Source organism: Enterobacter sp. HSTU-ASh6 (assembly GCF_026319105.1).
GTDB classification, from domain to species: Bacteria; Pseudomonadota; Gammaproteobacteria; order Enterobacterales; family Enterobacteriaceae; genus Enterobacter; species Enterobacter sichuanensis.
The window spans coordinates 57672-171080 of the sequence record NZ_WSPD01000008.1 but is presented as its reverse complement, the minus strand read 5'-3'; the positions used below and the strand labels follow the sequence as shown (position 1 = coordinate 171080).

The window sequence follows — 113409 nt, the reverse complement described above, 5'->3', positions numbered from 1 at the left end:
GCCCGACTGCTTATATCCCCCAAACGCCGCGTGCGCGGGATAGGCGTGGTAGCAGTTAGTCCATACGCGCCCGGCCTGTATGCCCCGGCCCATTTTATAGGCCAGATTACCGTTGCGGCTCCAGACGCCTGCCCCCAGGCCATATGGCGTGTCGTTGGCAATCTCCAGCGCCTCCTCCATCGTTTTGAAGGTGGTCACGGCCAGCACCGGTCCGAAAATTTCCTCCTGGAAAACGCGCATGTTGTTCTGACCGAACAGGATCGTCGGCTCAAGGTAGTACCCCTCCTGCAGATCCCCACCCAGCACTTTACGGCGACCGCCGGTCAGAATATCCGCCCCTTCTTTCTTGCCGATATCAATGTAGTTGAGGATAGTCTCCAGCTGTCCGTGCGAGACCTGCGCGCCCATCTGGGTGACGTTATCGAGCGGGTTACCGCTGCGGATAGACTCGACGCGGCGAATGGCCCGCTCCATAAAGCGCTCATAGATGGACTCCTGCACCAGCGCGCGGCTTGGGCAGGTACAGACTTCGCCCTGGTTAAAGGCAAACAGCGCAAATCCCTCCAGGGCTTTATCGAAGAAGGCATCCTCTTCTTCCATCACGTCCGCGAAGAAGATGTTCGGGGATTTGCCCCCCAGCTCCAGCGTCACCGGAATGATGTTCTGCGTGGCGTACTGCATGATCTGCTGGCCCACTTCCGTCGAGCCGGTAAACGCCACTTTAGCGATACGTTTTGAAGTAGCCAGATATTCGCCTATCTCACCGCCCGCGCCGTTCACCACGTTAATCACGCCCGGCGGCAGAAGATCGCCAACGATTTCCATCAGCAGCAGAACCGAGAGCGGCGTCAGACGGGCCGGTTTAAGCACAATACAGTTTCCCGCCGCCAGCGCTGGTGCCATTTTCCAGCTCGCCATCAGCAGCGGGAAGTTCCACGGAATAATTTGCCCGACGACACCCAGCGGTTCGTGGAAGTGATACGCCACGGTGTCACTGTCTACCTCGCTGATCCCGCCCTCCTGGGCACGAATACAGGAGGCGAAATAGCGGAAGTGGTCAATCGCCAGCGGCACGTCTGCCGCCATGGTTTCCCGGATCGGCTTGCCGTTATCCCAGGTTTCAGCCGTCGCCAGCAGCTCAAGGTTTTGCTCCATCCGGTCGGCAATTTTGAACAACAGGGCCGCCCTGTCCTGCACGGAGGTATGGGCCCATTTATCTTTCGCTTTGTGCGCCGCATCCAGCGCCAGATCGATATCACGCTTGCCGGAGCTGGCAATCTCACACAGCGGCTGGCCGGTAACAGGGGTCAGGTTGGAATAGTATTCGCCGTCGACGGGAGCGACCCAGTCGCCGCCAATAAAGTTGTCATAACGGGGCTTCAGCTTAAGGGGAAAACCATACTCGCCAGGCTGGATACGCGATGAGGGAGGATTGTTTGTCATGACCGTCTCCTTGCTGTGGGTGTACAACAAGGGTAGTACCGGCTGGTGATTTTATCGCCAGCCGGTAACGGTGTTTACGACAGGGGTCACGGTGTTTCTGGAAAGAGCAGTGAATCCCGCAGGACATGATCGTTACCGCGACGGCGAGTGAAGCCGATACGGTTGAAATACTCCAGGATCTGAATCGCCAGCTTGCGGCCCACGTTCAGCTGGTCGCGGAAATCGGCTGCGCAGGTGGAGCCCCGCGCCTGATCCCGCTCGCGGATCAGGTTCGCAAACGCAACAATACGATCGTTACGGTAATAACGATCTTTTACGATCGCGACTATCAGCCCCTGCTGCGCGGCATGCCGCAACACCTGGCGCATCACCTGCTCGTCGGCGTTTGTTTCACGAGCCAGATCGCGAACCCACCATGGTTCGTCGCCAAACAGCGGGGCCACTTTCTGCCATATTGCTTCTTGCTCTGCGCTAAACCCGGCCTTGTGATCCGGCAGGTGCAGCCAGCCGTGGTGGCTTTTGATCGCCCCGCTTTCGCGCATGTTTTCAATTAGCAGCAGCACCAGCGCATCGTCTTCCATTGGCAGCGCCATGCGCCGCAGACGTTCCCGACCCGGGCCAGGCTCATCCTGATGCTGTTCATGGTAAGTGGCGAGCGTAGTCAGTATCTTGCGCTGCCAGCGTGCGGCAACCGGGGCATTGAGCAGGCGGTTACCCGCCTGTATAAAGCCCGGCTCTTGTGTCAGCTGTCGCAAGCCTTCCCCGCTCAGCTGGCGCGCCCATGCGAAATCCTTAAGACTCACCGCCCCACGCTCAAGATGCACCCGCAGCGCGGCGTCATCTTCTCTGGCCTGCGCCAGCGCGGCCAGCCATTGCAAATATTCAGGTTTCCGCTTGCCGCGTCGCGGCGGGTTAAGCATCACCACCCGCGCCCCGGCCAGCGTTTCGCGCGCGGAAATATCACGCAGCACCAGACGATCGTTGTCTGCCAGCCACAGCGGCGAATCGAACACCAGTTCAGCAAGGTCGTTTTCCAGCAGCGACACGCGCCCGGTAATATGGCTGGCCGCGTGGTGAATATGCAGCGGCTGCCATTGGGTCAGCGGCGCATGCGTCTGCAGGGAGACAATGACGCGTTCAGACGGTTCAGGCGGGGCATCGGCCAGCAGCCAGTCGCCGCGGTTAAGCTGCTCTTTTTCCACATCCCCGGCAATGTTCAGCGCGATCCGCTGCCCGGCGTGAGCCTGCTCTGTGGGCTGGTTTTGAGCATGCAGGCCGCGCACGCGCATCGGTTTATTCACGCCCGTCAACCATAAGCTATCGCCTACTTTCACTTCGCCGCTGAGCGCCGTCCCGGTGACCACCAGACCCGCCCCCTTCACGCTAAACGCCCGGTCAATCGCCAGACGGAAACGGTGATGGCCGGCGTGATCACGTGATGAAAGATGCTGCAAGTGGTGGCGAAGTTCGTCGATACCTCGCCCTTCGGTCGCCACGGTGACAAAAAGCGCTGCATCGGCAAAGCCATATTCCCGTAAGGTCGCCTGCACCGCTTCGCGCACCTCGCTGACGCGAGCGTCATCCACGCGATCGGCTTTGGTCAGCGCCACAGTCAGCTGCGGGTTGCCGGTCAGCTGCAGGATCGCCAGATGCTCGCGGGTTTGCGCCATAACGCCATCATCACAGGCCACCACCAGCAGGGCATGATCGATGCCGCCTACCCCCGCCAGCATGTTAGACAGAAACTTTTCATGCCCCGGCACATCAATAAAACCCAGCACGCGGCCATCAGGCTGGGGCCAGTAGGCATACCCCAGATCGATGGTCATGCCGCGCTTTTTCTCTTCCGGCAGGCGGTCGGCGTTTACGCCGGTGATCGCCTGCAGTAACGTGGTTTTTCCGTGGTCAACGTGACCGGCGGTGGCAATAATCATTTCAACAACATCTCCAGAAATCGCTCTTCATCTTCAAGGCAGCGCAGATCCAGCCACATCCGGCCATCGTAAATCCGCCCGATCACCGGCGTCGACAAATTACGCCAGCGCGACGACAGGGCTTCAAGGTGGCTGCCGCGCCCGTCGCGCGGGGTGAACGTCAGCGCTTCACTCGGCAGCCTGTCCACCGGCAACGAACCGCTGCCAATCTGTGACTGGCAAGGCTCAATGCGAACGTCAAAATCGGGATAGTGCGGCGCGACGCGCGGCAGCAGTAGCTCGGCCTGGGCGCGAATCGAGGCGGCATCCCGGGTTAACAGACGCAGCGTCGGCAGGCGGTCAGCCAGCTTCTCAGGATAGAGATAGAGTCGCAGCGTCGCGTCCAGCGCGGCAAGGGTCATTTTATCGGCACGCAGGGCGCGCTTGAGCGGGTGCTGCTGCAGCTTCGCAATCAGTTCGCGTTTACCCACGATAATCCCGGCCTGCGGCCCGCCCAGCAGTTTGTCGCCGGAGAAGCTGACCAGGCTTACGCCCGCCGCAATCATCTCCTGCGGCATCGGTTCTTTCGGCAGACCGTACTGGCTCAGGTCGACCAGCGAGCCGCTGCCGAGATCGGCAATCACCGGTATATTCAGCTCGTGCCCCATCGCCGCCAGCCCGGCCTCGTCAACCGCTTTGGTAAAGCCTTCAATATGGTAATTGCTGGTGTGGACCTTCATCAGCAGGGCGGTATTTTCATTCACCGCCGCGCGATAATCTTTCGCATGGGTGCGGTTGGTGGTACCCACTTCATGCAGCGTACAGCCCGCCTGGCGCATCACGTCCGGGATGCGAAACGCGCCGCCAATCTCCACCAGCTCACCGCGGGACACCACCACCTCTTTGCCGCTGGCGGTGGCCGCCAGCATCAGCAGCACCGCCGCGGCGTTGTTGTTCACAATGCAGGCATCTTCCGCGCCGGTCAGCTGGCACAGCAACTCCGCCAGCGCGCGATCGCGATGCCCGCGCCCGGCGCCGCCAAGATCGTACTCCAGCGTCACAGGCGCTCGCATGGCCTTCATCACGGCGTCCACCGCCTCTTCCGCCTGCTGCGCGCGCCCCAGATTGGTATGCAGCACGGTTCCCGTCAGGTTAATCACCGGGCGCAACGCGCTTTGCGCCTTGGCCTCCAGCCGCTGTTCAACTTCCTGCTCCCAGGCACTACACCAGGCGGGCAAGGCGTTTTCTGCCTGAATCGCACCTCGGGCTTCGTCCTGAAGCAGACGTAACATCTCAACCGTCGCGGTATGGCCGAAACGTTCAACAGCGGCATGAATACGGGGGTTGCGAAGAAGACGATCGGTCGCGGGGATCTGGCTGTACAGCGAATGATGAGTAGTCATGAAAGCGCCTGGCGAGTAAATATCTTCCCCCCTCCCGACGGGAGAGGGAGTTAACATGTGGAGAGATTGTACCCCCTCCCGCGGCGAAGTGTTATAACCCGCGTCAAGCCTTTGGTGGTTCGGTTCGGGCAAAGCTCTCGCGGCTAAAAAGCGATTCTGCGAGTTTCACCAGCAACGGACGGTCGACGCACCAGCCAGGGGAGACGCGGCGGAAGTTGAGGTAACCGATGGCGCAGGCGATGGCGATGGTCCCCAGGTTCAGGCTGTCGATGTGGATCTTGCCCTCCCGGATAAGCTGTTCGCACCGGTCCAGGCTGCGGCTGATTTTTTCCCGCTGGCGCAGCAGTTCGTTTTCTGACTGCTGGGCGGCAGGCCTCGCCTGTTCACGCACGGAGGTAAGCGCCGCATCCATAATGCCGTCGGCCAGGGCTTCAATTTGCTTCACCGCCAGCGCCGCTTTTGGGTCAGCAGGCAGCATGGCCGGCGCAACGCCCAGCAGTTCTATGTACTCGGCAATAATCGGGGAATCGAACCAGTATTCACCCTCGTCCGTCACCAGCGCGGGGACTTTCCCCAGCGGATTGTACTGCGCGACGCCGTTTTCAGCGTTGTAGGGCTGCTCATTGACGAATTCAAATTCAATCCCCTTCTCCAGCAGGAGAATCGAGATTTTTCGCACGAAGGGACTGGTGTAGCTACCGATGAGTTTCATTGCCTGATCCTTGATGCCGGAAAAAAGTCAGTATGGATCAAGCGATGAAAAAAGGGCAGGTCTGCGTGTCGCATTCCTGCCCGGGAGGGATTAGTGATCGAGGTAGAGGTAGTGCATCCAGCTGGTCATCCGCAGCAGCACTTTACGCATGACAGAAACGTGGGCGAAGTGGTCCGAATAGACTGCCACCTGGGCATAAATACCGTCCGGCAGGGCATCGACCTCGGCGTTGGGTTCCAGCTCAATCAGCGCCTGTACGCCATCCGTGCCCGGCACCACCGTCAGCGACTGCAGTGCGCCCTGCGCCTGATAGGTTCCTCCCGGCACCACCGGCAGAATACTGGTGAGCTTACCGGAGAACACCTGGCCCGGCAGAGCGTTAAACACCACTTCCGCTTCATCACCCGGCTTCAGACGCAGCAGCGAGTTCTGGCGGAACTGGGCCACGATCTGACGTTTCTGTTCAGGAATAAAGACCATCACCGGACGCAGAGGCAGCGCGGCGGCATAGGTCCCCGGACGGATCAGCACCTGGGTGATATAGCCATTGCTCGGCGCACGCACCACGGTCTGATCCAGATTGTATTTCGCTTCGGCAAGCTGGGCGCGTAAGGAGGCAATCTGCGACTGCTCGCCGTTCACCATGCTGTCTAACTGGCTTTGGATCTGCACCTGTTCAGCAACGGAGCCTTTTACCAGTGCATCCTGCGCCAGATAGTTCTGCCGCGCGTTGTCGATATCGCTTTCAGAGAATGGATTCACCTTCGCCTGGCTGCCTTTCAGGTAGCGCTGATAATCTTTGTACAGGCGATCGCGCTCAGCGGAAACGCGCGTGGTATTGGCGACAGCTTCCGCCAGCTGCGCTTTCAGATTATCGATGTTATGCGTCGCGGTCACCAGGTCAGCCTGCAGTCTGTCGACCCGCGCCTGATAACGGCCTGGATCCAGCTTAAATAACACTTCGCCTTTTTTAATTAGCTGGTTATTTTTATCGGTCACTTCGCTAACCACGCCGGTCACCTGCGGCGTAATCGGAATGGAAATAACCGCTTTTTGCGCCGTAAACGTATATGGGTGGTTATAGTTCATGAGCAGAATAAGTCCGGCAACAATAAACACCCCACCTAATGTGGCGGTGGCAAGCGTCCACTGGTTTACCGGAATACGGAATATTTTAAAGATGGCCCAGGCAAATGCCACGTAGGTCAAAATAATCAACAGATCCATGATTAGCGCTCCAGCGTGTTCTTATCAGCAGTAGGCTCTACTGCGGCCAGCTTTTGTTCGAGTTCCGCCACGCGTTTGGCTAGCGCATCCATGCCCGGGACCTCATCAGCCCTGGTGATGTGGTTTTGCATACCCCAGCCGCGATCTTCGCGGTACAGGGTGGCCCAAATCCACAGGAACGGCCAGATGGCATGAAGCGTAAACAGACTAATCCACCCTGCCGTGTGAATAGCATCGGCATGCGGATGGTTACGCTTTTTGGCCATATTATAAGGGATGTCATGAATGGCGATGATTCCGTAAAAAAGAACCAGAAATACAAAAATCAATACGCCCAGCGCAAAATAGTTGAGAAACATATTCTCCTCACTTAAACAACGTCAACTCATTAAATTAATAAAACAGTACGCAACCTAATTATTTTTTATAAAAACGGTTTTTTGCTCACTATTTCAGAGCCGGGGAGTATGGGTTTTTATAATATCTCCATGCAAGTTTATAAGCGTGTCAAAATATATCCTGAATAATAATAGACTTAACCTTACAATATGAGCGTAATCCACCTTTTAACTTTTCGCCATACCACACATCAAAAGTGGTTTTTTAGCTTTACGTGTCGTGCTGTTTCAGCATGGCACCGAATCGCAAAGCAGAGTTTGCTGGCGATCGCAGCCGGAGAAATCTGCATAAAAATATTTTGTGAAATCAATCACAATCCAGAAACAAACACGCCAAATCAAAATGTGATGTATATCACGAAAATTGGTAGTTTTTGCGTTAATTCTCACCATCGTATTTTTTTTGTCCACTTATTTTGTGATTCAGATCACCCAATTACTGACCACACCCCCTACATTTACGTGACACAAATCACATAAATTTTCACTGTCTGGACAGTTGAACGATTCAGTGCCAGATTTCACAGCATCAGAACAGGGCCCGGCTACCTCTGCCGCCGCACATTAACAATAAACCTCGGGCCACAAGCCTAAGCGTAATCAAAAGAAGGGGTGTTTTATGTCATCCGATTTCAAGATCAAAGTTCAAAGCTTTGGTCGTTTCCTCAGCAACATGGTGATGCCAAATATCGGCGCGTTTATCGCGTGGGGTATCATCACTGCATTGTTTATTCCGACAGGGTGGTTGCCTAACGAAACGCTGGCGAAACTTGTTGGCCCAATGATTACCTACCTGCTGCCACTGCTCATCGGTTTCACCGGTGGTCGTCTGGTGGGCGGTGACCGTGGTGGTGTCGTAGGTGCCATCACCACGATGGGGGTTATCGTCGGCGCGGATATGCCGATGTTCCTCGGGGCGATGATTGCCGGCCCTCTGGGCGGCTGGGCGATTAAGAAATTCGACGTCTGGGTTGATGGTAAGATCAAATCCGGCTTCGAAATGCTGGTGAACAACTTCTCTGCGGGCATCATCGGGATGATCCTCGCGATTCTGGCGTTCCTCGGCATTGGCCCGGCAGTTGAAGTCCTGTCTAAAATTCTGGCGGCTGGCGTTAACTTCATGGTGGCGCACGAGATGCTGCCGCTGGCGTCTATCTTTGTTGAACCGGCGAAAATCCTGTTCCTCAACAACGCCATTAACCACGGTATCTTCTCGCCGCTGGGTATTCAGCAGTCGCACGACCTCGGCAAGTCCATCTTCTTCCTGATTGAAGCCAACCCGGGCCCGGGTATGGGTGTGCTGCTGGCGTACATCTTCTTTGGTCGCGGCAGCGCGAAGCAGTCTGCTGGCGGTGCGGCTATCATCCACTTCCTGGGCGGTATCCACGAAATTTACTTCCCGTATGTGCTGATGAACCCACGTCTGATCCTGGCCGTTATCCTCGGCGGTATGACCGGCGTGTTCACCCTGAGCGTGCTGGGCGGTGGCCTGGTGTCTCCGGCCTCTCCGGGCTCTATCCTGGCGGTGCTGGCAATGACGCCAAAAGGGGCTTACTTCGCAAACATCGCGGCCATTTTTGCCGCCATGGCGGTCTCCTTCGTGGTCTCTTCTATTCTGCTGAAAACCAGCAAAGTGAAAGAAGATGATGACATCGAAGCAGCAACCCGTCGTATGCACGACATGAAAGCCGAATCCAAAGGCGCGACCCCACTGGCCGCAGGTGATGTCTCTAACGACCTGAGCCACGTGCGTAAAATCATCGTGGCCTGTGATGCAGGCATGGGTTCCAGCGCAATGGGTGCAGGCGTGCTGCGTAAGAAAGTGCAGGATGCAGGTCTGACCAACATCTCCGTGACCAACAGCGCCATTAACAGCCTGCCACCGGATGTTGACCTGGTGATCACGCACCGTGACCTGACCGAGCGCGCCATGCGCCAGGTACCGCAGGCTCAGCATATTTCGCTGACCAACTTCCTCGACAGCGGCCTGTACACCAGCCTGACCGAGCGTCTGGTTGCCGCGCAGCGTCACGAAGATAACGAAGTGAAAGTGCGCACCAGCCTGCAGGACAGCTTTGACGAGAGCAATACCCACCTGTTCAAACTGGGGGCGGAGAACATCTTCCTCGGTCGCACTGCGGCAACCAAAGAAGAAGCGATTCGCTTTGCCGGTGAGCAGCTGGTAAAAGGCGGCTACGTTCAGCCTGAATACGTAGACGCGATGCTGGAACGTGAAAAACTGACGCCAACCTACCTGGGCGAATCCATCGCGGTGCCGCACGGTACGGTGGAAGCGAAAGATCGCGTTCTGAAAACCGGCGTCGTATTCTGTCAGTACCCGCAGGGCGTCCGCTTCGGTGAAGAAGAAGACGACATCGCCCGTCTGGTGATTGGTATCGCCGCTCGCAACAACGAGCACATTCAGGTGATTACCAGCCTGACCAACGCGCTGGATGATGAGTCTGTCATTGAGCGTCTGGCCAATACCACCAGCGTGGAAGAAGTGCTGGCTCTGCTGAACAAATAAGTTCTCTTCCCTCTCCCCTCCGGGGAGAGGGCTAGGGTGAGGGGAAAACGTTCCTCACCCCAGCCCTCTCGGGTAAAAACATTGATTAAGGTTAACACTATGAAAGCATTACATTTTGGCGCAGGTAATATCGGTCGTGGCTTTATCGGCAAGCTGCTGGCAGACGCGGGCATTACGCTGACATTCGCCGATGTAAATCAGGTCGTTCTGGATGCCCTGAATGACCGTCATAGCTACCAGGTACATGTGGTGGGTGAAAATGAGCAGGTGGAAACGGTCACTGGCGTCAACGCGGTAAGCAGTATCGGCGACGACGTTATCGACCTTATCGCCAGCGTTGACCTGGTCACCACGGCGGTGGGCCCGGTGGTACTGGAGCGTATCGCCCCTGCGGTGGCAAAAGGCCTGGCAAAACGTAAAGCGCAGGGCATCGACACCCCGCTGAACATTATTGCCTGCGAGAACATGGTGCGCGGCACCACGCAGCTGAAAGGCCACGTGCTCAACGCCGTAGCAGAGGAAGACAAAGCCTGGGTGGAAGCGCACGTCGGGTTTGTGGATTCCGCCGTTGATCGTATCGTCCCGCCGTCAGAATCTGCGACCAACGATCCGCTGGAAGTGACCGTGGAAACCTTCAGCGAGTGGATCGTTGATAAAACCCAGTTTAAAGGCGCGCTGCCGACCATTCCGGGAATGGAATTAACCGATAACCTGATGGCATTTGTCGAACGCAAACTCTTCACGCTGAACACCGGGCATGCTATAACCGCCTACCTCGGGAAATTGGCCGGTCATCAGACCATTCGCGACGCGATCCTTGATGAGAAGATCCGTGCGGTGGTGAAAGGGGCAATGGAAGAGAGCGGCGCGGTGCTGATCAAACGCTACGGTTTTGATGCTGAGAAACATGCAGCATACATCCAGAAAATCCTCGGTCGTTTTGAAAACCCGTATCTGAAAGATGACGTTGAGCGCGTAGGCCGCCAGCCGCTGCGTAAACTGAGCGCGGGCGATCGCCTGATTAAGCCGCTGCTGGGCACGCTGGAATACGGCCTGCCGCACGCCAACCTGGTGAAAGGCATTGCCGCCGCGATGCACTATCGCAGCGAGCAGGATCCCCAGGCGATTGAGCTGGCTCAGTTGATTGACGATAAAGGCGCGCAAGCTGCGCTGGCGCAGATTTCCGGTCTGGACGCCAACAGCGACGTGGTTGTGGAGGCGGTTAACGCATACAACGCAACCAAATGATGCACAGTGAGGCGCAGGTCATCCTGCGCCCTGATTACAGATTGTCAGATATGCAGGCAATAATGGAACAAACCCAGGCCTTTGAAAATCGTGTGCTTGAGCGTCTGAATGCTGGCAAAACCGTACGAAGTTTCCTGATTGCCGCCGTCGAGCTATTAACCGAGGCGGTGAATATCCTGGTGCTTCAGGTGTTCCGCAAAGACGACTACGCGGTAAAATATGCTGTAGAACCGTTACTGGACGGCGACGGGCCGCTGGGCGATTTATCCGTGCGTCTGAAGCTGATTTATGGTCTTGGCGTGCTGAACCGACAAGAGTATGAAGATGCGGAGCTGTTGATGGCACTGCGCGAAGAGCTCAATCATGACGGTAATGAGTACACCTTTACCGATGACGAGATCCTTGGCCCCTTTGGCGAGCTGCATTGCGTCACTGCGCTCCCCCCTGCCCCCCATTTTGACAACAGCGACCCTGAGCTGTACGCGATGCAAAAGCTGCGTTATCAACAGGTTGTCCGTTCTACGATGGTCCTCTCCCTGACTGAGCTGATTTCCCGAATCAGCTTAAAAAAAGCGTTTCAGAAGTAAGCCTGCTCACATTGGTGTATCCTTCCCTGTAAATTCCCCGTTTTCAGAGTTATTTGTCATGAAAGAAGTCGAAAAGAACGAAATTAAACGCCTGAGCGACCGCCTGGATCTGATCCGCCACCAGATGGCTGGTCTCTCGCTGGTCGATTCCGCCGAGAAGTACGCCGAGCTTGAGAAAGAGACCGCAAAGCTGGAAGCGGAGATCGAACGTCTGCGTGAAGTTAAAGGCCAGAAGCTGAGCAAAGAAGCGCAGAAGCTGATGAACATGCCGCACCGCCGCGCGATCACCAAAAAAGAGCAGGCTGACATGGGCAAGCTGAAGAAAAGCGTCCGTGGTCTGGTGGTGGTTCACCCGATGACCGAGCTTGGCCGCGAAATGGGCCTGAAAGAGATGACGGGTTTTTGTAAGACGGCATTCTGATTTCATGCCGGGTGGCGCTGCGCTTACCCGGCCTACTCTTTTCCCCTTCGCGTGAATTGGTCCAACCAATAGCGCAATCAATCCTCCCCCGGTTCACAATTCCATCATTTTCGCTCACAAAACCATTGCTAGCTCATAACATCTGGTTAACCATTCATTGTCATTAACCCTACAACACAATATTGGCAGGACCACTTTTACACAGACTGTGACGCAGAGATGAGCGGAGACTCACCCGCAGCGCAGGCTGTCTGGTCCTCAGGAGACCTGCATGAGCCTCTGGCAACAAAACTACGACCCGGCCGGAAATATCTGGCTGTCGAGCCTGATCGCATCGCTGCCGATCCTGTTCTTCTTCTTTGCGCTGATTAAGCTCAAGCTGAAGGGCTACCTTGCCGCGACGTACACCGTCGCCATCGCGCTGCTGGTGGCGCTGTTCTTCTACAAAATGCCGGTCGATCGCGCCCTGGCCTCCGTCGTCTACGGTTTCTTCTACGGCCTGTGGCCGATTGCGTGGATCATCATCGCCGCGGTGTTTGTTTATAAAATCTCGGTGAAAACCGGGCAATTCGACATTATCCGCTCGTCGATCCTCTCCATCACGCCGGATCAGCGCCTGCAGATGTTGATTGTCGGTTTCTCTTTTGGGGCGTTTCTTGAAGGGGCCGCTGGCTTCGGCGCACCGGTGGCGATCACCGCCGCGCTGCTGGTCGGGCTGGGCTTTAACCCGCTGTATGCCGCGGGACTGTGCCTGATTGTGAACACCGCGCCGGTGGCGTTTGGCGCAATGGGGATCCCGATTCTGGTCGCAGGCCAGGTGACCGGGCTGGACAGCTTTGAGATTGGCCAGATGGTGGGCCGCCAGCTGCCGTTCCTGACCATCATCGTCCTGTTCTGGATCATGGCGATTATGGATGGCTGGCGCGGCGTGAAAGAGACGTGGCCTGCGGTGATGGTCGCCGGCGGTTCGTTCGCTATTGCACAGTACCTCAGCTCCAACTTCCTCGGCCCGGAGCTGCCGGACATCATCTCTTCGCTGGTCTCGCTGGTCTGTCTGACGCTGTTCCTGAAGCGCTGGCAGCCGGTACGTATTTTCCGCTTCGCCGACATGGGCGCCTCACAGGTTGATCAAACCCTGGCGCGTACAGGCTATACCGCAGGCCAGGTCATTCGCGCATGGTCGCCGTTCCTGTTCCTGACTGCCACGGTGACGCTGTGGAGCATCCCGCCGTTTAAAGCCCTGTTTGCTCCGGGCGGTGCGCTGTATGACATGGTGATTAACATCTCTGTGCCGTTCCTCGACAAGATGGTCGCCCGTATGCCGCCGGTGGTGCACGCCGCCACGCCGTATGCCGCAGTCTATAAATTCGACTGGTTCTCCGCTACCGGCACGGCCATCCTGTTTGCCGCTATTCTTTCTGTGGTGTGGCTGCGCATGAAGCCTGCCGCTGCGGTGCAGACCTTTGCGGCGACCATTAAAGAATTGATGCTGCCGATCTACTCCATCGGCATGGTGCTGGCCTTCGCGTTTATCTCGAACTACTCCGGCCTGTCATCAACGCTGGCACTGGCGCTGGCGCATACCAGCCACGCCTTTACCTTCTTCTCTCCGTTCCTCGGCTGGCTGGGGGTGTTCCTGACCGGTTCAGATACCTCGTCTAACGCCCTGTTCGCCGCCCTGCAGGCGACGGCCGCTCAGCAAATCGGCGTCTCAGACGTGCTGTTGGTGGCCGCGAATACCACCGGCGGCGTGACCGGGAAGATGATCTCTCCGCAGTCCATCGCCATTGCCTGTGCGGCGGTGGGACTGGTCGGTAAAGAGTCGGATCTGTTCCGCTTTACCGTGAAACACAGCCTGATATTCACCTGCATGGTCGGGGTGATTACCACCCTGCAGGCCTATGTCTTAACCTGGATGATCCCATGATAGTGATGCCCAGACGCCTGTCCGACGAGATTGCCTCTCGCGTGCGGGCGCTGATTGAAGAACAACAGCTGGAAGCGGGCATGAAATTGCCCGCCGAGCGCCAGCTCGCCGCCCAGCTTGGCGTATCACGCAACTCATTGCGTGAAGCGCTGGCCACGCTGGTCAGCGAAGGGGTACTGGTGAGCCGTCGCGGCGGCGGCACCTTTGTACGCTGGCAGCATGACGACTGGTCCGAACAAAACATCGTGCAGCCGCTGAAAACACTGATGGAGAACGACCCGGACTACAGCTTCGACATCCTTGAAGCGCGTCACGCCATCGAAACCAGTACCGCCTGGCACGCGGCCATGCGGGCAACCGACGCCGACAAAGAGAAGCTCAAAGCCTGCTTTGAGGCCACGCAAAGCAGCGACCCGGATATCGCCTCCCAGGCGGACGTGCGTTTTCACCTGGCGATTGCCGAGGCGTCGCACAACGTGGTGCTGCTCCAGACCATGCGCGGTTTCTTCGACCTGCTGCAATCCTCCGTGAAGCAGAGCCGCCAGCGCATGTATCTGGTCCCGCCGGTGTTTGCCCAGCTCACTGAACAACACGAGGCGGTGCTCAACGCCATTCTGGCCGGTGATGCCGGGGCCGCGCGCAAAGCAATGATGGCGCATCTGGGCTTCGTGCACACCACCATTAAACGATTCGATGAAGACCAGGCCCGACAGGCGCGTATTACCCGTCTGCCTGGCGACAGTGATATTTCCAGGGAGAACAAAGCATGATTATTTCAGCAGCCAGTGACTACCGCGCCGCGGCGCAGCGCATTTTGCCCCCGTTCCTGTTCCACTACATCGACGGCGGGGCGTATGCCGAATATACCCTGCGTCGCAATGTGGAAGATCTTTCGGAGGTGGCTCTGCGCCAGCGCGTGCTGAAAAATATGTCTGACCTGAGCCTTGAGACAAAACTGTTTAACGAGACGCTCTCCATGCCGGTGGCCCTTGCGCCCGTAGGCCTGTGCGGCATGTACGCCCGTCGCGGGGAAGTGCAGGCGGCCGCCGCGGCGGATGCCAAAGGCATTCCGTTTACCCTCTCTACCGTGTCCGTCTGCCCGATCGAAGAGGTGGCCCCGACCATCAAGCGCCCAATGTGGTTCCAGCTGTATGTCCTGCGCGATCGCGGCTTTATGCGAAACGCGCTGGAGCGCGCCAAAGCGGCGGGCTGCTCCACGCTGGTCTTTACCGTCGATATGCCGACACCCGGCGCGCGCTACCGTGATGCCCACTCCGGCATGAGCGGCCCGAATGCCGCCCTGCGCCGCTACTGGCAGGCTGTAACGCATCCGCAATGGGCCTGGGATGTTGGTCTCAACGGCCGTCCGCATGATCTGGGAAATATCTCGGCGTATCTGGGTAAACCGACCGGGCTGGAAGATTACATCGGCTGGCTGGCGAACAATTTCGATCCGTCCATCTCCTGGAAAGACCTGGAGTGGATCCGTGAATTCTGGGACGGCCCGATGGTGATCAAAGGGATCCTCGACCCGGAAGATGCCCGCGACGCGGTACGCTTTGGCGCAGACGGGATTGTGGTTTCTAACCACGGCGGACGCCAGCTTGACGGGGTGCTCTCTTCCGCGCGCGCCCTGCCGGCGATAGCCGATGCGGTGAAAGGCGATATTGCCATCCTGGCCGATAGCGGCATCCGCAACGGACTGGACGTAGTGCGTATGATTGCGCTGGGTGCCGACAGCGTGCTGCTGGGTCGGGCCTATCTGTATGCGCTGGCCACCAGCGGCCAGGCTGGCGTGGCAAATCTGCTTAACCTGATCGAAAAAGAGATGAAGGTGGCGATGACGCTGACCGGTGCGAAAACGATCGGCGAAATCAGTAAAGATTCTCTGGTGCAGGAGTTAAATAAATTACCGGCAGCGCTGGCTCCCCTTGCACAGGGTAACGCCGCCTGACGCTTCCCCCCGTTGCCTTCCCTCACGCGTCCGATCCCCCCCGGGCGCTTTTTTATGCCAAAAATAACATCCAGGTAACATATTGGATAAGAAAATTTGACATCCCCCTGCCGTGCGCAATTGTATAGACAAGCAAATACAAGAACACAAAAACAACATCACATCAGAGGGGTGCGTATGACGTATTCAGGCAAGGTGGATATTCAGCAGGTGATCGATGACAGTCGCTTTTCAGGATTTCACTGGCTTCTTATCGTGCTGGGTTTCCTGGTTCTGGCGATCGATGGTTTTGATACGGCGGCGATGGGCTACATTGCGCCTACGCTGTCGGCTGAATGGGGTATCCATAAACAGGATCTGGGGCCGGTGCTCAGTGCGGCGCTGCTGGGGCTGTCACTGGGCGCGCTGATCGCCGGTCCGGTGTCGGACAGAATGGGGCGTAAGCGCGTGCTGGTCTTTTCGTGTCTGTTCTTTGGTCTTGCAAGCCTGGGGGCCGCCTGGGCGCAAACCCTTAACACCCTGACGCTATGGCGGTTCCTGACGGGGCTGGGTCTGGGGGCGGCAATGCCTAACGCTATCACGCTTATCTCAGAATTTGCCCCTCAGCGCTGTCGCGCCATGGCGATTAACACCATGTACTGCGGTTTCCCTCTGGGCGCGGCGGGCGGCGGAGCGATCTCCTCCTGGCTGATTCCTCATCATGGCTGGCGGAGCGTACTGCTGACCGGCGCAATTGCCCCGCTGATATTAACGCTGCTGCTGGCGCTGTTTTTGCCAGAGTCGGTGAAATTTCTGGTGCAGCGCGGGAAAGACGTGATGCAGATCCGCCGCATCGCCAGCCGGTTCGCCCGCGGCACGCTGGACGGCGTGACCGGCTTTTTCCTGCAGGAGGAACGGGTCACCTCTAAAAAAGGGAGCGTGGCGCAGCTGTTTTCCATGCCCTGGCTACCCGGCACCCTGATGCTGTGGGTGACCTATTTTATGGGGCTGGTGATTTATTACGTCCTGCTGAGCTGGATGCCGACGCTGATGCAGGGGATGGGTTATGCTCTGACGGAATCCGCCTGGCTGACGTCACTGTTCACCTTTGGCGGTACCGCAGGCATTCTGCTCGCAGGCTGGATGATGGACCGCTGGGAAGCGCACAAAGTGGTCGCAGGAGGATTTGTCCTGACCATGGGGCTGATCCTGCTGCTTGGCCTTGAGCATAACCATATCGTCCTGTTTGGCGCCTTGATATTCCTGATGGGGATCGCGATGAACGGCGCGCAATCGGGCATGCAAACCCTGGCCGCCACCTTTTACCCCACCGAATGTCGCGCGACGGGCATCGCCTGGATGCAGGGGATCGGCCGTTTTGGCGGCGTGGCGGGCACCATGACCAGCGCGCAACTGCTTTCGCTGCAGTGGCAGGCAGACAGTATTTTAATGATCCTCAGCCTGCCTGCACTGGTCGCCGCGGGGGCCACCGTCTATAAAATGCTGCGCTGTCGCCTGCAGGAACCCGGCGTCGCGTAGTCCCTCTCTTTTCTGCTATTCTGCCCCCGCAATTAAGGGGGCAGTATGCTTAACATCGTTTTATTCGAACCAGAAATTCCGCCAAATACCGGCAATATTATTCGCCTGTGTGCCAACACCGGTTTTCGCCTGCATATCATTGAGCCGATGGGCTTTACGTGGGACGACAAACGTCTGCGCCGCGCAGGGCTGGATTATCATGAATTTACCGCCGTGGTGCGCCACCCTGATTACGCCGCGTTTCTGGAAAGCGAAAAGCCGCAGCGCATGTTCGCCCTGACCACTAAAGGGACGCCCGCACACAGCGCCGTGAGCTATCAGGAGGGTGACTATCTGATGTTTGGCCCGGAAACGCGCGGCCTGCCCGCCACAATCCTGGATGCCCTGCCCGCTGAGCAGAAAATCCGTATTCCGATGATGCCGGACAGCCGCAGCATGAACCTGTCGAACGCGGTGTCGGTGGTGGTCTATGAAGCATGGCGCCAGCTGGGGTATCCGGGCGCCATTCTAAGGTAGGCCCGGTAAACGCAGCGCCACCGGGCAAAATCTCAGATGCCGTCACCGTACTCGAAGGTATGGTGAATGCCGTTGAAGTGCTGGTCCATATCCATGGACGGTTTATCGCTGTCGGGTTTGCCGACGATGCGCGCCGGCACGCCAGCGGCGGTGGTGTGCGGCGGCACAGGCTGCAGCACGACAGACCCCGCGCCAATTTTCGCGCCGCGCCCCACTTCAATATTGCCGAGGATCTTGGCGCCCGCGCCAATCATCACCCCTTCACGAATTTTCGGATGGCGATCGCCGCTGGTTTTACCGGTACCGCCCAGAGTAACCGACTGCAGGATCGAGACGTCATCTTCAATGACCGCCGTTTCACCGACAACAATGCCGGTGGCATGGTCGAGCATGATCCCGCGGCCAATTTTCGCGGCCGGGTGAATATCCACCTGGAAGGTTACGGAAACCTGGTTTTGCAGGAAAATAGCCAGCGCGCGGCGGCCTTCATTCCATAACCAGTGGCCGATGCGGTAAGCCTGCAGGGCGTGGAAGCCTTTCAGGTACAGCAGCGGCGTAGAATATTTGTCGACGGCAGGGTCACGGGTACGCACGGCCTGGATATCGCAGGCGGCAGAGGCGATCATCTCCGGGTCAGCGGCGTAAGCTTCTTCCACCACTTCACGAATGGCGATGGCGGGCATGATCGAGGACGCCAGCTTGTTGGCAAGCATATAGCTCAGGGCGCTGCCGAGGTTTTCGTGCTTGAGTAACGTTGCATGGTAGAAACTGGCCAGCATCGGCTCACAGTCGGCCAACGCCCGGGCTTCGGCTTTAATATTATTCCAGACGATATCCAGTTCTTCACACGGCATTGCTAACTCCAGACGATAGTATAATGACCAGCCAGTTCTGCGCTGGCTGGGTCATTCAGGTGATAACGGTTCCGACTAGTTACTGCTGCGCTCGTCCTTGCGCGCACGACCTAATAAGGTCAATGCTGCCTCGCGCGCATTTTTTCCGCAATACAATACCTGATAAATTTCCTCGGTTATTGGCATTTCGACACCAAACCGGTGCGCCAATTCGCGAACTTCTTTGGTATTGCGGTAGCCTTCAACCACCTGACCAATCTTCTCCTGCGCGGCTTTCACATCGCTGCCCTGTCCGAGCATCATGCCAAAGCGGCGGTTACGGGACTGATTGTCGGTACAGGTCAACACCAGATCGCCTAAGCCCGCCATCCCCATAAAGGTGGCCGGATCGGCACCCAGCGCTTCGCCAAGGCGGGACATCTCGGTTAAGCCACGGGTGATCAGCGCCGTACGTGCGTTGGCACCGAAACCAATGCCGTCGGACATGCCGGCACCAATCGCAATCACGTTCTTCACCGCCCCACCCAACTGTACGCCGATAAAATCGGGGTTGCTGTAGACGCGGAAGCTCTTGCCGCAGTGCAGCAGCTGTTGCAGATCGTCGGAGAAGGTCTGATCGGTTGATGCCAGCGAAATCGCCGTTGGCAGGCCAGCGGCCAGCTCTTTGGCAAAGGTCGGGCCCGAAATCACCGCCAGCGGGATATCATCACCCAGCGCTTCACGGGCAACATCCTGCAGCAGGCGTCCGGTTTCGGCTTCCAGCCCTTTCGTCGCCCACACAATGCGTGCATCCGGGCGCATCAGCGGCTTAATCTGACGCAGCACCTCACCGAATACATGGCTCGGGACCACAATCAGAATGTTGCGACTGGCCGCCAGCGCGGTCGCAAGGTCGCTTTCCAGGTGCAGGGAGTCAGGGAACGGAACGTCCGGGAGAAACGCCACGTTGCAGCGGTCGCGCTGCAGCGTCGCGATATGTTTTGGGTCGTGGCCCCACAGGACCACCTCGTGACCATTTCTTGCCAGCGTGATGGCAAGAGCGGTGCCGTATGAGCCGGCACCGATCACAGTCATTGACGCATTAACAGTGCTCATCAGGCATCCTGATGTTGTTCAGCACCTTCGCCAGCCTGCTGCTGCAGATAGTTCATGAACAGCGCATCAAAGTTAACTGGCGCAAGGTTCAGTTGCGGGAATGTACCGCGAGAAACCAGGCTGGTGATGCATTCACGCGCATACGGGAACAGAATGTTCGGGCAGTATGCACCCAGGCAATGCGCCATCTGGTTACCTTCGATACCGCCGATGGAGAAGATCCCCCCCTGCTGTACTTCACACAGGAAAGCCGTCTCTTCGCCCAGAGAGGCGGTCACGGTCACACGCAGTACGACTTCATACACGTCATCAGCCAGCTGGGTTGATGCGGTATCCAGATCAAGTTTAACCTCTGGCTGCCAGTCTTTCTGGAAAACGTGCGGCGCATTTGGCGCTTCGAAAGAGACATCCTTGGTGTAGATACGCTGGATCTGGAAAGTCATTTCGGTGTTGTTTTGTTCTGACATGGAAAAACCCTTTTTAATTGTCCTAAAGTCTCTTAGCTCAGCAGGGGATCGAGTCCACCACGGGCGTCGAGCGCATACAAGTCATCACAGCCGCCAATGTGCTGCGCATCAATAAAAATCTGCGGAACCGTTGTGCGACCACTACGTTGAATCATCTCTTCGCGTTTAATCGCGTCACCGTCGATAGGCAGTTCCTGGAACGTGACGCCTTTGCTGTTCAGCAGCGCTTTCGCACGATGGCAGAACGGGCAGGTCGCTTTGGTGTAGATCTCAATATTGGCCATCACTGAACTCCTTATTTACCGCGCACCAAAGGAAGGTTTTCCCCGCTCCAGCCGGAAATGCCTTCTTTCAGCACAGATACGTTTTCGAAGCCTGCTTTATGCAGCAGGCTGGCGGATTCCTGCGCCTGCATGCCGGTACCGTCAACAACGATAATCGGCTGGGCTTTATGCTTCTCAAGCTCGCCCACGTTATTCGCTTTGATTTCAGCAGGCAGCAGGTTAATCGCACCTGCAATGTGCCCTTTACGGAAATCGTCACGCTGACGCAGATCGACTACGACGGCATCTTCTTTGTTAATCAGACGCGTCGCTTCACCACGGGTGATAACCTTAATCTTAGACGTCAGACCCTTAAATGTGGTGAACAGCACAGCGGCCAGCAGGCCAATCCACGCGATGCTCAGAACCGGATGGCGGCTAACGAATTGCATAATTTCTTGCATGGAGGGTAACTACTCCCGACTTAGTGATTAAAAAAACCAGGACAGGAGTATACCTGTGCGTTGTGGCAAATACAGCCAGCGACCCTAACCTAATCCATTTTCTGCGGCATGCCACCTAAAAAAATGCCTCAAAATGGTCTGAGAAGCACCTTGCCCTTGCGCTTTCTTTGATCTTCTGCGGCTATTTGATCGATTCAGCTGTAGTAAAATTACGCAAATTTTGACTCTTGAGCATGAGGTTGTCGCAATGTCGGTTTCTAAAAAACCTATGGTACTGGTGATTCTGGATGGCTATGGCTACCGTGAAGACAGCCAGGATAACGCTATTTTCACCGCCAAAACCCCCGTCATGGATGCGCTGTGGGCAAAACGTCCACACACGCTGATTGACGCGTCTGGCCTGGAAGTGGGCCTGCCGGACCGCCAGATGGGCAACTCCGAAGTGGGTCACGTTAACCTGGGCGCCGGACGTATTGTGTATCAGGACCTGACGCGTCTGGACGTTGAAATCAAAGAACGCACCTTCTTCTCCAACCCAATGCTGTGCGATGCCGTCGATAAAGCTGTTGCCGCTGGCAAGGCCGTACATATCATGGGTCTGCTCTCTGCAGGCGGCGTTCACAGTCATGAAGATCACATCATGGCGATGGTTGAACTGGCCGCTGAGCGCGGTGCGGACAAAATCTATCTGCACGCCTTCCTGGACGGTCGCGATACGCCACCACGCAGCGCAAAAGGCTCCCTGAAAGCCTTCGAAGACAAATTCGCCGCGCTGGGTAAAGGCCGCGTGGCCTCCATTATTGGTCGTTACTACGCCATGGACCGCGACAACCGCTGGGATCGCGTGGAACAGGCCTATGACCTGATGACCCTGGCAAAAGGTGAATTCCAGTTCGCGACCGCCGTTGAAGCGCTTGAAGCCGCCTACGCGCGTGATGAAAACGACGAATTCGTGAAAGCATCCGTGATTCGTGCTGAAGGCCAGGCAGATGCCGCGATGGAAGATGGCGACGCGCTGATCTTCATGAACTTCCGTGCTGACCGTGCGCGTGAAATTACCCGTGCGTTTGTCAACAACGACTTCGACGGGTTTGCCCGTAAGAAAGTGGTGAACATTAACTTCATCCAGCTGACCGAATATGCCGCTGATATCAAAGCTCCATGCGCATATCCACCCGCTTCACTGGCGAATACCTTCGGTGAGTGGATGGCGAAGAATGATAAGACGCAGCTGCGTATTTCCGAAACCGAGAAGTATGCGCACGTCACCTTCTTCTTTAACGGCGGTGTTGAAGAGCCGTTCCCTGGCGAAGAGCGCATTCTGATTAATTCCCCGAAAGTCGCCACCTACGATCTGCAGCCAGAGATGAGCTCTGCTGAGCTGACCGAAAAACTGGTGGCGGCAATCGTTAGCGGCAAGTACGACACCATCATCTGTAACTATCCGAATGGCGACATGGTGGGTCATACCGGGGTGATGGAAGCGGCAGTAAAAGCAGTTGAAGCGCTGGACCACTGCGTTGAGCAGGTCGCGAAAGCGGTTGAATCCGTTGGCGGCCAGCTGCTGATCACCGCGGATCACGGTAACGCTGAACAGATGCGCGACCCGGCGACCGGCCAGGCGCACACGGCTCACACCAACCTGCCCGTTCCGCTGATTTATGTGGGTGATAAATCACTGAAAGCAGTGGAAGGCGGCAAGCTTTCTGACATCGCGCCAACCATGTTGTCGCTGATGGGGATGCCGATCCCTGAAGAGATGACTGGTAAGCCGCTGTTCATCGTGGAATAATCGCTCCCCATGAGGGGAAAGGCGATTTTTTCAATCACATGGGTCGTGAAGCCGCTTAGGTTATCAGTCAGACCTCTGTTTTACGCCAGCGCACTCAGCGCTGGCGTATTGCTGTGCGCCGCATCCGCCCACGCGGATGACCGCGACCAGCTGAAATCCATTCAGGCCGATATCGCCGCCAAAGAGCGTGCGGTACGCCAGCAGCAGCAGCAGCGCGCCGCCCTGCTCGCCCAGCTTAAGCAGCAGGAAGAGGCCATCTCTGCCGCCACGCGTAAACTCCGTGAAACGCAAAACACCCTTGCCCAGTTGAATAAGCAGATCGACGAGATGAACGCGTCGATTGCCAGACTGGAGCGGCAGCGCGATGCGCAGGAGCGCAACCTTGCCGCACAGCTTGATGCCGCATTCCGCCAGGGTGAACACACCGGTCTGCAACTGATCCTCAGCGGTGAAGAGAGCCAGCGCGGCCAGCGCCTGCAGGCCTATTTCGGCTACCTGAACCAGGCGCGTCAGGAGACTATCGCGCAGCTGAAGCAGACGCGCGAAGAGGTCACCACGCAAAAAGCCGAGCTGGAAGAGAAGCAGACCCAGCAGCAGACGCTGCTCTACGATCAGCAGGCCCAGCAGGCAAAACTTGAGCAGGCCCGCAACGAGCGTAAGAAAACCCTTTCCGGCCTTGAATCTTCCATTCAGGAAGGTCAGAGCCAGCTGAGCGAAATGCGCGCCAACGAATCAAAACTGCGTAACAGCATCGCCCGTGCGGAAGCCGCGGCAAAAGCGCGCGCTGAAAAAGAGGCCCGCGAGGCGCAGGCCGTTCGCGACAAACAGCAGGAAGCGTCCCGTAAAGGGACGACCTACAAACCAAGCGAAAGCGAACGTTCCCTGATGTCACGTACTGGCGGCCTGGGCTCGCCTCGCGGTCAGGCTTACTGGCCCGTTCGTGGTTCAATTCTGCATCGCTATGGCGAACAGCTGCAGGGTGAGCTACGTTGGAAAGGGATAGTTATCGGTGCGTCTGAAGGTAGCGAAGTGAAAGCCATCGCTGATGGTCGCGTGATTCTGGCCGACTGGCTGCAGGGTTACGGGCTGGTGGTCGTGGTCGAACACGGTAAAGGCGATATGAGCCTTTACGGCTACAACCAGAGCGCACTGGTCAGCGTCGGCACACAGGTGCGCGCGGGCCAACCCATCGCCCTTGTGGGCAGCAGTGGCGGTCAGGGCCGCCCGTCACTCTATTTCGAAATTCGTCGTCAGGGTCAGGCGGTCAATCCACAGCCGTGGTTGGGAAGATAAGTTTTGCTTCAATTTCGTCGCATTGTTCTCTCCGTCGTCAGCGCACTGGCGCTGGCTGCACCGGTATATGCAGGTAAACTCGCCATTGTGATTGATGACTTCGGTTATCGTCCACACTATGAAAATCAGGTGCTGGCGATGCCGTCAGCCATCTCTGTCGCCGTCCTTCCGAATGCGCCCCACGCGCGTGAGATGGCGACTAAAGCCCATAACGCCGGGCATCAGGTTCTCATCCATCTGCCGATGGCACCGCTCAGCAAGCAGCCGCTGGAAAAAGACACCCTGCGCCCGGATATGAGCAGCGATGAGATCGAGCGCATCATCCGCGACGCATACAACAAAGTGCCGTATGCCGTAGGGTTGAACAACCATATGGGCAGCGCGATGACCTCGAGCCTGTACGGGATGCTTAAAGTGATGCAGGCGCTGGAGCGCTACAACCTCTATTTCCTCGACAGCATGACCATCGGCAACAGTCAGGCGATGCGTGCCGCACAGGGAACGGGCGTCAAAGTCATTAAGCGTAAAGTGTTCCTGGATGATACCCAGAACGAAGCCGATATCCGCGTGCAGTTTAATCGCGCGGTGCAGCTGGCCCGCCGCAATGGCTCGGCCATTGCCATCGGTCACCCGCACCCGTCTACCGTTCGCGTTCTGCAACAAATGCTGCCGACGTTACCTTCTGATATCACGCTGGTGCGCCCGAGCGATCTGCTGAACGAGCCGCAGGTGGATACCTCTACGCCGAATTCTGCACAGCCCGCGCCGACAGCGCCGCGTAATCCGTTCCGCGGCGTGAAGCGCTGCGTGCTGAAGCAGCCGCCTGAACCGGTCTACGCGACTCGCTTCTTCTCTGTCATTGGTGACAGCATCAGCAACAGTACGCTGGTGAAATACGTCCAGCAGCAGTGGCAGGGATGGGGAAAAAAAGCGTGATTGCCTGACGCTTATTTTGCCGTCTGAGAGTCCGTATGCTCTTTCGCAACGGGCTCTTTTTTCTCCTGATGCTGATACCAGGATTTGAAATACTTCAAAAAGCTGTAGGCGGTGGCATAGAGTCCTGTCACCACGCCGACTTTGCCCTGACGCCAGGCTCCGCTAAACAGATACCATTTGAAAAACGCCCCGATCGCACTGATTATGCCGCGTCCAATTGAGGGGCGGACAGGCTGGTATTTCACCAGACGGGTGGTGTAACTGTTCAGCTTGTTGAACACTTCATGCAGGTTATAAAACGTGTCGTGGCGCACCCGTCCCGGCATTTTTACTGCAATAATCTTGCCTTCAACTTTGTCGTCCACCGGACGGTGGTTAAAACGGGCCTGGGTACGATTAAACAACCGTACCGGGAAATCGGGAGAGGAGACGGGGTAAATGGTGCGTACCTCTTCACCCAGCACATGCCAGTATCGGGCGATGCGCCAGGCGCGATCGGCGGAAGGTTCATCCCCGGCTTTCAGTGCCAGAATAAAATCGACCGTTTCGGCATCCAGGATCTCATCACTGTCCATACACAACACCCAGTCATTGCTCGCCAGATCAACGGCATAATTCATCTGCGCGCCGTGCATGGCATAGGGGTGATGGTGGATAGAAAGTCCATATTCGCGACAAATATCCAGCGTGGTATCCGTGCTGCCGGAGTCCACAACGACAATTTCATCTGCCACCGTTAACAGTGGAGGGATAACCTCGCGCAATAAACGCGCAGAATTACAGGTCAATAAACAAACGGTGAGCTTGAACATAGGCACTGTAAAGGTAAACGGATAATCAACAAACTTTATAAGTGTGTGGGTAAAAAAGCGAAGAAAAAATCAAAATATTCTGATTGCGGATGTCAGAAACGTGAAGAGGGCATAAAAAAGCGCCCGAAGGCGCTTTCTCTGTTAATCCCAGCTCAGGATCACTTTCCCGGACTGACCGGAACGCATTGCGTCAAAGCCCTGCTGGAACTCATCAATGGAGAATCGATGAGTGATAATCGGGGACAGATCCAGACCAGACTGGATCAGCGCCGCCATCTTGTACCAGGTTTCAAACATCTCACGGCCATAGATGCCTTTGATGAACAGCCCTTTGAAGATGACTTTGTTCCAGTCGATAGACATATCCGACGGCGGAATACCCAGCATCGCGATGCGGCCACCGTGGTTCATGGTATCCAGCATCGTGCGGAACGCCGGTGGCGCACCGGACATCTCCAGACCCACATCAAAGCCTTCGGTCATGCCCAGCTCTTCCATCACGTCGGTCAGGCTCTCTTTCGAGACATCCACTGCGCGGGTCACGCCCATTTTGCGCGCCAGCGACAGACGATATTCATTCACGTCAGTAATCACGACATTACGTGCCCCAACGTGCTTCGCCACCGCCGCGGCCATAATGCCGATCGGGCCCGCGCCGGAGACCAGCACGTCCTCACCAACCAGATCGAAGGAGAGCGCGGTGTGTACCGCGTTACCGAACGGATCGAAGATGGAGGCCAGATCGTCAGAAATGTTGTCCGGAATTTTGAACGCGTTAAAAGCCGGGATCACCAGGTATTCTGCGAAACAGCCCGGACGGTTCACGCCCACGCCGATGGTATTACGGCACAGATGGGTACGTCCGCCGCGGCAGTTACGGCAGTGACCACAGGTGATATGGCCTTCACCGGAGACACGGTCACCAATTTTGAAGCCTTTTACTTCCTGGCCGATACCCACCACTTCGCCAACATATTCGTGGCCAACAACCATCGGTACCGGAATGGTTTTCTGTGACCACTGGTCCCAGTTATAGATGTGAACGTCAGTACCGCAGATAGCCGTTTTACGAATTTTGATCAGCAGATCGTTATGACCGACTTCCGGTTCCGGCACGTCGGTCATCCAAATCCCTTCTTCCGCTTTCAGTTTGGATAACGCTTTCATCTTACGTCCTCAGGCAATGACGCCCAGCTGTTTGCCGATGCGGGTGAAGGCTTCCACCGCACGTTCAATTTGTTCAGGCGTATGCGCCGCAGACATCTGGGTGCGGATACGCGCCTGACCTTTTGGCACCACCGGGAAGAAGAACCCGGTGACGTAAATCCCTTCTTTTTGCAGTTCACGGGCAAAGTTCTGCGCGATGACCGCATCGCCCAGCATGACCGGAATGATCGCGTGGTCAGCACCGGCAAGCGTAAAGCCTGCTGCGCTCATCTTTTCGCGGAACAGACGGGCGTTGGACCACAGGCGATCGCGCAGTTCGGCTCCGGATTCCACCATCTCCAGCACTTTGATGGAGGCAGACACAATAGCCGGCGCCAGGGAGTTGGAGAACAGGTACGGACGGGAGCGCTGACGCAGCCACTCAACCACCTCTTTACGCGCAGCGGTATAGCCGCCGGACGCGCCGCCGAGCGCTTTGCCCAGCGTACCGGTGATGATGTCCACGCGGCCCATCACGTCGCAGTATTCGTGGGAGCCACGGCCGTTTTCGCCGACAAAACCGACCGCGTGAGAGTCATCGACCATCACCAGCGCGTCATATTTGTCCGCCAGGTCACACACGCCCTTCAGGTTGGCGATCACACCGTCCATCGAGAACACGCCGTCGGTGGCGATCAGCACATGACGAGCGCCCGCTTCGCGCGCCTCTTTCAGGCGCGCTTCCAGCTCAACCATATCGTTATTGGCATAGCGGTAGCGCTTCGCTTTGCACAGGCGCACACCGTCAATGATGGACGCGTGGTTCAGGGCGTCGGAGATAATGGCATCTTCTGCGCCAAGCAGGGTCTCAAACAGACCGCCGTTAGCGTCGAAGCAGGAGGAGTACAGAATGGCGTCTTCCATACCTAAGAAGTTCGCCAGCTTTTTCTCAAGCTGCTTGTGGCTGTCCTGGGTACCGCAGATAAAGCGTACGGAAGCCATGCCGAAACCGTGGGTATCCATGCCGTTTTTCGCCGCGGCAATCAGCTCAGGGTGATTCGCAAGACCTAAGTAGTTGTTCGCACAAAAGTTGATCACATGGCTGCCATCGGCAACGGTGATGTCCGCCTGCTGGGCAGACGTGATAATACGCTCTTCCTTGAACAACCCTTCCGCACGTGCGGTGTCGAGGTCGCTGTTTAACTGTTTGTAAAAATCACCACGCATTGCAATTCTCCAGACTCGGCAAATTTCGGGACATATTACCCAAACCTATAGTTCATGACGAGATGACACATTATCTCTTGTCGTTTTTGCAGCATAAATCACGCGTACCCCTGCGCTGTGAAGGTGAATGGCTGAAGGGCAGCCATACTAATGATATGATAGAAACATTAGCGTCCGGGATTGTCCCCGGGCTTCACACTTCAAAGGTTACAGTTATGATCATCGTTACCGGCGGCGCGGGCTTTATCGGCAGCAATATTGTTAAGGCTCTCAATGACAAAGGCATCACCGACATCCTGGTGGTTGACAACCTGAAAGACGGCACCAAGTTCGTCAACCTGGTGGATCTGAACATCGCTGATTATATGGATAAGGAAGACTTCCTTATCCAGATTATGGCAGGGGAAGAGTTCGGCGAGATCGAGGCCATCTTCCACGAAGGTGCCTGCTCATCCACCACCGAGTGGGACGGCAAGTACATGATGGACAACAACTATCAGTACTCCAAAGAGATCCTGCACTACTGCCTCGAGCGTGAAATTCCGTTCCTGTACGCCTCTTCTGCGGCAACCTACGGCGGGCGCACCTCAGACTTCATCGAGTCCCGCGAATATGAGCAGCCGCTGAACGTCTACGGTTACTCTAAATTCCTGTTCGACGAATACGTGCGTCAGGTCCTGCCAGAAGCGAACTCCCAGATTGTCGGCTTCCGCTACTTCAACGTCTACGGGCCGCGCGAAGGTCACAAAGGCAGCATGGCAAGCGTGGCCTTCCACCTGAACACCCAGCTGAATAATGGCGAAAGTCCGAAACTGTTCGAAGGCAGCGACGGCTTTAAGCGTGACTTCGTCTACGTGGGCGACGTGGCCGCCGTAAACCTGTGGTTCTGGGAGAACGGCGTGTCCGGCATCTTCAACCTGGGTACTGGCCGTGCGGAGTCGTTCCAGGCGGTGGCTGACGCCACGCTGGCGTATCACAAAAAAGGCAGCATTGAGTACATTCCGTTCCCGGACAAGCTCAAAGGCCGCTACCAGGCGTTCACCCAGGCGGATCTCACTAACCTGCGTAAAGCGGGCTATGACAAACCGTTCAAAACCGTTGCCGAAGGCGTAACGGAGTATATGGCCTGGCTGAACCGCGACGCGTAAGTATGAGAATTCTGGTGATCGGCCCGTCATGGGTGGGCGACATGATGATGTCGCAAAGTCTCTATCGCACGCTCAAGGCGCGCTATCCCCAGGCGATAATCGACGTGATGGCACCCGCGTGGTGCCGTCCGCTGTTATCGCGCATGCCGGAAATGAATGACGCCATTCCGATGCCGCTCGGCCACGGGGCGCTGGAAATTGGCGAACGCCGTAAACTCGGCCACAGCCTGCGCGAGAAGCGCTATGACCGCGCGTATGTCCTGCCAAACTCCTTTAAATCCGCCCTGGTGCCTTTCTTTGCGGGCATCCCGCACCGCACCGGCTGGCGCGGTGAAATGCGCTACGGCCTGCTGAACGACGCGCGCGTGCTGGATAAAGAGGCCTGGCCGCTGATGGTGGAGCGCTATGTGGCGCTGGCCTATGACAAAGGCGTCATGCGCAGCGCGAAAGATCTGCCGCAGCCGCTGCTCTGGCCACAGCTTCAGGTTAACGAGGGTGAAAAATCCCACACCTGCAACGCGTTTGGTCTTTCGTCGGAACGTCCGATGATTGGCTTCTGCCCTGGCGCCGAGTTCGGCCCGGCAAAACGCTGGCCGCACTATCACTATGCGGAGCTGGCGAAACAGCTGATTGACGAAGGCTACCAGATTGTCCTGTTCGGTTCGGCCAAAGACCACGAGGCGGGCAACGAAATCCTCGCGACGCTCAGTACCGAGCAACAGGCGTGGTGCCGTAACCTGGCGGGAGAAACCCAGCTTGAGCAGGCGGTGATCCTGATTGCCGCCTGTAAAGCCGTGGTCACCAACGACTCCGGGCTGATGCACGTTGCTGCTGCGCTCAACCGCCCGCTGGTTGCGCTGTATGGCCCAAGCAGCCCGGACTTCACGCCACCGCTTTCGCATAAAGCGCGTGTTATTCGGTTGATCACGGGCTATCACAAAGTGCGCAAAGGCGATGCAGCAGAAGGCTATCACCAGAGCCTGATCGACATTACCCCGCAGCGCGTTCTTGAAGAGCTTAACGAACTGCTGTTGAGCGAAGAAGGATAACGGATGCGGGTACTGATCGTTAAAACGTCGTCGATGGGCGATGTGCTGCACACGCTGCCGTCACTGACGGACGCCATGCAGGCCATACCGGGCATTCGTTTTGACTGGGTGGTGGAAGAGGGCTTCGCGCAGATCCCCACCTGGCACGAAGCGGTCGACCGCGCGATCCCGGTGGCGATTCGTCGCTGGCGCAAAGCGTGGTTCTCCGCGCCGATTAAAGCCGAACGCAAGGCCTTCCGCGAGGCGGTACAGGCGCAGCGTTATGATGCCATCATCGACGCCCAGGGGCTGGTCAAAAGCGCCGCGCTGGTGACGCGACTGGCACACGGCATAAAGCACGGCATGGACTGGCAGACCGCCCGCGAACCGCTGGCGAGCCTGTTCTATAACCGCCGTCACCACATTGCAAAGCAACAGCATGCCGTCGAACGTACCCGCGAGCTGTTTGCAAAAAGCCTCGGTTATACCAAACCGGAAACCCAGGGTGATTACGCCATTTCGCAGCATTTCCTTCACAGTTCGCAGCAAGAAGGCGCACCGTATTTAATTTTCCTGCATGCGACGACCCGCGACGACAAACACTGGCCGGAGGCGCACTGGCGCGAACTGATCGGCCTGCTGGGGAGTGCGGGGTTACGTATCAAACTCCCGTGGGGCGCTCCCCATGAAGAAGCGCGCGCCAAACGCCTGGCGGCAGGGTTTGATTATGTGGACGTTCTGCCGCGCATGAAACTGGATGGCGTCGCCCGGACGCTGGCCGGCGCTACGGCAGTGGTCTCCGTGGATACGGGCCTCAGCCACCTGACGGCGGCGCTGGATCGACCTAATATTACGCTTTACGGCCCAACGGACCCGGGCCTTATCGGCGGCTATGGAAAAAATCAATATATCTGCCGCCCGGAACACTCATCGCAGCTGAGCGACCTCAGTGCCGCTGCGGTATTTGCGCAATTAAAGCCTTTGCTGGCAGCAGAGAGAGCTTATGTCTGATTTTTTCTCAGCGGAGCGTCCACCCAGGCGCGTACTGATCGTTAAATTACGTCACCACGGTGACGTGCTACTGACTTCGCCGGTGTTCACCGTATTGAAAAAGAACTGGCCGAACGTGGAAGTCGATGCGCTGGTCTATGACGACACGCAGGCGATGCTGACCAGCCATCCGCATATCGACCAGGTCCATACCATTGGGCGCAACTGGCGCAAGAAGGGCTGGTTTGAACAATTCCGCCTCTACCGCACGCTGCTCACGACCCTGAAAGGCCGTCAGTATGACGTGCTGATTAACCTGACCGAACACTGGCACGGCGCGCGTCTGGCGCGTCGCCTGAAACCGCGCGTCTCCGTCGGCTTCAAACCGGATAAACGCAGCGGTCTTGCACGTCGTCGCTGGGTGAAATCATTTACCACGCTCTACCCGGCGATCCAGGACAACAGCCGCCATATGGTGGAGGTCAATCTGGATGCCCTGCGCCGGATCGGCATTCATCCGCAGTCCGATGAAGACAAACACACGCTGTTTGTCCCCGGCGACGCGGCGGAAGCCTCCGTTGCTGAAAAGCTGGCCGGTTTTGGACTGGCGAGTAAATCCTACATTCTGGTTCACCCGACCTCGCGCTGGATGTTTAAGGCCTGGGATATCAACAAGCTGGCAGCGACCATTGATAACCTGGCGGCGCGCGGCCTGCCGATTATCCTCTCAGCCGCGCCGTCAAAAGAAGAGCAGGCCTACATGGACGCGCTGCGCGCTGCGCTCACCCAGCCGGTCTTTGATTTAAGCGGTCAGTTGAACCTGAAAGAGCTGGGCGCGCTCATGAAGCACGCGCGGGTGTACTTCGGTGTCGATTCTATGCCGATGCACCTTGCAAGCGCCGTCGGTACGCCAACCGTCGCCATCTTTGGCCCTACCGGCGCCATTAAGTGGGCGCCGTGGGGGGTGAACTACCGTGTGATTGTCGCCGGATTCACCTGCCAGCCGTGCGGCAAAGCGGGCTGCGGAGACAGCGGTGTCTCAGACTGCATCACCGCCATCACCCCGCAGCAGGTGCTGAGCGCCATCGATACGATGCTCCTGGAAACGGAAACCCCTGCATGAAGCTGGCGATTGTCCGACAGACTTACAACCCCAACGGTGGCGCAGAGCGTTTTGTCTCGCGTGCGCTGAACGTGCTGGCGCAGGATACGTCGCTTGATGTCACGCTGATTGCCCGCCAGTGGGAGGATGCCGCAGGCTGGAAAACGCTGACGGTCAATCCGCCGTTTCGTAATCGCATCGCGCGCGAGTCCGGTTTTGCCACCGAAGCTGCCGCGCATTTTGCGCAGTTTGATATTGTGCAAAGCCACGAACGCATACCGGGAGCGACCATCTTCCGGGCGGGCGACGGGGTTCACGCCACCTGGCTTGAGCAATATGGCCGCATTCTGTCGCCGCTGGCGCGCTGGGCGCAGTCGCTCAGCCGGTACCACCGCTACATCCTGCAGGCTGAGGCGCAGATGTTTACCCATCCGCAGCTGCGCAAGGTGATCTGTAATTCGAAGATGGTGCGTGATGATATCGCCCGTCGCTTCGGACTGCCGGAAGACAAGCTGACGGTGATCTATAACGGCGTCGACACCGTTCAGTTTAGCCCTGAGGTCCGTGCCCTTTCGCAGCGCGATGCGCTGGGTATTCCCCGTAATGCACCGGTGCTGGCGTATGTTGGGTCGGGCTTCAGCCGTAAAGGCGTCGCTACCGCGCTGCGTGCTATTGTGGCGCATCCTGACGTCTGGCTGCTGGTTGCCGGGCGCGATAAACATGCACGGAAGTTCGAAAAACTGGCGCAGACATTGGGTGTTTCCTCACGCGTGACATTCCTGGGGCCGGTGGCCAACGTGCGTGAAGTGTATGGCACGGCGGATGCGCTTATCCTGCCGACGCTCTACGATCCCTTCCCGAACGTCTGCGTGGAAGCGCTGGCCTGCGGTTTACCGCTGCTTACCAGCCACGGCTGCGGCGCGGCGGAGTGGATTACCGAGGGTAAAAACGGCTGGGTGCGTGATGCGCTGGACAGTGAAGGCTACCAGCAGGCCATCTCGCTATGGCTGAAAGGCCGGGAACAGGGTGTTGATTACTCCGCCGCTGCGCGTGCAACTGCCGAGCCCTTCACCCTGGACAAAATGGCGAAAGAGCTACAGGCGCTTTATCGTGATTTGCTGCGCTGAACCGCATCGGAGAAGACTTTCTCCATCGCGTCCAGCATACATTCCCGGGTAAAGTGCGTGCTCAGGTAGTCATATCCCTGTTGCGCGAGCGTCTCGCGAAGGGCTGAGTCGTCATAGAGTTGCAGAATGGCATCGTGCAGTGCGTTTTCGTCGCGCTGCGCGATGAGCAATCCCGTTTGCCCGTTAATCACCGCATCTCCCGTTCCACCCGCATCCGTCGCAATGGTCGCAACGCGGCTGGCTAACGATTGCAGCACGCCCTGCGGGACACCTTCCATATCGTGCGAAGGGCTGAGCGCAATATCAAATGCCGGGAACCAGCGTTCCGGATCGGATTGATGCCCCGCCATGACTACGCGCTGCTGTAACCCCAGGGCAGTGATTTCCTGCTCCAGCGCCGCTTTGTGCGGGCCCTCGCCAACAATCGCCAGCCTGATCTGCGGATTGTCGATTTTCGCCAGGGCGCGCAGCAGTACGCTATGGCCTTTGTTCGGGCGCAAATGCGATACCACGCCCAGCCAGAAATCATCCTGAGACAAACCACAATGCGCCCGGGCCTGGTGCTTATCTCCCGGATGGAAACGCTGCGTATCAACGCCGCTTGGCACCGACGTGCTCTGGGACATCGGCACGCCAATGTTTGCCACCTGATGGCGCAGCGCCTCCCCGGTGGTCACGATATGCGCGCAGGCCGTGCGGAACAGCCAGCGGGTCGTCCAGTTGTTACGCGGTACGCCGGACGCATGACGGGTTCTCACCAGCGGTACGGGACTGGAGAGCGTCAAATTCGCCAGCGCCACCAGCCAGGTATCGGCAGAGTTATGGCTGTTAATGACGTCAATTGACTGTCGGTTATCTTTCAGCCAGCGACGCAGCAACTGCAGGTTTTTAAGGTTCTTACGCTTCAACGGCATAGTGACCACCGTTAACCCGGCATTGCGCGCCAGGGCGTGCAGCGGCGCGGTTTCCGGACACAGGAGAGTCACCTTATGGCCACGCTGAATCATCCCTAGCGATTCGTTAATAATGCGCAGAGGCTGTCCGCCTTTGCCGCCGTCTGCTTCAGTGTGAACAATATGCATACATTTCCTGTCGTTAAGCTGAAAGCGCTGTTCAGACTGCCGATTATATACGTGGGTATTACGGTAATGCACAGGCGGATTAATCTTGCTTACAAACATTGTCCTTCTGTAGTTATGGCTTATGTGGTAATTTTCTCAGGCTTTTATTCCATTCGAAATCAGTGGAATTTGCGCATGGCATTGTTAACTAACCGGTATTAACGCCGAGATCCTTTACCAGTACCAAAATTATGACAAATACTCGTAACATCCTGACAGGTCTTTTAGTCCTGTCTGTACTGGCTTTATGTTTTATCTGGCCAATCCCAAACGATCAGCTCCCTTTTCATCGTAACGGTCTGATTTATCCTAATATTGTGGTGGCGCTCGGTCTTTTCTTTAGCTCTTCCGTGGCGAGAAAAGCGCTGGACTTAAACAAAATTAAGTTCGTGCTTATTGTGCTGTGGGCCTTAACCTTCTTTATCCTGATTAACGGCTTTTTTGTCGCGCCAGATATTAAAGAAATGGTATCGACCTGGGATGGTCAGTGGTTACGTCCGGTATTACTTTTCTGTGCGGGGCTGGTGTTATTACCGGTGATTCAGGAGCGCTTCCCCTCTTTATCGGCTGCCCGTTTCTTTACTCTCGTCGTCCTTTTTTTCTGGGGCGTCGTCTGTATTCACCTGCTTGATACCGCCTGGCTTTACTGGCGAGACGGCGTGATCCACTGGGGCGAAACGCGGATTGTTTATAACCGCACGCGCATGAGCTTCCAGGTCAATATGATCACCGGTTTCCTGCTTGCCGAACTGCTTGCGCGCGGTCTGCTGCATCAGCGTTTCTTACGCCTGAAGACACCGTTCCTCGCCTTTATGCTGCTGTGTAACCTTGTCTGCACTGCGTTAGTTGATACCCGCTGGGGAACGATCGGCCTGGTCGGCAGCCTGTTCTCCACCTTCATTCTGCTCAGCCTGCACAGTATGCGTCGCAGTCGCGTGGTGCTCACTGGTGGTATCCTTCTGGGCATCATTATCGTTTCCGCGCTTCTGGGCTATGCCTCCTGGAAAACCGATCCGCGCTGGCAAAGCCTGGAAGATGATGCGGTAACAGGCTGGAACGCGCCTTTCACCAGCTTTTGCTACAACAAAACTAACGGGACGGTACCGAGGAACGATCTGGGCCGACCAATGAACCACTCCAACGGGTGCCGCGCCAGCTTCTTCCATCAGGGCTGGAAACTGGTGGGTGAGCATCCTGCGGGAATGGGACCGCGCAAAGAGGCCTTCCGCTACGTATTGCGTCGCGACACGCAGGACAATCGCATTAATATCCCGCACAGCCACTATGGCCTGATTGAGTTTGGTATTCAGAACGGCGTTGCGGGCATCGCGGGCTGGCTGATTTTACTGGCAGGCTGCTGGTATATCGGCTGGCGTGAGTTCCGCCATGGTAACGCGATGGTGGGGATGTTCCTGCTGCTGTTTACGGTTGGCTTCTTCTCGCGAACCATGGTCGACCACAATCTGAAAGATCACTACCTGGAGCAATATATGCTGTTAACCGGGTTGCTGGTTGGGATGTGCGCATTACGCCCCGCTAAACAGACAGAAACAACCACCTGATCGCGTGTACCTTGCGCCGGGGGTCATAAATGCCGGCGCATAGGTATCCATCAGAACTCTTTTGCCTGCCGGCTGTCGAAAAGCCATTGTACGTTACTGTAAAGCTCGTCGGCCGCATCTCACCGCATGACATTACGGAGTAAGCATGTCTGGAACGCCTCAATTAAGCCTCGTTGTCGCCGTCTATAATGGCGAAAATTTCCTGAGCGCTTTTTTTGAAAGCATTAAGAAACAGAATCTGCCAGGTCTGGAACTTATTATTGTTAATGACGGATCAACTGACGGTTCTGCAGATATCATCGCCCGCTACGCCAGTGAATTCAGTCTTTTTAAGGTTATTGACCAGCCTAATGGCGGTGTCTCCGCGGCCCGTAATACCGGTCTCGCCATGGCAACGGGCGATTACGTCGCGTTTCCGGATATTGATGATGTCATCTACCCGGGGATGTATCCGCGTTTGCTGGAAATTGCGCTTGCCGGGCAACTGGACGTCGCGACCTGCAACGGCACCTATATTTATGATGACGGACGCCCGTCGAAGAAGATCTTCCCTTCAGATAAACTCGCGTCAACCGGCGTGTTGGACGGCCCGACCTGGCTGCAGATGGCGCTCGAATCCCGCAAGTTCCTGCACGTGACATGGCTGAATATCTATCGACACTCCTTTATTAAAGAGCAGGGTTTTCGCTTTGAACACGGCCTGCGTCATCAGGATATTCCCTGGACGACGGAAGTGCTGCTCACCGCCAGACGCGTGCAGTATATTGATGAGGTCTATTACGATTACCTGATCCACTCCGCTTCCGTTTCCCATACCCCAGGCACGGACGATACGCGTATGCGTTCCTCGCGCCACTATATGAAGATTCTGGAGATGCTGGACGCTATCAATAAGCGCTATCCGGAACAGGTGAAACGCGTGCCGGCCTGCCACTGGCAAATCGCCAAAGAGGGTCTGGGGATCCTGCACAGCATTAACAACATTGACGATATGGCCAAAAAACGCGAGATCACCCGTGAGCTTTTCGACCGCGGTATCTGGACCCTGATCTGGCAAAATGCGCGCGGCCTCCGCCAACGGTGGCGTCTGGGACGTCGCTACTTCCGTCTTAAAAAAATTCTTGGCTAACGGAAATTATGAGCAAACTTAAATTACACGCGGTCTCCCGCGCGGATTTCATCGCTAAAAACTACGCAGATTTCCAGACCCTTCTGGATAACCATGTCAATCCTGACGATATTCCGGAGCGATTTTATTGTGGCGGCCGCGGTGGCTGGACGTTCCAGACCACACTGGCGCTGAAGCACTATTATGGTGACGCAATCGAGTGTTCGTTTGGCTCTGAATGCAGGCCCGATGCCATTAACCTGATGCATAACGACGACTTTGGCTCTCGCGTGAAGCCATGGCGTGGCTTCACCGTGGTCGCACGTGCGGACCGTCCTCCCGTCATTGGCGCCGATGTTGTCGTCGACCAGAACCCGGAAGTGGATAACCATAACAACCGTATCTTCGTTCCCTACTGGCCACAGCCGGGCGTGAAACCCCGTGAGCGCACCGACGAGACCATCAAAACCGTCGCGTTCTTTGGCCGTGTGGACAGTTTCCCGGACGAATACCGCGAAGGGAATTTTAAGCAACGCCTTGCCGAACAAGGTATTGAGCTCCGCATCTCGTTCGATAACTGGACCAACTACCAGGACGTGGACGTGTGCATCAGCTTTCGCAAATCACACGACCACAAACTGGCGCGTAAGCCTGCCAGTAAGCTCATTAACAACTGGCTGGGCAAAACAGTGATGGTTTGCGACGACGAGCCCTCTTATCGTGCAATCCGCGAGAGTGAGCTGGACTACCTGATCGCCAAAACCCCTGATGAAGCCTTCGATGCCATTATGCGGCTGAAAAACTCCCCTGAACTGTATCGTCAGATGCGCGAGCAGGGTGAAAAACGTCTCCAGGTCTATTCCCGCGAAGCGGTCGCTGCACGCTGGTACGCCCTGTTTGAGGATATCTGGCGTAAAGGATTGCACAATCGCCCTACGGTGGTTCGCGCACTGCGCTTTGGCTTTGGTAAAGCCATTCGCCCGCTGACTAAAAAGTTCTGATCGGAATAGAGTCCTTCCATGTTTAAAACAACTTCATCCTCTTCGTTCACCCCACGCAGTAATCTGTTGCGTACCCTGGGGTTGACGCTGGCATTCCTGCTGCTGTTCTCGCTCTCAGAAATCATCATTCTGCTGAAAGATCATGTCTATCAGCCGAAATCCGGTGATATCTCACTGTATCTGATCATCTCTCTGCTGGCTGCTGCCAGTGCGCGTTTCTTCCTGACTCGCCTGCTGCTGGCCGTCACGTTTATCGTGCAGATTTCGGAAGCGGTGTACTACCAGTTCTACGGTCAGTTCTATGGCCCAAGTGAAGTCTGGCTGGCGTTCGTGGAAACGAAAGACATTGCCAGCGGGATCACAGACAGTCTGGGTTCACTGGGCATCTACTTCGCCATCATGATTGTGGCCATCGTCTTTGCGCTGGTCTTTGCGCGTCGTCTGGCGCCACTTTGGCACAAATGGATTGCGCTTCCTTGCCTGCTTGCCATCGTCGTGATGTTTGTCGGCCAGTTCTACAAAGCGGTCGACGGGCAGATGTACAAATTCAACCCAGACCTGCGCCACTCCCTGCTGCGTAACGGCCTGTCCGCGATGAGCTTCAGCGCTATTCGCCTGATCCCGGAAGCGATGTCGGGTGAAAACCAGAATCTGACCCATTACGACCCTTACCAGGTCACCCCTGTTGCGGGAACGCACGCCGGTAAATACTCCATTATTCTGGCGATTGGTGAGAGCCTTAACCCGCACCACGTCAGCGCCCTGGGCTACGAGCGAGATACCACGCCAGAGCTGAAAGCGCTGCTGCAGCAGTATCAGGGTACAGGCCGGCTGATTGTCTCCAACGCGGTGTCCACGCGTGTGGCCATTCCAATGCTGGTGAACAACCTGCGTGAACCGGATAACTACGGGGCCTATAAATCTAAATCCACCAATATCTTTGCCAACGCGAAGAAACAGGGTTATCAGACCGCCTTTATCTCCGCTCAGGGGCTGGAAGGTCTCAGTAACTGGATTGGCATCCATGACATCGATTTATGGGAAGATACGCAGATCCGTCCGGCGCCAGATGTCGGTGCTGACGTTGTCCTGACGCCATCCGTGGAAAAGGCCACGCTGGACTGGAACAAGCCGTTCCTGATGGTCCTCAACAGCCGTGCGCCGCATATCCCGTACGAGCGTAACATCCCTCAGGGCTTCGCGAAGTTCTCTACGCCGCGTCTGAGTGATGATGTGGCGCAGAAGAAAAATGAGTATGACGACGCCGTTCGTCTGTACGATAAAGAACTGGCATCCGCTATTCGTTTGGCCATGGCGAAATCCAGACTGCCGGTCCTGGTATTTATCACCTCTGACCACGGCGAACGCGTGGGCGATAACGGTTTGTTCGGTCACTCCGTGGTGGAAATGCCGATTGCTCAGGTACCGTTCCTGTACTTCAGTAACGATCCGGAGTACGCCATGAAGAGCATCAGCCCGCAAATGCCGCTGAACCATTACCAGGTGGCGACGCTTATCAACAAGATGCTGGGTTATGACGTCAGCAACCCTAACCAAAAAGATGACAGCTTCTTCATCACCGGCGGTGATATCCGCGGCCTGTCGGAGCGCGTAACCTACCATCTGAATGCGCTTCCCGAAGCGGAGCGTTAATCTGAAGCATCATAAACGGGCAAGCGATTGCCCGTTTTTTTATCTGCGAATGAACGTAACGCAGGCAAATGGATGCCTAAAAACACCAAAGAGATAGCTTTAGACGGCCCAAATGCTTAGAATTTGCCCGCCGAAACTAAAAAAAACGGATAATCGCTTGGAATTGTTGTATACCGCTCTGCTCTACATCATTCAGCCGCTGGTGTGGCTGAGACTGTTGCTTCGTAGCCGTAAAGCGCCTGCGTATCGTAAACGCTGGGCTGAGCGCTATGGCTTCTGCCGCAATAAAGTCGCACCGGACGGTATTTTGCTGCATTCCGTTTCTGTCGGTGAAACGCTGGCGGCGATCCCGCTGGTGCGCGCCCTGCGTCACCGCTATCCGTCGTTGCCGATCACCGTCACGACGATGACGCCGACCGGCTCGGAGCGCGCGTTATCCGCTTTTGGCAAAGACGTTCATCACGTCTATCTCCCTTACGATCTGCCCTGCGCCATGAATCGTTTCCTGAATACCGTTCGCCCGAAACTGGTGATCGTGATGGAAACCGAACTGTGGCCGAACATGATTTCCGCTCTGCATGCCCGTAAAATTCCGCTGGTGATTGCCAACGCGCGCCTGTCAGAGCGCTCGGCGAAAGGCTACGGCAAGCTGGGTAAATTTATGCGTCGCCTGCTCGGTAAAATTACGCTGATTGCCGCGCAAAACGAAGAAGACGCCGCCCGCTTTGTCTCTCTGGGGCTCAAACGCAACCAGCTCGCGGTAACGGGCAGCCTGAAGTTTGATATTTCTGTTACCCCTGAACTTGCTGCTCGTGCAATCACCCTGCGTCGCCAGTGGGCGCCGCGTCGTCAGGTCTGGATTGCAACCAGCACCCATGATGGCGAAGAGGCCATTATCCTGCAGGCTCACCGTCAGCTGCTGGAAAAATTCCCCGATTTACTGCTAATCCTCGTTCCACGCCATCCCGAACGTTTTAAAGATGCCCGCGAAATGGTGCAGAAAGGCGGTTTCAGCTACACCCTGCGCAGCAGCGGTGAGATCCCTTCCGGCAGTACCCAGGTGGTGATTGGCGATACGATGGGCGAGCTGATGCTGCTCTACGGCATTGCCGATCTGGCCTTTGTCGGCGGCAGCCTGGTGGCGCGCGGCGGCCATAACCCGCTGGAGCCGGCAGCGCATGCCATTCCGGTGCTGATGGGGCCGCACACGTTTAACTTCAAAGATATCTGCGCAAAATTGCAGCAGGCCGAGGGTTTAATCACCGTGACCGATGCGGACTCCGTGGTCAAAGAGGTCTCGACCCTTCTGACTGACGAAGATTACCGCCTGTGGTACGGTCGCCATGCCGTCGAAGTGCTGCATCAGAACCAGGGCGCACTCACCCGTCTGCTGCAACTTCTGCAACCTTATCTGCCTCAGCGGAGCCACTAATGTCAACGCGTCTGTCGGTCGTGATGATCGCCAAAAACGCCACCGACCTGCTTCCGGACTGCCTGGCTTCCGTTGCCTGGGCTGACGAAATTGTCGTGCTCGATTCCGGCAGCACGGACAACACGGTAGACGTTGCCCGGACAGCGGGCGCCAGGGTTTTTATCGACACGGACTGGCAAGGCTATGGCATCCAGCGCCAGCGCGCGCAGGGATACGCCACGGGCGATTATGTCCTGATGCTCGATACTGACGAGCGCGTCACGCCAGAACTTCAGCAGGCCATTCAGGCGGTGCTTGCCTCGCCTCAGCCTGGCGCGGTATACAGCATTGCCCGCCGCAACTACTTCCTCGGCCGGTTTATGCGCCACAGCGGCTGGTATCCAGACCGTGTGATGCGCCTCTACGAGCGCGAACGTTACCAGTACAACGACAACCTGGTCCATGAATCTCTGGACTGTGGTAGCGCGCAGGTGATCCCCCTGACGGGCGACCTGCTGCACCTGACCTGTCGGGATTTCGCCAGCTTCCAGCGTAAACAGCTTAACTACGCCACCGCATGGGCGCAGGAGCGTCACCAGCGCGGTAAAAAGACCACGCTGACCGGAATCTTTACCCACACGCTGGGGGCGTTTCTGAAGACGCTATTGCTGCGTGGCGGCATACTGGACGGTAAACAGGGGTGGTTACTGGCGGTGGTGAATGCACAGTATACTTTCAACAAATACACCGAGCTGTGGGCGCTCTGCCGCGGCTACTCTGAGAAAACGTGAGCCATGAGCACAAAAGCGATTTATCCGGGTACCTTCGATCCGATCACTAACGGTCATCTTGATATCATCACCCGTGCGGCGTGCATGTTCGATAAGGTGATTCTGGCGATTGCCGCCAGCCCCAGCAAAAAACCGATGTTTGATTTGAACGAGCGCGTGCAGCTGGCTACCGATGCCATTTCGCACCTGCCGAATGTTGAAGTGGTCGGGTTTAGCGATCTGATGGCGAACTTCGCCCGCGCTCAGCAGGCAAACATTCTTATCCGCGGTCTGCGTGCGGTGGCAGACTTCGAGTATGAGATGCAGCTGGCGCACATGAACCGCCATCTGATGCCGGAGCTGGAGAGCGTATTCCTGATGCCCTCCAAAGAGTGGTCGTTTATCTCTTCCACGCTGGTAAAAGAGGTGGCGCGTCATCACGGCGATGTCACCCATTTCCTGCCGGATAACGTCCACCAGGCATTGATGGCAAAGCTAAAGTAGCGCTATTTCTGGCATTGACGACAGTAGAACGTGGCGCGCTGGGCGTGCTTCGTGGCAATCACCGGCGTGCCGCAGACTCTGCAGGGTTCACCTTTACGGCCATACACCTGCAGCTCCTGGGCAAAATAGCCCGGCTTGCCATCACTTTGCAGGAAGTCCTTCAGGGTTGTTCCGCCCTGTTCAATCGAGCGCAGCAGTACCGCTTTAATCACTCTGACCAGCAGTTCACACTCCTGAGCGGAGAGGGAAGAGGCCAGCCGATCGGGATGGATCCCGGCGGCAAACAGTGATTCGCTGGCATAGATATTCCCCACGCCGACCACCAGTTTGTTATCCATCAGCCAGGGCTTAATCGGGCTTTTCTTCTTCGCGCACTTCGCTTTCAGGTATTCCGCGTTAAACGCGTCTGAGAGCGGCTCTGGCCCCAGATGCGCGAGCACGTTATGCCCTTCCAGCTCTTTGGTCCACAGCCACGCGCCAAAGCGTCGTGGGTCGGTATAACGGAGCACTTTACCGTTGCTCATCACCAGGTCGACGTGGTCGTGCTTTTCCGCAGGCAGTTCTTCGGTAAGAATGCGCAGGCTGCCGGACATTCCCAGATGGATAATAATCCAGCCGTCGGGCAGTTCCAGCAGCAGATATTTCGCCCGGCGCTGCACGCTCAGGACGGGTTTATCGCTCAGGGCATGGATCTCATCGGACACCGGCCAGCGCAATCGTCCATTACGGACAACGGCGTGAAGAATCGTCGCTCCGACCAGATGGGGCTCAATGCCGCGGCGGCTGGTCTCTACCTCAGGTAATTCAGGCATGGTTCCTCCGTTGAGATGCAGAATGCAAAAAACCCCGCAGTTGCGGGGTTTTTCGATACAAGAAAGCTAAAATTATTTGATTTTAGCTTCTTTGTACAGTACGTGCTGGCGTACAACTGGATCGAATTTTTTCAGTTCCAGTTTTTCCGGCTTAGTACGTTTGTTCTTCGTGGTGGTGTAGAAGTGACCTGTACCAGCAGAAGAAACCAGCTTGATTTTCTCGCGAATACCTTTAGCCATGATTTATTTCCTCTTTAAGTACTTAGTACTTTTCGCCACGGGCACGCAGTTCAGACAGAACTGTATCGATGCCTTTCTTATCGATTACACGCATACCTTTAGCAGATACGCGCAGGGTGACAAAACGCTTCTCGCTCTCAACCCAGAAACGGTGAGAGTGCAGGTTCGGCAGGAAACGGCGTTTAGTCGCGTTCAGTGCGTGGGAACGGTTGTTACCGGTCACCGGACGCTTGCCAGTAACTTGGCAGACTCGGGACATGTCTATTCTCCAAAAATCAAATTAGCTCGAGCTTCGTATGGGGTATCGGCGCCTCGTCAGGCTTTACAGCCCGGTCATCGCATAGTTCTAAGTGAACTCTCGATTGCCAGGCCCAAATGCCAAACCCGAGATTCTCAAAGGTGGCGTAGTATACGCTGACTCGGCGGTGTGCTCAAGTCCCGAACAGACAAAGATCCCGATGGATCGCGAGAAATAGCCTAAATCCAGCCATGTTCTGCAAAAGAAATGTACTCTCCGCGGCCAATTATCAGATGGTCCAGCACACGAATGTCCATGAATTGACAGCATTTGATAATGCGTTCGGTGATCTCTTTGTCAGCTCTGCTTGGTTGTGCACAGCCAGAGGGGTGATTATGCGCGAGGATCACGCCCGCTGCATTCACTTTTATCGCTTCCCGCACAATTTCACGCGGATGCACCTCAACATGGCTTAATGTGCCCGCAAAGAGACAGCTATGTTTCAGCACCCGGTTTCTGTTGTCGAGAAAGATCACCATAAAGATCTCACGTTCGGCATCCGTTAACTGGCTTTGCAGAAATTCGCGCGTCATCACGGGGGTCAGGATCGGCTCTTCCTTCTCAATGCGAACATTGTGAAAACGGCGAGCAAGTTCGGCAATGCCCCGTAACTGGGCATATTTCGCCACGCCGATCCCCTCGACGTGCTTAAACTGCGCCAGATCGGCGGTCAACAGCCCATACAGTGAACCAAAATGCGCGATCAGCTCTTTTGCCAGCGTAAAGACGTTTTTTCCTGGCGTGCCGGTACGTAAAAAGAGCGCCAGCAGTTCATCGTCTTTTAACAGTGTGACGCCATTGCGCAGCAGCTTTTCGCGCGGCAGCAGCTGCTCATCCTCGTCTTCCATGCTCTTTCTCCTTTTTTAACCTCATGCTGCCACAGGCCAGCCAGCCGCTCGACGGCCACGTTGCGTTCTTGCGTAGCGCCTCGCAAAGAGCCCGAAGGACAACATCACCCGGTTTTAGGGATTGTGATAAAATGCCCGCTCTCTGGTGAAACCCAACAGGAAAGAATCATGATGAGCCTGGCCGGTAAAAAAATCGTTCTTGGCGTGAGCGGCGGTATTGCTGCCTATAAAGCGCCAGAGCTGGTGCGTCGTCTGCGCGAGCGCGGGGCCGATGTGCGGGTCGCGATAACCGAAGGCGGTAAAGCCTTTATCACTCCACTGAGCCTGCAGGCGGTTTCAGGATATCCGGTATCAGACAGTCTGCTTGATCCGGCCGCTGAAGCCGCGATGGGCCATATTGAGCTGGGGAAATGGGCTGACCTGGTTATCCTTGCCCCCGCCACCGCGGATTTAATCGCCCGGGTGGCCGCTGGTATGGCAAACGACCTGGTCTCCACCATTTGTCTGGCCACACCTGCGCCTGTTGCCGTTGTGCCTGCCATGAACCAGCAGATGTACCGCAACGCGGCGACTCAGCATAATCTGGAGACGCTGGCCTCGCGCGGCCTGCTGATCTGGGGGCCGGACAGCGGCAGCCAGGCCTGTGGTGACGTTGGCCCAGGGCGTATGCTTGACCCGCTAACCATTGTCGATATGGCCGCCGCGCATTTTTCGCCTGTCAACGATCTGCAACATCTCAACATCATGATTACCGCAGGTCCAACGCGTGAGCCGCTGGATCCCGTGCGCTATATCACCAACCACAGCTCCGGCAAAATGGGCTTTGCGATTGCGGCCGCGGCAGCAAAACGCGGCGCGAACGTGACGCTGGTGAGTGGCCCGGTGTCGCTGCCTACGCCTGCGTTTGTCACGCGAATTGACGTCACCACCGCGCTGGAGATGGAAGCCGCCGTGCAGGCGCATGCGCAAAGCCAGCAAATATTTATCGGCTGTGCGGCCGTCGCAGATTACCGCGCCGAGACCATCGCCGAGGCGAAAATTAAAAAGCAAGGTGATGAATTAACACTAAAAATGGTGAAAAACCCGGACATCGTTGCCGGTGTCGCCGCATTAAAAAGCCACCGTCCTTACGTTGTTGGGTTTGCCGCAGAAACAAATAATGTGGAAGAATATGCCCGGCAAAAACGTACCCGCAAAAACCTCGATTTGATTTGCGCGAACGACGTATCGCTGGCCACACAAGGATTTAACAGCGATAGCAACGCACTGCACCTTTTCTGGCAGGATGGAGATAAAGTCTTACCGCTTGAGCGCAAGGAACTCCTGGGCCAACAATTACTCGACGAGATCGTTACCCGTTATGATGAAAAAAATCGACGTTAAGATTCTGGACCCGCGTGTTGGCGAGCAATTCCCGCTGCCAACCTATGCCACCTCCGGCTCTGCCGGACTTGACCTGCGCGCCTGTCTCGATGACGCCGTAGAACTGGCGCCGGGTGCCACCACCCTGGTGCCGACTGGCCTGGCCATTCACATTGCTGACCCGTCTCTGGCGGCGGTGATCCTGCCGCGTTCTGGCCTCGGCCATAAGCATGGCGTCGTGCTGGGTAACCTGGTGGGCCTGATTGACTCCGATTACCAGGGTCAACTGATGGTCTCCGTCTGGAACCGTGGTCAGGACAGTTTCACCATTGAACCGGGTGAGCGTATTGCGCAAATGGTCTTTGTACCGGTGGTACAGGCAGAATTTAACCTGGTGGCAGACTTTGATGCCACCGACCGTGGCGAAGGCGGCTTCGGCCATTCCGGGCGCAAATAACCGCCCGACAGACACGCATCTCACAGCGCCATAACGTCATAACAAACCGCAAACGTCAGTTTGCGGTCGCTGTGTGGATGCCAGCCTGACAAGTGCTTATTTTCAGGGGTATTTTGTAACATGGCAGAAAAACAAACCGCGAAAAGGAATCGTCGCGAAGAAATACTTCAATCTCTGGCGCTGATGCTTGAATCCAGCGATGGTAGTCAACGCATCACCACCGCCAAACTGGCCGCCTCCGTAGGTGTGTCTGAAGCGGCGCTGTATCGTCATTTTCCGAGCAAAACCCGGATGTTCGACAGCCTGATCGAATTTATCGAAGACAGCCTGATCACACGCATCAACCTGATCCTGAAAGACGAAAAAGACACCACCGCGCGTCTGCGTCTGATTGTGCTGTTAATCCTGGGCTTTGGTGAACGCAATCCGGGTTTAACCCGTATCCTGACCGGCCACGCGCTGATGTTCGAGCAGGACAGACTGCAGGGCCGCATTAATCAGCTTTTCGAGCGTATAGAAGCGCAACTGCGCCAGGTACTGCGCGAGAAGAAAATGCGTGAAGGTGAAGGTTACAGCACGGATGAAACACTACTGGCGAGCCAGATCCTGGCGTTTTGCGAAGGGATGCTCTCCCGCTTTGTGCGCAGCGAGTTCAAATACAGCCCAACGGACGATTTTGACGCCCGCTGGCCGCTAGTGGCTGCCCAGTTACAATAACATCGTTGCCGGATGGCGGCTTCGCCTTATCCGGCCTGGGGTTGTATTGCCCGGTAAAGCTGGCGCCACCGGGCAATACAATTACACCCCGAACTCTTCCCGGTATGCGCGTACCGCCGCCAGATGGTCAGCCATATCAGGCTTCTCTTCCAGGTAGGCAATCAGGTCTTTCAGGGTGATGATTGACGTCACTGAGCAATGATAATCACGCTCCACTTCCTGAATGGCGGAGATCTCGCCGCGACCCCGCTCCTGACGATCCAGACAAATCAGCACGCCAGCCAGCGTCGCCCCGTTAGCCTGAATAATCTCCATCGATTCACGGATCGCCGTGCCCGCGGTGATCACATCATCCACCAGCATCACGCGGCCCTGCAGCGCGCTGCCGACCAGATTCCCTCCTTCACCGTGAGTTTTGGCCTCTTTGCGGTTAAAGCAGTACGGCACGTCGCGATCGTGGTGTTCCGCCAGCGCTACCGCGGTGGTGGTCGCAATCGGAATGCCTTTATAGGCCGGGCCAAACAGCAGGTCAAAATCAATCCCGGAGTCCACCAGCGCTTCGGCATAGAAACGGCCTAACAATGCCAGATCGCGCCCGGTATTAAACAGCCCGGCATTGAAGAAATAGGGGCTCTTGCGCCCGGATTTCAGCGTAAACTCGCCAAACTTAAGAACCTGCTTGTTAAGCGCAAACTCAATAAACTGGCGCTGATACGGTTTCATGGATTCGCTCCTTTGTCTTTTCTGTCTTACAGGCAAAAAAAAGGCGACTCATCAGTCGCCTTTAAAATCAATTTTCTAACGCCGCCTTCTGCGTCGTTACGATAGATTCAATTCCCCCTCGGGCCAGAGCCAGCAAGGTGAGAAGTTCTTCGTGAGTGAAGGGTTCGCCTTCTGCGGTACCCTGCACCTCAATGATACGACCGTCTTCGGTCATGACCACGTTCATATCGGTCTCAGCGGCAGAGTCTTCGACATATTCCAGATCGCACAGCGCTTCACCGTTAACGATGCCCACGGAGACCGCTGCAACCATGCCTTTCATTGGATTCGTTTTCAGCTTACCGGCCGCAACCAGTTTATTCAGGGCATCCGCCAGCGCTACACAGGCCCCGGTAATGGAGGCGGTACGCGTACCACCGTCGGCCTGAATGACGTCGCAGTCCAGCGTGATGGTGAATTCGCCCAGCGTTTTCAGGTCAACAGCGGCGCGCAGCGCACGCGCGATCAGACGCTGAATTTCCATGGTACGACCGCCCTGCTTACCTTTTGCCGCTTCGCGGGCATTACGGGTATGGGTCGCACGCGGCAGCATGCCGTATTCAGCCGTGATCCAGCCCTGGCCCTGGCCTTTCAGGAAGCGCGGAACGCCTTCTTCGATGGAGGCGGTGCACAGCACTTTAGTGTCACCAAACTCAACCAGAACGGAGCCTTCAGCGTGTTTTGTATAGTTACGGGTCAGAGTGACGGGACGCACCTGATTGGCGCTACGACCTGCTGGACGCATGATGAATTCTCCGGCTTGAAACGAATGTGGCTGCGCATTATACGGATAAAGGACGCTTATTCCTATCCTGAGAAGCCCCCGAAAGCTATAATCCCCCCATCTCTCCTTTAAAAACGGGAATGTCTATGATCCGCAGTATGACCGCCTACGCCCGGCGTGAAATCAAGGGTAGCTGGGGTAGCGCCACATGGGAAATGCGCTCGGTAAACCAGCGTTACCTGGAAACGTATTTCCGTATGCCGGAGCAGTTCCGCAGCCTTGAGCCGGTGGTACGTGAGCGTATCCGTACCCGTCTGACGCGCGGCAAAGTGGAATGTAATCTGCGTTTTGAGCCTGATGCCAGCGCGCAGGGCGAACTCATCCTTAACGAAAAACTGGCGAAACAGCTCGTCAATGCGGCGAACTGGGTCAAAATGCAGAGCGATGAAGGCGAAATCAACCCGGTTGATATTCTGCGCTGGCCTGGCGTGATGGCCGCCGGTGAGCAGGATCTGGACGCGATTGCCGCTGAAATTCTTGCCGCCCTCGACAGCACGCTGGATGACTTTATCGTTGCCCGCGAAACCGAAGGCCAGGCTCTGAAAGCGATGATTGAGCAGCGCCTTGAAGGGGTCAGCGCCGAAGTGGCAAAAGTGCGCACGCATATGCCAGAAGTGCTGCAGTGGCAGCGCGAGCGCCTGGTTGCCAAACTGGAAGAAGCGGAAGTTCAGCTGGAAAACAACCGCCTGGAACAAGAGCTGGTGCTGATGGCGCAGCGCGTTGACGTCGCTGAAGAGCTGGATCGTCTGGAAGCGCACGTTAAAGAGACCTACAACATTCTGAAGAAGAAAGAAGCCGTAGGTCGCCGCCTCGACTTTATGATGCAGGAGTTCAACCGCGAGTCGAACACTCTGGCATCTAAGTCGATCAATGCTGAGGTGACGAATTCAGCAATTGAGCTCAAGGTACTGATTGAGCAAATGCGCGAGCAGATTCAGAATATTGAGTAGTGTTTCACGCGATCTCGCGTTGTCTCACTAAGTCATAAAAAGACCATTGTAAATCATGGTCTTTTTTGTTTTATATAGTCTCATATTGTATCGCGATACCTTTAAGACATGGGGTTGCATAAAATGCACAAGTACGTAACGGGGTTTAACGTCCAATTGTGTAAAACCACTGCAACTACATAAGTTATTGTTTTAAATATAAAAAAGTCAATATAAAAACTGAGGTTGTATGTGGCGATTTATCGTCCGATTTCAGGTAAACTTACCTTTGATGTTCTGGTGAGTTTTAAGGATAAAGAACCATGAAAGTTAGCGAAAAGACATTGCTAGAGTCCGGCTTCAGCCATACAGATCTTCAGAAAATTAAAAGCAATGTGGAAGATTTTGGGGGAACTCTTGATGAAGTGATTCATGATTTAGCAAAACGATTTAATGTAGCTAAGTGGATAACTATTGTTGCTTTCATAATCCTGATTTTTACATCTGTTTTATCGACGAAAAATAACACACTATCTTTGGCTTTTTCGTTGATTGTAGGATTACCTTTTATCTGGTATTTGGCGCCCGCCAAACTCGCATTTAAAGCTTGGCGGTATAAACAATATGCGTCTAGGATTGAGGGCGATCAGTAATTATCATCAGATCAAAAATAACTTTTGCCTTCACGCCGTATCCAACTATTTTCATGGTTAGTTTTGGCCTGCTTAATGTACTGACTTTTCTGTAATAATCGACTGGTATGTAGCGAAACAGTCTCCATGATCCAGGCTTCCTTATTAAACCAAATATGCTGTAAGCATTAGCAACAAGTGAGATTGATTTATATACGCCTAATCCACTTTTAGAACTAAACCCCATAAATTCAGCCGTAGCCATAGCTGCATTAGCAGCAAACCCTTCAGATGTAGAATCATGAAGCACTTGATGGCTAAATTCTTTGCTTAGGCCATTAAATCCATCCACAACAAGTATTGCTCCAGCCAACAAACCCAATGGATTAGCGCTGGCAAGTAACGTTGTTCCTAAAGCTATCTCTGCTCCCGAAAGCACTACGTTCACAGCAGAAATTACGTAACCCACAATTTTGTTATTTTCCCGGACGAACTCCACTTTGGCGTAAAGCTTAGCAGCTTTCGTACGTAGCATTCGCCCCTGTTCTTCAAGGTTTTCGATCTCTGTCCTAAGATTTTTTATACAGGCCATGCACTCTTCATCAGATTTTGCGCTCCGGGCCGTGGCGAACCGCAGCTCAATAAACCCTTTTATTATCATAGATATAGCCGAAACTACCTCTGGATGGGGCTTTCTGACGAACCGAGTCCCCGAGGCCATTGCAGCAGCCAATAGGCGTCTAAATTTCGACGCATGAGCAAATCGTGGTTTTAATTGTCCAATACCAGTGCTTCAATACTGACTCTTCGCCAAACCACGCATCGTAGAACACCAGTTCTATTCCGCAGGCTTTCACAAAAAGAAAGCGCTAACTGCCAGGCGACCTACCAGACGCTCATTCATCCTCACATGAGGTAAAGTTATTCGATGCCCAGTACAAATGGCATTAACATACCTGGCTTTATTTTCATGTCTGCAGTTGCCGCAGCCGCATTAGCATGCGGCAAGGCAAGCCATCTGTTTACGGCATCGGAGTTGAATCGCTGCAGCCTAAGAAACGAAGATACAGAGGTTTCCCAGGAAAAAAGCTCATCCGCGCAAACTTCGACGGACTGCTGAGAGCAAGCTCGCTGAATAGCCATTCCCAAACCGACGTAGCGGAGAAGCTCACGTCGTGCATTCTCATCTTTTTGCTTGATTGGTACATCCAGTTTCGGTCCAAAGTACACTCCGGTAGTACCTGGTTGTAATGTTGGGTCACTGGAAAAATAAACCGGAACTCCCATCAATTTGAATGCCGCTGTCAAAATTTCATAGCTAATGTCTGATCGACTCCAGCGGCCCATGTGGGGTGGTACTTTCGGCAAACCGACCAGATCATCGCCGCGGCTTACAATCGATACGCCCTCAACTGGCACGGATGGTTGCATTCTGAATACAGCGTCAGAATCGATTTCCCAGCCAGCGTCACTTAACAATCGCAAAAAATTACCAGCAGCCACGCACGATGATTCACTCCACTCAACACAACCGATGCGCAGCTTGTCCCGCTGACCAAACTGTCCTGTTCGAAATAATTCGAGGTATCTATCGCGATTGGAACTATTAACGGCATATGCATCAATCACGGTAGGCGGCACAGGTTTACTTGCAGATTCGGGATTTTGTTCAAGCAAAGCTGGGCTTTTGAAATACACTATAGCCAAAAATGCCGCTGCGCCAGATGCTCTTAACCATCCTTTATATTTTACTTCCAGGAGACCAGGCAGAACTGAACCAATACCTCCAGCAGCTTGAGCCAGAACTATTCGGTAAACTGTATATTGATAAGATGTAGGATTAGGGGTTATGAAAGTAGTTGTGATTATGACACCTATCGCCACAACCGCAAAACTATACCCAAGATACTTGTCTCTCTCTACACTGCTCATTTTAATTTTGACACCAGCATCAAATCCATACGTCGAAAATCCCGGGTAGACCTCCCCCATTGATTAATACAGCTCTATACTCGTAATGAAGCTATTGGCGTTGGTGATGAGTGTAACTGTCCATTCCTCGCTCATAGCGGATATAAGCCAGAGTGTCAGTCCTCTTGTGCCAAGAGCGGAAGTTGCTTAGCGTTTGTCTTCTTCAACAAGGATCGACTCAGGTTCATCCAGACTATAACACAGCAGCAGAAGTCAGAGCCTTGCCATTTTGCGTGACTTCATTTTTTTAATTCTCTTACGGCTAAACATAAGCCTGCCGTCGCCCAGAGTATATCGCCCGGAGTGTATTGCCAGCCAGAACTGCAGCGTTATTAAATAGGGGTTAATAAGCAGTCTGCACAGGCCTTTGCGAAACATACCATTCAAAGTAAGGGGCCTAAAACTCGGGTAGTTAAGCGAGAAATAGCGGTATTCCCCCAGTCGCCAGCGCCAGAACGACTTCATTTCAGTTTTTGCATCCTCAATTGCATTACAATTCCAGACCACACCCCAGCGTCTTTTCCATGTGTCTCTTAAGAGCCAGCCATGCATCAGAGAAAACCGTTGCGAGTTAAAAGATGGTTGTTTTTTGCCACCTGGTAGCGTAATGACGCACTGAATAAACTTTATTTCAGTAATTGAAAAATAAATTCCGCGTTCAGAAACCTCCATGAGTTCCTGACGCGGTATCTGGTTTAGGTTAACAATCAGCACAGACTGGTCCAGATTGGCCAGCTCAATTTTCTGCTGGTAACGGATACCATGCCCTGACGCCTCGAAATAAAGCGAGAGGTTCTCCACAAGCGCCCCTTTTGCCCGAAACGCCACGCGGGATTTAACCGACTCATGATCGGCTGAATGGGCAAGCCGCACCGAGTACTCTAAATGCTCACCAAGTGGTTTCCAGTGTGCGCCTAAATGATAGCGCCGGAATTTATACTCATGCGATTTCTGATAGGTTTTCAGTAACCATAATCGTGTGATCTTTTCCCAACCCCATTTGAAGAGGCGTCCAGCCAAACTCCACGGCATTGGTAAACTCATCTGTCTCTCCTGTGTTTTGCTCTAACGCTATCACTTTTCTTCAGAGAGAAATAAAAGCTTTGCGTATCCTTACGTATTGTATAAATCTATTGAAGTTAAGTAGCTTAACGAATCTCCGTTCCTACTCACACAGGCGGGTTTCGATACCTGCTTAGCTGACCCAAAAGAGCCCAGCGTAATAGCGCTGAAAGCCAGTCTCAGACAACAGTTAGGGCGTTCACGCTTGACTGCCTTACTTGCTAGACATAAAACAGTGCTTTTCGATGAACGTGAGATCTGGAATCTGTGGCCACGCTGCGTTGAGCAATTAAGCAGCATATACAACATAGCATCTGCTTACGGTGTACTTAAGGGCGTAGCTAATCGAAAAGACGATTAGAGAAAACACTTGTAAATCAAAGCATATACAGCATTACTCAACATTCAGATCCAATCGAGTAACCTTCCTTATCTCTGTTTAAAAGGCCGCTGGATGCAGTGGCCTTTTTCGTTTGGCATCAGAACATAAGAAATTACTGATCAGTTTTGATACACTCTCCGGCGTTTTAATTAAAAGATAAAATAGCGATCGGAAAAGTGAATGGCAAACATCAACTTAACATTAGAGGAAAGCAAAAGCCTCACTGTTGACCGCGAATTCCGCCAGGATATCAACCTGCTGCGTGGCGTTGCCATTCTTTCCGTGGTGCTTTACCACTTCGCGCCGGCTCTGCTCCCGGGCGGGTTTGTTGGCGTGGATATCTTCTTTGTGATCTCTGGTTTTCTGATGACAAAAATTATATCCACCGGCCTCGAAAAGCGTTCGTTTAATCTTATAGAATTTTACGCTGCGCGTTCTAAACGCATCATCCCTGCATTGCTTATGCTGTGTATTATCATGGCGCTGGCGACCTTATTCTGGCTTCCGACAAATGAATACCGAAAACTCGGAAATTATATTGGCTATATTGTTATTTTTATATCCAATATAAAGTTAAAAAAAGAGTCCGGGGATTATTTTGCCACCGACTCGCATGAAAACTGGTTCCTGCATACATGGTCACTCTCGGTTGAATGGCAGTTTTATCTGGTATTACCCTTTATCATTATGGCGTTATATCCGTTCAGAAAATGGGTTAATACCGGCTTATGCCTGCTGGTACTCACGCTGGGCGCATTTTGGTTCAGCATGAGTGCCACAGTGAATGACGCTACCCGGTTTTATCTGATGCCCTATCGCGCCTGGGAAATGCTCTGTGGCGGCCTCGTCTGGTATGGGGCAAACCGTTTAATCCTCACCAGGGCATTGCGCACAATCACGACGCTGCTGGGATATACACTCATCGCGGCTTCTGTTTTTTGCATTAGCACTGAAAGCGCCTGGCCGGGCGGATTAACCCTGCTGCCCATCCTCGGTACCATGCTGGTCATCTACAGCAACGACAGCTCACTGATTAGCCTTGCAGACCGTAACCTTCGCTGGGTGGGTTTAAGTTCTTATTCAGTCTATTTGTGGCACTGGCCTGTTGCGGTGTATCTCATTTATGCCGGGCAGCAGCACAACGGACTCTGGGTGGTCGGTGCCATTGCCCTCTCTTTTTTACTCGGATGGATCTCATGGGTATTGATTGAGCAACCCGCCAAACGCTTTTTAAACCAGCGAAGCATTGCCGCATTCTGGATAATTCTGTTTAGCAGTGTCGGGGCGGCCTGGGGATATAGTTATCTGGTTAAAAACGACATGATTGCCAGCCGTCCTGATGCGCAGGTCGATCGAATAGCCGCCGAAGCGAACAATAAAAACTATGCCGCCGACCCAAAAACGCACATGAGTTTTTACGGTACCGGAACACCGGCAGCCATCATTATCGGCGACAGCCACGCCGAAGCCGCAGCCACTGCCCTCGCTGCAGCCGCCGCGGATCGTGGTTCGGTGGTCGGCATTACCTATTCCGGTTGCCCTACGCTGGCTGATGCCACGCTGCTTGAAAGTAAACGCTGCGGCAAATTTAACCGCTCGCTGAGTGAAAAATTAAAAGCCTACCCGGCCAACGTCCCGGTTGTCATTGTTAACCGCCTGACTCACTATGCTGAGCAAAAGCAGGTGAAATTCAACACAGGCTCCCTGGACGATAAAGACTATTTACAGCAGTATGCGGCGTCCATCGTAAAGATGGCCTGTACGCTTAATCGCGAACATCCGGTGGTGCTGGTCAATCCGGTTCCCGAAATGGATGTAAACGTGCCTCGTACGCTCTCCCATCGCTTAATGACGTCTAAAAAAGCGCAGGATATCTCCATTCCTCTGGCGGAGTATCAAAGTCGAAACAGCGCAATACTGCATGCGCAATCCCAGGCCGCAAAAACCTGCGGCGTGAGGGTACTGGACCCTACGCCTTTTCTGTGCAGCGCAGGGCGGTGTATGGGAAGCAAAAACCTTGAACCGCACTATTTCGACGATAACCATCTCAGCGAGACGGGCAATAAAGCGCTTGTGCCAATGTTTCGTCAGATTTTCACTCAACGCCCCTGACTCATGAAAAAAAGTAATCTGTAAACACAGAAAATAACGCCTATAAAACGGCAAAAAGCCTGCTTTAGGATTAGAAAAAGTAGGCCTTGCTTACTCCCACAAAAAAAACTAAATAGTGACCTGCTGCACAAAACGCTACTCTGCCGCCCTACACGCTGGGGGAAGACATGCTGCTACATATTCTTTATCTCGTTGGGATCACGGCTGAAGCCATGACGGGGGCACTTGCCGCTGGTCGCCGTCGTATGGATACGTTTGGGGTGATCATTATTGCTACCGCCACAGCCCTGGGAGGCGGATCGGTACGCGATATTCTGCTGGGACATTATCCGCTTGGCTGGGTAAAAAACCCTGAATACATTGTTATTGTCGCGATTGCCGCCGTGCTGACCACCATCGTTGCGCCGGTTATGCCCCATCTTCGCCGTCTGTTTTTAGTCCTTGATGCTTTGGGTCTGGTGGTTTTCTCCATTATCGGGGCGCAAATCGCGCTGGATATGGGTGAAAGCCCGGTCATTGCCACTATCGCCGCGGTCGTAACGGGTGTATTTGGCGGCGTACTGCGCGATATGTTCTGCAAGCGTATTCCGCTGGTTTTTCAGAAAGAGCTTTACGCCGGAATATCCTTTGCCTCTGCCGTTCTGTATATCGCTTTACAACATTATGTTTCGAGCCATGATGTTGTGGTCATTGCTACGTTATTATTTGGCTTGACGGCCCGCTTGCTGGCGCTGCGCTTAAAGCTGGGATTGCCTGTTTTTCATTACACGCAGGACACCCATTGAATTCTCAACAAAACCACAACAAAGTAGTAAAAAGCACTTTTTGTCATCTCATATTACCGGGGTAAACGCGATAAACTATCGCACCTTTACCCCAATGATTTGCGTTAAACAATGTCTTTTGCCAAAACGTCAGCACTGATTATTAATAAAAAACTCAGCAGCCATTTTTTGATTTTGCTGCTCGTTTCCGTGCTGATTCAATTATGGCCAGTATTTTTAACGCAACCGGCCAGGTTCGCAGTACGCATCGCGATTTGTAATGCGTTGTTACTGGTTTGCGCCGCTGCTGTCTATCGCTCGCTTCCCGGTAAGATCGTCGCATTCGTTTTAACTACCCTGCTCACGTTGAATTTTGCGATTGCCTACAGTACATGGAGCGTCTACCAGAGCGAATTTAACACCGTCTTTGCGATGAGTATTCTCGGTACTCACGTCGCCGAAGTGAAAAGCATGTCGGGTTTATACCTGAACTGTTTACCCGCCGTGGCGGCTTACTTTATTGTCACCTGGTATGCAATCAAATCCGCTAGCGAGCATGCTTCTTCCCGGGTGAAAGCTATCGGCTTCGTTCTGCTTGCCGTTTATTTAGGCTGGTACTCAACGGCAAACTGGCTAAAAAAACGCCACGACCTTGAAGTTTATTATCCGCTAAGCTCCCGAATCTTAACCAATACGCCGTTTTACACGGGTGCAGAGTTTATTATTGCCCATCGTGATAACGCCCTGGCGCAGAAAATTAGTCAGCACAGCGTCAATTATCCGGCCTTGCAGTATCAGGACACGGGCATCGAAAACTACGTTGTTATCGTGGGTGAATCCGCGCGCCGCAGCAATATGCAGCTCTACGGATTTAACCAGGATACCACGCCTGTGGAAGCCGGGCTGGCGAAGGACGCCCTCATTTTTAGCAATGCTATTGCTCCTGCGTCAGCCACCGTTCTTTCCGTGCCGATGATATTAAGTAAAGCGGATCCGGACCACTTCACCGCCGATAAGCTTGCTGACAATATCGTTAGCGTTGCTAAAAAAACGGGCTATCACACCGAATGGATTAGCGCCCAGGGTAATACTGGCAAAAGCAACAATTACATTGTGGCGATTGCCTCTGTCAGCCAGAAAGCCCAGTGGATTGACACGCATTATGACACCGAGCTTTTACCTGCTCTGGATGAGGCGCTTAAAACCCCCGGCAAAAAATTAATTTTCCTGCATATTAACGGTAGCCATGAAATGGCGTGCGATCGGTATCCCGCATCCGCAAATATTCTGCATACCGGCAACAAATATGAAGATTGCTACAATAACGCGATTTTGTTTACCGACGCTTTCATTGGCGAAGTGGTTAAACGTCTGCAGGGAAGCGCGTCCTCTCTGCTCTATTTTTCAGACCATGGGCTGGAAAAAAACCCGCAACTCAATTCCCTCTATATGCATGGCTCACGCAACCCAAGCAAAGAGGCTTACCAGGTCCCCCAGTTTATCTGGTACAGCCAGCAAGCCCTGAATGCCCAAAAAAGAGCAGTGGGATGGGTCCATGAACTGTGGCCCACAGCAAGCAATTATGAGTTGATGTTAACGTGGCTTGGCATCACAACGGGTGTTGATCAGTGCAGCTCAGTGCTTGAAGCGTGCTATCAGGCTCCCACACTGATTCCGGTGATAGATGGCGGCCGCCACATCTATGACTACGATCAGCTTCGCGATACCTTCAGTTCGCCAGACAGACATACCCCCTGGCGCAAAGCTAAAGCAAGCTCGCTCTAAAATCCTGGTACGCCCTGCTGGCCGAGCCACAAAGCCAGGCCAGCAACGCCGGGGTCGTGAATGAATGCGACAATTTTTCGCGCCTTCTCCTCGCCCGTTCCCGGCAAGGTTTGCCAGTCCTTTGCGTTACGTCCGCTCAGCTTTTGCCACGTTACGTCTCCCATTGCCTTAAGCGAAGCCTGCGTCAACGGAACACCCAACGCCATGAGCCAGCGGATAAACGGCTGCTCACGCACCAGATTAAACTGATGCCAGAGCGCCAGCCCGCGCGCTGAGGAAAACCCTGGTGTAGCCTGCAGTTGCGCCTGAGTTAATAACAGCCATGAAAAGAGATGCTCAAACTGATGCGTCTGCCAGAGCGTGCGCCAGCCTGACTCGCCTAACCCTTCAATGTTTAACACCTGCTTTGAACTAAGCCATGTCAGCCTGGCAAAGAACTGCTCCATACATTCAGGCGAAGCATAAAAGCAGCTCAGGGAATGAAAGCGCGTGGCGGGCGGTTCCGGCTTTTGTCGGTCCGTCCCACGCCAGACAACCTTATCAAACCGGGGGATCCCCTGCCCGGCAAGGCTCACCTGTATCTGATCGCCGGGAGCAATATCCAGCCTTTGCCAGCGCGCGATCGGTCCCAGACTCACCCGCTGCACCTGCTTATCATCCAGTTGCACCGCTTCCAGCGTTGCCACTACGGAGATTTTGCCCGTTCGCCCAACGGTAAAACGAATATCTCTCACTTCCGCGACCTGGGCGGCAGGAGAATACTTCCATGCCACAACCCAGTTACCTTCGCCGGGTAGCCAGCTATCGCCAGGGGGAACATCCGAAGACCGAACCACAATGCCGTCCGTGGCAAAGGGTAATGCCGCGTTTTGCCAGGCCAGACGCTGCTTTTCAACAGCTTCAACCGTCTGTACGGGCACCGTGTAGCGCGCCGTCAGGGTAAATCCTGCCTGCGACAGCGCTGTCAGCGCGTTTTGCATCATCTGCGGCCCGTCCGGCCAGGCCCAGATAAAAATGCCAATCTGGTTCAGAGGCGCTTTGTCCTTTTGTCGCATCATCGCGCCCGCTACCTTTGCACGGGCATTCATTCCGCCCATCTGCCGCTGAACATGGCCCTCACGCAACCAGAAAAGCTCCCCCTGTAAGACGCTGTTTGCCAGCTCCCCGGATACGTACTTAGGCACGGACGGGATCAAACGCACTTGTGCCGTCCAGTCCTCACCTTTAAGTCCATTGCCACGGCTGATGGCCTGAGCGAGGATTCCGTTGCGATACACCAGCGTCACTGCCACGCCGTCGACTTTTGGCTGCATCCAGAGAGAGGTTCGGCCGTGCATCCACTGAGCCAGCGCGTCTTTGCTGGCAACTTTACGAACCCCCGTATGCGCTACAGGATGTGTCACGCTTCCCGTCAGCGCAGGAAGGGTGTTTGCAGAGATATCGTTGCCAAAACAGCGCTGCCACTGGGTTAAGCGGGCGTTCAGCTGGTCATAAACGTCGTCATTAACCTCGCTCACGCCCTGCTTCCAGTAAGCGTCATCCCAGCGTTTGATTTGCGCGCTTAACGACGCGATCTCTTTTTCCGCTTTTGCCTGCGACCACACCGGGCACACCGCCGCGCCATAGCCACACCACAACAGCATTAACCCGCTTATCCATCGCCCCATCGCTATCCCTCCTTTACGTTGCAGGAGGTATACCGCGATGGCTAAAACAACGCTAACCACCTTGTTTCACTGTGCGAGGCGCTATCCGGTCTTTCTTTTTGTTACTGAAAACCACAGATAAAACCTGAAAACGGCACGCAAAATTCAATAATCCAGGGGAAAAAGTGTGACAAAGGCTACGTCACACGGCGGTGACGTGTATAATAAGCCCGTATGTAGGACTTCTTCGCTAACACATACAAAAGACTCTCATGGCTCAAGGCACGCTTTATATTGTTTCTGCCCCTAGTGGCGCGGGTAAATCCAGCCTTATTCAGGCACTGTTAAAAACCCAACCGTTGTACGACACACAGGTTTCTGTTTCTCACACCACGCGTAAACCGCGTCCGGGTGAAGTGCACGGTGAACACTATTTCTTTGTGGATCACGACGAATTCAGAGCGATGATCGGCAGAGACGCGTTTCTTGAACATGCTGAAGTGTTCGGTAATTACTACGGCACCTCACGTGAGACCATTGAGCAGGTTCTGGCCACGGGCGTGAATGTGTTCCTGGATATCGACTGGCAGGGCGCGCAGCAAATTCGCAAGAAAATGCCTGACTCGCGCAGTATCTTTATTTTACCGCCATCGAAAGATGAGCTGGATCGCCGCCTACGTGGCCGCGGTCAGGACAGCGAAGAAGTGATCGCAAAGCGTATGGAACAGGCTGTTGCAGAAATGAGCCATTACGCGGAATATGATTACCTTATTGTGAATGATGATTTTGATGCCGCACTGAGCGATCTCAAAACCATCCTTCGCGCAGAACGTCTGCGTATGAGCCGCCAGAAGCAGCGACATGACGCATTAATCACCAAACTGTTGGCAGACTGAACCCACTTTCAGTATCATGCCCAGTCATTTCTTCACCTGTGGAGCATTTTAAGTATGGCACGCGTAACTGTTCAGGACGCTGTAGAGAAAATTGGTAACCGTTTTGACCTGGTGCTGGTCGCCGCGCGTCGCGCTCGTCAGATGCAGGTAGGCGGTAAAGATCCGCTGGTACCGGAAGAAAACGATAAAACCACCGTTATTGCACTTCGCGAAATCGAAGAAGGTCTGATTAACAACCAGATCCTCGACGTGCGTGAGCGCCAGGAGCAGCAAGAGCAGGAAGCCGCAGAACTGCAGGCCGTAACCGCTATTGCTGAAGGTCGTCGTTAATTAAACCTGCGGGTCGCCCTTGTATCTGTTTGAAAGCCTGAATCAACTGATTCAAACCTACCTGCCTGAAGACCAGATTAAGCGTCTTCAGCAGGCGTATCTCGTTGCACGTGACGCTCACGAGGGCCAGACACGTTCAAGCGGTGAACCCTACATCACGCACCCGGTAGCGGTGGCCTGTATTCTGGCCGAGATGAAACTCGACTACGAAACGCTGATGGCCGCGCTGCTGCACGACGTGATAGAAGATACCCCAGCCACTTACCAGGACATGGAGCAGCTGTTTGGCAAAAGCGTTGCCGAACTGGTGGAAGGGGTCTCTAAGCTTGATAAGCTGAATTTCCGCGACAAGAAAGAGGCGCAAGCCGAAAACTTCCGCAAGATGATTATGGCGATGGTGCAGGATATCCGCGTCATTCTCATCAAACTCGCTGACCGTACCCACAACATGCGCACGCTGGGCTCACTTCGCCCGGACAAACGTCGCCGCATTGCCCGTGAAACCCTCGAAATCTACAGCCCGCTGGCGCACCGTTTAGGTATTCATCACATTAAAACCGAGCTGGAAGAGCTGGGTTTTGAAGCGTTGTACCCGAACCGCTATCGCGTGATTAAAGAGGTGGTGAAAGCCGCTCGCGGTAACCGTAAAGAGATGATTCAGAAGATCCTCTCTGAAATTGACGGGCGCTTGCAGGAAGCGGGGATCCCGTGCCGGGTCAGCGGTCGCGAAAAACATCTTTACTCCATCTACTGCAAAATGGTGCTCAAAGAGCAGCGTTTTCACTCGATAATGGATATCTACGCGTTCCGCGTGATCGTCCACGACGCCGATACCTGCTATCGCGTGCTGGGGCAGATGCACAGCCTGTATAAACCGCGTCCGGGTCGTATGAAAGATTACATCGCCATTCCAAAAGCGAACGGCTATCAATCTTTGCATACCTCGATGATCGGGCCACACGGCGTGCCGGTTGAAGTGCAAATTCGCACCGAAGACATGGACCAGATGGCGGAGATGGGTGTTGCCGCACACTGGGCCTATAAAGAGCACGGTGGCGAGAGCAGCACGACCGCACAAATCCGCGCCCAGCGCTGGATGCAGAGTCTGCTGGAGCTGCAGCAGAGTGCGGGCAGCTCGTTTGAATTTATCGAGAGCGTGAAATCCGATCTCTTCCCGGATGAGATTTACGTTTTCACCCCAGAAGGTCGCATTGTCGAACTGCCTGCGGGCGCGACGCCGGTCGACTTCGCGTATGCCGTGCACACCGATATCGGTCACGCCTGCGTGGGCGCGCGCGTCGACAGACAACCGTATCCGCTGTCTCAGCCGCTCGCCAGCGGCCAGACGGTGGAAATCATTACCGCGCCGGGTGCACGTCCGAACGCGGCCTGGCTGAACTTTGTCGTGAGCTCCAAAGCGCGCGCCAAAATTCGCCAGCTGCTGAAAAACCTCAAGCGTGATGATTCCGTGAGCCTCGGGCGTCGTCTTCTCAACCACGCGTTGGGCGGCAGCCGCAAGCTGGCCGAAATCCCGCAGGAGAATATCCAGCGTGAGCTGGAGCGCATGAAGCTCGCCTCCCTTGACGATCTGCTGGCAGAAATCGGCCTCGGCAACGCCATGAGCGTGGTGGTGGCGAAGAACCTGCAGCAAGGCGACACGACAGCCGTGCCTGCAACAACCCAAAGCCACGGACACCTGCCGATTAAAGGCGCGGACGGCGTGCTTATCACCTTCGCAAAATGTTGCCGTCCCATCCCTGGCGACCCGATTATTGCGCACGTCAGCCCCGGTAAAGGGCTGGTTATCCACCATGAATCCTGTCGTAACATCCGCGGCTATCAAAAAGAGGCGGAGAAGTTTATGGCGGTCGAGTGGGATAAAGAGACCGCCCAGGAATTTATCACCGAAATTAAGGTGGATATGTTCAACCACCAGGGTGCCCTGGCGAACCTGACGGCAGCGATCAACACGGCCTCTTCCAATATTCAAAGCCTGAACACGGAAGAAAAAGATGGCCGCGTGTACAGCGCCTTTATTCGTCTGACCGCCCGCGACCGCGTGCATCTGGCGAACATTATGCGCAAGATCCGCGTCATGCCGGACGTGATTAAAGTCACCCGTAACCGAAACTAGTGGCATGAATTCACAACGTTACGCGCGGATATGCGAAATGCTCGCCAGGCGTCAGCCTGACCTGACGGTCTGCATGGAGCAGGTCCATAAACCGCATAACGTCTCTGCTATCGTCCGTACCGCAGATGCCGTCGGCGTGCATGAAGTGCACGCCGTCTGGCCGGGCCACCGGATGCGAACCATGGTTTCTGCGGCGGCAGGCAGCAACAGCTGGGTGTCCGTTAAATCTCACCAGACGATTGGCGATGCCGTCTCGCACCTGAAAGGGCGCGGTATGCAGATCCTTGCCACCAACCTGTCCGCTAAAGCCGTGGATTTTCGCGAGATCGACTACACCCGCCCGACCTGTATTCTGATGGGCCAGGAGAAAACCGGGATCACCCAGGAAGCGCTGGATCTGGCAGATCGGGACATCATCATTCCGATGATCGGCATGGTGCAGTCCCTGAACGTCTCCGTGGCCTCCGCGCTCATTCTATATGAGGCGCAGCGCCAGCGTCAGAACGCCGGGATGTACGAGCGCAGCAACAGCATGCTGCCGGAAGATGAACAGCAGCGCCTGCTGTTTGAAGGTGGTTATCCGGTGCTGGCTCGCGTTGCGAAGCAGAAAAAATTGCCTTACCCCCACGTCAACGCGCAGGGCGAGATCGAAGCCGATGCCGGGTGGTGGGCCACCATGCAGTACGCAGGGTAACCGATGAAAGGCCGCCTGCTGGATGCCATCCCGCTCAACAGCCTGACGGGCGTGGGCGCGGCGCAAAGCAATAAGCTGGCTAAAATCGGCCTGCACACGGTGCAGGATCTCCTGCTCCACCTTCCCCTGCGTTATGAAGACCGCACCCAGCTGTACAAAATTGGCGATCTGCTGCCCGCCATTTATGCCACCGTTGAAGGCGAAGTCCTGAACTGCAACATCACCTTCGGCGGACGCCGGATGATGACCTGCCAGATAAGCGACGGCACCGGCATTCTCACCATGCGATTTTTCAACTTCAGCGCGGCAATGAAGAACAGCCTGGCAACGGGCCGCAGAGTGCTGGCCTATGGCGAAGCCAAACGCGGGAAATACGGCGCAGAGATGATCCACCCGGAGTACCGCGTTCAGGGCGATCTCAGCACGCCGGAGATGCAGGAGACGCTCACCCCGGTTTACCCGACGACCGAAGGCATCAAGCAGGCGACGCTGCGTAAGCTGACCGATCAGGCGCTGGAGCTGCTGGATACCTGCGCCATTACCGAGCTGCTGCCACCCGAACTGGCGCAGGGGATGATGAGTCTGCCCGAGGCGCTGCGTACCCTGCACCGTCCGCCGCCAACGCTGCAGCTCAGCGATTTAGAAAGCGGCAAACACCCTGCCCAACAGCGTCTTATCCTTGAGGAATTACTGGCCCATAACCTGAGCATGCTGGCGCTTCGCGCCGGCGCGCAGCGTTTCCATGCCCAGCCGTTAAGCCCGCGTGATGAGCTCAAGGATAAGCTGCTGGCCTCGCTGCCGTTTAAACCCACCGGCGCACAGGCGCGCGTTACCGCCGAAATTGAACGCGATATGGCGCTCGACGTACCGATGATGCGCCTGGTGCAGGGTGATGTGGGATCCGGTAAAACGCTGGTAGCCGCTCTGGCCGCCCTGCGCGCGATTGCACATGGCAAACAGGTGGCGCTCATGGCCCCGACCGAACTGCTGGCCGAACAGCACGCGAACAATTTCCGCGCCTGGTTTGCGCCGCTGGGCATTGAAGTGGGCTGGCTTGCCGGGAAGCAAAAAGGCAAAGCGCGCCTTGCGCAACAGGAGGCGATTGCCAGCGGTCAGGTACACATGATTGTTGGCACCCACGCCATCTTCCAGGAGCAGGTGCAGTTTAACGGCCTTGCGCTGGTGATTATCGATGAACAGCACCGCTTTGGCGTGCATCAGCGTCTGGCCCTGTGGGAAAAAGGGCTGCAGCAGGGTTTCCACCCGCATCAGCTGATCATGACCGCCACGCCGATTCCGCGCACCCTGGCGATGACGGCTTACGCCGATCTGGATACTTCCACCATCGACGAACTGCCGCCGGGTCGTACGCCGGTGACGACGGTCGCCATTCCTGATACGCGTCGCAGCGATATCATCGACCGCGTGCGCAATGCCTGTACGCATGAAGGACGTCAGGCCTACTGGGTGTGTACGCTGATTGAAGAGTCTGAACTGCTGGAAGCGCAGGCTGCAGAAGCCACGTGGGAAGAGTTAAAGCTGGCGCTGCCGGAACTGAACGTGGGTCTGGTTCACGGGCGAATGAAGCCTGCTGAAAAACAGTCGGTAATGCAGTCATTTAAGCAAGGGGAACTGCATTTACTGGTTGCAACGACGGTCATTGAAGTGGGCGTGGACGTGCCAAACTCCAGCCTGATGATCATCGAGAACCCGGAGCGTCTGGGCCTTGCCCAACTCCACCAGCTCCGCGGGCGCGTTGGCCGCGGCGCGGTGGCGTCCCACTGCGTCCTGCTCTACAAAGCCCCGCTCTCGAAAACCGCCCAGATGCGGTTGCAGGTGTTGCGCGACAGCAACGATGGTTTTGTGATTGCGCAAAAAGACCTGGAGATCCGCGGCCCGGGTGAACTGCTGGGTACCCGCCAGACGGGGAACGCGGAGTTCAAAGTCGCGGACCTGCTGCGCGATCAGGCCATGATCCCGGAAGTTCAGCGCCTCGCCCGCCATATTCATGAACGCTACCCCGAACAGGCGGCAGCGTTAATTGAACGCTGGATGCCGGAAACCGAACGCTACTCCAACGCCTGACTTCAGGCGAACATCGGCAGCATCAGGTACAGCTTAATCACCAGCGCGTTGACGATATCAATAAAGAATGCCCCGACCATCGGGACCACCAGAAACGCCATGTGCGATGGCCCGAATCGCTCGGTAATCGCCTGCATATTGGCGATTGCCGTTGGCGTTGCCCCGAGCCCAAACCCGCATTGCCCCGCCGCCAGCACCGCCGCATCGTAGTTTTTACCCATCATGCGCCAGGTGACGAACATGGCATAGAGCGCCATAAACAGGGCCTGCACCGCCAGAATCGCCACCATCGGCAGCGCCAGCGAGGCCAGCTCCCACAGCTTGAGGCTCATCAGCGCCATCGCCAGGAACAGCGACAGACAGACGTTGCCGAGCACCGAGACCGCCCGTTCAAACACGCGGTAGAAGCCCATCAGCGCCAGACCGTTGCTGAGGATCACCCCGATAAACAGCACGCAGACAAACGTCGGCAGCTCAAACGCGGAGCCCGCCAGCCCTTGCGCAACCACTTTGCCCACGGTCAGGCAGATGGCAATCATCGCGATGGTTTCAATCAACACCAGTGAGGTAATGCTGCGCCCGACGTCCGGCTTTTCAAAGGCGGTCGGGACCAGCTCATCGTCCGGTCTGCCGTCCGGCGTGGTGGAGTGCTTCACCAGATAACGCGCCACCGGGCCGCCAATCAGGCCCCCCAGCACCAGGCCAAAGGTGGCACAGGCCATCGCCACTTCCGTCGCATTTTCAAAGCCATAGCGCTCGATAAACAATTTACTCCACGCCGCCCCGGTGCCGTGGCCGCCAGACAGCGTAATTGACCCTGCCAGCAGCCCCATCAGCGGATCCAGCCCCAGCAGCGTCGCCATCCCGATACCGATGGCGTTTTGCATCAGCAGCAGCCCGACCACCACAATCAAAAATACGCCGAGCACTTTGCCGCCCGCCCGCAGGCTCGCCAGATTGGCATTGAGGCCGATGGTGGCAAAAAAGGCCAGCATCAGCGGATCTTTCAGGGACATATCAAAATCGATTTCCCAGCCCATGCTTTTTTTCAGCACCAGCAGGGCCAGCGCCACCAGCAGGCCGCCGGCGACAGGTTCAGGGATGGTGTATTTTTTCAGAAGGGAAACGCTATGTACCAGCTTACGACCAAGCAGCAAGACCAGCGTTGCGGCAACAAGGGTCGACAACGTATCGAGATGAATCATAGAAGGCTCCTGTTTTGCGCGTGTTCCATACACACGCGGCGTTATCCTGGGCCGGTTTGCGCTCTTCATGAGCTCCCGGCGCAAAAAGTGTAATTTTTTTTCCTTATCGGATGTAGAAAACCTGCTCACAGCGGCAGATTTTCTTGTCTTTTTTTGCTGGCAATCGTTTGCTTTTACCAGGTGGTCAGATAAAATGCCCGCTTTTCCACCGTGGGATTGCCGCCGATGTCCGTTAACACCATAGAGTCGCCTGATGCGCAACCGATTGCGCAGAAGCAAAATAGCGAACTGATTTACCGCCTTGAAGACCGCCCGCCGCTGCCGCAGACGCTTTTCGCTGCCTGCCAGCATCTTCTGGCGATGTTTGTTGCGGTGATCACCCCGGCGCTGCTGATTTGTCAGGCGCTCGGCTTACCGGCGCAGGATACGCAGCACATCATCAGCATGTCTCTCTTCGCCTCCGGCGTGGCCTCGATTATTCAGATTAAAGCGTGGGGTCCGGTGGGGTCGGGATTACTGTCGATTCAGGGCACCAGCTTTAACTTTGTGGCACCGCTGATCATGGGCGGTACAGCCCTGAAAACCGGCGGTGCGGATGTCCCGACCATGATGGCGGCGCTGTTTGGCACCCTGATGCTGGCAAGCTGCACGGAGATGGTGATCTCCCGCGTGCTGCATCTGGCGCGTCGCGTCATCACGCCGCTGGTTTCCGGCGTGGTGGTAATGATTATCGGCCTGTCACTGATTCAGGTGGGCCTCACCTCCATCGGCGGCGGTTATGCCGCAATGAGCGACCACACCTTTGGCGCACCGAAAAACCTGCTGCTGGCGGGCGTCGTACTGGCCATCATTATTCTGCTTAACCGTCAGCGTAACCCTTACCTGCGCGTCGCCTCGCTGGTGATCGCCATGGCGGCGGGCTATCTGCTGGCGTGGGCGCTGGGCATGCTGCCGGAGAACACCGCGCCAGCCAACAGCGCGCTGATCACCGTCCCGACACCGCTCTACTACGGCCTGGGCATCGACTGGGGTCTGCTCCTGCCGCTGATGCTGGTCTTTATGATCACCTCTCTGGAGACCATCGGCGATATCACCGCCACCTCCGACGTCTCCGAACAGCCGGTTTCCGGCCCGCTGTATATGAAGCGTCTGAAGGGCGGCGTGCTGGCGAACGGCCTGAACTCGTTTGTCTCCGCGGTGTTCAACACCTTCCCGAACTCCTGCTTCGGCCAGAACAATGGCGTGATCCAGCTCACCGGCGTGGCCAGCCGCTACGTCGGCTTCGTGGTGGCGCTGATGCTGATCGTTCTCGGCCTGTTCCCGGCAGTCAGTGGCTTTGTGCAGCACATCCCTGAGCCGGTGCTGGGCGGCGCGACGCTGGTGATGTTCGGCACCATCGCGGCCTCCGGCGTGCGCATCGTCTCCCGTGAGCCACTGAACCGTCGCGCGATCATGATTATCGCCCTGTCGCTGGCCGTCGGTCTGGGCGTTTCTCAGCAGCCGCTGATCCTGCAGTTTGCCCCGGACTGGGTGAAAAACCTGCTCTCTTCCGGCATTGCTGCGGGCGGTATCACCGCTATCGTGCTGAACCTCGTTTTCCCGCCAGAGAAAAACTGATCGTCCTCACGGCAGGCTGTCAATGCCTGCCGTGACATCTCTTTACACCATTCCCGCCTTGAGGATTGCGCATAAATCGTGCATAACTCCTCTATGTGCGTTTTGCGGGATGGAAGACCATGAAATTTATTGGAAAGCTGCTCGTCTATCTTCTGGTAGCCCTGCTCATTGTGCTGCTGGCGCTCTATATTCTCCTCCAGACCCGCTGGGGCGCGACTCAGGTCAGCAGCTGGGTGACGGTGAATACCGACTACGAACTCAGTTTCGACAAAATGAACCACCGCTTTTCGTCGCCTTCCCACATCATTCTGGAAAGCGTCACCTTCGGTCGGGACGGTAAACCCGCCACCCTGGTTGCCAAAAAAGTCGATATTGGCCTGAGCAGCCGGCAGCTCACCGATCCGCTGCATATGGACACCATCACCCTGTTCGACGGTACGCTGAATCTCTCCCCGCAAACCGCGCCGCTGCCCTTCCAGGCGGACCGCCTGCAACTGAACAATATGGCGTTTAACAGCCCCAATACCGAATGGGACCTGAGCGCGCAGAAGGTGACGGGGGGCGTCAGCCCGTGGCAGCCGGAAGCGGGCAACGTGCTGGGTAAAAGCGCGCAGATCCAGATGAGCGCCGGCTCGCTGACCCTGAACGGCGTGCCGGCCACCAACGTGTTGATCGAGGGCCAGCTTAACGGCAAAGAGGTGGTGCTGAGCACCATTGGTGCCGATATGGCACGCGGCTCACTCACCGGCTCCGCCCTGCGCAACGCCGACGGCAGCTGGATTATCGACACCCTGCGTCTGAACGAGATCCGCCTGCAGAGCGATAAAACGCTGATGGCGTTCTTCGCCCCGCTGACCACCATCCCTTCTCTGCAGATTGGTCGTCTGGACGTTACTGACGCCCGGCTGCAGGGCCCGGACTGGGCGGTAACGGACCTGGATTTAAGCCTGCGCAACCTGACGCTGAGCAAAGGTGACTGGCAAAGCCAGGAAGGCCGCCTGTCCATGAACGCCAGCGAGTTCATTTACGGTTCTCTGCATCTCTTCGACCCGATCCTGAATGCGGAATTCTCCCCGCAGGGCGTGGCGCTACGCCAGTTCACCTCCCGCTGGGAAGGCGGCATGGTACGTACCTCCGGTAACTGGCTGCGCGACGGCAAAGCGCTGGTGCTGGACGACGTCGCCATCGCCGGGCTGGAGTACACTCTGCCGCAGAACTGGAAAACGCTGTGGATGGCGCCACTGCCGGAATGGCTGAACAGCGTCACGCTGCATAAATTCGGCCTGAGCCGCAACCTGGTAATCGACATCGATCCTGCCTTCCCGTGGCAGATCACCTCTCTGGATGGCTATGGCGCAAACCTGCAGCTGGTAAAAGATCGCCAGTGGGGCGTCTGGGGCGGCAGCGCAACCCTCAACGGCGCGGCGGCCACCTTTAACCGTGTGGACGTGCGTCGTCCGTCGCTGGCGCTAAACGCCAACGCCGCCACGGTGAATATTAGCGACCTGAGCGCGTTTACCGAGAAAGGGATACTTGAGGCGACCGCGACGGTTTCACAACTTCCTCAGCGACAGACAACCGTGAGCCTGAACGGGCGCGGCGTGCCGCTCAACATTCTGCAGCAGTGGGGCTGGCCGGCGCTGCCGATTGCGGGCGACGGCAATGTTCAGCTCACCGCCAGCGGCAGCGTGCAGGCCAGTGCGCCCTTAAAGCCGACGGTCAACGGCAAGCTGAATGCGGTGAATATGGATAAACAGCAGGTGCAGCAGACCATGACGGGTGGTGTAGTTTCAACACCGGTGCAATAAACAAGCCGGGTGGCGGCTATGCCTTACCCGGCCTACTCGATCCCGTAGGCCCGGTAAGCGAAGCGCCACCGGGCATTTTTACGGCTCAGAAGTAAACCACCACTTCATCCCCCTGGGCTTTCACCACCACTCCCCACTCGCTACCGACGTGTGAACCGCCTTTCACGCCGCTCACCTCCGGCACGTTGCGCAAGCAGACCGACCAGTTTCGCGCCTCACCCGCACCGGTAAAGGTCACGGTGTCGCCCTGACGCGATGCCTTCAGCGTAAACGCCACTGAACCGTCCGTCGCAGGTACCTCGCTCACTGCCGTGATGCCATCGCCCAGGTTAAACAGCTGGAAAGCTGTCCCCTCATTCCACGCATAGTCCGGCTTCTGCTTATTGTTGCCCAGCGCCAGCAGGGTATTGTCGCGCACGTAAACCGGCAGGCTCATGAAACCATGCTGCTGTTTATGCCAGCGACTGCCCTCGATTTCATCGTTATGCCACAGGTGCGTCCACCGTCCTTGCGGCAGGTAGAACTGCACGTCACCCGCCTCAGAGAAGACGGGCGCGACCATCATCGCATCCCCCAGCATGTACTGACGGTCGAGGTAATCACACGCCGGATCGTCCGGGAACTCCAGCATCATCGCCCGCAGCATCGGCGTGCCGAACTCGCGGGCCAGCGCCGCCTGACGATACAGATACGGCATCAGCTGGCATTTCACCTCGGTGAAGTGGCGCACCACGTCGCAGGACTCGTCATCGTACGCCCACGGCACGCGGTAGGATTTGCTGCCGTGCAGGCGGCTGTGGCTGGAGAAGAGGCCAAACGCACACCAGCGCTTGTAGACGTGCGCCGGGGCGGTGTTTTCGAACCCGCCGATATCGTGGCTCCAGAATCCGAAACCGGAGAGACCGATCGACAGCCCCCCGCGCAGGCTTTCCGCCATCGATTCGTAGTTGGCATAGCAGTCGCCGCCCCAGTGCACCGGGAACTGCTGCGCGCCGACGGACGCGGAGCGGGCAAACAGTACCGCCTCTTCCTCGCCCACCGTCTCTTTCAGCACGTTCCACACCAGCTCGTTATAGATGTAGGCGTAGTGGTTGTGCATTTTCTGCGGATCGGATCCGTCAAACCACTGCACGTCCGTCGGGATGCGCTCGCCAAAGTCAGTCTTGAAGCAATCGACGCCGATATCCACCAGGCCTTTCAGCTTGTCGGCATACCACCGACACGCGTCCGGGTTGGTAAAGTCATAAATCGCCAGTCCGGGCTGCCATTTGTCCCATTGCCACACGCTGCCGTCCGGGCGCTTGAGCAAGTAGCCTTTCTCTTTCAGCTCCTGAAAGACCGGTGACTTCTGGCCGATATAGGGGTTGATCCACACGCAGACCTTCAGCCCTTTCTCCTTCAGGCGCCGAATCATCCCTTGCGGGTCCGGGAAGGTCACCGGGTCCCACTCAAAATCACACCACTGGAAGGCCTTCATCCAGAAGCAGTCGAAGTGGAAGACGTGCAGCGGCAGGTCGCGCTCGGCCATGCCGTCGATAAAGCTATTTACCGTAGCTTCGTCGTAGTTGGTGGTAAACGAGGTGGTGAGCCACAGGCCGAACGACCACGCCGGCGGCAGCGCCGGACGCCCGGTGAAGCGGGTATAGCGGTTTAATACCTCTTTTGGTGTCGGCCCGTCGATCACGAAATACTCCAGGTATTCCCCTTCAACGCTGAACTGCACTTTGGAGACTTTCTCCGAGCCAATTTCGAAAGAGACGTTTTCAGGATGGTTGACCAGCACGCCGTAGCCGCGATTGGTCAGGTAGAACGGGATATTTTTGTAGGACTGCTCGGTGCTGGTGCCGCCGTCGCAGTTCCAGGTATCGACCCGCTGACCGTTGCGCACCAGGGCGGTAAAGCGCTCGCCGAGACCGTAGACCGTTTCCCCCACGCCCAGATCCAGCCGTTCAAACACGTAATTACGGTCGGTATGGGTATCCTGCACGTAGCCGTTGTTTTTCAGCTGGCTGCCGGTAATACGTTGACCGTCGCGCAGGAAATCCAGCGCCCAGAACTCCCCTTTGGTGACGCGCACGCTGATGTTGCCGCTTTTCAGCTCGGCAAACTCGGCGTTGTTTTCAATCTCAACCTTCACTTCGTTCAGCACGTTGAGCGGGTAGTGCGGGCCTTTATCCTGCATCCCCTGGAAGTGCTCGATGCGCACCCCGACAATCCCTTCCTGCGGTGCGAAAAGCCGGACGGTGAACATCAACGTATCAAGCTGCCAGGCGCGTTCCCGCACGTCGCGCGGCGCCACGTAGACCACCAGGTCATTGCCCTGCCGCTCCACGTCGAACACCTGCACCGGATACGTCACGTTCAGCCCCGGTTGAATAAGCCAGTTTCCATCACTGATTTTCATACTTTCGTCCTCCTGGTTCTGTAATCCTTTGCTGGCCGTCAGGCGCCAGCCATGTGGCGACACGGGCACTGAGACCGGTTACAGAGGTTTTAAACCATTGGTTCAGGGGGGAGTATTGCGTTTTCTGGTTAGCAAATTACGTTTCTTGTTTTTTGTGATCGGGGTAAATGTTGAGGGGCACGCAGGGCTAACATGAGGATTTTCTTAAGAATTAACTGAAATGGGGGTATTCAGGTCAAAAGAGAGGTGAAAAAAGTGTGTCGGGGTATGTGGTAAATGCCTGAAAGTAGCTATAATGCGCCCCGCCTCCATGTAGCAATGCAGGCGCGGAAGATCGTCATCTCCGGTGAGGTGGCTGGACTTCAAATCCAGTTGGGGACGCCAGCGTTCCCGGGCAGGTTCGACTCCTGTGATCTTCCGCCAAAAATGTCATTCGCCTCAGTAATAAATAACTTCACTTGTAAATAGATTCTTTCATTTCAGCCATCTTATGTGAACATGATCACTTATTCATTTAAATATGAAGTGTTATCGTCTGACTTATTTAAAAAAGTGAAGGGAAACTGTAATGGAATGGATTATAGGTGCTGTGCTTTTGATCGTCATTATTGCTGCCATTTTCAAGCCCAGGCGGTGTGATATCTGTCATACTTATTTCAAGAAAAAATATTACACATGGGAAATTGAAGGAGAGAAACAACATCTATGCCCAAACTGTAATGGAAAAATGCAACGTCGAGTCAGTTCGCAAAAATTTAAAAGCAGATTTGGTTAAAAATAACTTATTCATTATTAAGTAGTTAACTGAAAAGTTAACTATGATAGCAAATGATAAGTTCGGAATATATTTTTCAAACTTATCATTTATTGGCTTGTAATTATTATAAGTAGTTTTGATGGCTACTCACGCATAAGCCTAAGCCTACATGCCTCTTTAACCCATTTACTAAAATTCCCTTTCCCCGCAGCCTTCTCGATCTGTTCTAAAAGCTCATCCTCAAAACGAATGTTCTTCATCGTGCTCTTGGTGCGGTCAAAATTTGGTTTCTTTTTCTCTTGCATGGTAGGTACCATTTCGGTTAGTTTATCTGCATGTGGTACCTACCACATGGATCCGGGATTCTGACAACGCCCAGCAGTGTTGGAGCACTAAAGGGCGTCTAACCTCACCAACTATCAAGGAGTTGATTATGGCTGATTCGCATTCTACCCCAGACACCGACCAATCCGGAACCGAGCGTTCGTTAATTGTGGGATACCGCCCGAATGTTTTCGACAAATCCACGCCCAATATCATTTTATCCGGAAAATGGCTGCGCGCAGCGGGGTTCGAAACCGGGCATCATGTGACCGTAAAGGTGATGAAAGGGTGCATTGTTCTGGTGGCGTATAACGAGCAGGAGCAGAGATTGCAGGACGAGTACAAACGGACGAAGGGCAAACTTGTGCAGATAGAGAAAGGCCTTGCCGCGATTCAGACTCAGATTCCTGGAAAGCCCCTCGCAAAAGCAAATACAAACCATCTGGCTTAGCGGCTATTTCTGGCATACTACGTGCCTGGTGCGTTAATCATTAAGGATGTGGAGGCGACATGGCAGATAAAGACGTAATCCAAAATCCAACAGGCGAATTTATTATATTTGCCAGCGGTGACGGAAGAATCCGTGTCGAATGTCGCTTCGAATCAGACACGATCTGGTTATCCCAGGCAGCAATGGCCGATCTGTACGGTAAAGATGTTCGAACTATCAACGAGCATCTGATGAATATATTTTCTGATGGTGAAATTGATCAATATTCAACTATCCGGAAATTCCGGATAGTTCGTCAGGAAGGAAAACGTCAGGTTTCCAGAGAGATAGAGCACTACAATCTTGAAGCAATACTTGCTGTCGGCTATCGCGTCCGCTCCACGCGAGGTACACAGTTCCGCCAGTGGGCCACCCAAACGCTGCAGGAATATCTGGTAAAAGGCTTCGTTATGGACGACGAGCGCCTGAAAAATCCCCCTGTTGGCTCATCCGCCGTACCTGACTATTTCGATGAAATGCTGGAACGCATTCGCGATATACGGGCCAGCGAACGCCGGGTTTATCTCCGCGTGAAGGAGATTTTTGCATTAGCCGCTGATTATCAGCCATCACTCAAAGAAACCACGCAATTTTTCCAGACCATCCAGAACAAACTGCATTTTGCCTGCACGGGTCTTACCGCTGCTGAGTTGATTCACCAACGTGCGGACGCCACTCAACCGCATATGGGGCTGACCAGCTATAAAGGCGAAGAAGTCCGTAAAAGCGATGTCACCACTGCAAAAAATTATCTGTCTCAGGATGAGGTCAGCGAGCTTAATCGCGTCGTTAATATGTGGCTCGACTTTGCTGAAGATCAGGCCAAACGCCGTAAGCAGGTATTTTTACGAGACTGGCAAACTAAACTCGATCAGTTCCTGCAATTTAACGACCGGGACGTTTTAGAAGGCGCAGGCAAAATCAGCAAGAAAGCGGCTGATGAAAAGGCCTGCTCAGAATACGTTGAGTTTGAAAAAAAGCAGCGCCTGCTGAAAGAAGCCGAAGGTGAGAAAGATATTGTCGGCTTATTAAAATGGGATAAGCAGGCTAAGCGCTAATCTCGATTCAACCGCATATGCAACAGCGGAAACGGATTCCCCTGCCCGTCCACTTCCGAGCGTCCGACCTGCTTAAACCCCATATGGCGATAAAATGCCACGCCCTGCGGGTTTTGCTCATTGACATCCACTTCATTCACGCCAAACTCTGCGATGGCATATTTCAGCAGTAATTTCCCGACGCCTTTTCCCCGGCTCGCATCGTCAACAAACAGCATTTCAATACGATTTTCATCCACGCCTAAAAAGCCATGAATTACGCCTGCGTCATCGCGCGCCATCACGACGGTGAGGTTTGGCAGATAGGCGTTGAGCAGTAGCGGGCGCAGCGCCGCAATATCGCTTTCCTGCAAAAAATGGTGAGTGGCGCGAACGGAGGATTCCCAAATGGCGACCAGTCGTTCGAAGTGTGAGGGGTGTACGGTTTCTATTTTCATAGGGAGATCATGTCTGGAAAACCAAACTCATTCAAGTCACTCTGTGCGGCCTGTTCCCCCTCACCCTAACCCTCTCCCTCGAGGGAGAGGGGACTGTCCGTGCGGTTTCTGGCCAACTCAGCGGATGTACCGATCGCGCTAAACCCTAACCTCCATTACCGCATATACCCCATCCTTCGGCACCACTACGGTGACGTTTTCCACCGGCACGCCCGCGGCGATGTGGATATCCTGCAGCTGCTGTAACGACCGCGGGTGAATATCCTCCCAGCCGATACCGCGCAGCACAAAATCAATCTGCGGGCTGCTGGTCAGCATGTTCGATACAATCACCGCCCCGCCGGGCTTGACCAACCGCAGCGCGCGCTGGAGGAAAATTACCGCATCGGTATCGTTGAAGTATTCGAAAATCCCCAGCGCATCGACCAGTTCAGCCTGATGCTCACCCAGCTCCAGCAGTAAGTCCTCATTACGCACCAGCGTATGAAGCAGGTTACGCCGAAGCAGGGTCAGCTGTTCGCCCACCACAATGCCCTCCTGGGCCGCCATGGTTTCTGCCCAGCTGAGCGCCACGGGGTCTTTGTCCACCAGCGTGAAATACACCTGCTGGCCGTCGAGCTTTGCTTCGCGCAGCGCCTCCAGCACCGGGATTGCAGCCCCGCTCGCCAGGCTGACCCAGTTGTTCTCACTCTCGTTATGAATGTATTTATCCACCAGCGCGGCCAGCACCCGGGCGCGGGAACGCACGCCTACCGCATCGTTAGCGTGGATAAACCACTGGCGGCTGTCGCTGTCCATTTTGGTTCCGTCTGGCAGGCGGTCTTCCAGCGGGTTTTGCACCACAAACAGCGCCAGCGCGGAGGGCACCAGCCGGGTGCGCCACGCGGTCAGCGCCGGGCGGTTGCGAAAGGCCTGTTCGGAATAGCGGTTCTGCGGGACAAGCACCGCCTCTCCCCCCTCTTCGTATTCAATCCGAGGGGGACGGAGCGCAGGCTCAGCTTTCAGCGCCCGGTCAAGGGTGGCAATCTCACGGACAGCATCGTCTTTCATCGGCCACCGATCGCTGACGTCGGGAAATGACGCACTGAAAATGGTCATGTTTTCCGGTGCATTGCCGTGAAAAGGCAGCCAGTTCATGTCCTCTTCCCTCCGTAGGGCTTTTAACGGAAGTCTATCCAGGCGAGCCAGTAATACCCTACGAAGAAAGCACGATCTTTACTGCTTCACCCACACCAGCTGGTCAACCCGGAAGCCCAGGCTGCGGGCAGTGTTCAGATAATCTTGTTTCACCGCATCCGGGATCGTGGGCGTGCGCGACAAAATCCACAGGTAATCGCGGTTCGGACCGCTCACCAGGGCGTACTGGTACTTGTCGTCCAGCTTGATCACGTTATAGCCGCCGTAGAACGGTCCGAAGAACGACACCTTCAGCGCAGCCGTGGTCGGTTCGCCGGTAAAGTACGCCTTCCCTTCGCTCTCATTCCACTTGTTCTTCACCGGGTCGTAACCGCGGTTAAGCACGCTAATGCCGCCGTCGCTGCGCTTGCCGTAGGTGGCGGTCACCTGCTCCAGCCCGCGTTCAAAACGGTTTTCCAGGCGGGCGACTTCGTACCATTTACCGAGATAGCGGCTGGCGTCAAAACCGGAAATCGGCTGCACGCCCTTCGGCGGCGTAGGGGATGTACAGGCGACCAGCGTCAGGGCAATGGCAACACCGGTCACAACAGGCCATAGCTTCATGAGAATTCCTTTCATTTGCACGGTTGGATGTTAAGTGTAGTGCACCGTTTCGGCGCTTCATCCCGTTCGGGAAAATTCGTAGTATATTGAGAGTATTCCTCCACTCTGGACACGGACATGGCTTACTCCATCGGCGAATTCGCCAGACTCAGCGGCATCACCGCCACCACCCTGCGGGCGTGGCAGCGTCGCTACGGTTTACTCAAGCCACAGCGCACGGAAGGCGGCCACCGCCAGTACAGCGATGAGGACGTCCAGCAGGCGCTAAAAATCCTCGACTGGGTTAAAAAAGGTGTCCCGATTGGCCAGGTCAAACCGCTGCTGGAACGCCCGACGCCGGGGCGGACCAACAACTGGCAAACCCTGCAACAGAACATGCTGCAACGTCTGCAGGACGGCAAAATCGAGTCCCTGCGCCAGATGATCTACGACGCCGGACGCGAGTACCCAAGACCCGAGCTGGTCACGAACGTGCTGCGCCCGCTGCGCAGCCAGGTCTCAGCTAACGTCGCCGCCGCCATGACCCTGCGCGCGATCCTTGACGGCATCATCATCGCCTACACCTCGTTTTGCCTCGAAGGCGATAAAAAAGCGCCAGGGGATAATATTCTGCTCAGCGGCTGGCACCTGAACGACGCCTGCGAGATCTGGCTCGAAGCCCTGACGCGCACCGGGCAGGGCCACCGGATCGACATTCTGCCCTCGCCTCCTGACGCGCTGGCCCCGGAAATTTTCCCGGAGCGCAAATGGCTGCTGGTCACCAGCGGCAAGCTCACCGCCGCGCGGAGAAAGCAGGTGGAGCAGTGGCAGCAGCAGGTTTCCCTTGAGGTGATTATCCTCTGACGATTTTCTCCTGTGGGAATTGTCACGAAAAGTTGAATATTTTCCCGCGCTGCGAATGCTAACGTTTTCCTGTGACGACTAACTCCACAGGAAAACATCATGAAAAAAACCACCCCTCTGCTGATCCTGGCCGCGATGGCCTTTACCCCTGCCGCCTTCAGCGCCGCCCCGGCTGGCACGCTGAGCGTACACGTTCTCGACCAGCAAACCGGTATGCCGCCGTCGGACGTGACCGTTACCCTGGAAAAGCAGGAGCAGGATAAATGGACCCAGCTTGCCAGCGGTAAAACCGACCATGACGGACGCATCAAATCGCTCTATCCGCAGGACCAGGACATGCAGCCCGGCGTATATAAAGTGACCTTTAAAACCGCCGACTACTTCCACACCAAAAAGCTGGACTCCTTCTTCCCGGAGATCCCGGTGCTGTTTACCGTGACCCGCACCAACGAGAAACTGCACATTCCGCTTCTGCTGAGCCAGTACGGTTACTCGACCTACAAGGGCAGTTAAGACGTGTTGATTTTAAAAGAATAAAAAAAATAGTCCCGCGAATACTTGGACAAATTAGTCATGTTGTGTAAGTTTTAGTTATATGAACGGGAGGACCACACCATGACAACGAAACCTGTGCTCGGTATTAGCGGATGTTTGACCGGATCCGCCGTTCGCTTTGACGGCGGACATAAGCGTATGGGCTTCGTCATGGATGAGCTGGCCCAGTGGGTGAATTTCAGGCCCGTCTGCCCGGAAATGGCCATCGGCCTGCCGACGCCTCGCCCGGCGCTGCGTCTGATCGTGACGACGAACGGTGAAACGCAGATGCGCTTCAGCCATGCGCCTCATGAAGACGTTACGCAGAAAATGGCGGACTTTACGGCAGACTTTTTGCCGAAAATTGGCGATCTCTCCGGCTTTATCGTCTGTGCGAAATCCCCCAGCTGCGGCATGGAGCGCGTGCGGCTGTATGATGAAAACGGCAACCGGGGCCGCAAGGAGGGGGTTGGGCTGTTCACCGCTGCCCTCCTTGAAACCTGGCCGTGGCTGCCCGTGGAGGAAGATGGACGCCTGCACGATCCGGTTCTGCGGGAGAACTTCGTCGAGCGTGTTTTTGCGCTGCACGAGCTGAACACACTGCGAAAACATGGCCTGACGCGCCGCGCGCTGCTGGACTTCCACAGCCGCTACAAGCTCCAGCTGCTGGCGCACCATCAGGCGGGTTACCGTGAAATCGGCCCGTTCGTCGCCTCACTGCACGAGTGGGAAGACCTGGACGCCTTCTTCGTGGCGTACCGGGAGAAGCTGATGACTATCCTGAAAAAACCCGCCTCGCGGAAGAATCACACTAACGTACTGATGCATATTCAGGGGTATTTCCGTAACCAGCTGAACAGCCGCCAGCGCGGCGAACTGCGCGATGTGATCCTGCACTATCGCAACGGGCAGTTACCTATCCTCGCGCCGATCACGCTGCTGAAGCACTACCTTGCCGAATATCCTGACCGGTATCTGATGACGCAAAACTACTTTGATCCCTATCCTGATGATTTGGGTCTGCGTCTGGCCGTTAAGTAAATAAAGACGCGAAGGCCCCATTGACCCGTAGAGGCCCGCAGCAGTAGCCCGTTTAGACGACATCCTCACTGTCGTCTCTTTTTTGCATTTCATCTCAAAGACTGTGATTATATACAGGCTTATTCTGCAAAAGGGGCCTGCCTGTGATTAACACCCTGCACATCCAAAACTACCGCTCCATCCGCGATATGTCGCTGGAGCTGGAGCAGCTCAACATCGTCTTTGGGCCGAACGGCACCGGGAAATCGAATATCTATAAGGCGATACATCTGATGCACAGCGCCGCGCAGGGGCAGTTTTCCCAGTCGCTGGCAAACGAGGGCGGCATCCTGAAGGTGTTCTGGGCAGGCAAAACCCGCAGCGATCAGCTGCGGCGGATGAATCTGGCGGTAGAAACAGAGACCTATGAATACGAGCTGCAGGTCGGGTTTGTGGAGAAGCTGCCCTATCCCTCGCAGTTTCAGCTCGATCCGGTGATCAAAGAAGAATCTCTCTGGCTGAGTGGCCAGCACCGACGCCCCTCGTCGCAGCTGATGAAGCGCAGGAATCAGGCGGTGTTTCTGAATAACGTGCATCACGAGAAAGTGACTCACAGCGGCACGCTCTATGAGAATGAATCGGTGTTCGGTCAGCTCGGTGAACCGCATCTTTACCCGGAAGTGTCGCAGATGCGCGAGTCCCTGCGTAACTGGCGCTTTTACCATGAGTTTTCCGTCTCCTCCGGCTCGGCGATGCGTGCCCCGCAGGTCGGTTTCCGCTCCCCGGTGCTGGCCAGCAACGGCGCCAACCTGGCGGCGGCGTTTCAGACCATTGTCGAGATTGGCGACGAACTGCTGCTGATGCGTATTCTCGACCAGGCCTTCCCCGGCTGCGTATTTTACAGCGACAACACCGGCGGGCGGTTCCGGATGATGATGCAGCGCGAAGGGCTGAGCAGACCGCTGGAGCCCGCAGAATTCTCTGACGGTACGCTCCGCTTCCTGTGCCTGGCGGTGGCGCTGTTAAGCCCGCGCCCACCGGCGTTTATCGCGTTGAACGAGCCGGAAAACAGCCTGCATCCTCAGATGCTGCCCGCGCTGGCGAGCTTAATCGCCGAGGCCAGCCGCTACTCGCAGATCTGGCTCACCAGCCACTCGCCGGAGCTGGCGCATTTGATTGAGAAACATCGATCGTTTTCGCTGTATCAGCTGTCGATGGTGGAGGGAGAGACGAGGGTGGAGAGGCTGGGGTAAGGCTGCATAAGCCTGTTTGCGCCCTTCGGGGCCAGCATCGGGTCGATTACCGATGGAATCGGGCCAATTTAAGCAACCCGTTTTCCGTCAGATCGTTTACCAGCCCGGTACCGCCCCGCCGTTAAAGATGGTTTCAGCGGCTTTAGCCACTTCAGGCGACTGATAAGACTGGATAAATTCCTTCACGTTCTCCGCGTCTTTGTTGTCTTCGCGCGTCACCACAATGTTCACGTACGGCGAGTTTTTATCTTCAATAAAGACGCTGTCATGCACCGGCGACAGCCCGGTTTGCTGAATATAGGTGGTGCTGATAATCGCGACATCCACTTTCGGGTCATCCAGCACGCGCGGCAGCTGCGCCCCTTCCAGCTCCATAATCTTCAGGTGTTTGGGGTTGGCGGTAATATCCAGCGCCGTCGGCAGCAGACCGGTGTCTGGCTTCAGGGTAATGAGCTTCTCTTTTTGCAGCAGCAACAGCGCGCGTCCCAGGTTGGTCGGATCGTTTGGAATGGCGATGGTCGCGCCGTCCTTCAGGTCAGACACGGATTTGATTTTGCGGGAGTAGCCCGCCATCGGGAAGACAAAGGTGTTCGCCACGGCCACCAGCTTGTAGTTATGCGCCTTATTATCCTCTTCAAGGAACGGGCGATGCTGGAAAACGTTGGCATCCAGTTCCCCCTGGTTGGTGGCGTCGTTGGGCAGCAGCGAACCGCTGAAGCCCACCAGCTCCACATCCAGGCCATATTTCTCCTTAGCCACTTTTTTGGCGACTTCCGCCACGTCCTGTTCAGCGCCATTGATGACGCCGACTTTAATGTGTTTGGCATCGCTGCCACTTTGATCGCATCCTGCCAGCAGCAGACCCGCGAGAACCAGAGCACCTAATCGACGTTTCACAAGACAGTTCCTTTTGATAAATGGTGTAGTGACTATATCGACAACGAGACGGTGAAATAAAAACCGAAAAAGAATCAGTAAGAAGGATACGTTATATGCGGATATCGCCGGGTGGCGGCGTGCCACCTGGCATCAAAGATCACGACGCTGTCGTCCAGTCCTCGACGGCAAGCTCCTGCACCATTCTGAACGCATGATCGTTAGTCACTATCGTTGTACCCCGACTAATAGCATGCGCAGCGATCAGCTGATCGAGATCGCCCATCACTTTTCCTCTCTTTTCCATTTCTGCGCGGAGTTCACCGTACGTTGCTGCGGCTTCACTGTCCCAGTCGCAGATAGTGATGGTTTTAAGGAACTCAAGTATGGTTTTTTGTAATGTGTCACTTTGCTTTTTGGCTATTCCATAAAGCAGTTCGGCCTCCGTCACGCTTGAAATACACATTTTTTCTGTTGGGGTGCGAGAATATTGTTTTATCACCCCGGGATGTTGCCTTACGAGGTGGCTTACTATGTTTGTGTCCAACATATGCAGCATATTCTAGAGCCCTTCAAATGGATCTCTTGTTGTATAGCTCTGATTACGTTCCTCTTTGCTCAGAAATGAATCAGGAACATGAGTCTGCTTCAATAAACGTAAAAAGTTATCTCTGTGACGCTCCTTTTCCGATCTCGCAGTCAAAACGACATTCCCCTCCTCATCTCGTCGGATATATACGCTCTCCGTATCAAACGTGAATTCAGCAGGCAGCATCACTGCCTGATTTGGCCCCTTTTTGAAGAGTTTTGCTGTACGTTCCATTGCCATCTCCATGGTTTTCTTGACCAGGCCAAAGCATGCGCCTGGGCCTGAAAAGAAGACAAGCAACGCGCTTTAAATTCGGAAAGCGACTCGCAATAAATAGCAGAATGCCTAACGACAGAACCAGGCTTAAAGCGCTTTCGCCAGGTAATGACGCTGCATACCCTGATAGGGATAGTCCTGCAAAGACATCTGCAGCTGATACCCCTGTTTTTCATAAAACGGACGTGCCTGGAAGCTGGCCGTATCCACCAGCGCGTGCTTGCAGCCTTTGCGTCTGGCTTCCTCTTCAGCCGCTTTGATGAGCTGGCTGCCTACACCAGTTCCTCGTACGGTGTCGCTTACCCAGAGGTAATCAATATTCAGCCAGTCGCCTTTGCGCACGCCGATTAACCCGCCCAGCATGACCCCTTTTTCGTCACGCACGTAAACGCCAATATCGCCGCTAAAGTTTGCCATATCCAAAAATTGCGCGTTGTAGGCACGCAGCCCCACGAATAACTCTTCTTTTTCCTGCTGCGTAACCGTATTGGTGATGCTCAGTTGCATGGCGTTCTCCCTGTTTTTGTGTGCTGTTTGACTATCGCACAGATACTTTACGGAGAAAATTCATACTTTCGGCTGGCGTCGCTACACTGAATGTAACGATATATTTCATGGGAAGCATGCGTCTCTTCAAGGGGGTTTCGATGAAAGCTGCGCACCTGGTCTGCCTGCTGGTTTGTCTGCTGTTCGCCGCGTTTGTCCATGCGCAGGAAAAGGACGATCCGGCGAAAGAGGCCCAGATAAAACAGCAGATCCTTAAGGATGTGAAGAAAACCTGTACGCCGCAGAAAAAACAGAGCGATAAAGCCTGGCAGGAGATGATTTTGTCGTCTGAGGCCAATCAACTGCTGATTAAGAATGCCATCACCGCCGTCAAGCGCGACAACCTGGACGCCTACTGGGCAGCGATTGGCCAGGTGGATTGCATGGAAGATTATTGAATGCTGCTTGCCGGGTGGCGCTACGCTTACCCGGCCTACATCATACGTTTAACGCTTCCGCACGTCCGGAATGATGAGATCCCCGCGCAGCACATACGACCCCAGCATCTGCGTTTTTTCCGTCAGCCAGCTCACGATACGCGCCGCCATGGCATCCATTGAATATTCAATGGCCGGGATCACCGGAATACCCGGCAGGTGCAGCGAACCGGCCAGGCTGAAGACCATAATGTCCTCCGGCACGGATTTATTAAACGCCTGCAGCTGCGGGATCACCCGCTGGGCTTCCTGCTCGTCCGCGACCAGCAACGCGTTGAAATTCAGCGTGCTGGCGTTATTGAGCAGCTCCTGAAGCGCAACGGACGAGGAAGTGGCGTCCATAAACACAAGGTTGCGATTAAAGGGCAGGAAATTTTTCTCCAGCGCATGCTTGTAGCCAAGCAGAACCTGGTCAGCAAAACCGCTGCCGTGCGGGTGGATGAGGGCAATCTGGCGTCGCCCCTGGCTGGTCAGATAGTTACAGGCGGTTTCGGCGGCAAAGGCATGATCGAACTGGATACTGTTGGAATTATCAGACTCCATACAGTCAACCAGGATAACGTTGTCCCTGTCGACGTCCAGCGGGAAACGCGCGCCAATCACCAGGATGTCATCGCACAGCCCGCAGGAGAGCTCTTCCAGAGCATGCATCACTTCTGCTTTGCTATGCGCGAAGCGCAGCAGCAGGTGTTTCTGGTGCTGACTGAGCTGTTTTTCCAGCGCGTAGAGATAACCGGTGGTCTGGTTAATGTTTTCCTGGGCACAAATCACCCCGATGCACCCTGTCGACTGGCTCAGCAGCGACTGCGCAATCACATTAGGCCGGTAGTTAAGTTCATCCACTGCCTTCAGAACCGCCTGACGGCTGGCTTCCTTTACGCCACGCGACCCACTCAACACTCGCGATACCGTGGCTTTAGACACCCCGGCAAGACGTGATACATCATTGATTGTCGACATCTCTTTCCCCTGACAGGCTTACCTCGCGCCTGCAAATTCCATGACCGCTTCGGCTCACATTATAGCCAGAAGGGAGTATATCCGTTTCCGTTTTCCATGGAAACCGATTTTCCGTTTCCACTCAAAATGATGTCAAAACAGCCGAATTGTGTGACGTATATCGGGTTAATTAGCCTCATAAGTAAGGGATCTTGATGAGTATCACACTTCTGCTTTTTATAAATGGAAACCGGTTTCCATCTGATATCCAATCATCAGCGCAATATCTATTTACATTTTGAGGATGGTTGTCGATGTTCAAGATTATGCTCTGCTGCTCTGCCGGGATGTCCACCAGCCTGCTGGTCAGCAAAATGGTCGATGTCGCGAAAGAACGAGGTTTGCCGGTAAAAATTGATGCGTATGGCGTTTCCGAATTTGATACGCAGTTTCCGCAATACCAGGTTGTCCTTCTCGGACCGCAAGTGAAATACATGTTACAGACACTCTCAGACAAGGCAGCCACCAAAGGCATTCCTGTCCAGCCCATCGATATGATGGACTACGGCATGCAACGTGGCGATAAGGTACTGGACTATGCTCTGTCGCTCATCGAAGCGGCACACTAAAAGGTGTTCTCATGAGTTCGTTATATCAATCCATGGTCGCGGTGATTGAGCAGTCAATTACCCCGCTGGCCGCGAAGCTCGGCCAGCAAAAGTATGTGATTGCCATCCGCGACGGCTTTACCGCCGCGCTGCCGTTTATGATCATCGGCTCGTTTATGCTGGTGTTCATCTTCCCGCCGTTCTCGGCGGACACCACCAACAGCTTCGCCCGAGGCTGGCTGGATTTCTCCCAGACCTACCGCGAGCAGCTTATGCTGCCGTTTAACCTCAGTATGGGCGTCATGACCTTTTTCATCTCGGTGGGAATTGGCGCAAGCCTGGGGCGCCAGTTTAACCTTGACCCGGTGATGTCCGGCCTGCTGGCCTTCATGGCCTTCCTGCTGGTCGCCGCGCCGTATGCCGACGGTAAGATCTCCACCCAGTATCTTTCCGGTCAGGGGATTTTTACCGCGCTGATCACCGCGATTTACGCCACACGCGTCTATGCGTGGCTGAAGCAGAACAACGTCACCATTCGTCTGCCGAAAGAAGTCCCGACCGGCGTGGCGCGGTCGTTTGAGATCCTGATCCCGGTGATGGTGGTGATCGGTACCCTGCATCCGCTGAACCTGTTTATTGAGGCGCAAACCGGGATGATTATCCCGCAGGCGATAATGCACCTGCTGGAGCCGCTGGTCTCTGCGTCTGATTCCCTGCCTGCCATTCTGCTCTCTGTGCTGCTGTGTCAGATCTTCTGGTTTGCCGGGATTCACGGCTCGCTGATTGTCACCGGCATCATGAACCCATTCTGGATGGCGAACCTGTCGGCCAACCAGGCGGCGCTGGCGGCTGGCGCGGCGCTGCCGCACGTCTACCTGCAGGGCTTCTGGGATCACTACCTGCTGATTGGCGGCGTCGGTTCTACGCTGCCGCTGGCCTTCCTGCTGCTGCGTAGCCGCGTAACGCACTTACGCACTATCGGCAAAATGGGCGTTGTGCCAAGCTTCTTTAACATCAACGAGCCGATCCTGTTCGGCGCGCCGATCATCATGAACCCGATGCTGTTTATTCCGTTCGTGTGCGTTCCACTGGTGAACGCCTGCCTGGCCTGGGCGGCAACCCGACTGGGCTGGCTGGCACAGGTGGTGTCGCTCACGCCGTGGACCACTCCCGCGCCCATTGGCGCCTCATGGGCCGCCAACTGGGCGCTGAGCCCGGTGGTGATGTGTCTCGTTTGTATGGTGATGTCAGCGCTGATGTACCTGCCGTTCCTGCGCGCTTACGAGCGTACGTTGATGAAAAACGAAGAGCAGAAGGCTCAGGCAACCGTCGGAGCCGCTGAGACCGCAAGCCATTAAGTCAAAGAGGACGCGTCATGAAATATACCTTTCCCGATAATTTCTGGTGGGGCAGCGCAAGCTCCGCTCTCCAGACCGAAGGGACACGAGAGGGTGAAACCACATGGGATTACTGGTTTGCCCGCGAGCCGAACCGTTTTCACAACGGCGTGGGTCCACAGCAGACCTCCACGTTTTATCAACACTGGAAAACGGACATTCAGCTGTTAAAGCAGCTGAATCACAACAGCTTTCGCACTTCCATAAGCTGGGCGCGCCTGATCCCCGACGGTATCGGTGAAGTGAATCCGAAGGCAGTCGAATTTTATAATCAGGTCATTGATGAGCTGATCAAACAGGGCATTACGCCGTTTATCACCCTGTTCCACTTCGACATGCCGATGGCGATGCAGGAGATCGGCGGCTGGGAAAACCGTGACGTGGTGGAGGCTTACGCCCGCTATGCGCAGGTTTGCTTCGACCTGTTTGGCGACCGCGTGCTGCACTGGTTTACCTTCAACGAGCCGATCGTCCCGGTGGAAGGCGGTTATCTGTACGACTTCCATTACCCGAACGTGGTGGATTTCCGCCGGGCGGCCACCGTGGCGTACCACACCGTGCTGGCCCATGCGAAGGCCGTTCAGGCCTACCGTGCGGGCCATTATGCCGGGGAGATCGGCATCGTGTTAAACCTGACGCCGTCGTATCCGCGCTCGCAAAACCCGGCGGACGTCAAAGCGGCGCACGTGGCCGATCTGATGTTTAACCGCAGCTTCCTCGACCCGGTTCTGCGCGGGGAGTATCCGGCCGACCTGGTGGCGTTGCTGAAAACCCACAATCAACTGCCCGCCTGTAAACCGGAAGACAGTCTCCTGATTGCGGAAGGGAAAATCGACCTGCTCGGCATTAACTACTACCAGCCGCGTCGCGTGAAGTGTCGTGACAGCGCGGTGAACCCGCAGGCACCGTTTATGCCGGAGTGGTTCTTTGAAAACTACGAGATGCCAGGCCGCAAGATGAACCCGTACCGTGGCTGGGAAATCTACGAACCGGGTATTTACGATATTCTGGTTAACCTGCGCGACAATTACGGCAATCCACGCTGTTTTATTTCTGAAAACGGTATGGGCGTCGAAAATGAGCAGCGCTTTATTGAAAATGGCCAGATAAACGATCAATACCGCATTGATTTTATTTCCGGGCATTTAACCTGGCTGCATAAAGGTATTAGCGAAGGGTGCAATTGCCTTGGTTATCATATGTGGACCTTTATTGATAACTGGTCGTGGTGCAATGCGTATAAAAATCGCTATGGATTTATCCAGCTCGATTTGGAAACGCAGCAGCGCACCCTTAAAAAGAGCGGAGAGTGGTTTGCCGCCACCTCATTAAATAATAGTTTCGATATCTAAAGAGAGAGATGATGATTGCCTTAGAAGAAGCGGTTATGGAAATCATCGTCAATGCGGGTCAGTCGCGCAGCCTGTGCTTTGAAGCACTGCACGCTGCGCGGCAGGGCAACATTGACGAAGCCAAAAGCCTGCTGCGTGAAGCCGATGGCTACGCGCGACAGGCGCACAAGATGCAGACCAAACTTATTGAGCAGGATGCGGGTGAAGCCCGTCAGCCGATGACCTTAATTATGGTTCATGCCCAGGATCATTTAATGAATTCGCTATTAGCGCGTGAATTGTCGGAAGAAATAATTCATTTATATCAGAGATAATCTATGGCGAAATAAATTAATGTAATACCTCTGTACCTAAAATAGAATTCCACTTGTTCTGATGATAGCGACATACTCTGTCAGTTCGGAGCGGGATGGTTATTGTCTGAATAAAATTAAACTATATTGAGATAACCATGAATACGATTAAAAAACTTCCATTAACCATGGCGGTTATCGCCGCGCTTTGCCCAATTTCTGTCCTCGCCCAGGAATTTACGCAGGAGCAAATCGACGCCATCGTGGCAAAAGCGGTGGATAAAGCCCTGGCCGAACGTCAGGCCAAAATGGATGCCGCCGTGGCGAAAAAAGCCGACGTGGTCACCGAGCCGCAAAGCGCGGCGCAATCCCCGGACATGGCGATTCCGTTCGGTATTAAATTTACCGGTTACGCCCGCTACGGCGCGCACTTCCAGGCTGCTGACCAGAAGTATGTGGCGGTAGACGGCTCCTATAACGGGGCATCTGCCATTGGTCGTCTGGGTAACGAAGGCAACGGCGGCGAATTCCAGCTCTCCAAAGCCTTCAAGGGTGACAACGGCGCCATCTGGGACATCAACGTGATGATCGACCACTGGGGCGATGAAGTTAACCTGAAAAAAGCCTTCGCCGGTGTAACCAACATTATGGCCTCCAACCCGAACGCCTATTTCTGGGCCGGTCGTGACTTCCACCAGCGTCCGCAGCAGGGCATCAACGATTACTTCTGGATGAACCACGACGGCCAGGGCGCCGGGGTGAAGAACTTCGACATCGGCGGCGTGCAGTTCGACGTGGCCGCCGTGGCGGCGGTGGAATCCTGTAGCCCGGAAGTACTGGAAGATGAAGCGAACCCGTCGCGCATCACCTGTACCGGCGGTTCCGGCACGGGCGACAAAGGCAACTATGCGGCAACCTCAAAAATCCACGGCATGAAGGTCGGTCCGCTGGATCTGGAGCTGTACGCTAACTACGGCTTTGACTCAAAAGCCGTGGAAAGCGACGAACGGCTGAACGCCTGGCAGGGCGGCGTGGTGCTGAGCCACACCAACGACAGCGGCGTGAACAAGGTGATCGCCCGTTACTCCGATAACGCAGACAACAGCGTGTTCAACAAAACCGAGGATCTGACCACGGTTTACGCCAGCTTCGAAGGGCTGCACAAATTCACTCCGCAGACCCAGGTGGAGTATATCCTCGCCTTCCACGACTACGACAACAGCCGTGATAAAACGGACAACCGTAAGAACTACAACGCCATTGTGCGTCCGATGCACTGGTGGAACGACGTCCACTCCACCTGGCTGGAAGCGGGCTGGCAGCATGTGGATTACGACAACGGCGGCGATAACAAGGGCTGGAAGCTGACCCTCTCCCAGAACATGTCGATCGCCATGGGGCCGGAGTTCCGTCCGATGCTGCGCTTCTACGTAACCGGCGGCAAAGTGGATAACGAACGCACCGCCCGCGTGAACGGCACCAAAGACGAGACGCTTGACGACTTCAACGTCGGCGCAATGTGGGAGGCGTGGTTCTAAGCAAGGTAGAAGCAAAACGGCAACGATAGTTGCCGTTTTTAGTGTTTGCTCCCTCTCCCCGTGGGAGAGGGCCGGGGTGAGGGCACCAAGCCGCATCCCATCATGCTATGCTGTTGACCGAATTAACGACAACATAGCAGGGGAGAACATGGGTTCCACACGTAAAGGGATGTTAAACGTCCTGATTGCCGCCGTTTTATGGGGCAGTTCAGGGGTGTGCGCGCAGTACATCATGGAGAAAAGCCAGATCTCTTCGCCTTACCTGACGATGATTCGCCTGCTGTTTACCGGCGTGATCCTGCTGACCCTCTCCTTCGTTCACGGCGACAAGATTTTCTCGGTCATCAAACATCGCAAAGACGCCCTCAGTCTGCTGTTTTTCTCGCTGGCTGGCGCCCTTACCGTACAGCTCACCTTCCTGCTGACGATTGAAAAATCCAACGCCGCTACGGCCACCGTGCTGCAATTTCTGTCGCCGACGATTATCGTCGCGTGGTTCGCGCTGGCAAGCAAAAAGCGCCCCGGCGTGTTTGTCCTGTCCGCGATAGTGACCTCGCTTGTCGGCACGTTCCTGCTGGTGACCCACGGCGACCCCACTTCGCTCTCCATCTCCCCTGCAGCGCTGTTCTTTGGCATTGCCTCGGCCTTTGCCGCCGCGTTTTACACCACCTACCCGTCAACGCTGATTGCCCGCTACGGCACGCTGCCGATTGTCGGCTGGAGTATGTTGATTGCAGGGTTAATGCTGACGCCGTTTTATGCCGGACGCGGCACCACGTTTGTGATCGACAGCAGCCTGCTGCTGGCGTTTTTCTACCTGGTGGTGATCGGCACGGCGCTGACGTTCAGCCTGTATCTGAAAGGCGCGCAGATGATCGGCGGGCCGAAGGCGAGCATTCTGAGCTGCGCCGAGCCGCTGAGTAGCGCGTTACTGTCGGTGATGCTGCTGGGCGTGGCGTTCACCCTGCCCGACTGGCTGGGGACGCTGCTGATTGTGTCGTCGGTGGTGTTGATTTCGATGGATTCGAGAAGACGGGTTCAGACATCGGCGTGACTTATGCGTAATAGTGATAGCGACACATCAGAATGGTGAGAGCGCTATCCGACACCCCGTAAACCAGACGGTCAGTGTCGTTGATCCGCCGGGACCAGTATCCGGAAAGGTTGCCTTTAAGGGGTTCCGGCTTACCCAGGCCATCGAAGGGCTGGCGCTTTGCATCCTCAATCAGTTTATTGATTCTGCGAAGCGTCTTCTTGTCCTGCTCCTGCCACCACAGGTAATCGTCCCAGCCGTTATCGGTCCAAATCAGTAGCCTGGTCATCTATCAGATCCCTCTGCGTGGTTTTTCCCGTGTTTGCCTGTTCGATTGACTCCATCAGTCGGCTGGCGTTGGCAGGCGAACTCATCAGATGGATGGTTTCCATCATTGAGTTGTAGTGCTGCAGAGACATCACTACCGCATCACCCCCGTTACGACGGCTGATGATGGTTGTCTCCACGTTGTCATTCACGTCGTCCAACACATCTTTGAGCCGGCTTCGTGCTTCGGTAAACGTCACAACCTGCATACTTCCTCCTGTACAAGTTACGGTACAAGTATATCGGCAAGGTGATTATTTATCAATCAACGTGTCTTTACCTTCCCCGCCACCAGCAGCGCCGTCAGCAGCATCAGCGTGCCGGAAATCACCAGGGGTGACGTCAGCCCCAGATGGTCGAGCGCCACGCCGCCCACCGCCGCACCGCAGGTGTTCGCCAGCTGGATCACCGCCACCTGAATCGACCCGGCTTTCTCCGCCTGATCGGCCAGCGAGCGGGTGATCCACGTCGACCAGCCCACCGGCACCAGCGCAAAGGCAAAGCCCCAGATAATCGCAATCGCCGAGGCGACCCATTTGTCGCTCCCCCACAGAATCAGCACCGCAGCACTGACAGCCAGCACCAGCGGGGCACCCGCCAGCGCCACTTTCAGGGAGCGTTTCAGGAACTGGGACGACAGCGAGGTGCCGACAAAGCTGGCGATACCGAAGCTCAGCAGCACCAGCGTCAGGCCGTCGACGTCAAAACCCGCCATGGTCATAAACACCGGGCGGATATAGGTGAAGAAGGCAAACTGCCCGGCAAAAGCCATAAAGATGGCGGTCATCCCCGCCAGCACGCCAGGGCGCTTCAGCAGCGCGAACATGTTCTGCTTATGGTGCGCCGCTTCGCCCGGCAGCGACGGCAGCGCTTTCCACACCCAAATGATGCAGAGCAGCCCCATTACCGCCGCCGCGTTAAAGACATTACGCCAGCCGATAATCCCGCCGAGAAAACTGCCCAGCGGCGCAGCGATCACCAGCGCGATGGAGACCGCGCCAAAGATAACGGACAAGGCCTTCGGCACCGTACGCGCCGGCACCAGACGCATGGTGAGCGAGGCAGACATCGCCCAGAAACCGCCAAGCCCCAGGCCAAGACAGGCGCGCCCCAGCAGCAGCAGGGTGAAGCTTTCCGCGAAGGAAACCAGCAGGCAGGAGAGTGTCAGCAGGACGCTGAACAGAATGACCACTTTACGGCGGTCAATCGCGCCAATTACCTGGGTGATAAACAGGCTGGCGAACATTGCCACAAACGCGGTGACGGTAACGGACTGCCCCGCCACGCCTTCAGAAATGCCCAGGTCCTGCGCCATCGGCGTCAGCAGGCTAACCGGCAGAAACTCAACGGTAATCAGGCAGGCGACGCAGAACGCCACGGAAAAAACCGCCGACCAGTTGGGGCGAGTAACCTCTTTGGTCTGCGGTTTGGTCGAGGGCTGGATATGTTCTGTCATGGCGTCACCTGAAGATAAAAACGTGCGGAAAAGTCGCGCAGTTTATCATCAAAAGTGTGATGAATTTAACGTTTAGACAACTTTTGACGTTTTGACAGGGGATCAGTGCAGGTAAAACACCCCCTCCTCCGGCAGGAAGAGCTGGTTATAGCGTAGCTGGAAGGCATTCAGCTCCTGCGGATCGGGCTCCATTTCGCGCATAAAGCCGAGCGTCAGGCGGATTTGCGCATCGGTGATTGGCGCCGCCAGGCGGGCTTTACGCAGCATGCGGTGCCAGGTATGCAGATTCTCTTCGCTGCCGTCGACGATGCAGACCTGCCAGATCAGCAGCACCTGTGCCGCGTTTTGCAGATGCGCCTCGTCAGGACGTTCAAGGTAGCGGATAAACTCATTGCCGGGCGTTTTACCGAACTGATCGATCATCGATTCTACCGGCATCGGGGTGATCCCCAGCCGTTCGCTCAAGCGTTTGATGGCGCGGCGGGAGTCCGAGGTCAGGACACGAAACCCAACCACAAACACCACGGCAAGCGTTGCCAGCATTATCCAGACCATGCGTTCTCCTTTGAATAGCCGCTCATCATAGCGGGAAACGCAGGGCGTCAACAGCGGGCGGTGCCATAATAGTGAACGGAAAAGACCTTGCAGAAGGGGGTATAAGGCATTAACGCTGGGGATGTTAATATAAAAAAGCCCGGCATCACACACCGGGCAAAGAAGTTACCTGCACACTCAGGCTATTTTTAATTTCTGCGCGCGATTTTCCCGGCGAATTTTACGTTCTTCCAGCACCGCAACCATCGCCATCAGGACGATACAGCCGATGGCTGCCGCATCCAGCGCGGCAAAGGTGCCCGCCCAGCCGGTGAGGCCGAAAATTGGCGTGCCGTCGGCGATCATTCCCAGACCCAGCTTGGCGAAGCTATCGCCGATCAGGTAGGCGAAAGTGCCTTTAATCCCGTCGGCGGCGCCGATCGCTTTTTTCGGAACGAAGCCGACTGCCGCCACGCCGATCAGCAACTGGGGACCAAATACCAGGAAGCCGAGCGCGAACAGGGACGCCAGGTAAACGTACTGATTGCTGGCATGCTGGTAAACGCCCAGGGTAGCAATAATCAGCGCCAGCGCGATGCAGGCCACCAGTGCACGACGACCGTTGGCGAGATCCGAGAGCCAGCCCCAGAGCAGCGTGCCGACCAGCGCGCCCACTTCAAACAGGGTGAAGCCCTGAATCGCCACCTCTTTAGAAAGCTTCAGCTCCTGGAAGGCATACACGGTAGACCACTGGTCGATACCGATGCGCACCACGTACAGGAAGATATTCGAGAAGCAGAGCAGCCAGATCACTTTGTTTTTCAGCACGTACTCAACAAAGATCTGCCATTTGGTCATCTCGTTTTCTTCGGTCTCTTTGTCCTCTTCGCTGATCTCCTCGCCGAACAGCTCTTCGGCTTTGCCAAGGCCGTAAGATTCCGGTGAGTCACTGCCGAAGCGCAGGCCGATAAAGCCGACAATCAGGGCGATAATCGACGGGAAGATAAACATGCCGATCACGTGGCCGTCGAACAGGTAGTTTGCACCGAACAGCGCCACGCCAGCCGCACCTGCCCCGCCGAGGTTGTGGGAGATGTTCCACATGCCGAGGTACGAGCCACGCTTGCGGCGCGGGGTCCATTTGGTGATGGTGGAGTAGCTGCACGACCCGCCGGTGCTCTGGAAGAAACCGCTCAGGGCGTAGAAGGCGATCATCAGGAACAGGCTAACGGAGCCCGCGCCCATGCTGGCGCTGAAGCCGAGCATACAGATAGCGGAGAGGATCAGCATAAACGGCAGGAACTGCTTGGTGTTTTTGCCGTCGGCGTAGTAGGAGACAACGGTTTTCCCCACGCCGTAGGTGATGGAGAAGCCCAGACCGATCATCCCCAGTTGCGTCATGCTCAGCCCGTAGGTCGAGATCATGTCGTTCTGCGCGATGTTAAAGTTTTTGCGGATCAGGTACATGGTCAGGTAGCCGATAAAGACCACCAGATAGGACTGCATGAACGGTTTGAACCACATCTTGCGCCGCACGTCGAGCGGCAGATCCAGGGTCGGCTTGCGCACCTGATTGAGGAAGGCCAGCATGGTTTGCTCCTGAGCTGATTTTTACCTGCGAATGGCAGGCATTGTAAAAATCAGCCCGGAGAGACGCCTGAGACAGCGTCCAGGTAAAACCGGGAAAATTTCTTAGTTTTTCGCCACTCGGGGCGAAAAAGTGAGGCGCATCACGCTTCGCTCGCCTCACGCGGAGCCTGCGCGTGCAAAAACGGCAGTAGCAGCAGCGCAGAGATCCCTGCCGCGATAGCGATCACCGCGAAGAAACCGCTCCAGTGCCAGACGTCGATCACCCGCGCCAGCGGCCAGCCGGAGAGCGACGCGCCGAGGTAGGCAAACAGCCCGACAAAGCCCGTCGCCGCACCCGCCGCCTCTTTGTGCGAACACTCAGCCGCCGCCATGCCGATCAGCATCTGCGGGCCGAAGACGAAGAAACCGGTGGTGAAGAAGCACGCCGCCTGCATCACGTAGCTGGCGAACGGCATCAGCCACAGCGAGCCGACGGAGAGTAATATCCCGGCCGCGAAAATCAGGTTCATCGGGCCGCGGTTGCCGTTGAAGAGCTTATCCGAGCCCCAGCCCGCCACCAGCGCGCCGATAAACCCGCCCAGTTCGAACATCGTCACCGCGGAGTTGGCAGTGACCAGGTCCACGCCGAGCGTCTCGGACATGTACAGATTGCCCCAGTCGTTGATGGCTGCACGCACCACGTATACCAGCACGTAGCAGAGCGAGAGCAGCCAGATATAGGGGTTTAACAAGACGTATTTGGTGAGGATCTCTTTGCGCGTCAGCCCCGCCCCCTCCTGCTGTTGCGCCATTTCCATCTCGTCGTGCCGCCAGTCGCCCACCGCGGGCAGGCCGACGGTTTGCGGCCTGTCACGCAGCCGCCAGCAGAGGAACAGCCCGGCGACAATCGCCAGACCGCCGGCAATCATCATCCCCGCGCGCCAGCCGTAGTGTAGCGCCGCCGCACCGACCACTATCGGGATCAGCGCCCCGCCGACGTTATGCGCGGTGTTCCAGACGGCCCACCAGCCGCCGCGCTCGTTTCGCGAGTACCAGGCGGTGAGCAGACGGGCGCAGACCGGCGCGCCCCAGCCCTGGAAAAAGGCGTTCAGCGCCCACAGCAGGGCAAAGGCCCACAGCGAGGTGGAGAAGCCAAACAGGATATTCACTACGCCGGTGGCAATCAGCCCAACGCCCATAAAGTAGCGGGCGTTGGAGCGGTCGCTGACGATGCCGGAGAAGAACTTCGACAGGCCGTAGGTGATGTAAAACAGCGTCGCCAGCAGGCCGATATCGGTGCGGGTCATTACGCCGCTGGCGAGGATCTCCGGCGCGGCGGCGTTGAAGCTTTTGCGGGTGAAGTAGAACAGCGCGTAGCCGAGCCAGATGGTGATCAGGATATGGCGACGCCAGTAGCGGTAGCGGGCGTCGATTTCCGCTTTGTTACCTATCGGCGCGGCGTTAGCCGGGGTTTTAAACATGGTGGCTCCTTAGCGGCAGGCTGACGCTGACGCGCGTCCCGTGGGTACAGGAGATGTTCAGCGTGCCGCCCAGCGCCTTCACGCGCTCCCGCATGCCCGCCAGGCCAAAGCCCTGCTGCCCGGAGCCCGGTGGCAGGCCGCAGCCGTCGTCTTCAATCACCAGCCTGATGTTCTCATCCTGCTGCCAGCCCTGCAGCGTCACCGCGCTGGCGTTGGCGTGTTTGACAATATTGTTCAGCCCTTCCTGACAGACGCGGAACAGCGTCACGCGCTGGCCTTCGCTCAGGGTGGCTTCATTGATGCGCCAGTCGAGATGGCTAACAATGCCGCGGCTTTCCAGCTCCATCTCACGCATCAGAGAACGTACCGCCTGCTCCAGCGAGAGATCGTCGAGCTGGCGCGGACGCAGCCTGCCCAGCAGACGTCGCACCGAGTCGTACACGCCAAGAGAGAGCTGTTCGATATGCGCCCCGCCCTGCTTCACGCCTGCGTTTTCCGCCGCCAGACGCTGGACAATGCCCGCCTGGGTGCGGATGGCGGTGATGGTCTGGCCGATATCATCGTGCAGCTCGCGGGCAACCTCCTGCCGCACGCTCTCTTCCGTCTCCAGCAGGCGCTCCGCCAGACGCCGGTTGCGCGCCAGCTCGGTCTGCAGGGACTGGTTCAGCTCGCGCAGACGCTGAATGCCCGCCCCCAGCAGCAATCCGGTCAGGCTCTGGGCCAGCAGGGAAAGCAGCAGATCCACGGGATGATCGTGCCAGGTCTGGCTGGCAATCAGGGCGATGGCGTTCATCAGGGTCGCGATCAATGCCCCCTGCCAGCCGTAGTGCCAGGCCAGGGCGATGATCGGCAGCGCCAGGCAAAAAGGCGTAAAGCGTGAAAGTTCGGCGGGCAGGCCAAGCTGCAGCCACAGGCTCACCACAAACAGCAGCAGATACCAGATGAGATGCCGGGCGCGCCAGTTCACCGGTTGCGAAACCAGCGCCGGGCCAAGCGGTTGCCAGACGGTGCTGGTGAGGTAGTGCCAGATGACGAGGCAGGTCGGAGCAAGGGTCAGGCCACCGGTCAGGGTCAGCAGCAGCGCGTTAAGCATCTCCTTATCACCCGCCCACGGCAGGGACTGCAGCAGCGCGGCGGCAATCAGCGCCGCCCCCTGGCGCAGCAGGGTGCGCCAGTCGCGCTGGTGGCGATAGCGGGAGATAAGCGCAACCGGGAGGAGCGTGAGCAGGCTTCCGGTCATCAATAAGGGCAGATGCGCGAGGGAGACTTCCTGCGCCAGCCAGACCAGCATCAGCCACTCTGCGCCCAGCAGAACAGGCCAGTAGCCGCGCGGGCATTGCAGCATCAGCCCCAGACGCAGGCCAAAGGGAAAGAGCAGTACCGCCAGCTCCGGGCGTTCCACCAGATGCAGGCTGATGCTCCACAGGCAGAACCAGGCGGCGGAGAAGATAAAGAAGCTGGCAACGACGGCGATCAGCCGCGAAAAGACGGGACTCATTGCCAGCTGTCGAACATGCGGCGGGCCAGCTCAACGTCGTTGCTGACGTTGAGTTTTTCCATCAGGTTGGCGCGATGAACGTGAACGGTTTTCGGCGACAGATCCAGCTCGGCGGCAATCGCTTTCACCGACATGCCCTGGGCAAGCTTCTCAGCCACCTGACGTTCGCGCCGGGTAAGCGGATCCTGACGCCCGGCCGCCAGCTTGATGGCGATATCCGGCGTCAGATAGCAGCCGCCTGTGGAGACGGTGCGCACGGCGGCAATCAGCTCGTCCGGGCTGCAGCGTTTAGAGAGGAATCCGCGCGCCCCCGCGTTAAGGGCCTGCTCCACCAGCGCCGGGCTGTCGTGGACCGAAAGCATGATCGTCGCCATCCCTTTCGGCAGCTGGCTTAACAGCTCAAGACCCGAGAGATCCGGCATCGAGATATCGCAGATACACACCTGCACCCCGCGCCCCGGCAGGCCCGCCAGCGCTTCACGACCGGAGCCAAACTCGGCCACGACCTGAAAATCCGGTTCGAGGTTTAAAAGCTGGGCAAATCCGGAGCGGACGATAAGGTGGTCGTCGATGAGAGCGATGGTGGTCATGTCTATTCCTGCGGTCTGAAAAGCCGGATGGCGCTGCGCTTATCCGGCCTACAAGAGCGAAAGACGCTTACCTTAAGCGATCTATTCGAAAAACACCGCAATTTTGTTAAACATGGTGGGATCGGACTGGTTGCGCGCCACTTTGGTGACGTCTTCCAGCTTGTCGATCTGCGCCATCATCTGCTCCAGACGCTGGTCGTCATTAACCAGTAGCCAGATGCGGCTGTGCTCGCTGCCCTGAATGGGCAGACAAAGAATGCCTTCCACGTTAAACGCCCGGCGGGCAAACAGCCCGCAGACGTGGGTCATGACGCCAGGGTGGTTGCGGACGGTGAGTTCCAGAATGACGTTTTCATGTTGTTTCTGCATGGCTTATTCCCCCACCATCTCAGTATTTGCCGCCCCTGGCGGCACCATCGGATACACTTTTTGTTCAGGGTCGATACGCACGTGGATCAGCGCCGGGCCCGGACGCGAAATCGCCTCCTGCAGCGCTGCGTGGGCATCTTCTTCGGCGTTCAGATCGCAGGTGTGCAGGCCAAAACCGGCGGCAATCTGCATAAAGTTAATCATCCCCGGATAGGTCGCGGCAAACACGCCCTGCTTGTAGAACAGACTCTGCTGCTGGTGTACCAGCCCCAGCGCCTCGTTGTTCATCAGGATAATTTTCACGTCTAACTGGTTTTCGGCGGCGGTGGCCATCTCCTGAATGTTCATCATCAGGCTGCCGTCACCGGAGAAGCAGATGACTTTGCGGTCCGGATTTGCCAGCGCCGCCCCGACTGCCGCCGGCAGGCCGAAGCCCATGGTCCCCAGGCCGCCGGAGGTCAGCCACTGGCGCGGACGGTTCAGCGGGTAAGCCTGCGCGGTCCACATCTGATGCTGGCCAACGTCGGTGGTAATAATTGCGCTGTCGTCCACGCAGGCGGCCACGGCGTTAATCAGCCCGTAGTGGCTCAGCGGGTCGCCTTCGGTTGGGATGGCACCCGGGAACTCGCGCTGCAAATCGGCCACCAGCTGACGCCAGTCGGCGCGGTCGGTTGCGTCCGTCTGCGGGATCAGCTGCGTCAGTACTTCCGCCACATCCCCCTGAATCGCCACGTGCGGCTGTTTGATTTTGCCCAGCTCAGCGCGGTCGATATCCACGTGGATAATTTTGGCATTCGGACAGAACTCCTCGGTTTTGCCAATCGCCCGGTCATCAAAACGCGCGCCCATAACAATCAGTAAATCCGCCTCCTGCAGGATGTAGTTGGTGCTGCGTGCGCCGTGCATCCCCAGCATGCCCAGGGACAGCGGGTGCGCTTTTGGCAGCATGCCGAGCGCCATCAGGGTCATGGTGGTGGGCAGGTTGGCTTTTTCAGCGAACTGACGGATTTCATCCGCGGCGTTGATTGCCCCGCCACCCAGATACAGCACCGGACGTTTGGCGGCATTGATCATGGCGGCGGCGTCGCGCACGCTCTCAGCGCTAAATTCCGGCGCGGGGGCACGCTCGCCCGGTTCCGGCAGAACGTCGATCTCAATCTCTGCGGTCTGGACATCCTTAGGAATGTCTATCCACACCGGGCCCGGGCGGCCGGACTGCGCAATGCGGAACGCATCGCTGATAACCTGAGGAAGCTCGGTGATGTCGCGAACTAAATAGTTATGTTTGGTGATGGGGATAGAGATGCCGTAGGTGTCCACTTCCTGGAACGCATCGGTACCGATCATCGAAGACGGCACCTGGCCGGTGATGCAGATCAGCGGAATGGAGTCGAGACGTGCGTCGGCGATGGCGGTCACCAGGTTAGTCGCCCCCGGGCCGCTGCAGGCCATACAGACTGCCGGTTTGCCCTGGGTCCGCGCCATCCCCTGAGCGATAAAGCCTGCGCCCTGCTCGTGGCGCGCCAGCACGTGGCGGATCTGCGTGCTTTGGCTTAACGCGTCATACAGCGGCAGCACCGTGCCGCCCGGGATGCCCGCAACCGTGGTAATGCCCTGCCGTTCCAGTAAGTGAACGATTAACTGCGCGCCAGTAAAACGCGTCCTGGTGGATGTTGTGCCCGAACTTGCCATGCTCCAGTCCTTTTCTTCTGGGCCGACGTTCCGGGGAGGGTCCTAAACGAAAAACCCCGCCCGGTTTGCGCCGGCGGGGTTTTGGATTCGTGTGTTGATCCAGTCCCTACGGCGCATTGCCGACGACCACCACCACACGCACGACGACCACTGCGGCTGGTTGCGCAGTTTTTAGTAGGGTCGCGGTGTTCATGGATGCAGTCATTGGGGACCTGTGTTTGGAATCATTGAGTGGATTTATACAAACACAGGTTTTTCAGCGTGACAATGGAAATATTTTCATCTGCGCAAAAATGCGTCAGGGATCACGTTTCGTTTACTCAATAAACAGCGCAGGTGATACCCCAAATCTGGCCGACAGCTTTTTAATATGGTTCAGAGTAAGTTGTCTCTGGCCATTCAAAACCCGTGAAACCATTGATTTACTGCCAATTTCGTCCTGAAAATCTGATATTGTCAGTTTATATTGATCCATCAAGGTTCTTAAAACCGCGATGCCGACAGGAACGGACTCCATCTCCTTGCGTAATGCGACGATCTCTGGCCGGTTGGCTTCGAAACGGCTGATTCTGGAGCACACAATATCCAGCAAGGGGCTATTGGGCTCGTTCATGAGCAGATACTCAACCAGTTCAAGCGCATCCTTATAATCTTTCTCGCTCGGCTGTTCACCCAGTAAAGGAACGGCCGCAACAAGGGCATGCGTAGCTTTCATTGCATCAGCGACGATCATCATTTCTTCCCCTTAGTGCGATGTTTCTCCGTAAAACGGTCATATTCCTTATGAGTAAAAACATGGCGCACATAAAACTTTTGGCTTTCAAAGAAGATGAGAGCCACTACTCTGAGATTGTTGTTTGCAATATCAATAACATAATGCTTATCCAGATACTTAAAATTATCCAGCGTCGGAAAAAGTTTCTTCAGCGCAGCAGGCGTTGCGCAATGACTCTTTTCTATGGTGCGACTCAGAAAGAGGAGTTCTTCCTTATGCTGCGGAAAGTGGGTTACCGCATCCAAAATAGCTTTCATCGAGATTAAATGCATACTGCATGCCTGCCGCGTCCGTTGCCATTATGGCAATGATGACATTCATTGCCAATAAGTCAACAGGCATTTATCCAGGTTGCCCAGAAAACAAAAAACCCCGCCGGAGCGAGGTTTTTATCAGGGTTTTGCGGTTGGTCGCCGCAGAACACACTGTGTTACGTCAACGCAAAAAGTATACGCGATCGAAGACGAACGCGCAATTGAGGCACGGATTTTGACGTTTTTGAGTATGGATCGCCTTCCAGATTTTGTCCACAAAATACTGTTCATGCATACAGTATTTATCTATACTGAAGGTGTTCGCAGTGAGCGAGGGGGCCGCAGTTCTACCGGCGCAACGAAGTCCTGGCTGAAACGGGTGGTGCCGTCAGTGCCTTAACCCCTGAAGTGAGCACACTGTGTTACGTCAATCCAGGTGCTGGCAACAGGCGGCGGAAAGGTACGCCAGCATCGTGCTCCTTTTAACCAAAAGGAGACGCGTATGAGCGTAGTGGATATGGTGATACTTATCCTCAAACTCATTGTTGCAGTACTGCAACTGCTTGATGCTGTCCTGAAATACCTTCGGTGATTCAGGTTCAAGTCGCACCTGAGAGGGGCGGGCAACCGCCCCTCTTTAATAACGAGGGAATGCTATGTCGCGTCTGTTAATTGAGCCTGTTACCCCAGAAGAGCCGGGGTACATCGCCCTGAAGGCGGAGAGTATCGCACTGAATTTCAACATGCTGCGCAGGCTGGAAGAGAACTGGCAACGCGGCGAAAACCGCTTTAACGCGCCGGGTGAAAAGCTGCTGGGGGCGTTTCTTAACGGCAGGCTGGTGGGCGTATGCGGGCTTAACCGCGATCCGTTCAGCCAGCAGCCACGCGCCGGGCGTATTCGCCATCTCTACGTCAGTGAGAAGTGCCGCGGGATGGGCATTGGCAAACAGCTTTTAAGCGTGGTGATGGCCGATGCCAGCATCTGGTTTGATTTTCTCAATACCCATGCGCCGGACAGCGCGTATGGCTTCTATCACCAGGCGGGCTTCAGGCTGGTGTCTGACGAACCGCGGGTGACGCACCGTCTTTTCTGCGCGGTCTGAGCGGCTGGCAGCATCGGGTTGTGAATGTTACAGTTGAGTGACAATTCACCATCCGATACGCCATGACCATCACCGTTTTCTGCATTTTACTCTTCGCCGCACTGCTGCATGCCAGCTGGAACGCCATCGTTAAAGCCGGAACGGACAAGCTCTATTCTGCGATCAGCGTCAGCGGCTCCGCCACGCTAATCGCTCTGGTATTACTGCCTTTCTCTCCTCAGCCCTCCGCCGCCAGCTGGCCGTTCCTGATCGTTTCCTGCGCCTTACAGGTGGTGTATACGGTTCTGGTCGCGAAGACCTATCAGGTCTCGGATATGAGCCAGACCTATCCGCTGATGCGCGGTACCGCACCGCTGCTGGTGGCGCTGGTAAGCGTACTGGTGCTCGGCGATAGTCTCTCGTGGCTTGCCTGGTCCGGCATCGGGGTGATCTGTCTGTCGATCCTGGCCATGGCGATGAACGGACGCATGCAGTCCCGAAAAGGGATTTGGCTGGCGCTGCTGAACGCCTGTTTTATCGCCGGGTATACTCTGGCAGATGGCACCGGTGTGCGTTTATCCGACACCGCGCTGGGCTACACGCTGTGGACCTTCTTTATGAACGGCTTCTGTCTGCTGTGCTGGGCGATGGTGGCGCGTCGGCGTGAAGCGTCCAGCTATCTCCGTCTGCACTGGAAAAAGGGGCTGCTCGGCGGCGTGGGGACCATGGGCTCATATGGCCTGGCGCTATGGGCAATGACGCAGGCCCCGCTGGCAGTGGTCGCCGCGCTGCGTGAAACCTCCATTCTCTTTGGGGCGTTGATCGCGTTTGTGCTGTTAAAAGAGAAGGTTGCGGGTCTGCGCATTGCCGCGGCGCTGGGTATTGCGGGTGGCGCGATCCTGCTGCGCCTCGCGTAAATCACTGGCAACATTAGTTGCCGATCTTGTTTACAAATCCTGCCTTTTTCTGTTTCTCCATTCATCACAGTAATGCTCAATTTGTCATCTCACTGTGGTAGATTCCTCGCGCATTTATGGGAATGCATAGTCACTTATTCTTCATTTTTCTCTTTTGGCAAAAGTATTCAGCGACATGAAAAAACAAAGGAACGTTAACTTATTGTTGATGCTGGTGTTACTGGTGGCCGTCGGTCAGATGGCGCAAACCATCTACATTCCGGCGATTGCCGACATGGCAAAGGAACTCAACGTCCGCGAGGGCGCAGTACAAAGCGTGATGGCGGCCTACCTGCTGACCTATGGCGTGTCGCAGTTATTCTACGGGCCGCTCTCAGACCGTATCGGCCGCCGCCCGGTCATTCTGACAGGCATGTGCATCTTCATGGTCGCGACGGTGATTGCCATCACCACCCACAGCCTGACCGTATTGATTGCCGCTAGCGCCCTGCAGGGTGTTGGTACCGGCGTCGGTGGGGTGATGGCGCGAACCTTACCGCGTGACATGTATCAGGGCACCCAGCTCCGCCATGCCAACAGCCTGTTAAATATGGGTATTCTGGTCAGCCCGCTGCTGGCGCCGCTGATCGGCGGCCTGCTGGACACCATGTGGTCCTGGCGCGCCTGCTACGCCTTCCTGCTGGTGCTCTGTGTGATTGTCACCTTCAGCATGGCGCGCTGGATGCCGGAAACCCGCCCTCAGGACGCACCGCGCACCAAGCTCATCGCCAGCTATAAAACGCTGTTCGGCAACGGGTCGTTTACCTGTTACCTGCTGATGCTGATCGGCGGTCTGGCGGGCATTGCGGTGTTTGAAGCCTGCTCCGGCGTGCTGCTGGGCGCAGGTCTTGGCCTGAGCAGTATGGTGGTCAGTATTCTGTTTATTCTGCCGATACCGGCGGCATTCTTCGGGGCATGGTTCGCCGGACGTCAGAACAAGCGTTTCTCAACGCTGATGTGGCAGTCGGTGATCAGCTGCCTGCTGGCAGGCCTGATGATGTGGATCCCGGGGCTGTTCGGTGTGATGACCGTCTGGACGCTGCTGATCCCGGCGGCACTGTTTTTCTTCGGTGCGGGCATGCTGTTCCCGCTTGCCACCAGCGGCGCGATGGAGCCGTTCCCGTTCCTCGCAGGTACGGCGGGCGCGCTGGTAGGTGGTTTGCAGAATATCGGTTCCGGCGCGCTGGCCTGGCTCTCGGCGATGATGCCGCAGACCGGGCAGTCTAGTTTGGGCCTGCTGATGACGCTGATGGGGCTGCTGATTTTACTGTGCTGGCTGCCGCTGGCGTCACGTGTTCCGCATCACGAGCAGCCGGTTTAACTGCATGATGGCCCGGCTTCTCGCCGGGCTTTTCACAGACAGGGGCGATCATGGCCTGTAACAACGGCTCTGGCGCAGGCCGCCAGGCGCCCTCTTCCCCGTCGTAAAACTGGAAATCCGCGTTGATCGCGTACGGAATTTTCGCCTTTTGCAGCTCACAGGCCATAAAGGTAGCGAAGGCCATTTGCGAGGCGGTCGGTGTAAAGCGGTTTGACTCCCCAACGCCCCAGCCCCCCACCCAGCTGACGTGTCCGGTTTTTTGCTGCCAGCGCAGCGCCGTCGTAATGCGACTGTGAATAGCCGCTTTCTCCGCCGCCGTGCCGGACGTCCACGGGTATTTACCGTTATTTTTCAGCGGTCCCCATGGGAAAATATGCCATTCTGCCAGCAGGTAGTTCTGGCTATGGGCAGGCAGCTTCAGGCTGGTTAAATCCTCCGGCGCGGCGCGCAGGCGCGGTGCGATGAAGATCATGCGCTGCGGGTCGATGTCGTGGATCGCTTTGATGCTTTTTTCATAGACGTGGTTTAACGACGCCAGATTGTGATTAAGCTTGTCAGCCGGCTCATAAATAAGGTCAAACCCCAGCAGCGGGAAGCTCTGACCGAAATAGTGCGCCACAGCAATCCACCAGTTGATCGCCTCTTTCTCGTTGTCAGCTTTCGGGTCGTTTTTATACTCATCAGCCTGATAGGCGATGATCGGGATCACGCCATACTGTTCGCAGGCTTCTACCAGCTTACGCAGGTGGATCAGCCGTGCCTCTGTCGGTTCATCCGCGACGCGGATGCGCACGTGGGTAATGCCTTTAGCCCGAAAATCGCGGACCACCAGCGGGTCAAACTCGCGAATACCGCGCTCGGTGCGCGCCCAGTCCACATCCATCCCGACGCCCAGCTGTTGCGCATAACGGGCAGCTGTCAGCGGCGGCTCAGCGGCAATGGCCCAGCCGGAAGAGATCATTAACGCGGTAGCAATGAGAGGCTTTAACACGGTTTACCCTGGATAAATCGAAAGCATTACCTGTATTTAGCACGCTTTTTCACATTTGGTGTAGCGTCAAAGCGTAATAATTCTTCAGCTTACCCGCACTCTCAGCCAGCCGATAAAGGCATCAATTTTCGGCCACTGACGGCCAGGTAGCGTTGAGACGTAGTAATGCTGATGGCATTTGAGGGTCTTTTCGCCAAACGGTGCAATCAGCTCACCCCGCTCAAGCCGCTTTTGCACCAGCCGCTTTCTCCCCATCGCCACCCCCACGTCATTCATGGCCGCGATAATGGCCAGGTCCGAGCGATCGAAACCAATACCCGATGATGGCGGCATCGTCACCGCGAAATGCTGCGCCCAGCTCAGCCACTCATCCGTGCCGGAATCATTGCTCCAGGCCTGACGGTCGTGCAGTAACGTACAATGGCTGAGAGTATGGGGATTTTTCAGCAGCTCATGCTCGCGGGCATACGCCGGCGAACAGACGGGCAAAATCGCTTCATCCATCAGAAAGTGATGAGACAGGTGGTTTGATGGCGTATCGTCGAAATAGAGCGCCAGATCAATACCGGTTCGCTGCATGTTCACGTAATCATTGCCGGTCAGGATGGTGAGGGATATCGACGGGTAGCGGCGGGTAAAATCCCCCAGCATGGGCACCAGCCAGCACTGGGCGATTGACGGGCGGGAGTAGACCGTCAGCGTACCGGATAGCGCCTGATTTTTGATGTCCAGAATTTCCTGATTCAGGGTGTCGAGGGACGATTTAAGGGTCCAGTAAACCCGTTTTCCCTCCTGCGTCAGCTCCACTTTACGGTGCGAGCGGACAAACAGCTGAATGCCCAGCTCCTCTTCCAGCAGGTTGATGCGGTGGCTCACCGCGCTGGGACTGAGCGAGAGTTCCGCCGCCGCCAGGGCGAAGGACTCATGCCGGGCGGCCACTTCAAAGGTGTACATTTTCGACAGCTGCCAGCCGTTTAACAGCCGGTTTCTGGCGTCATTCGCATCGGTCATCACAATTCTCACACGTTATTTCTGCCCTCAGCATACCGTGCGAGGGTGAATTTATGTGAACCAACGGCGAAATTTCTGCACTTTTTAGAGTTCAGTCACTCAGTTGGTTCAATCTGGCTCACCTGAACGCCAATTTATATCGTTTGTCAGCCCACGCCGTTTTTTCGTCCAATACCCGCAAATGACATAGGGGTGAGGTGAGATATGGGATCGCCGGTCTGGGTTGTGACAACGCTGCTTATCAGCATTGTGTTGATTGTTTTAACCATCGTAAAACTGAAGTTTCACCCGTTCCTCGCGCTGCTGCTGGCGAGCTTTTTCGTCGGCGCAATGATGGGGATGAGCCCGCTGGATATGGTAAACGCCATTGAGAGCGGTATTGGCGGTACGCTGGGCTTCCTGGCGGCGGTGATTGGTCTTGGTACCATTCTGGGCAAGATGATGGAGGTTTCCGGCGCGGCAGAACGCATCGGGATGACCTTACAGCGCTGCCGCTGGCTGTCAGCAGACGTGATTATGGTGCTGGTAGGCCTGATCTGCGGCATTACGCTGTTCGTGGAAGTGGGCGTGGTTCTGCTGATCCCGCTGGCATTTTCCATCGCCAAAAAGACCAATACCTCCCTGCTTAAGCTTGCCATTCCACTCTGTACCGCGCTGATGGCGGTGCACTGCGTGGTGCCGCCGCATCCGGCTGCGCTGTTCGTCACCAACAAACTAGGTGCGGACGTCGGAACGGTGATTGTCTACGGTTTGCTGGTGGGCCTGATGGCGTCTCTGGTCGGTGGCCCGCTGTTCCTGAAGCTGCTCGGCAACCGTCTGCCATATAAACCGGTTCCGGCGGAATTTTCAGACCTGAAGGTGCGGGAAGAGCATACCCTGCCGTCGCTGGGCGCCACGCTGTTCACCGTGCTGCTGCCGATTGCCCTGATGCTGGTGAAGACCGTCGCCGAGCTGAATATGGCGAAAGAAAGCACGCTGTATACCCTGCTGGAATTTATCGGCAACCCGATAACCGCGATGTTTATCGCCGTGTTTGTTGCCTACTACCTGCTGGGGATCCGCCAGCATATGGGCATGGGTGCCATGCTGACCCATACGGAGCATGGGTTTGGCTCTATCGCCAATATTTTGCTGATTATCGGTGCGGGCGGTGCGTTCAACGCCATCCTGAAAACCAGCGGGCTGGCGGACTCGCTGGCGCATATTCTCTCGAACCTGCACATGCACCCAATCCTGCTCGCCTGGCTGGTGGCGCTGGTGCTGCATGCCGCCGTCGGCTCCGCCACGGTGGCGATGATGGGGGCGACGGCTATCGTCGCGCCGATGCTGCCGCTCTACCCGAACGTCAGCCCGGAGATCATTACCATAGCCATCGGTTCTGGCGCCATTGGCTGCACGATCGTTACCGATTCTCTCTTCTGGCTGGTGAAGCAATACTGCGGCGCGACCCTGCATGAGACCTTCAAATACTATACGACGGCGACGTTTATCGCCTCGGTGCTTGCACTTGGCGGCACATTCCTGCTTTCTTTCATTATCTGAGCGCGAAGAGACGTATTATGGAAAACGCAACTATCACCACTTTAACCGCACAGTTTCCTCTGGTTGAGGATCTGATTGCCCTGAAAGAAACCACCTGGCTTAACCCGCGTACCACCACGCTGGCTGAGGGGCTGCCCTATGTCGGGCTGACCAAAGCCGACGTGGACGACGCGCATGCGCGTCTCAACCGCTTCGCACCGTATCTGGCGAAAGCCTTCCCGGAAACAGCCGCCACGAAGGGGATAATTGAATCCGAACTGGTCGCCATTCCGGTAATGCAGGCACGTCTGGAGAAAGAATCTGGCAAAGCCATTCCCGGCACGCTGCTGCTGAAAAAAGACAGCCATCTGCCGATCTCCGGCTCGATTAAAGCGCGCGGCGGCATTTATGAGGTGCTGACCCACGCGGAAAAACTGGCGCTGGAAGCCGGGTTGCTGAGCGTTGAAGACGACTACAGCGTTCTGCTGGAGCCGCGCTTTAAGGACTTCTTTAGCCAGTACAGCATCGCGGTGGGCTCCACCGGCAATCTGGGGATGTCCATCGGCATCATGAGCGCACGCATCGGCTTTAAGGTGACGGTGCATATGTCTGCCGACGCCCGCGAGTGGAAAAAAGCCAAACTGCGCAGCCACGGCGTCATCGTCGTGGAATATGAGCAGGATTACGGCGTGGCGGTGGAGCAAGGACGCAAAGCGGCTGAAAGCGATCCGAACTGCTTCTTTATCGATGATGAAAACTCCCGCACCCTGTTTCTGGGTTACGCCGTTGCAGGCGAGCGTCTGAAAGCACAGTTTGCCGAACAGGGCCGCGTGGTGGATGCCGAACACCCGCTGTATGTCTATCTGCCGTGCGGCGTCGGCGGCGGCCCTGGCGGCGTGGCGTTTGGCCTGAAGCTGGCCTTTGGTGACAACGTCCACTGCTTCTTCGCTGAGCCTACGCACTCTCCGTGCATGCTGCTGGGCGTCTACACTGGCCTGCACGATGAGATTGCCGTGCAGGACCTGGGCATTGATAACCTGACGGCCGCCGACGGGCTGGCGGTAGGGCGCGCCTCTGGCTTCGTGGGCCGCGCGATGGAACGCCTGCTCGACGGGTTCTACACGCTCTCCGATCAGAGCATGTACGACATGCTCGGCTGGCTGGCGCAGGAGGAAGGGATTCGCCTGGAGCCGTCCGCGCTGGCGGGCATGGCCGGGCCGCTGCGCGTGCATTCCGATGCGAACGTCACTCACCTGGTGTGGGCGACCGGCGGCGGCATGGTGCCGGAAGAGGAGATGGTGAAATATCTGGCTCAAGGGAAGCCATGACGCCGGGTGGCGGCTGCGCCTTACCCGGCCTACAGGTGCAAAATTTGTTGAATGTGGGTGACCGCAAACAGCAGTGACAGCGACAGCACGGCCAGGGCGATGAGGAACTTATCCCGCACCGCCTTCGGCTGCACAAAATCGTCCTGCGCCACGTCCATCAGGTTACGGCTGCGGGTATAGCGCCACAAAATGACAGCCACCAGCGCGAGTACGACGACGGAGATCCAGAACGGCACCCCGGTGCGGTGCCAGTTGTGCTTAATCGCCAGGGCAATCAGCGCGCCATACCCCAGCAGCGTACGCAGCCAGGCCAGCGACGTCCGCTCCGGCTGCAGGCCGGGGTCCGCTTCGCGTCGTGCTTTGCGGCTATCCGCCATAAAACACCAGCACCATTACCACGCCCGCCACCGCCAGCAGGATTGCGCTGATGATGAGTAGCCCGCGCGTATAGGGCAGATCCTGCTTCAGACGCATCGCCTTCTCATTGCGCAGCCAGCGCAGGTAGCCGTAAATCGCCAGCACGCCCGCGAACAGACACAGCAGCAGAGCCAGCACTTCACGAATCAACGGCGTGGCGAAATCAGGCGCGAGCTGGTCGAGGCCGACACCTGCCGCCAGAAAACCCAGTGCGGTGCGGATCCACGCTAAAAACGTGCGTTCATTGGCCAGAGAGAAGCGGTAGTCCGGCGCTTCGCCGAGGCGGGAAATTTTCATGAAGGTTCCTTGTCGTGCTACGGGCAGGTTTCAGCATAGCGTAAATCGACCAGGACAAGGAGACCGGCATCGGGCGATGCCGGTCGGGAAGATTAGTGCAGCTCCGGCCAGAACCCCTTATTGGCCTCGATCAGGTCATCAAGAATCGCTTTCGCCACAGAGGCACTCGGTACGGTTTTGGAGAGAGTGATCGCCTGCCAGAGTTTCTGGTACGAGCGCTGCTCCCAGGCATCCACCACCAGTTTTTCCACCGCCACCTGCTGGCTCATCAGCCCTTTCTGGAAGTGCGGAATATCGCCCACCGTGAGCGGCTCCGGCCCGTTATGGCCCACCAGGCACGGTATCTCCACCATCGCGTCGGCATCAAAGTTATGGATCGCCCCGTTGTTCGGCACAATCAGCAGCATCCGCTCCTGGGTATTGAAGGCAATCGCGGTCGCCAGATCGACGATATAGGACGCATGTTCGTCAATCTCCAGCTCACCGGCGGAGGATTTCCCGGCTGCGATAATCGCCCGGCAGGAACTGAACACGTGCTTCTCACGGTGATCCATCACCTCATTGGCGCGGGTACGCTCGGGACTGGAGTGCGCCACCACGTAGTCCGGGAACAGGTAATACTTCAGGTAAGTGTTCGGCATGGTGTCCGGATCCAGCGCCTGCACGTCTTTGGCTTTGGCGAAGGTATCGTTCCAGCTCGCTTCGGTATGGGCATCGTCAGACGGCGGTACATAGCCGTTTTTAGCGACGTATTCGCGCAGTTTTGGCATCAGATCGTTGCCGTTGAGATCTTCAATCGACGTCCACCAGCCGAAGTGGTTCAGGCCGTAGTAACGCACGCGCATCTCTTTGCGGTCTTTCAGGCCGACAATCTGCGCCATGCGCCCTTCGATGCCGATCGGCATATCGCAGATATTGAGAATTTTGGCGTTCGGACGCAGGCGACGGGTCGCTTCCGCGACAATCGCTGCCGGATTGGAGTAGTTCAGCATCCATGCGTTCGGGGAGTACTGCTCCATATAATCCACCAGCTCCAGCACGCCGCCGATTGAGCGCATGCCGTAGGCGATGCCACCCGGTCCGCAGGTTTCCTGGCCCAGCACACCGTGGCGCAGCGGGATTTTTTCATCTTTTTCACGCATCGGGTATTTGCCCACGCGGATATGCGCCATCACGAAATCCACATCACTAAACGCCGCTTTCGGATCGGTGGTATAGCTGAATTCAATCTCCGGCGCCTGTTCCTTAAGGATGATTTTGCACGCTTCGGCGATGGTCTCCTGGCGTGCGCCGTCGTTGTCATAGAACTTCAGGGCGCGCAGCGGGAAACGGTCACGGTTGGCTAACAGCATCAGGACGATACCAGGCGTAAAGGTGCTGCCGCCGCCTGCAATGACAACTGAGAATTTTTTCATGATATAGCCTCTGTCAGGGTGGTTTGTTCATTCGTTAAAGGGGTTTTCATCAGCGATTCCAGCTGGTCGCGCACCTGAGGAACGTGCAGACCGACAATCACCTGAATGCCGTTGCCGCGTCGCACCACGCCGTGGGCGCCGAGGGCTTTGAAGACGTCATCGCTTTGGGTTTTCGCCATATCGACCAGGGCGATACGCAGGCGGGTAGCACAGTTGTTGATGCTTTCGATGTTGGCCGCACCGCCGAGCGCCTGCAGGAACCCGGCTGCCTGTCCAACCTGTTGGCTGGCCGCTGCCGGGGCGGTGGTGTGCCCGCGCGCCGCCTTATAGTCCGCCTTGCTGTAGAGTTTGATTTCGCTCGCTTCCCGGCCCGGCGTTTTCAGGTTCAGATGCGCAATCAGCGTTTTGAAGACCACGAAGTAGATCCCGGTGAAGCAGACGCCAATGCCAATCTGGGTGAACACCGTTGACGCGTGGTTGTGGAACATCGGGATCCAGTTTTGCGGCAGGAACTGGTCCAGCAGGCCGCCGCCCATGTTGCCGACGACGCCGAAGACGTACATCACCGTCGCCATGGTGGCCGCCAGCACGGCGTGAACAGCAAACAGCAGCGGCGAGATAAACAGGAAGGTGAATTCCAGCGGTTCAGTAATGCCCACCAGCACGGCGGTGAGCGTGGCCGGGATCAGCAGCCCTGCGACCTTGACGCGGTTTTCCGGTGAGGCGGTGTACCAGATGGCCAGCGCAATCCCGACCGAGCCAAACACTTTCGAGTTGCCGT

General features: G+C 56.0%; 114 protein-coding genes and 1 tRNA gene (2 of these 115 running past the window's edge). 60 read left to right on the top strand and 55 right to left on the bottom strand.

The annotated features are described in order from the left end of the window. The 6 genes from aldB to GM298_RS12205 all read right to left on the bottom strand — a co-directional run. Positions 1–1443, bottom strand: the 5' portion of a protein-coding gene (gene aldB, locus GM298_RS12230) for an aldehyde dehydrogenase AldB (protein WP_045286022.1). Its footprint begins 96 nt before the window's first position; 1443 of the gene's 1539 nt are visible here — the first part of the coding sequence; its start codon is at positions 1441–1443; its stop codon lies beyond the left edge, outside the window. Positions 1444–1529: 86 nt separating this feature from the next. Continuing rightward, positions 1530–3377: a selenocysteine-specific translation elongation factor gene (selB, locus tag GM298_RS12225; protein ID WP_262784256.1), complete on the bottom strand. Its 1848-nt coding sequence runs from the start codon at positions 3375–3377 to the stop codon at positions 1530–1532. Further along, the gene (selA, locus tag GM298_RS12220) at positions 3374–4759 is read right to left on the bottom strand and encodes an L-seryl-tRNA(Sec) selenium transferase (protein ID WP_266154166.1); all 1386 of its coding nucleotides are present in this window, start codon (positions 4757–4759) and stop codon (positions 3374–3376) included. The genes selB and selA overlap by 4 nt, the downstream gene beginning before the upstream one ends. A gap of 103 nt (positions 4760–4862) precedes the next feature. Beyond that, positions 4863–5471 (bottom strand): glutathione S-transferase, encoded by a 609-nt coding sequence (locus tag GM298_RS12215; RefSeq protein WP_025758412.1) that lies wholly within the window; start codon positions 5469–5471, stop codon positions 4863–4865. A gap of 90 nt (positions 5472–5561) precedes the next feature. Beyond that, positions 5562–6698, bottom strand: a complete 1137-nt coding sequence (locus GM298_RS12210) for an HlyD family secretion protein (protein WP_025758413.1) — start codon at positions 6696–6698, stop codon at positions 5562–5564. Positions 6699–6700: 2 nt separating this feature from the next. Further along, the gene (locus tag GM298_RS12205) at positions 6701–7057 is read right to left on the bottom strand and encodes a DUF3302 domain-containing protein (RefSeq protein ID WP_025758414.1); all 357 of its coding nucleotides are present in this window, start codon (positions 7055–7057) and stop codon (positions 6701–6703) included. 658 nt (positions 7058–7715) lie between these two features. On the opposite strand from GM298_RS12205, the gene GM298_RS12200 reads away from it, so the two are divergent. From GM298_RS12200 to trmL, 9 genes are all read left to right on the top strand, one after another. Then, positions 7716–9623 (top strand): PTS mannitol transporter subunit IICBA, encoded by a 1908-nt coding sequence (locus GM298_RS12200; protein WP_025758415.1) that lies wholly within the window; start codon positions 7716–7718, stop codon positions 9621–9623. A gap of 84 nt (positions 9624–9707) precedes the next feature. Then, a complete protein-coding gene (gene mtlD / locus GM298_RS12195) occupies positions 9708–10871 on the top strand; it encodes a mannitol-1-phosphate 5-dehydrogenase (protein WP_266154185.1) in 1164 nt (387 codons plus the stop codon). Next, on the top strand, positions 10868–11458 hold the full coding sequence (mtlR, locus tag GM298_RS12190; RefSeq protein WP_025758418.1) for a mannitol operon repressor MtlR: 591 nt from the start codon (positions 10868–10870) through the stop codon (positions 11456–11458). Before mtlD ends, mtlR begins: the two co-directional genes overlap by 4 nt. A gap of 58 nt (positions 11459–11516) precedes the next feature. Further along, positions 11517–11879 carry a YibL family ribosome-associated protein gene (locus tag GM298_RS12185; protein WP_008502724.1) on the top strand — a complete coding sequence of 121 codons (363 nt, stop codon included), beginning with the start codon at positions 11517–11519 and terminating at the stop codon, positions 11877–11879. A gap of 271 nt (positions 11880–12150) precedes the next feature. After that, entirely contained in the window at positions 12151–13806 is a 1656-nt protein-coding gene (lldP, locus tag GM298_RS12180; protein WP_014882014.1) for an L-lactate permease, read from the top strand. Next, on the top strand, positions 13803–14576 hold the full coding sequence (gene lldR, locus GM298_RS12175; protein ID WP_025758422.1) for a transcriptional regulator LldR: 774 nt from the start codon (positions 13803–13805) through the stop codon (positions 14574–14576). The genes lldP and lldR overlap by 4 nt, the downstream gene beginning before the upstream one ends. Continuing rightward, a complete protein-coding gene (gene lldD, locus GM298_RS12170) occupies positions 14573–15760 on the top strand; it encodes an FMN-dependent L-lactate dehydrogenase LldD (protein WP_025758424.1) in 1188 nt (395 codons plus the stop codon). Before lldR ends, lldD begins: the two co-directional genes overlap by 4 nt. A 177-nt stretch (positions 15761–15937) precedes the next feature. Further along, complete coding sequence (locus GM298_RS12165) at positions 15938–17278, top strand: MFS transporter (protein WP_266154165.1); 1341 nt, start codon at positions 15938–15940, stop codon at positions 17276–17278. Between the two features lie 45 nt (positions 17279–17323). Further along, positions 17324–17794: a tRNA (uridine(34)/cytosine(34)/5-carboxymethylaminomethyluridine(34)-2'-O)-methyltransferase TrmL gene (gene trmL, locus GM298_RS12160; RefSeq protein WP_025758428.1), complete on the top strand. Its 471-nt coding sequence runs from the start codon at positions 17324–17326 to the stop codon at positions 17792–17794. A 32-nt stretch (positions 17795–17826) separates the two neighbouring features. Here the strand turns inward: trmL and cysE are convergent, their stop codons facing one another. The 5 genes from cysE to GM298_RS12135 form a co-directional block, all read right to left on the bottom strand. Next, positions 17827–18648, bottom strand: a complete 822-nt coding sequence (gene cysE, locus GM298_RS12155) for a serine O-acetyltransferase (protein WP_008502718.1) — start codon at positions 18646–18648, stop codon at positions 17827–17829. 75 nt (positions 18649–18723) lie between these two features. Further along, positions 18724–19743: an NAD(P)H-dependent glycerol-3-phosphate dehydrogenase gene (gene gpsA, locus GM298_RS12150; RefSeq protein WP_025758430.1), complete on the bottom strand. Its 1020-nt coding sequence runs from the start codon at positions 19741–19743 to the stop codon at positions 18724–18726. Beyond that, the gene (gene secB, locus GM298_RS12145; RefSeq protein WP_003860835.1) at positions 19743–20210 is read right to left on the bottom strand and encodes a protein-export chaperone SecB; all 468 of its coding nucleotides are present in this window, start codon (positions 20208–20210) and stop codon (positions 19743–19745) included. The genes gpsA and secB overlap by 1 nt, the downstream gene beginning before the upstream one ends. A gap of 32 nt (positions 20211–20242) precedes the next feature. Continuing rightward, complete coding sequence (gene grxC, locus GM298_RS12140) at positions 20243–20494, bottom strand: glutaredoxin 3 (RefSeq protein WP_010426371.1); 252 nt, start codon at positions 20492–20494, stop codon at positions 20243–20245. Between the two features lie 11 nt (positions 20495–20505). Further along, entirely contained in the window at positions 20506–20937 is a 432-nt protein-coding gene (locus GM298_RS12135) for a rhodanese-like domain-containing protein (RefSeq protein ID WP_013094920.1), read from the bottom strand. A gap of 247 nt (positions 20938–21184) precedes the next feature. Between GM298_RS12135 and gpmM the strand changes: the two genes are divergently transcribed. From gpmM to GM298_RS12120, 3 genes are read left to right on the top strand one after another with little or no spacing between them, the layout of a single operon-like run. Next, positions 21185–22729 (top strand): 2,3-bisphosphoglycerate-independent phosphoglycerate mutase, encoded by a 1545-nt coding sequence (gene gpmM / locus GM298_RS12130; RefSeq protein ID WP_266154164.1) that lies wholly within the window; start codon positions 21185–21187, stop codon positions 22727–22729. Positions 22730–22762: 33 nt separating this feature from the next. After that, positions 22763–24022, top strand: coding sequence for a murein hydrolase activator EnvC (envC, locus tag GM298_RS12125; protein ID WP_025758434.1), 1260 nt, complete (start codon positions 22763–22765; stop codon positions 24020–24022). A 3-nt stretch (positions 24023–24025) separates the two neighbouring features. Next, the gene (locus tag GM298_RS12120; protein ID WP_045286242.1) at positions 24026–24958 is read left to right on the top strand and encodes a divergent polysaccharide deacetylase family protein; all 933 of its coding nucleotides are present in this window, start codon (positions 24026–24028) and stop codon (positions 24956–24958) included. An 11-nt stretch (positions 24959–24969) separates the two neighbouring features. On the opposite strand, the gene GM298_RS12115 is transcribed toward GM298_RS12120, so the two are convergent. The 3 genes from GM298_RS12115 to kbl all read right to left on the bottom strand — a co-directional run bounded on the left by GM298_RS12115 (position 24970) and on the right by kbl (position 28143). Further along, entirely contained in the window at positions 24970–25770 is an 801-nt protein-coding gene (locus GM298_RS12115; RefSeq protein ID WP_025758436.1) for a glycosyltransferase family 2 protein, read from the bottom strand. Between the two features lie 141 nt (positions 25771–25911). Continuing rightward, positions 25912–26937, bottom strand: coding sequence for an L-threonine 3-dehydrogenase (gene tdh / locus GM298_RS12110; protein ID WP_021242426.1), 1026 nt, complete (start codon positions 26935–26937; stop codon positions 25912–25914). 9 nt (positions 26938–26946) lie between these two features. Then, positions 26947–28143: a glycine C-acetyltransferase gene (gene kbl, locus GM298_RS12105; RefSeq protein ID WP_025758439.1), complete on the bottom strand. Its 1197-nt coding sequence runs from the start codon at positions 28141–28143 to the stop codon at positions 26947–26949. 215 nt (positions 28144–28358) lie between these two features. Here kbl and rfaD point away from each other — a divergent pair, with 215 nt between their 5' ends. From rfaD to GM298_RS12080, 5 genes are read left to right on the top strand one after another with little or no spacing between them, the layout of a single operon-like run. Then, positions 28359–29291 (top strand): ADP-glyceromanno-heptose 6-epimerase, encoded by a 933-nt coding sequence (gene rfaD / locus GM298_RS12100; protein ID WP_025758440.1) that lies wholly within the window; start codon positions 28359–28361, stop codon positions 29289–29291. 2 nt (positions 29292–29293) lie between these two features. Beyond that, positions 29294–30340, top strand: a complete 1047-nt coding sequence (gene rfaF / locus GM298_RS12095) for an ADP-heptose--LPS heptosyltransferase RfaF (RefSeq protein ID WP_266154163.1) — start codon at positions 29294–29296, stop codon at positions 30338–30340. Positions 30341–30343: 3 nt separating this feature from the next. Next, positions 30344–31330, top strand: a complete 987-nt coding sequence (rfaC, locus tag GM298_RS12090; protein ID WP_262747862.1) for a lipopolysaccharide heptosyltransferase RfaC — start codon at positions 30344–30346, stop codon at positions 31328–31330. Continuing rightward, positions 31323–32432 carry a putative lipopolysaccharide heptosyltransferase III gene (gene rfaQ / locus GM298_RS12085; protein WP_128339045.1) on the top strand — a complete coding sequence of 370 codons (1110 nt, stop codon included), beginning with the start codon at positions 31323–31325 and terminating at the stop codon, positions 32430–32432. Before rfaC ends, rfaQ begins: the two co-directional genes overlap by 8 nt. After that, positions 32429–33538 (top strand): glycosyltransferase family 4 protein, encoded by a 1110-nt coding sequence (locus GM298_RS12080; RefSeq protein ID WP_266154162.1) that lies wholly within the window; start codon positions 32429–32431, stop codon positions 33536–33538. Before rfaQ ends, GM298_RS12080 begins: the two co-directional genes overlap by 4 nt. Here the strand turns inward: GM298_RS12080 and GM298_RS12075 are convergent. Next, positions 33517–34620: a glycosyltransferase family 4 protein gene (locus tag GM298_RS12075; protein ID WP_266154161.1), complete on the bottom strand. Its 1104-nt coding sequence runs from the start codon at positions 34618–34620 to the stop codon at positions 33517–33519. The two genes, GM298_RS12080 and GM298_RS12075, sit on opposite strands and share 22 nt — an antisense overlap. A gap of 230 nt (positions 34621–34850) precedes the next feature. On the opposite strand from GM298_RS12075, the gene GM298_RS12070 reads away from it, so the two are divergent. The 7 genes from GM298_RS12070 to coaD all read left to right on the top strand — a co-directional run bounded on the left by GM298_RS12070 (position 34851) and on the right by coaD (position 42668). Next, complete coding sequence (locus GM298_RS12070) at positions 34851–36221, top strand: O-antigen ligase family protein (RefSeq protein WP_208283804.1); 1371 nt, start codon at positions 34851–34853, stop codon at positions 36219–36221. A 145-nt stretch (positions 36222–36366) separates the two neighbouring features. Next, a complete protein-coding gene (locus GM298_RS12065) occupies positions 36367–37350 on the top strand; it encodes a glycosyltransferase (RefSeq protein WP_266154160.1) in 984 nt (327 codons plus the stop codon). An 8-nt stretch (positions 37351–37358) separates the two neighbouring features. Next, on the top strand, positions 37359–38330 hold the full coding sequence (locus GM298_RS12060; RefSeq protein WP_094918678.1) for a glycosyltransferase: 972 nt from the start codon (positions 37359–37361) through the stop codon (positions 38328–38330). 18 nt (positions 38331–38348) lie between these two features. After that, a complete protein-coding gene (locus GM298_RS12055) occupies positions 38349–39983 on the top strand; it encodes a sulfatase-like hydrolase/transferase (protein ID WP_262747860.1) in 1635 nt (544 codons plus the stop codon). Between the two features lie 157 nt (positions 39984–40140). Continuing rightward, entirely contained in the window at positions 40141–41415 is a 1275-nt protein-coding gene (gene waaA / locus GM298_RS12050) for a lipid IV(A) 3-deoxy-D-manno-octulosonic acid transferase (RefSeq protein ID WP_025758451.1), read from the top strand. Then, positions 41415–42185 carry a glycosyltransferase family 2 protein gene (locus GM298_RS12045; RefSeq protein WP_266154159.1) on the top strand — a complete coding sequence of 257 codons (771 nt, stop codon included), beginning with the start codon at positions 41415–41417 and terminating at the stop codon, positions 42183–42185. Before waaA ends, GM298_RS12045 begins: the two co-directional genes overlap by 1 nt. A 3-nt stretch (positions 42186–42188) precedes the next feature. Next, positions 42189–42668, top strand: coding sequence for a pantetheine-phosphate adenylyltransferase (coaD, locus tag GM298_RS12040; protein WP_045286233.1), 480 nt, complete (start codon positions 42189–42191; stop codon positions 42666–42668). Positions 42669–42670: 2 nt separating this feature from the next. On the opposite strand, the gene mutM is transcribed toward coaD, so the two are convergent. From mutM to radC, 4 genes are all read right to left on the bottom strand, one after another. Beyond that, entirely contained in the window at positions 42671–43480 is an 810-nt protein-coding gene (gene mutM / locus GM298_RS12035; protein ID WP_023309890.1) for a bifunctional DNA-formamidopyrimidine glycosylase/DNA-(apurinic or apyrimidinic site) lyase, read from the bottom strand. 72 nt (positions 43481–43552) lie between these two features. Further along, positions 43553–43720 (bottom strand): 50S ribosomal protein L33, encoded by a 168-nt coding sequence (rpmG, locus tag GM298_RS12030; RefSeq protein ID WP_003024094.1) that lies wholly within the window; start codon positions 43718–43720, stop codon positions 43553–43555. A 22-nt stretch (positions 43721–43742) separates the two neighbouring features. Next, positions 43743–43979, bottom strand: coding sequence for a 50S ribosomal protein L28 (gene rpmB / locus GM298_RS12025; protein WP_002436699.1), 237 nt, complete (start codon positions 43977–43979; stop codon positions 43743–43745). A gap of 218 nt (positions 43980–44197) precedes the next feature. Then, positions 44198–44866 carry a RadC family protein gene (gene radC / locus GM298_RS12020; RefSeq protein WP_045286232.1) on the bottom strand — a complete coding sequence of 223 codons (669 nt, stop codon included), beginning with the start codon at positions 44864–44866 and terminating at the stop codon, positions 44198–44200. Positions 44867–45037: 171 nt separating this feature from the next. Between radC and coaBC the strand changes: the two genes are divergently transcribed. From coaBC to slmA, 3 genes are all read left to right on the top strand, one after another. Continuing rightward, positions 45038–46249 (top strand): bifunctional phosphopantothenoylcysteine decarboxylase/phosphopantothenate--cysteine ligase CoaBC, encoded by a 1212-nt coding sequence (coaBC, locus tag GM298_RS12015; protein ID WP_126800986.1) that lies wholly within the window; start codon positions 45038–45040, stop codon positions 46247–46249. Beyond that, complete coding sequence (gene dut, locus GM298_RS12010) at positions 46227–46685, top strand: dUTP diphosphatase (RefSeq protein WP_008502691.1); 459 nt, start codon at positions 46227–46229, stop codon at positions 46683–46685. Before coaBC ends, dut begins: the two co-directional genes overlap by 23 nt. 120 nt (positions 46686–46805) lie before the next feature. Next, positions 46806–47402: a nucleoid occlusion factor SlmA gene (gene slmA, locus GM298_RS12005; RefSeq protein WP_047957446.1), complete on the top strand. Its 597-nt coding sequence runs from the start codon at positions 46806–46808 to the stop codon at positions 47400–47402. Between the two features lie 81 nt (positions 47403–47483). Here the strand turns inward: slmA and pyrE are convergent, their stop codons facing one another. Both pyrE and rph read right to left on the bottom strand, forming a co-directional pair. After that, complete coding sequence (gene pyrE, locus GM298_RS12000) at positions 47484–48125, bottom strand: orotate phosphoribosyltransferase (protein WP_266154158.1); 642 nt, start codon at positions 48123–48125, stop codon at positions 47484–47486. A 67-nt stretch (positions 48126–48192) separates the two neighbouring features. Beyond that, the gene (rph, locus tag GM298_RS11995; protein WP_013094888.1) at positions 48193–48909 is read right to left on the bottom strand and encodes a ribonuclease PH; all 717 of its coding nucleotides are present in this window, start codon (positions 48907–48909) and stop codon (positions 48193–48195) included. 125 nt (positions 48910–49034) lie between these two features. On the opposite strand from rph, the gene GM298_RS11990 reads away from it, so the two are divergent. Beyond that, positions 49035–49898, top strand: coding sequence for a YicC/YloC family endoribonuclease (locus GM298_RS11990; protein WP_014830145.1), 864 nt, complete (start codon positions 49035–49037; stop codon positions 49896–49898). A 302-nt stretch (positions 49899–50200) separates the two neighbouring features. After that, the gene (locus GM298_RS11985) at positions 50201–50530 is read left to right on the top strand and encodes a hypothetical protein (RefSeq protein ID WP_225284930.1); all 330 of its coding nucleotides are present in this window, start codon (positions 50201–50203) and stop codon (positions 50528–50530) included. Here GM298_RS11985 and GM298_RS11980 read toward each other — a convergent pair. The 3 genes from GM298_RS11980 to GM298_RS11970 all read right to left on the bottom strand — a co-directional run bounded on the left by GM298_RS11980 (position 50508) and on the right by GM298_RS11970 (position 53524). Further along, complete coding sequence (locus GM298_RS11980) at positions 50508–51170, bottom strand: DUF4225 domain-containing protein (RefSeq protein ID WP_266154157.1); 663 nt, start codon at positions 51168–51170, stop codon at positions 50508–50510. The genes GM298_RS11985 and GM298_RS11980 overlap by 23 nt on opposite strands. A 260-nt stretch (positions 51171–51430) precedes the next feature. Next, positions 51431–52441, bottom strand: a complete 1011-nt coding sequence (locus GM298_RS11975; RefSeq protein WP_266154156.1) for a hypothetical protein — start codon at positions 52439–52441, stop codon at positions 51431–51433. A gap of 252 nt (positions 52442–52693) precedes the next feature. Further along, positions 52694–53524: a hypothetical protein gene (locus GM298_RS11970; RefSeq protein WP_259566839.1), complete on the bottom strand. Its 831-nt coding sequence runs from the start codon at positions 53522–53524 to the stop codon at positions 52694–52696. Between the two features lie 580 nt (positions 53525–54104). Here GM298_RS11970 and GM298_RS11965 point away from each other — a divergent pair. The 3 genes from GM298_RS11965 (at position 54105) to GM298_RS11955 (ending at position 58585) form a co-directional block, all read left to right on the top strand. After that, complete coding sequence (locus GM298_RS11965; protein WP_266154155.1) at positions 54105–56036, top strand: acyltransferase family protein; 1932 nt, start codon at positions 54105–54107, stop codon at positions 56034–56036. A 167-nt stretch (positions 56037–56203) separates the two neighbouring features. After that, entirely contained in the window at positions 56204–56821 is a 618-nt protein-coding gene (locus GM298_RS11960) for a trimeric intracellular cation channel family protein (protein ID WP_266154154.1), read from the top strand. Positions 56822–56932: 111 nt separating this feature from the next. After that, positions 56933–58585, top strand: a complete 1653-nt coding sequence (locus GM298_RS11955; protein WP_045286476.1) for a phosphoethanolamine transferase — start codon at positions 56933–56935, stop codon at positions 58583–58585. On the opposite strand, the gene ligB is transcribed toward GM298_RS11955, so the two are convergent. Next, complete coding sequence (ligB, locus tag GM298_RS11950; RefSeq protein ID WP_266154153.1) at positions 58582–60252, bottom strand: NAD-dependent DNA ligase LigB; 1671 nt, start codon at positions 60250–60252, stop codon at positions 58582–58584. The two genes, GM298_RS11955 and ligB, sit on opposite strands and share 4 nt — an antisense overlap. A 251-nt stretch (positions 60253–60503) precedes the next feature. Here ligB and gmk point away from each other — a divergent pair, with 251 nt between their 5' ends. From gmk to recG, 5 genes are read left to right on the top strand one after another with little or no spacing between them, the layout of a single operon-like run. Further along, the gene (gene gmk / locus GM298_RS11945; RefSeq protein ID WP_025757029.1) at positions 60504–61127 is read left to right on the top strand and encodes a guanylate kinase; all 624 of its coding nucleotides are present in this window, start codon (positions 60504–60506) and stop codon (positions 61125–61127) included. 54 nt (positions 61128–61181) lie between these two features. Beyond that, positions 61182–61457, top strand: a complete 276-nt coding sequence (gene rpoZ / locus GM298_RS11940; protein ID WP_000135058.1) for a DNA-directed RNA polymerase subunit omega — start codon at positions 61182–61184, stop codon at positions 61455–61457. A 19-nt stretch (positions 61458–61476) separates the two neighbouring features. Then, complete coding sequence (spoT, locus tag GM298_RS11935) at positions 61477–63591, top strand: bifunctional GTP diphosphokinase/guanosine-3',5'-bis pyrophosphate 3'-pyrophosphohydrolase (protein ID WP_025757028.1); 2115 nt, start codon at positions 61477–61479, stop codon at positions 63589–63591. A 4-nt stretch (positions 63592–63595) separates the two neighbouring features. Further along, positions 63596–64285 carry a tRNA (guanosine(18)-2'-O)-methyltransferase TrmH gene (gene trmH / locus GM298_RS11930; protein ID WP_047957437.1) on the top strand — a complete coding sequence of 230 codons (690 nt, stop codon included), beginning with the start codon at positions 63596–63598 and terminating at the stop codon, positions 64283–64285. A 3-nt stretch (positions 64286–64288) separates the two neighbouring features. Continuing rightward, entirely contained in the window at positions 64289–66370 is a 2082-nt protein-coding gene (recG, locus tag GM298_RS11925; RefSeq protein WP_262747853.1) for an ATP-dependent DNA helicase RecG, read from the top strand. 2 nt (positions 66371–66372) lie between these two features. Here recG and gltS read toward each other — a convergent pair whose 3' ends face one another. After that, complete coding sequence (gene gltS, locus GM298_RS11920; RefSeq protein ID WP_266154152.1) at positions 66373–67575, bottom strand: sodium/glutamate symporter; 1203 nt, start codon at positions 67573–67575, stop codon at positions 66373–66375. 225 nt (positions 67576–67800) lie between these two features. On the opposite strand from gltS, the gene xanP reads away from it, so the two are divergent. Together xanP and GM298_RS11910 are read left to right on the top strand one after the other, a co-directional pair. After that, positions 67801–69192 (top strand): xanthine/proton symporter XanP, encoded by a 1392-nt coding sequence (xanP, locus tag GM298_RS11915; RefSeq protein WP_008502668.1) that lies wholly within the window; start codon positions 67801–67803, stop codon positions 69190–69192. 119 nt (positions 69193–69311) lie between these two features. Next, a complete protein-coding gene (locus tag GM298_RS11910) occupies positions 69312–71000 on the top strand; it encodes an AsmA family protein (RefSeq protein ID WP_266154151.1) in 1689 nt (562 codons plus the stop codon). A gap of 85 nt (positions 71001–71085) precedes the next feature. Here GM298_RS11910 and yicI read toward each other — a convergent pair whose 3' ends face one another. Next, positions 71086–73404 (bottom strand): alpha-xylosidase, encoded by a 2319-nt coding sequence (gene yicI, locus GM298_RS11905; protein WP_266154150.1) that lies wholly within the window; start codon positions 73402–73404, stop codon positions 71086–71088. Between the two features lie 328 nt (positions 73405–73732). Here yicI and GM298_RS11900 point away from each other — a divergent pair. Further along, positions 73733–73827 (top strand) — tRNA-Sec (locus tag GM298_RS11900). A 145-nt stretch (positions 73828–73972) separates the two neighbouring features. After that, positions 73973–74179 carry a hypothetical protein gene (locus GM298_RS11895; RefSeq protein WP_128338787.1) on the top strand — a complete coding sequence of 69 codons (207 nt, stop codon included), beginning with the start codon at positions 73973–73975 and terminating at the stop codon, positions 74177–74179. 125 nt (positions 74180–74304) lie between these two features. On the opposite strand, the gene GM298_RS11890 is transcribed toward GM298_RS11895, so the two are convergent. Then, on the bottom strand, positions 74305–74466 hold the full coding sequence (locus tag GM298_RS11890) for a YlcI/YnfO family protein (RefSeq protein ID WP_128338786.1): 162 nt from the start codon (positions 74464–74466) through the stop codon (positions 74305–74307). A 128-nt stretch (positions 74467–74594) separates the two neighbouring features. On the opposite strand from GM298_RS11890, the gene GM298_RS11885 reads away from it, so the two are divergent. Together GM298_RS11885 and GM298_RS11880 are read left to right on the top strand one after the other, a co-directional pair. Then, a complete protein-coding gene (locus GM298_RS11885) occupies positions 74595–74936 on the top strand; it encodes a SymE family type I addiction module toxin (protein ID WP_266154149.1) in 342 nt (113 codons plus the stop codon). Positions 74937–74995: 59 nt separating this feature from the next. Continuing rightward, entirely contained in the window at positions 74996–76033 is a 1038-nt protein-coding gene (locus tag GM298_RS11880) for a virulence RhuM family protein (protein ID WP_266154148.1), read from the top strand. On the opposite strand, the gene GM298_RS11875 is transcribed toward GM298_RS11880, so the two are convergent. The 3 genes from GM298_RS11875 to GM298_RS11865 form a co-directional block, all read right to left on the bottom strand. After that, positions 76030–76470 carry an acetyltransferase gene (locus GM298_RS11875; protein ID WP_266154147.1) on the bottom strand — a complete coding sequence of 147 codons (441 nt, stop codon included), beginning with the start codon at positions 76468–76470 and terminating at the stop codon, positions 76030–76032. The two genes, GM298_RS11880 and GM298_RS11875, sit on opposite strands and share 4 nt — an antisense overlap. A 138-nt stretch (positions 76471–76608) precedes the next feature. Continuing rightward, positions 76609–77607: a class I SAM-dependent methyltransferase gene (locus GM298_RS11870; protein ID WP_266154146.1), complete on the bottom strand. Its 999-nt coding sequence runs from the start codon at positions 77605–77607 to the stop codon at positions 76609–76611. Positions 77608–77685: 78 nt separating this feature from the next. Further along, a complete protein-coding gene (locus GM298_RS11865) occupies positions 77686–78210 on the bottom strand; it encodes a lipocalin family protein (RefSeq protein WP_025757018.1) in 525 nt (174 codons plus the stop codon). A 117-nt stretch (positions 78211–78327) separates the two neighbouring features. Here GM298_RS11865 and GM298_RS11860 point away from each other — a divergent pair, with 117 nt between their 5' ends. The 4 genes from GM298_RS11860 to GM298_RS11845 all read left to right on the top strand — a co-directional run bounded on the left by GM298_RS11860 (position 78328) and on the right by GM298_RS11845 (position 81860). Further along, a complete protein-coding gene (locus GM298_RS11860; protein WP_025757017.1) occupies positions 78328–79053 on the top strand; it encodes a MerR family transcriptional regulator in 726 nt (241 codons plus the stop codon). Positions 79054–79152: 99 nt separating this feature from the next. Next, positions 79153–79566, top strand: a complete 414-nt coding sequence (gene uraH / locus GM298_RS11855) for a hydroxyisourate hydrolase (RefSeq protein ID WP_025757016.1) — start codon at positions 79153–79155, stop codon at positions 79564–79566. A 102-nt stretch (positions 79567–79668) separates the two neighbouring features. Then, positions 79669–80628, top strand: a complete 960-nt coding sequence (locus GM298_RS11850) for a YbgA family protein (protein ID WP_266154145.1) — start codon at positions 79669–79671, stop codon at positions 80626–80628. 143 nt (positions 80629–80771) lie between these two features. Continuing rightward, positions 80772–81860 (top strand): AAA family ATPase, encoded by a 1089-nt coding sequence (locus tag GM298_RS11845; protein ID WP_266154144.1) that lies wholly within the window; start codon positions 80772–80774, stop codon positions 81858–81860. A gap of 96 nt (positions 81861–81956) precedes the next feature. On the opposite strand, the gene nlpA is transcribed toward GM298_RS11845, so the two are convergent. The 4 genes from nlpA to GM298_RS11825 all read right to left on the bottom strand — a co-directional run bounded on the left by nlpA (position 81957) and on the right by GM298_RS11825 (position 84108). Then, positions 81957–82775 carry a lipoprotein NlpA gene (nlpA, locus tag GM298_RS11840; protein WP_176472031.1) on the bottom strand — a complete coding sequence of 273 codons (819 nt, stop codon included), beginning with the start codon at positions 82773–82775 and terminating at the stop codon, positions 81957–81959. 121 nt (positions 82776–82896) lie between these two features. After that, a complete protein-coding gene (locus GM298_RS11835; protein WP_185857670.1) occupies positions 82897–83295 on the bottom strand; it encodes a type II toxin-antitoxin system VapC family toxin in 399 nt (132 codons plus the stop codon). A 3-nt stretch (positions 83296–83298) separates the two neighbouring features. Continuing rightward, positions 83299–83559: an antitoxin gene (locus GM298_RS11830; protein ID WP_266154143.1), complete on the bottom strand. Its 261-nt coding sequence runs from the start codon at positions 83557–83559 to the stop codon at positions 83299–83301. Between the two features lie 129 nt (positions 83560–83688). Continuing rightward, a complete protein-coding gene (locus GM298_RS11825; protein WP_025757010.1) occupies positions 83689–84108 on the bottom strand; it encodes a GNAT family N-acetyltransferase in 420 nt (139 codons plus the stop codon). Positions 84109–84248: 140 nt separating this feature from the next. On the opposite strand from GM298_RS11825, the gene GM298_RS11820 reads away from it, so the two are divergent. Further along, entirely contained in the window at positions 84249–84545 is a 297-nt protein-coding gene (locus GM298_RS11820) for a YicS family protein (protein WP_045286461.1), read from the top strand. A 48-nt stretch (positions 84546–84593) separates the two neighbouring features. On the opposite strand, the gene GM298_RS11815 is transcribed toward GM298_RS11820, so the two are convergent. Continuing rightward, positions 84594–85544, bottom strand: a complete 951-nt coding sequence (locus GM298_RS11815; protein ID WP_025757008.1) for a LacI family DNA-binding transcriptional regulator — start codon at positions 85542–85544, stop codon at positions 84594–84596. 293 nt (positions 85545–85837) lie between these two features. Here GM298_RS11815 and GM298_RS11810 point away from each other — a divergent pair, with 293 nt between their 5' ends. From GM298_RS11810 to GM298_RS11785, 6 genes are all read left to right on the top strand, one after another. Then, positions 85838–86152, top strand: a complete 315-nt coding sequence (locus tag GM298_RS11810) for a PTS sugar transporter subunit IIB (RefSeq protein WP_014830072.1) — start codon at positions 85838–85840, stop codon at positions 86150–86152. A gap of 11 nt (positions 86153–86163) precedes the next feature. Beyond that, the gene (locus GM298_RS11805; RefSeq protein WP_045286460.1) at positions 86164–87489 is read left to right on the top strand and encodes a PTS sugar transporter subunit IIC; all 1326 of its coding nucleotides are present in this window, start codon (positions 86164–86166) and stop codon (positions 87487–87489) included. Positions 87490–87506: 17 nt separating this feature from the next. Next, positions 87507–88880, top strand: a complete 1374-nt coding sequence (locus tag GM298_RS11800; protein WP_266154142.1) for a glycoside hydrolase family 1 protein — start codon at positions 87507–87509, stop codon at positions 88878–88880. 11 nt (positions 88881–88891) lie between these two features. Next, on the top strand, positions 88892–89194 hold the full coding sequence (locus GM298_RS11795; RefSeq protein WP_008500136.1) for a PTS lactose/cellobiose transporter subunit IIA: 303 nt from the start codon (positions 88892–88894) through the stop codon (positions 89192–89194). Positions 89195–89331: 137 nt separating this feature from the next. Continuing rightward, a complete protein-coding gene (locus tag GM298_RS11790; RefSeq protein WP_025757006.1) occupies positions 89332–90711 on the top strand; it encodes a carbohydrate porin in 1380 nt (459 codons plus the stop codon). 148 nt (positions 90712–90859) lie between these two features. Further along, positions 90860–91765, top strand: coding sequence for an EamA family transporter (locus GM298_RS11785; protein ID WP_266154141.1), 906 nt, complete (start codon positions 90860–90862; stop codon positions 91763–91765). A 1-nt stretch (position 91766) separates the two neighbouring features. On the opposite strand, the gene GM298_RS11780 is transcribed toward GM298_RS11785, so the two are convergent. The 13 genes from GM298_RS11780 to GM298_RS11720 all read right to left on the bottom strand — a co-directional run bounded on the left by GM298_RS11780 (position 91767) and on the right by GM298_RS11720 (position 102307). Further along, positions 91767–92033 carry a Txe/YoeB family addiction module toxin gene (locus tag GM298_RS11780; RefSeq protein WP_025757004.1) on the bottom strand — a complete coding sequence of 89 codons (267 nt, stop codon included), beginning with the start codon at positions 92031–92033 and terminating at the stop codon, positions 91767–91769. Beyond that, a complete protein-coding gene (locus tag GM298_RS11775) occupies positions 92005–92280 on the bottom strand; it encodes a type II toxin-antitoxin system Phd/YefM family antitoxin (RefSeq protein WP_047957416.1) in 276 nt (91 codons plus the stop codon). The genes GM298_RS11780 and GM298_RS11775 overlap by 29 nt, the downstream gene beginning before the upstream one ends. A gap of 56 nt (positions 92281–92336) precedes the next feature. Further along, complete coding sequence (gene nepI, locus GM298_RS11770; RefSeq protein WP_262784294.1) at positions 92337–93527, bottom strand: purine ribonucleoside efflux pump NepI; 1191 nt, start codon at positions 93525–93527, stop codon at positions 92337–92339. Between the two features lie 102 nt (positions 93528–93629). Further along, on the bottom strand, positions 93630–94082 hold the full coding sequence (locus GM298_RS11765) for a DUF1198 domain-containing protein (RefSeq protein ID WP_047957414.1): 453 nt from the start codon (positions 94080–94082) through the stop codon (positions 93630–93632). A 177-nt stretch (positions 94083–94259) separates the two neighbouring features. Then, on the bottom strand, positions 94260–95651 hold the full coding sequence (gene uhpT / locus GM298_RS11760; protein WP_025757000.1) for a hexose-6-phosphate:phosphate antiporter: 1392 nt from the start codon (positions 95649–95651) through the stop codon (positions 94260–94262). Positions 95652–95791: 140 nt separating this feature from the next. Further along, a complete protein-coding gene (locus GM298_RS11755) occupies positions 95792–97111 on the bottom strand; it encodes an MFS transporter (protein ID WP_045285317.1) in 1320 nt (439 codons plus the stop codon). Further along, the gene (uhpB, locus tag GM298_RS11750) at positions 97104–98609 is read right to left on the bottom strand and encodes a signal transduction histidine-protein kinase/phosphatase UhpB (protein ID WP_095449954.1); all 1506 of its coding nucleotides are present in this window, start codon (positions 98607–98609) and stop codon (positions 97104–97106) included. The genes GM298_RS11755 and uhpB overlap by 8 nt, the downstream gene beginning before the upstream one ends. Next, positions 98606–99199 carry a transcriptional regulator UhpA gene (gene uhpA, locus GM298_RS11745; RefSeq protein WP_045285319.1) on the bottom strand — a complete coding sequence of 198 codons (594 nt, stop codon included), beginning with the start codon at positions 99197–99199 and terminating at the stop codon, positions 98606–98608. Before uhpA ends, uhpB begins: the two co-directional genes overlap by 4 nt. 81 nt (positions 99200–99280) lie before the next feature. Next, positions 99281–99568 carry an acetolactate synthase small subunit gene (ilvN, locus tag GM298_RS11740; protein ID WP_006808802.1) on the bottom strand — a complete coding sequence of 96 codons (288 nt, stop codon included), beginning with the start codon at positions 99566–99568 and terminating at the stop codon, positions 99281–99283. A 3-nt stretch (positions 99569–99571) separates the two neighbouring features. Beyond that, positions 99572–101260 (bottom strand): acetolactate synthase large subunit, encoded by a 1689-nt coding sequence (gene ilvB / locus GM298_RS11735; RefSeq protein ID WP_025756996.1) that lies wholly within the window; start codon positions 101258–101260, stop codon positions 99572–99574. Positions 101261–101366: 106 nt separating this feature from the next. Continuing rightward, positions 101367–101465, bottom strand: coding sequence for an ilvB operon leader peptide IvbL (ivbL, locus tag GM298_RS11730; protein ID WP_071830013.1), 99 nt, complete (start codon positions 101463–101465; stop codon positions 101367–101369). Between the two features lie 111 nt (positions 101466–101576). Beyond that, positions 101577–101993, bottom strand: coding sequence for a helix-turn-helix domain-containing protein (locus GM298_RS11725; RefSeq protein WP_045285355.1), 417 nt, complete (start codon positions 101991–101993; stop codon positions 101577–101579). After that, positions 101993–102307: a type II toxin-antitoxin system HigB family toxin gene (locus GM298_RS11720; protein ID WP_266154140.1), complete on the bottom strand. Its 315-nt coding sequence runs from the start codon at positions 102305–102307 to the stop codon at positions 101993–101995. The genes GM298_RS11725 and GM298_RS11720 overlap by 1 nt, the downstream gene beginning before the upstream one ends. A gap of 484 nt (positions 102308–102791) precedes the next feature. Here GM298_RS11720 and tisB point away from each other — a divergent pair, with 484 nt between their 5' ends. From tisB to emrD, 4 genes are all read left to right on the top strand, one after another. Further along, the gene (gene tisB, locus GM298_RS11715) at positions 102792–102881 is read left to right on the top strand and encodes a type I toxin-antitoxin system toxin TisB (RefSeq protein WP_020684667.1); all 90 of its coding nucleotides are present in this window, start codon (positions 102792–102794) and stop codon (positions 102879–102881) included. Between the two features lie 64 nt (positions 102882–102945). Next, a complete protein-coding gene (locus GM298_RS11710; protein ID WP_045285322.1) occupies positions 102946–103392 on the top strand; it encodes a GNAT family N-acetyltransferase in 447 nt (148 codons plus the stop codon). Between the two features lie 62 nt (positions 103393–103454). After that, positions 103455–104288, top strand: coding sequence for an EamA family transporter (locus tag GM298_RS11705; protein ID WP_266154139.1), 834 nt, complete (start codon positions 103455–103457; stop codon positions 104286–104288). A gap of 175 nt (positions 104289–104463) precedes the next feature. Further along, entirely contained in the window at positions 104464–105648 is a 1185-nt protein-coding gene (gene emrD, locus GM298_RS11700; RefSeq protein WP_088244421.1) for a multidrug efflux MFS transporter EmrD, read from the top strand. On the opposite strand, the gene GM298_RS11695 is transcribed toward emrD, so the two are convergent. Continuing rightward, positions 105551–106639, bottom strand: coding sequence for a cellulase family glycosylhydrolase (locus GM298_RS11695; RefSeq protein ID WP_128338771.1), 1089 nt, complete (start codon positions 106637–106639; stop codon positions 105551–105553). The two genes, emrD and GM298_RS11695, sit on opposite strands and share 98 nt — an antisense overlap. 84 nt (positions 106640–106723) lie before the next feature. Further along, entirely contained in the window at positions 106724–107650 is a 927-nt protein-coding gene (gene dsdC, locus GM298_RS11690; protein WP_266154184.1) for a DNA-binding transcriptional regulator DsdC, read from the bottom strand. Between the two features lie 204 nt (positions 107651–107854). On the opposite strand from dsdC, the gene dsdX reads away from it, so the two are divergent. Continuing rightward, complete coding sequence (gene dsdX / locus GM298_RS11685; RefSeq protein WP_025756988.1) at positions 107855–109192, top strand: D-serine transporter DsdX; 1338 nt, start codon at positions 107855–107857, stop codon at positions 109190–109192. A gap of 17 nt (positions 109193–109209) precedes the next feature. Continuing rightward, on the top strand, positions 109210–110499 hold the full coding sequence (dsdA, locus tag GM298_RS11680; RefSeq protein WP_128338769.1) for a D-serine ammonia-lyase: 1290 nt from the start codon (positions 109210–109212) through the stop codon (positions 110497–110499). A gap of 29 nt (positions 110500–110528) precedes the next feature. Here the strand turns inward: dsdA and GM298_RS11675 are convergent, their stop codons facing one another. The 4 genes from GM298_RS11675 to GM298_RS11660 all read right to left on the bottom strand — a co-directional run. Next, the gene (locus tag GM298_RS11675; RefSeq protein WP_025756986.1) at positions 110529–110876 is read right to left on the bottom strand and encodes a DUF202 domain-containing protein; all 348 of its coding nucleotides are present in this window, start codon (positions 110874–110876) and stop codon (positions 110529–110531) included. Further along, the gene (locus tag GM298_RS11670) at positions 110866–111213 is read right to left on the bottom strand and encodes a YidH family protein (protein ID WP_024907384.1); all 348 of its coding nucleotides are present in this window, start codon (positions 111211–111213) and stop codon (positions 110866–110868) included. Before GM298_RS11670 ends, GM298_RS11675 begins: the two co-directional genes overlap by 11 nt. Positions 111214–111305: 92 nt before the next feature. After that, on the bottom strand, positions 111306–112628 hold the full coding sequence (locus GM298_RS11665; protein WP_025756984.1) for a 6-phospho-alpha-glucosidase: 1323 nt from the start codon (positions 112626–112628) through the stop codon (positions 111306–111308). Further along, positions 112625–113409, bottom strand: partial view of an alpha-glucoside-specific PTS transporter subunit IIBC gene (locus GM298_RS11660; protein ID WP_266154138.1) — the final stretch only. It continues 838 nt past the right edge of the window; only the last 785 of its 1623 coding nucleotides appear in the window; its start codon lies off the right edge, out of view — the gene reads right to left on this strand; the stop codon is at positions 112625–112627. The genes GM298_RS11665 and GM298_RS11660 overlap by 4 nt, the downstream gene beginning before the upstream one ends.

Bases quoted from the DNA above. Each gene is read 5' to 3' on its own strand.
- selB (WP_262784256.1), bottom strand. From the start codon at position 3,377: ATGATTATTGCCACCGCCGGTCACGTTGACCACGGAAAAACCACGTTA.
- selA (WP_266154166.1), bottom strand. From the start codon at position 4,759: ATGACTACTCATCATTCGCTGTACAGCCAGATCCCCGCGACCGATCGT.
- GM298_RS12215 (WP_025758412.1), bottom strand. From the start codon at position 5,471: ATGAAACTCATCGGTAGCTACACCAGTCCCTTCGTGCGAAAAATCTCG.
- GM298_RS12210 (WP_025758413.1), bottom strand. From the start codon at position 6,698: ATGGATCTGTTGATTATTTTGACCTACGTGGCATTTGCCTGGGCCATC.
- GM298_RS12205 (WP_025758414.1), bottom strand. From the start codon at position 7,057: ATGTTTCTCAACTATTTTGCGCTGGGCGTATTGATTTTTGTATTTCTG.
- GM298_RS12200 (WP_025758415.1), top strand. From the start codon at position 7,716: ATGTCATCCGATTTCAAGATCAAAGTTCAAAGCTTTGGTCGTTTCCTC.
- mtlR (WP_025758418.1), top strand. From the start codon at position 10,868: ATGATGCACAGTGAGGCGCAGGTCATCCTGCGCCCTGATTACAGATTG.
- GM298_RS12185 (WP_008502724.1), top strand. From the start codon at position 11,517: ATGAAAGAAGTCGAAAAGAACGAAATTAAACGCCTGAGCGACCGCCTG.
- lldP (WP_014882014.1), top strand. From the start codon at position 12,151: ATGAGCCTCTGGCAACAAAACTACGACCCGGCCGGAAATATCTGGCTG.
- lldR (WP_025758422.1), top strand. From the start codon at position 13,803: ATGATAGTGATGCCCAGACGCCTGTCCGACGAGATTGCCTCTCGCGTG.
- lldD (WP_025758424.1), top strand. From the start codon at position 14,573: ATGATTATTTCAGCAGCCAGTGACTACCGCGCCGCGGCGCAGCGCATT.
- GM298_RS12165 (WP_266154165.1), top strand. From the start codon at position 15,938: ATGACGTATTCAGGCAAGGTGGATATTCAGCAGGTGATCGATGACAGT.
- trmL (WP_025758428.1), top strand. From the start codon at position 17,324: ATGCTTAACATCGTTTTATTCGAACCAGAAATTCCGCCAAATACCGGC.
- cysE (WP_008502718.1), bottom strand. From the start codon at position 18,648: ATGCCGTGTGAAGAACTGGATATCGTCTGGAATAATATTAAAGCCGAA.
- gpsA (WP_025758430.1), bottom strand. From the start codon at position 19,743: ATGAGCACTGTTAATGCGTCAATGACTGTGATCGGTGCCGGCTCATAC.
- secB (WP_003860835.1), bottom strand. From the start codon at position 20,210: ATGTCAGAACAAAACAACACCGAAATGACTTTCCAGATCCAGCGTATC.
- grxC (WP_010426371.1), bottom strand. From the start codon at position 20,494: ATGGCCAATATTGAGATCTACACCAAAGCGACCTGCCCGTTCTGCCAT.
- GM298_RS12135 (WP_013094920.1), bottom strand. From the start codon at position 20,937: ATGCAAGAAATTATGCAATTCGTTAGCCGCCATCCGGTTCTGAGCATC.
- gpmM (WP_266154164.1), top strand. From the start codon at position 21,185: ATGTCGGTTTCTAAAAAACCTATGGTACTGGTGATTCTGGATGGCTAT.
- GM298_RS12115 (WP_025758436.1), bottom strand. From the start codon at position 25,770: ATGTTCAAGCTCACCGTTTGTTTATTGACCTGTAATTCTGCGCGTTTA.
- tdh (WP_021242426.1), bottom strand. From the start codon at position 26,937: ATGAAAGCGTTATCCAAACTGAAAGCGGAAGAAGGGATTTGGATGACC.
- kbl (WP_025758439.1), bottom strand. From the start codon at position 28,143: ATGCGTGGTGATTTTTACAAACAGTTAAACAGCGACCTCGACACCGCA.
- rfaD (WP_025758440.1), top strand. From the start codon at position 28,359: ATGATCATCGTTACCGGCGGCGCGGGCTTTATCGGCAGCAATATTGTT.
- rfaF (WP_266154163.1), top strand. From the start codon at position 29,294: ATGAGAATTCTGGTGATCGGCCCGTCATGGGTGGGCGACATGATGATG.
- rfaC (WP_262747862.1), top strand. From the start codon at position 30,344: ATGCGGGTACTGATCGTTAAAACGTCGTCGATGGGCGATGTGCTGCAC.
- rfaQ (WP_128339045.1), top strand. From the start codon at position 31,323: ATGTCTGATTTTTTCTCAGCGGAGCGTCCACCCAGGCGCGTACTGATC.
- GM298_RS12080 (WP_266154162.1), top strand. From the start codon at position 32,429: ATGAAGCTGGCGATTGTCCGACAGACTTACAACCCCAACGGTGGCGCA.
- GM298_RS12075 (WP_266154161.1), bottom strand. From the start codon at position 34,620: ATGCATATTGTTCACACTGAAGCAGACGGCGGCAAAGGCGGACAGCCT.
- GM298_RS12070 (WP_208283804.1), top strand. From the start codon at position 34,851: ATGACAAATACTCGTAACATCCTGACAGGTCTTTTAGTCCTGTCTGTA.
- GM298_RS12065 (WP_266154160.1), top strand. From the start codon at position 36,367: ATGTCTGGAACGCCTCAATTAAGCCTCGTTGTCGCCGTCTATAATGGC.
- GM298_RS12060 (WP_094918678.1), top strand. From the start codon at position 37,359: ATGAGCAAACTTAAATTACACGCGGTCTCCCGCGCGGATTTCATCGCT.
- GM298_RS12055 (WP_262747860.1), top strand. From the start codon at position 38,349: ATGTTTAAAACAACTTCATCCTCTTCGTTCACCCCACGCAGTAATCTG.
- GM298_RS12045 (WP_266154159.1), top strand. From the start codon at position 41,415: ATGTCAACGCGTCTGTCGGTCGTGATGATCGCCAAAAACGCCACCGAC.
- coaD (WP_045286233.1), top strand. From the start codon at position 42,189: ATGAGCACAAAAGCGATTTATCCGGGTACCTTCGATCCGATCACTAAC.
- mutM (WP_023309890.1), bottom strand. From the start codon at position 43,480: ATGCCTGAATTACCTGAGGTAGAGACCAGCCGCCGCGGCATTGAGCCC.
- rpmG (WP_003024094.1), bottom strand. From the start codon at position 43,720: ATGGCTAAAGGTATTCGCGAGAAAATCAAGCTGGTTTCTTCTGCTGGT.
- rpmB (WP_002436699.1), bottom strand. From the start codon at position 43,979: ATGTCCCGAGTCTGCCAAGTTACTGGCAAGCGTCCGGTGACCGGTAAC.
- radC (WP_045286232.1), bottom strand. From the start codon at position 44,866: ATGGAAGACGAGGATGAGCAGCTGCTGCCGCGCGAAAAGCTGCTGCGC.
- coaBC (WP_126800986.1), top strand. From the start codon at position 45,038: ATGAGCCTGGCCGGTAAAAAAATCGTTCTTGGCGTGAGCGGCGGTATT.
- dut (WP_008502691.1), top strand. From the start codon at position 46,227: ATGATGAAAAAAATCGACGTTAAGATTCTGGACCCGCGTGTTGGCGAG.
- slmA (WP_047957446.1), top strand. From the start codon at position 46,806: ATGGCAGAAAAACAAACCGCGAAAAGGAATCGTCGCGAAGAAATACTT.
- pyrE (WP_266154158.1), bottom strand. From the start codon at position 48,125: ATGAAACCGTATCAGCGCCAGTTTATTGAGTTTGCGCTTAACAAGCAG.
- rph (WP_013094888.1), bottom strand. From the start codon at position 48,909: ATGCGTCCAGCAGGTCGTAGCGCCAATCAGGTGCGTCCCGTCACTCTG.
- GM298_RS11990 (WP_014830145.1), top strand. From the start codon at position 49,035: ATGATCCGCAGTATGACCGCCTACGCCCGGCGTGAAATCAAGGGTAGC.
- GM298_RS11985 (WP_225284930.1), top strand. From the start codon at position 50,201: ATGAAAGTTAGCGAAAAGACATTGCTAGAGTCCGGCTTCAGCCATACA.
- GM298_RS11980 (WP_266154157.1), bottom strand. From the start codon at position 51,170: ATGATAATAAAAGGGTTTATTGAGCTGCGGTTCGCCACGGCCCGGAGC.
- GM298_RS11975 (WP_266154156.1), bottom strand. From the start codon at position 52,441: ATGAGCAGTGTAGAGAGAGACAAGTATCTTGGGTATAGTTTTGCGGTT.
- GM298_RS11970 (WP_259566839.1), bottom strand. From the start codon at position 53,524: ATGAGTTTACCAATGCCGTGGAGTTTGGCTGGACGCCTCTTCAAATGG.
- GM298_RS11965 (WP_266154155.1), top strand. From the start codon at position 54,105: ATGGCAAACATCAACTTAACATTAGAGGAAAGCAAAAGCCTCACTGTT.
- GM298_RS11960 (WP_266154154.1), top strand. From the start codon at position 56,204: ATGCTGCTACATATTCTTTATCTCGTTGGGATCACGGCTGAAGCCATG.
- GM298_RS11955 (WP_045286476.1), top strand. From the start codon at position 56,933: ATGTCTTTTGCCAAAACGTCAGCACTGATTATTAATAAAAAACTCAGC.
- ligB (WP_266154153.1), bottom strand. From the start codon at position 60,252: ATGGGGCGATGGATAAGCGGGTTAATGCTGTTGTGGTGTGGCTATGGC.
- gmk (WP_025757029.1), top strand. From the start codon at position 60,504: ATGGCTCAAGGCACGCTTTATATTGTTTCTGCCCCTAGTGGCGCGGGT.
- rpoZ (WP_000135058.1), top strand. From the start codon at position 61,182: ATGGCACGCGTAACTGTTCAGGACGCTGTAGAGAAAATTGGTAACCGT.
- trmH (WP_047957437.1), top strand. From the start codon at position 63,596: ATGAATTCACAACGTTACGCGCGGATATGCGAAATGCTCGCCAGGCGT.
- recG (WP_262747853.1), top strand. From the start codon at position 64,289: ATGAAAGGCCGCCTGCTGGATGCCATCCCGCTCAACAGCCTGACGGGC.
- gltS (WP_266154152.1), bottom strand. From the start codon at position 67,575: ATGATTCATCTCGATACGTTGTCGACCCTTGTTGCCGCAACGCTGGTC.
- xanP (WP_008502668.1), top strand. From the start codon at position 67,801: ATGTCCGTTAACACCATAGAGTCGCCTGATGCGCAACCGATTGCGCAG.
- GM298_RS11910 (WP_266154151.1), top strand. From the start codon at position 69,312: ATGAAATTTATTGGAAAGCTGCTCGTCTATCTTCTGGTAGCCCTGCTC.
- yicI (WP_266154150.1), bottom strand. From the start codon at position 73,404: ATGAAAATCAGTGATGGAAACTGGCTTATTCAACCGGGGCTGAACGTG.
- GM298_RS11895 (WP_128338787.1), top strand. From the start codon at position 73,973: ATGGAATGGATTATAGGTGCTGTGCTTTTGATCGTCATTATTGCTGCC.
- GM298_RS11890 (WP_128338786.1), bottom strand. From the start codon at position 74,466: ATGCAAGAGAAAAAGAAACCAAATTTTGACCGCACCAAGAGCACGATG.
- GM298_RS11885 (WP_266154149.1), top strand. From the start codon at position 74,595: ATGGCTGATTCGCATTCTACCCCAGACACCGACCAATCCGGAACCGAG.
- GM298_RS11880 (WP_266154148.1), top strand. From the start codon at position 74,996: ATGGCAGATAAAGACGTAATCCAAAATCCAACAGGCGAATTTATTATA.
- GM298_RS11875 (WP_266154147.1), bottom strand. From the start codon at position 76,470: ATGAAAATAGAAACCGTACACCCCTCACACTTCGAACGACTGGTCGCC.
- GM298_RS11870 (WP_266154146.1), bottom strand. From the start codon at position 77,607: ATGAACTGGCTGCCTTTTCACGGCAATGCACCGGAAAACATGACCATT.
- GM298_RS11865 (WP_025757018.1), bottom strand. From the start codon at position 78,210: ATGAAGCTATGGCCTGTTGTGACCGGTGTTGCCATTGCCCTGACGCTG.
- GM298_RS11860 (WP_025757017.1), top strand. From the start codon at position 78,328: ATGGCTTACTCCATCGGCGAATTCGCCAGACTCAGCGGCATCACCGCC.
- uraH (WP_025757016.1), top strand. From the start codon at position 79,153: ATGAAAAAAACCACCCCTCTGCTGATCCTGGCCGCGATGGCCTTTACC.
- GM298_RS11850 (WP_266154145.1), top strand. From the start codon at position 79,669: ATGACAACGAAACCTGTGCTCGGTATTAGCGGATGTTTGACCGGATCC.
- GM298_RS11835 (WP_185857670.1), bottom strand. From the start codon at position 83,295: ATGCTGCATATGTTGGACACAAACATAGTAAGCCACCTCGTAAGGCAA.
- GM298_RS11830 (WP_266154143.1), bottom strand. From the start codon at position 83,559: ATGGAACGTACAGCAAAACTCTTCAAAAAGGGGCCAAATCAGGCAGTG.
- GM298_RS11825 (WP_025757010.1), bottom strand. From the start codon at position 84,108: ATGCAACTGAGCATCACCAATACGGTTACGCAGCAGGAAAAAGAAGAG.
- GM298_RS11820 (WP_045286461.1), top strand. From the start codon at position 84,249: ATGAAAGCTGCGCACCTGGTCTGCCTGCTGGTTTGTCTGCTGTTCGCC.
- GM298_RS11815 (WP_025757008.1), bottom strand. From the start codon at position 85,544: ATGTCGACAATCAATGATGTATCACGTCTTGCCGGGGTGTCTAAAGCC.
- GM298_RS11810 (WP_014830072.1), top strand. From the start codon at position 85,838: ATGTTCAAGATTATGCTCTGCTGCTCTGCCGGGATGTCCACCAGCCTG.
- GM298_RS11805 (WP_045286460.1), top strand. From the start codon at position 86,164: ATGAGTTCGTTATATCAATCCATGGTCGCGGTGATTGAGCAGTCAATT.
- GM298_RS11800 (WP_266154142.1), top strand. From the start codon at position 87,507: ATGAAATATACCTTTCCCGATAATTTCTGGTGGGGCAGCGCAAGCTCC.
- GM298_RS11795 (WP_008500136.1), top strand. From the start codon at position 88,892: ATGATTGCCTTAGAAGAAGCGGTTATGGAAATCATCGTCAATGCGGGT.
- GM298_RS11790 (WP_025757006.1), top strand. From the start codon at position 89,332: ATGAATACGATTAAAAAACTTCCATTAACCATGGCGGTTATCGCCGCG.
- GM298_RS11785 (WP_266154141.1), top strand. From the start codon at position 90,860: ATGGGTTCCACACGTAAAGGGATGTTAAACGTCCTGATTGCCGCCGTT.
- GM298_RS11780 (WP_025757004.1), bottom strand. From the start codon at position 92,033: ATGACCAGGCTACTGATTTGGACCGATAACGGCTGGGACGATTACCTG.
- GM298_RS11775 (WP_047957416.1), bottom strand. From the start codon at position 92,280: ATGCAGGTTGTGACGTTTACCGAAGCACGAAGCCGGCTCAAAGATGTG.
- nepI (WP_262784294.1), bottom strand. From the start codon at position 93,527: ATGACAGAACATATCCAGCCCTCGACCAAACCGCAGACCAAAGAGGTT.
- GM298_RS11765 (WP_047957414.1), bottom strand. From the start codon at position 94,082: ATGGTCTGGATAATGCTGGCAACGCTTGCCGTGGTGTTTGTGGTTGGG.
- uhpT (WP_025757000.1), bottom strand. From the start codon at position 95,651: ATGCTGGCCTTCCTCAATCAGGTGCGCAAGCCGACCCTGGATCTGCCG.
- GM298_RS11755 (WP_045285317.1), bottom strand. From the start codon at position 97,111: ATGTTTAAAACCCCGGCTAACGCCGCGCCGATAGGTAACAAAGCGGAA.
- uhpB (WP_095449954.1), bottom strand. From the start codon at position 98,609: ATGAGTCCCGTCTTTTCGCGGCTGATCGCCGTCGTTGCCAGCTTCTTT.
- uhpA (WP_045285319.1), bottom strand. From the start codon at position 99,199: ATGACCACCATCGCTCTCATCGACGACCACCTTATCGTCCGCTCCGGA.
- ilvN (WP_006808802.1), bottom strand. From the start codon at position 99,568: ATGCAGAAACAACATGAAAACGTCATTCTGGAACTCACCGTCCGCAAC.
- ilvB (WP_025756996.1), bottom strand. From the start codon at position 101,260: ATGGCAAGTTCGGGCACAACATCCACCAGGACGCGTTTTACTGGCGCG.
- ivbL (WP_071830013.1), bottom strand. From the start codon at position 101,465: ATGACTGCATCCATGAACACCGCGACCCTACTAAAAACTGCGCAACCA.
- GM298_RS11725 (WP_045285355.1), bottom strand. From the start codon at position 101,993: ATGATCGTCGCTGATGCAATGAAAGCTACGCATGCCCTTGTTGCGGCC.
- GM298_RS11720 (WP_266154140.1), bottom strand. From the start codon at position 102,307: ATGCATTTAATCTCGATGAAAGCTATTTTGGATGCGGTAACCCACTTT.
- tisB (WP_020684667.1), top strand. From the start codon at position 102,792: ATGAGCGTAGTGGATATGGTGATACTTATCCTCAAACTCATTGTTGCA.
- GM298_RS11710 (WP_045285322.1), top strand. From the start codon at position 102,946: ATGTCGCGTCTGTTAATTGAGCCTGTTACCCCAGAAGAGCCGGGGTAC.
- GM298_RS11705 (WP_266154139.1), top strand. From the start codon at position 103,455: ATGACCATCACCGTTTTCTGCATTTTACTCTTCGCCGCACTGCTGCAT.
- emrD (WP_088244421.1), top strand. From the start codon at position 104,464: ATGAAAAAACAAAGGAACGTTAACTTATTGTTGATGCTGGTGTTACTG.
- dsdC (WP_266154184.1), bottom strand. From the start codon at position 107,650: ATGACCGATGCGAATGACGCCAGAAACCGGCTGTTAAACGGCTGGCAG.
- dsdX (WP_025756988.1), top strand. From the start codon at position 107,855: ATGGGATCGCCGGTCTGGGTTGTGACAACGCTGCTTATCAGCATTGTG.
- dsdA (WP_128338769.1), top strand. From the start codon at position 109,210: ATGGAAAACGCAACTATCACCACTTTAACCGCACAGTTTCCTCTGGTT.
- GM298_RS11675 (WP_025756986.1), bottom strand. From the start codon at position 110,876: ATGGCGGATAGCCGCAAAGCACGACGCGAAGCGGACCCCGGCCTGCAG.
- GM298_RS11670 (WP_024907384.1), bottom strand. From the start codon at position 111,213: ATGAAAATTTCCCGCCTCGGCGAAGCGCCGGACTACCGCTTCTCTCTG.
- GM298_RS11665 (WP_025756984.1), bottom strand. From the start codon at position 112,628: ATGAAAAAATTCTCAGTTGTCATTGCAGGCGGCGGCAGCACCTTTACG.